Raw genomic sequence first — 115343 nt, 5'->3', positions numbered from 1 at the left:
TAAGTATTAAAAATAGATTTTTAAGGGTTTTTCTTCATTACCATTTGTAACCCCAACCAACCAATAAAAGTATAGGCGATCGCCAACATTAAACTGCTGATGGATGTGCGTAAACTCTGTTTTAAGGCTAAGGTTTGGGCTTTTCTTTTCTCTTTATCTTCTAATGCTTTTAACTCTGATTGTAGTTTTGTTTGTACTTCTTGTAATTTTGCATTTAGTTGTTCAGGTTTTTGAGATAAATCCAAAATTTGTTGTAATTCATCTCTTTGACTAGTTATTAATTGTAATTGTTGAGGATCAAGTTTTTGTCCTTGTATAACTCCTCCAGCCTCAATGACTTGATTTCTTTGATCAATTTCTAATTTTAATCGTTCTGGGTTTCTGGAAATAGCTTCTAATTGAGCGACAAATCCTTGAATTTGAGCTTCTTGTTGTCCTATTCTTTGAGCAATTTGGTTCATTAAATCGGCACTGACACTACTAATGTTAGTTAAATGTAAAGGTACTAATATCAAAAATATTAAACCTAAAATGCTAGAAATAATAAAAACAGGAAGACGAATCTTGGTAGCTGATTTTTCATTACTATTACTATCACTAATCCACCATCCAATCAGTAATAAAACGATGGCAATTAAAGGCACGATACCTCTATCAACTAAATTGTTGGTGATATTAATTTGCCAATTTTTATCTTGTAACTGTGGAGGGATTAAGAGAAAAAGATAGTCAATTAAAGAGGAAATTAAAAGAATGCCCCCCACTAATTTTAATGAAAGAGTAATAAAAGCAGATGTAATTCTCATAAGGTTAATTTTTACTAAATATCATCAATTGTCAATTATCAATTATCGGTGAATAATTATTTTAAATTCGCCCTTGCATCTATTACTGCTAGAAAAAAAGAGCCGATTGTTAAAGGAATACTAATGGCTAAAATGATAGTAGTATTTGCCTGACCTAGTTGGGGTACTCCTGACGTTAATTCAAATACAGAACCCACAGAAGCAATAGCCGCTATACAGGAAACAAGTAACAAGATGCTACTTTTGGGAGTCATATACATAATTAATTAATTCTTTTTTATCTTCAATTTAATTCTTTTTTATCTTAAATGTTTTTGGCATTACTAACTATCAGCTTTCAGTGGTCAGCTTTGGCAGTATAGTAAAATTGAGACTTATTTTTGAATCTTTAATCATTCGCTGATGATTTAAATGCCATCTTAACTATTAATTATTTATTATTCACCCCTACTGCTTGACTTATATTCTCAAATCCATTTTCTGTTAATTTTTCAGTTAACCCTTGCAAAATTTCTTTTACTATCCAAGGACCTTCATAAATCCAGCCGCTATAAAATTGTAATAAACTTGCTCCTGCTGTGATTTTTTCCCATGCTGATTCTGTGTCAAAAATACCACCCACCCCAATAATAGGTAGTTTACCCCTAGTTTCCTGATAAATAAACTTAATTACCTCCGTTGAGCGATGTCTTAAGGGTTGTCCGCTAATTCCCCCTCCTTCTTCCGTTATGGGTTTACCTGTTGTGGGTAAAATCTTCGTTTTTAAACCATCTTTTTTAATGGTGGTATTAGTGGCAACAATACCTGATAAATTATATTGCTGAGATAATCTTAAAATTGACTTTATCTCATCCCATTCTAAGTCTGGGGCAATTTTAATCAAAATCGGTTTTTCCCCCTGATTCTCTCTTTGTAAACCTTCTAAAATTAACTCTAATTGTTCTCCTCCTTGCAGTGATCGTAGTCCGGGAGTATTGGGAGAACTGACATTTATGACAAAATAATCCGCATAGGCACGTAAGAAGCGAAAACTGCCTACATAATCATCACTAGCTTGATTTAATTCGGTAATTTTTGATTTACATAAGTTAATTCCGATAGGAATAGTGCGAGAATGTCTTTGCCATGTTTTTTGTAATCTTTCTGCGATCGCCTCAGCACCATCATTATTAGCACCCATACGATTAAGAATAGCTTTATCTGCGGGTAAACGAAACATTCTAGGAGAAGGATTGCCCATTTGAGAATGAAGAGTAACTGCACCTAATTCAGCAAAACTAAAGCCAAAACTCGACCAAATTCCAGCCCCTTGAGCATTTTTATCGAATCCGGGTGCTAAACCTAAAGGATGAGAAAAATTCAAATCCCATAGAGATTGAGATAAAGAAGGATGACTATAACAGAAAGATTTTTCCATTTCTTGAATAATCCATTTACCTAAAGCATTATTTGTCTGATAACTTAATTTTTGTAGTAAATTCAGACTTTGTATATGAGCAAATTCGGGGTTGCTTTGTAAGGATGCAAAAAAAACAGGGTATAAAGGTTTAAGAAGATTTAACATTTATTAAGAGTGATGACGAATTTAACTATATTCGAGTAGTTTTAATAGCATTTTTTAGGGAAATAATCTTAAAAACGAAACTAAAATAATTTGTATTTTTCTAAAGAATTAATTAACAAGATAATTTGTTTTTAAATATATTTAAAATAGTTTTTTGTTGATCCCTAGTGTGTCCATTAATACATTATTAACTTTGTAAATTAAGAGTTTATCTAACTTAATCAAAATTTAACTAATTATTTAGATCTGTTAAGCAATAGTTAAAACAATATAAAAGAAAAAAGCCTCAAAAAAACCTTATCGCTTTAGGTATAAAACATTTTCAGGCTAAAAAGCCTTGATCCCAGATAGTTAATAATAGAAAAAGATAAAAAACTGTTAAATCAATTTCATAGTAAGAAAATGAAACCTGAAAATTATTGTAATTTTGCCTGTCGTCATTGTCAATTTTATAACCCAGAAGGAAGACGAGGGGGAATGTGTTCACAATTAGGAGTTTTAGTAAAAGCAGAATGGAAATCTTGTCATTTAGCAAGTCCTGCTTTTGATGTCGAATGGCAAACCCTTCCAGAAATTGCCATATTAGAAAAATCTTTTTCTTTAGGATGTGCTACTCCTCAAGTTAATTTAGAGGTGGAATCTATACCTAGTCATGAAATAAAAGTATCTTCAGACGTTACTATTTCTAAATCTATTTAGGTGTTAGTAAAAATTAATTTTATTAGTATAAATTACTAGGATGAAAGTTTGATTATATTTTAGTGGTTAACAACAGTATTTTTTATTCATTCATTTTCTTAACTCCACTAAACAACATCAACAATCCCCCTAGTAAAATCATCAAAGCAAGAATACCCAGAATCGAATCTAACTTATCTGTTTCCATATTTCCTCTTTTAAAAATTAATTATTTATTCTTATGGTAGCCAAGGATATTGGCGAAAATTTGGCGATCGCTTTTCTAAAAATGCCTGTTTTCCTTCTGTACCTTCTTCCGTGAGATAATATAGTAAAGTAGCATTCCCAGCTAACTCTTGTATTCCTGCTTGACCATCACAATCAGCATTGAAAGCAGATTTTAAACAACGAATAGCCGTAGGACTTTTTTCGAGGATTTCCTGTGCCCATTTTATTCCTTCTGCTTCTAACTCTTCTAGGGGTACAACAATATTAACTAACCCCATTTCTAAAGCTTCTTGAGCATTATATTGACGACATAAAAACCAGATTTCACGGGCTTTTTTTTGTCCTACTACCCGAGCTAAATAACTAGCTCCAAAACCACCATCAAAACTTCCTACTTTTGGTCCAGTTTGTCCGAAAATAGCATTATCTGCGGCAATACTCAAATCACAGATTAAATGCAATACATGACCACCACCGATAGCATATCCTGCCACTAAAGCAATGACAACTTTAGGAATAGTGCGAATTAGTCTTTGTAGGTCTAAAACATTTAAACGAGGTACGCCATCATTACCCACATATCCTGCTTTACCTCTGACACTTTGATCACCACCAGAACAAAAAGCGTATTTACCGTCACTGTGAGGTCCTGCACCTGTAAGTAAAATCACTCCAATATGTTGATCTTCTCTAGCATCGCAAAAAGCTGAGTAAAGTTCAAATACAGTTTGAGGACGAAAAGCATTACGTTTATGAGGTCTATTAATAACTATTTTTGCTATACCATCATATTTAAAATACAATATATCTTCGTATGTTCCAACGGTTTCCCAACTGACATTCATGGATAGTTTCATAAATTTTGGTAATCGTTGATTATTATACTCAGTTCTTGCTATTTTTTAAAATGATAAACTTTCAGAAAAATTTACAGGAGAATCTTTCAATATGGGAAAGGTTGATAGTTTCAAGGTGGTGGTTTTTTGGCTATTCGTGGTTAGCTTTAGGAGTATCGTAAAATCTACAGATTTATTTTTAAATCTTTAATTATTTCTCAATGATTTAAAGATTTCAATGATAATATTTTGCAGATAAATGTAGTTAACTTTACTTAATGTATTTGGCAAAAAAGTTAGAGTATAAATTAATCTCAGGTTGTTAAATGATAATAAAAGAGTCTCAAAAAGTTGGTAAAGTTTACTTAGTGGGTGCAGGTCCTGGAGATCCGGGATTAATGACAATTAAGGGCAAAACTCTCCTTGAATTGGCAGAAGTGGTTATCTACGATGCTTTAGTAAGTGCAGAAATTTTAGAGATGATTAGCCCTGATGCTGAAAAAATTAACGCTGGTAAACGTAGAGGCAATCACTCATTGTTACAATCAGATACCACACAATTATTGATTGCAAAAGCAAAAGAACACTCTATCGTTGTACGTTTGAAAGGAGGAGATCCTTTCGTTTTTGGACGGGGTGGGGAAGAAATGTCAGATTTAATAGCCGAAGGAATTGCAGTGGAAGTTGTACCCGGAATTACTGCTGGTATTGCTGCTCCTGCCTATGCAAATATTCCTGTTACCCATCGAGGTTATAGTTCTTCGGTTACTTTTGTAACTGGTCATGAGTCAGCAGGAAAATATCGCCCTGAAGTTAACTGGAAGGCGATCGCCCTTGGTTCAGAAACTATTGTTATTTATATGGGGATTCATAATTTAAGCTATATTATCCCCGAATTGATTAAGGCTGGTTTAGATGAAAAAACAGAAATCGCCCTGATTCGATGGGGTACAAGACCAGAACAAGAAGAATTATATGGTACTTTAGAGGATATTCTTGATCAAGTAGAAAAAACTGGTTTTACTGCTCCTGCCATCGCTATTATTGGGAAAGTAGTTGGTTTTCGCCAAAGTTTAACAATCATTAAAAATCTTTAGCGAAGAAGTTTTATTGTTATTGTCAAAGAGAATTAATCATAACTAATCTCCTAAAAATCTACTCATTAATCTTTATAGCCATAAAAATGAGTAGATTTAATGTTAATTAAATAACTGTTGTTAATTTTTCTAATGCTTAATTATCTTACAGAATAGTAAAGTTCAGCTCCAATACCACCATACTGTTTTAATTTTTCTGCACCTTCCCCATAAACAAATTCTATTTGTGCACCCGATAAAATAACTTCAACAATAAGAGAGTCAAATTCTTCGGTATCCATAGGATAAGGAAGTACTAAAGTTTTTACTCTAGCTTCGCTTAAAGCTTTTTCTACTCCTTGTTTTTCGATTACCGCAGTACCATTTTTGTTGAAATGATAAATTAAGTTTTCTACCACCATCACATCATAATCTTGCTCATAAGCATAGGCAATGGGGCGAACAATGTCGGCAACTTCGTTGTCAGGAAGTTTGAAGTCCATTGGTTCAATGGCGACTACTAAATCTCTGACAGCAGGATTAAGAGCATTTTTAATTTTTGCTGCTTGTTGTAAATTACCGCCAAAAACAATGCGAGAATCTTCTAAATGGTCAAGGAAATATTCGTTAATTTCTGCGGACATTTCTCTGATGAAACGTAGTTCAAATTCTCTATCACGGCGATCGCTAGCGAGAGTTTGAGATTTACGTCCGAATCGACGAGATAATTCGTGTTCTGTTTCTATTTTGACCTCATTGGTAGATCTAGTTAAAAATACTTCTACTATTCTCCCTTGATCACCGGAAAAGAGGATAGCAGAATATTCTTTATACTGATCAAGAGCAAATAAAAGATGTTTGATTTGTGGCAATCCGTAATAGATAGCAGTTTTCATGGTTACGGGTAAATCAACCCCGATGATGTCTTTAAAATCGGTAAAAACTACGACGGATCTTCCCGTTGGTTTTTGAGTTTCTAAATAATCCATTACCATACGTTCAGTATCAGACCAAATTTTCTGATTATCCCAACGCTTCATTTCTTCAGGATCTAATTGGGACTCAATTCTTTTTAATTCGTTTTTTAATTCAATCTGCCACGCTGGTTGTTCTTTTCTATTATCAGGGTTAGTAGAATCAATATCTACATAAACACTTAAAATAGGATTATTTTGATAATCGTGAGTACTAACAAATTCTCTAAAAGTTTCTAATATTTGGTTTATGCCTGTTTTCATGCTTTTTTTATATATTTACTGAATACTTTAAGTAGTAACTCTATTATTGATCACTATTGTCAATTTTTCTTAATCTATTATCTATAATTAATCGTTTTTTCTGTTAATTTTTATGATTGACAATGATCGTTAGCAGTTGACAGCAGACAGTGGACAGTTAACAATGAGCTTTAAGTAATAAGCGAGAAATTTTAAGACACCTAATTTATAATTAAAATATAATATGAAAATATACTTAATCCGTCACGGTATTGCTGAATCTAGGAATATAGAACAAAATGATCCTGAAAGAATTTTGACGGGTAGAGGAATTACCAAAACCCAAAAAGTCGCCCAAAAATTATCTAATTTAGAGGTTAAGTTTGATGTAATTATTAGTAGTCCTTATACCAGAGCCAAGGAAACTGCAATTATTTTACAACAAGCAAAATTAACTTCTGAAATTATTGAACATTCAGCCTTAGAACCTGAAGGAAATATATTAGAGTGGATTAGTTGGCTACAAAATTTTAATTGTAATCAAAATAGTAGTATTGCTTTAGTCGGACATCAACCAAATCTTGGTAATTGGACAGAATTATTAGTTTGGGGACAAATTCATGGAAAATTAATCCTCAAAAAAGCTGGTATTATTGGTTTAGACTTATTGGATTTATCCAATCCTATCGGTACAAGTGAGTTATTTTTGTTAGCAGGTCCAAAATGGATTACTAATTAAAATTTTATCGAAAAAAACACACAGAAGTACTTAGACTTTTACTTTATTGCGTCAGTTCAAGGTTTAGTATCTTATATGACTTTTGTTGGATACGCAATGAATTAATTTCACTATTATTTAAAATTTTATGATAGAGGTATAGATAAAGATGACAAGTTGTGAATATCAACCTGGTTTAGAAGGCATTCCCGTAGCACAATCTAGTATTAGTTTTGTGGATGGTAAGAACGGTATTTTAGAATATAGAGGCATTAATATTGAAGAATTAGCCCAAAAAAGTACTTTTATCGAAACCGCTTATTTACTAATTTGGGGTAAATTACCCACTAAAGAAGAATTATGTATTTTTCAGCAAGAAATTAATGATCATCGGCGTATTAAATATCATATTCGAGACATGATGAAGTGTTTTCCCGAAAGTGGTCATCCCATGGATGCTTTACAAACTTCGGCGGCGGCCTTAGGCTTATTTTATTCTCGTCGGGCTTTAGCCAAAGAAGAGTATATTAGAGATGCGGTGGTGCGTTTATTAGCAAAAATTCCCACAATGGTAGCGGCTTTTGCTCAAATGCGTAACGGAAATGATCCTGTTAAACCTAATGATAATTTGAATTATTCCGCTAACTTTTTGTATATGCTTACAGAAAAAGAACCTGAACCTTTAGAAGCTAGAATCTTTGATGTTTGTTTAATGCTTCATGCTGAACATACAATGAATGCTTCAACTTTTTCAGCGATGGTAACAGCTTCTACCCTCACAGATCCTTATGCTGTGGTAGCTTCTGCTGTGGGAACATTAGCAGGTCCTTTACATGGTGGTGCAAATGAAGAAGTTTTATCGATGCTAGAAGAAATTGGTTCGATCGAAAATGTTCGCCCTTATATTGAAAAATGTATCGAAAATAAACAGAAAATTATGGGTTTTGGTCATCGGGTTTATAAAGTAAAAGATCCTAGGGCAAGGATATTACAACAGTTAGCTGAACGATTATTTGAATTAACAGGTCATGATGATTATTATGACATTGCTTTAGAAGTAGAAAAAGTCGTGGCTGAAAAATTAGGACATAAGGGTATTTACGCTAATGTCGATTTTTATTCTGGATTGGTTTACCGTAAATTAGGTATTAAAACTGATTTATTCACTCCCATGTTTGCCATTTCTCGTGTAGCTGGTTGGTTAGCCCATTGGAAAGAACAATTAGCCGTTAATCGTATTTTCCGTCCTACTCAAGTGTATATAGGAGAACATGATCAAATTTATATCCCCATAGAAGAAAGATCTTAACAATTAACAATTAACAGTTAACAATCAAATCAATAACCACAAAAGCCTAAATTTTTTCTAATTTTGTATGATTAGGATTAATTATTTTTCTTCCTACCTCAAATTGAACAACTAAAGTATTCTTTTTTCCTAACCCTAATAAATGAGTAACGATTCCAGTGCCAAAAGTGGGATGATGTATTTGATCTCCTTCTTTCCAATCATGAGATTGAGAGGGGGTTTCTGATTCTTCTTTAGCTTTTTGAGAAATCGATTGACGAGAGCGTAAATTACTGGTGATTAAATCTTGGGGTAATTCTTCTAAAAACTGAGAAGGTGTGCAATAATCTACATTTCCCCATGAATATCTTTCTCTGGCGTAGGTGATGAATAATTGTTCTTTTGCCCTTGTTATCCCTACGTAACACAAGCGTCTTTCTTCCTCTAAATCCATAGGATCACGTAAACTACGATTATGGGGTAATAAACCTTGTTCAAAACCCACCAAAAAAACTACAGGAAATTCTAATCCTTTAGCAGAATGTAAAGTCATCAAAGATACTGTCTTTTCTCCTTCTTGAAGATTATCTAAATCTGAGGCTAAAGCGGCACTACTCAAAAAACCTTCTAAGCTAGAATCTTCATTATCCTCTTGAAATTGAAGCATAGCGTTTAATAATTCATTTAAGTTTTCTGTCCTTCCTTCCGCTTCATCTGTACCTTGTTGTTTTAAATCTTCTAAATAACCAGAATTATTAAGTATTTGATTTAAAATTTCCACCGCAGGTGTTTCTTGTATTTTGGCTTGACAATCATTGATAATTTGAGCAAATTGATTAACTTTTTTTGAGGCTTTTCCAGCAATAGTATTAACAGAAGTTTCATCACTAATAATTTCCCATAAAGGAATATTTAATTCTTGAGAAGCAGTTAATAAATTATCAATAGTTGTTTTCCCAATTCCTCGACGAGGAGTATTAATAATGCGTAAGAGACTAACAGTATCAGCAGGATTAGTAATTAAACGTAAATAAGCTAAAGCGTCTTTAATTTCTTTTCTTTCATAGAATTTTAAACCACCCACAATACTATAAGGAATATTTTTATTAATCAATTCATCTTCAAAAGCACGAGATTGAGCATTTATACGATATAAAATAGCAAAATCACCCCAATTTAATTCAGGATTTTCTTGTACTAATTGCAAAATTTTTCGACAAACAAAACTAGCTTCCTCTCTTTCATTATCTGCTCGATAAGTATAAATAGTTTCTCCTTCACCACGGGTTGCTTTTAATACTTTATCAATGCGTTGGGTATTTTTTTCAATTAAATGATTTGCTACTTGTAAAATATTTTCTCTGGAGCGATAATTTTCTTCTAACTTAACCATTGTTTGAGTTTTTTCATCGGGTAAATTATCTCCAAAGTCTTCTTGAAAATTCAACAAAATAGTAAAATCTGCCATACGAAAAGAGTAAATAGATTGATCTGCATCACCTACTACAAAAACAGATCTATTTTGCCAATTCCATTCTTTTTTATTCGTTTCATTATTAGTAGATAATAGTCGAATTAACTCATATTGAATTTGATTTGTGTCTTGATATTCATCAACTAAAATATGTTTAAATTGTTGATGCCAATAACCCAAAACTGATTCATTTTGTTGAAAGATGCGCACAGGTATTAATAATAAATCATCAAAATCTAAAGCATTATTTGCCGCTAATTGACTTTGATATTCTTCATAAATTTCTGCAATAACTCTACCTTTATAATCTTGATTTTGTTGAGCATATTGTTGAGGAGACAAACCTAAATTTTTAATATTACTAATGCTATAACGCATTTTTCTAGGTTCAAATTTTTTATCATCAAGATTGAGCTTTTTTGTGACAATTTGTTTGACTAGACTTTGAACATCAGACTCATCTAAAATTGTAAAATTTCTTTGCCAAACTCTTCCTTTATCATCCTGATATTTATTTATATCAAAACGCAAAATTTTAGCACATAAACTATGAAAAGTTCCTACCCAAAGAGGTTTAATTGTGTTGCGATAAACTTTAGATTTTATTTGTTTTTGCTCTAATTCAGATAATAAATCCCATCTTTGCCCATGTTTTTCTTCGGCAATTCTTTGAGCGAAAATTAATTCAATTCTTTCTTTCATCTCCCGTGCCGCTTTGTTAGTAAAAGTCACGGCTAAAATATTTTCTGGAGCAACTTTATGGGTTAGAATTAAATTAGCGATACGATAAGTTAAAGCTCTAGTTTTTCCCGATCCAGCACCAGCTACAACTAATAAAGGTCCGCAAAAATGTTCTACGGATTGACGTTGACACAGGTTAAGATGATTAAGAAAATCGAGATTAGAGTTCATTCGCTGAAGACATTTTAAATGGACATGATTTAATCTATTTTAACACAGATGCTTTTTGTAAGCCTAATATTTACTTATCATTATTATTATTTAAGGTTAAAAATTATTTTTGTATCTTTTTTTTGCTTCATAAAAGTGATTTATTCCATCTTTATTGTTAAGATTAAAATTATTTTATTAACTATTATTTTTTAATAGTATTAAATAGAATCACGATTTAAAGGTATCATTGCCCAAGTAACATAAGTACCAATAGGACTCCATAAAAGATAAGGTATTAATAAATATAATGCTGATTTATTAGTAAAAAAGACTAAAATTGCCAACCCTAAACCTATTAAAAACCCTCCCCCTCCAATTAACGTGCCAATCATTAAGCTACGCATGGCACACATTACTCTAGTGTAAGCTAAAATTACAATTTCTAAACTGAGATAAAATATCATTAGAATTATTTTTTTCATCAGATTAGTATCTGTATCCCAAGTTATACTTGCAGATAAAATTAGACAAACAAAAATAAAAATCCAAATAAAAGGGATAGCAAACTCAAAAGTAAGCCAATTTGGGCGACGTAACCGAAAAAACCACCTTAAATCATCAGGGGGAATACGATTAATCAATAAACTAATTAAAAATCCTATTCCACCAATCACTAACCAAGAAGGAATCATGTCAATTCACTATTAAGATGTAGAGTGAGCATTGCTCACAATCCCATTTTAATCTAATTAATTTCTGATTAAACTTTCGTAGCACGATTTGCTCCCATATTTTCACCTTCTCGCAGACGTTTACCACGCCAAAGTAATTTTAAGGGTGTACCTTTGAAACCTAATTGTTGACGAAATTGTTTTTCAATATAGCGACGATAATTATTATCTAATCGTTTAGGATCATTCACAAATAAAGCAATGGTGGGAGGTTTACTCGTTACTTGAGTGCCATAGTAAATTCTTCCTTGTTTCCCCTGCCTTGTGGTTGGTGGAGAATGCCATTTAACAGCTTCTTCTATAACTTCATTTATTACAGCAGTACTAACTCGTTTTTTATGTCCTTCTGCGGCATTATCGACTAATTCTAAAATATTTTCAACTCTTTTACCTGACATCGCTGACACAAAAATTCTTTCTGCCCATTCCATAAAAAATAAGCGATCATCGAGCATTTTTTGATATTCATAGATGGTATGGGAATCTTTTTCTACTGCATCCCATTTATTCGCAATGATAACAGCAGCTCGTCCTTCTTCGATAATTCTACCGGCTAATTTTAAATCTTGTTCGGTAACACCGTCTAAAACATCGATTACAAATAGTACAACATCTGCTCGTTTTATGGCTTTGAATGCCCTATTGATACCGAAAAATTCTGCCCCATAATCAACATTTTTTTTCCGTCTAATTCCAGCAGTATCAATGAGACGATAGGTTTTTCCATTTCTTTCTACTACCATATCAATGGCATCACGAGTTGTACCAGAAACAGGGCTAACAATGGAACGATTTTCCCCTGTTAAGGCATTTAAAAGACTTGATTTACCGACATTTGGTCGTCCGATAATTGCTACTTTAATCTCTTCAACTTCTTCTATTTCGTCCATACTGGGCAAGTATTGAATCAAATCTTCTAACAGTTCTGCTGTACCATTACCATGAATGGCTGAAAGAGGATATGGCTCACCTAAGCCTAAATTCCAAAACTCTGCGGCTTGAACTAATCCTTGTTTTTCTGATTCACATTTATTAACAGCTAATACAATGGGGATATTTTGAGTGCGCAACCATGCTGCAATTTCTTCATCTCCTGCAGTTAATCCTTGTTGTCCATCGACTACAAAGATAGCTGCTACAGCTTCTTCTAATGCGGCTTGTGCTTGTTCACGAATAAAAGGCAAAAATTCAGTATCATCATCAAAGATTAATCCTCCTGTATCGACGATTTGAAACTCTCTGTCTTGCCAAAATGCTGGTCGATAAGTACGATCTCGTGTTATACCTGGTTCATCATATACGATAGCATCTTGTTCTCCTGATAAACGATTAACGAGAGCAGATTTACCGACATTGGGACGGCCTATTATGGCAACGATAGGAAGCATGATTTTTAGAATTGAACATAGCCTTACCATTATATCTTATTTACAAGAATAAATCAATTGATCATAAGGATTAAAATTGCTAAAAATTTTTAATTGCTTCTTAATCTTAATTTGGGGGAAAAAATATTATCCTTTGATTATCGTATATCTAACAATCCGAGTTTATTATTATGAAGCATCATACTAAAATTGTCGCAACCATTGGACCTGCTAGTAATTCTTCTGAAATTATTAGAGAGATGGTAAAAAAAGGAATGAGTGTGGCGAGGTTAAATTTTTCTCATGGAACTTACGAAGAACACGCTCACATCATTTCTGTATTGCGTTCTGTGTCAGAAGAATTAGATACTACTATTACATTACTTCAAGATTTACAAGGACCAAAAATTAGAGTTGATAACTTACCCGATGGGCAAATTGATGTAAGACAAGGACAAAAATTAAAGTTAGTACCCGATAACATAATACCTGATTCTGAAAATACGATCACCATCGATTATCCCTATTTAGCAGAAGAAGCACACATTGGTGCACAAATTCTACTTGATGATGGTTTATTAGAGTTTAAAGTTGTGAAGATTGAAAATCAAGGAGTATTGTGTGAGGTAATAGAAGGAGGCATCCTCAAAAATCGTAAAGGAGTTAACTTGCCTAGCTTAAATTTGCGATTACCTTCCATGACAGAAAAAGATAAAAAAGATTTAAAATTTGGCTTATCTCAGGGAATTGACTGGGTTTCTCTAAGTTTTGTCAGAAAAGCTCAAGATGTTATTACCTTAAAAAGTTTTTTAGCTGAAAATAATGCTCAAGATACGCCAGTTATTGCTAAAATTGAAAAACCTCAAGCCATCGATAATTTAGAAGACATTATCAACCAGTGTGATGGAATTATGGTAGCGAGGGGAGATTTGGGAGTAGAAATGAGTGCCGAAAAAGTACCCCTTTTGCAAAAACAAATCATTTCTTTATGCAATCAAAAATCTATCCCTGTGATTACAGCAACACAAATGTTAGATAGTATGATTCGCAATCCTCGTCCTACTCGTGCTGAAGCTAGTGACGTAGCCAATGCGATTTTTGATGGCACGGATGCAGTAATGTTATCAGGAGAATCAGCAGTGGGAGATTACCCCATTAAAGCAGTGGAGATGATGGCTAAAATTGCTACCATTGTTGAACCACAACTTAATTTTGTCAACAATCCACCTTATTATGATGATGCTACTAATGCTTTAAGCGAAGCATTAAATATTATTGATAAAACTTTGTCTTTAAAATTCATTGTCACTTTTACCAGTAGTGGTTATACTTCCATGATAGCGGCAGGAGAACGTCCAAAAGCACCAGTTTTAGCTTTAACAATTAATGAAAAAGTCTATCATCGTTTAAATTTAATTTGGGGTGTAAAACCTATTCTAATCCCTAATGATCCAGCTAATTTTGAAGAGTTGGTGGCACAAGCAGAAAGGGTTATTAAACAAAAAAAATTAGGTAAATCAGGAGATGAAATTTTAATCATGGCAGGGATTCCCACAGGTAAAAGTCAAGGTACTAATTTTTTGAAAATACACAGAATTAATTAATAATTAACAAACGACAAGACAAGTGAAATTAGATTTAACGACTTCATACCTAAAAATCAAAAGATTCTAAACGTTTTAAAGTTCTTTCGATCTCTACTAAGATCAACATCAGCACTAGATTTATTATCATATTGAAAAGGGTTATCTAAATCAGAAATTAACACTAATAAATATATCAAAACTGAAAAAATTAGTCCAGAAATAACTAAATTTTGAAGAAAATAATTAGACTTTATTAAGAGAATAAATACTGATGCATCAATAATAATAATTTGTAAAATGGCATAGGCAGGTTCGATAAAATTTATATCTCTCATGCGTTGAATTTGTCTAATAAGAAAACGTAATTTATTTTGTTCTGATTGTAAACTACTCATTAAGGTTTCATTGATATATTTAGCTAAATCAGCAAAAAATGATTCAAAAAATTAATATTATTAATAACTGATTCAAGGGGCATATTTGTTTCTAAAGCCTCTAATAATTCCTTGCCAAAAATAATCAAAGCATTTTTTAAAGGTTGAGAATTATATTCAGAATGAAGAATTGCCACCAATAAATTAGTATCGTTAATACTCTCTAAAATATTACTAACTTCTAAGGGCAAACTTTCACTATAACGATAATCAGCAATAGTATTATTAAGAGCAAAAGCAATTAAAAAAGTCGTTGCTCCTAATAAAAAAGCCCCTAAAAGATCAAAAGACCAAATCTCTATATTTACTAAATGTATTTCATATTTACTCAACAAAAATAACCCCGTCAAGGGTAAAATTTTCAAGAAAATTTGCCACTTAATGCACTTATCTATTTTTTTCATAATTACTAATCAATAAAAGTTAACATCAATTCTTGTTATAGGCTTAATATTTTCCTTTTCTAATATCTGTTAGCACTTGCTTATCTTCATTAGTTTAATATTAAAATTGAACAAGAATTTTTAGTATATTAAATTATATTCAATCCTTCGATTTTTTCCTCGGACTCATGAGCGATACTCCTTAATTTATCTAACATTTCCTGACTTACATTTTGCCATAAATTTCGTTGAGATGCTTCGATTAATCTTTCTGCAATATCTCTTAATGCCCAAGGGTTTTTTTCTTGAATAAATTGTTGTATTTTTTCATCGAATAAATAACTTTTAGCTACTCCTTCAAACATAAAATTAGGTACGGTTTTCGTGGTAGCTGAATAGGCGAATAAATAGTCAACAGTTGCACTCATTTCAAATGCTCCTTTATAACCATGACGCATAACTCCGTCTATCCATTTAGGGTTAATAACTCGACTACGATAAACTCTGGCAATTTCTTCTTTTAACTCCCTAACTTTTGGGTTATTAGGTTGAGAATTATCTCCAAAATAAGTAACAGGATTTTCTCCTTTTAAATGTCTGACTGCCGCAGTTAATCCTCCTTGAAATTGATAATAATCATCAGAGTCTAATAAATCATGTTCTCGGTTATCTTGATTATGTAAAACTATTTGTAATTCCTTCAATCTTTGCTCAAAAACTTCAGGCATTGAAACTCCATGGCTACCCTGATAAGCATAACTACTCCAGTTTAAATAAGCTTTTGCTAAATCACCGTCATTTTCCCAATTTTGTGACTCTATTAAACCTTGTAAACCTGCACCATAAGCTCCGGGTTTTGAACCAAATAATCGATAACTTGCTCTGTCTTTTGCTTGATTATTTTCTAATCCTTGATCAAGCCAATATTTTGTCTCTTTTTCTACTTGTAAAGCAAGGGGATTATTTTCTTTTTCTCCCGTCAGAGTTGACAAATGTACGATCGCTTTATATAATAATTCCAGTATGTTAGAAAATCCGTCACGAAAAAAACCCGAAACTCTTATCGTTATATCTATACGAGGTCGTCCTAACACTGAAATAGGTATGATTTCATAATCAACAACCCTACGAGTAGCACCATCCCAGACGGGTTTTATTCCCATTAATGCCATAATTTGAGCAATGTCATCGCCTCCTGTGCGCATGGTGGAAGTACCCCAAACAGAAATTGCCAAAGTTCGAGGATATTCACCATTTTCTTGGGTATATCGTTCAATAACAGCTTCGGCAGCCTTTGCACCTACATCCCAAGCCGTTTCACTAGGTATTGCTCGAATATCTACCGAATAAAAATTACGCCCTGTCGGTAAAACATCAGCCCTGCCTCTGGAGGGAGCTCCTGATGAGCCACTAGAAATAAATTTACCTTCTAATCCTCTCATTAAATTAGTTATTTCTTGATCAGTTTTCCTTAAATTTGGTAGTAAGTTATTAGTTATCCAATTAAGAGATTTTTCTGTATGTTTTCCTAAGCTAATTTTTTGATAAATTTTTTTATCTAATAATTGAGCTATCCAAGATTTATTATCCTTCTGATTAATTATTGATTCTATGTTCTGTAAAAACAAATTTGTGATATTTTTTCCTTGAATGAGAGTATCAATTAATTGACAAGCAAGATTTTCGATATATTCTTTACTTTCTTTATCTTCTAATTTATCTTTAATTTTAAATAATGGCTTATTTTCTTTATTATTTATTACTAATTCAGTTAAATTATTTCTTAAATCTTGTTTGATACCCTCAATTAATCCTAAGTTATTATAATTACTAAAACGGGCAATCGCAATAATTAAATCTCGTAATTGTCTTCCGTCAGGGCATTCTCCAAAAATATGTAAACCATCTCTAATTTGAGCATCTTTTAATTCACATAAATAACCATCAGCAGTAGTTAAAAATTCCGAAAAACTATTTTTATCTATATCTTTTATCCCTAAATCTTCGTTGAAGTTAGTTTCTTTTATTAATTTTAATATGCGATCACTAATAACTTTTAAACGACTAGGATTAAGACTTTGTGCTTGATAATATTCATCAATTAAAACTTCCAAATCAAGCAACTCTTTATATAATTCAGCACGAGTTAAAGGTGGAGTTAAATGATCAATTATTACTGCATTTGCTCTTCTTTTTGCTTGTGAACCTTCTCCCGGATCATTTACAATAAAAGGATAAAAATTAGGTAAAGTATCTAAAGTTATTTCGGGGTAACAATTTTCTGATAAAACTAAACTTTTACCCGGCAACCATTCTAAATTACCATGTTTTCCTACATGAATAATAGCATCTGTTTTAAAAATTTCTCTCACCCAATAATAAAAAGCTAAATAATGATGAGTGGGTTCTAAATCAGGTGCATGATAGTTTAAACTAGGATCTAAATCATAACCTCTTGATGGTTGAATACCAATAAAAATATTACCTAATTGTACACCAGAAATGGGGATAAATGATTCTTCCCAAACTCTATTATTATAATGGGAGTTAAACTTATCTGATAATTGACTAATATCACCCCATCTATTAATAATTTCTTGTTGAACTTCTAAGGGTAAAGTGAGAAAATAATTTTGATATTCTTCTAAAGATAAATATTGATTAATTTTTCGGTTAGATTGCATTTCTAAATCATTAGTTACCCCTTCAATTAACTTAAAGATTAACTCGTCACCGTTAGCTGGAATATTATTAACTTGATAACCTTTGTTTTGTAAAGCCTTTAAGATGTTAATACAACTAGCAGGAGTATCTAAACCAACACCATTAGCTATTCTTCCATCTTTATTAGGATAGTTAGCTAAAATCAAAGCAACTTTTTTTTCTGAGTTTTTTAATTTACTTAATTTTGCCCATTTTTCTGCTAATTTAGCAATATATTCTACTCGATTTATTAAGGGTTTATATTCAATAATATCCGTTTCCAATTGAGGATGCCAAGTTGCAACTGATTTAAAAGAAATTGCACGAGTTATTATTCTTCCATCAACTTCAGGTAAAGCAATATTCATGGCAACATCTCTCGGTGATAAGCCTTGAAGATTATCTTCCCAATATTCTTGAGTACTGCCACTTAAAACAACTTGTAAAACTGGAATATCTAAAGTTTGCCAAATTTTAGCGTTAGTTTCATTGCCAATTTTTGCCACAGAAAAGCTAGTAGTATTAAGAATTAATTTTACTTGATATTGTTGTAAAAGTTTAATTAATTCTTCTTGAATATCTATTTCTTGAAGAGAAGATACATATATAGAAATACTCGTTAAATTTTGTTTTTCTAAACTTTTAGATAATGCGTCAATGGGTTTAAGATTACCTGATAAATAATGTGATCGATAAAATATAATAGCGGTGTCAATATTTTGATTAATTATGTCTTTTTTTTCTCTTTCATTTGTGTGCATTGACCACCCTGTATTATTATTTTGAGTAAAAGATGTCAAAGTTTTTTTATAAAGACCTAAACGAGGAATTGATTGGGGTGAATTAAAATTAAATTTAGTATCAAAAAAATTGTCACTGATAAACTTAAAAGCGTTAACAAAATTTTCTACTCCTCCTTCTATTAAATATTGCCAAAATTGATTAACTTTAGATAAGGAAATATTAGAATGATTAATTAATTCAAAATCAGGGCGATCATCTCCGGGTAAAATGATTAAATGAGCGTTATTTTGGCTGACTATTTCTTTACAAACTTCTAAGCCATAACTCCAATAACTTCTTCCTCCTAACAACCGTAAAATAATCACTTTTGCTTGTGATAAAATTTCTTCTGCATAAGTATCAATCGTTAATTCTTGTTGTAATTGCAGTAAATTAACAACTCGAATATCAGGAAAATCTTTAGGTAAAATTTCGACACTGGCGGCAATGCTTTGAATATCGGTGTCTGCACTGGTTAAAAAGATAATAGGTGCAGGATTTTGTTGAATAATAATCACCCCTTCAGATTCAGGATTCCATCCACCGGGTATTGTTGGTATTCTGTGCATTCAGATAATTAATTATTGGTTTTAATTTGTTCTTTTGGTACTATATCCATAATTGCAGTGTTTAACATCATTTAATCAATGAATCACCATCATACCGTCATGTTAATGTTAAGTAGTTCGAGGTAAGATCGATCTCATAAGAGTGATTTGATTTACTCTTAACCTTAAATGTTGAAAATTGAATCAATTTAGGATAAATGTTTATGAAAAACCAAATTAAAAGTAAAAATATTGTGACGACGGTTTCTTTGTTAGCAATGTTAACCACAGGATGTAATCAAGAAAAAACCCAAGCTCCTGCACCAACTGCTATACCTGTTAATATAACCACAGCACAACAGGCTCAACTTATTGATAGTACTGAATATGTAGGTACATTAGAGGCTATCCAGAGAGTTAATTTAGCCCCAGAAATTAATGGTAGAATCAAGCAAATAGCTGTTCAAGAAGGGGATTTTGTTAATCAAGGAGAATTAATAGCAGAATTAGAGCCTACTCAACAAGAAGAAAATGTCTTTGCGGCTGATGCTAATGTCCAAAGTCAAATAGCGGCTTTTACTCAATCTCAATCGGAATTAAGACAACGAGAAGGGGAAAAAGACAGTACTTCATCTCAAGTAGCGGGTTTAAGAGCCGATGTTAGTCGTGCGGAAGCAAATTTAAAATCTGCTCTTGCTGATTTACAAAGGGCAACTGCAGATCTAGAATTAGCTAAGGTTAATCATGAACGTTCTACTTTCTTGGTGAACTCTGGAGTCTTACCCAAACAAGATTTAGATGATAAAACAAGAGACTTAAATACCTCTAAGGCAACAGTTTCGGCTCAAAAAGAAGCAGTACAAGCAGCACGATCTCAAGTCCAAACTACAAAAGAATCTCTTAATTCAGCATTAAGTAATTTAAAAGTAGCCAATGAGAGAATACAAGGTGCAAGAGCTAATGTTGCTAGATCAAAAGCAAATATTGATCAATCAAGAGGAAATAAAGGAAGTATCGAACAAGAATTAATTTTCAACAGAATTGTTGCTCCTGTCAGTGGTATTGTAGGTGATTTTAAAAAGAAAAAAGTTGGTGATTATCTTAACAGAGGTGAAACTTTTACGACGATTACCAGTAATAATCAATTTCATCTCAATGTTAATGTACCTAGTGAGAATCTTAACCGTCTGAAAATTGGTCTTCCCGTACAAATTCTCAATGAAGATAATTCTGCTGTAGTTTCAGGTAGTGTGAATTATATTTCTCCTATAGTTGATCAGTCAAACCAGTCTGTAAATATTAAGGTTACTTTTAATAATAATAATATATTTAAGGATGAAAAATATGTTCGTACTCGTATTATTTGGCAAACTAGTCCGGGGGTATTAATTCCTACTAATGCGGTTAGTAGCTTAGGGGGGCAAAAATTTGTTTTTGTTGCTCAACCGGGAGAATCTGAGTCTTCTTTGATGGCAAAACAAATCCCCATTACTGTGGGAAGAATTCAAGGACAAGAATTTCAGGTGCTTTCAGGGGTTCGTCCAGGCGATCGTATTATTACTTCTCGAATTTTAGATTTAAGAAATAATACTCCTGTCACTGAGGCGGAATTAACTTCAAGCACCAAGTAGAGTTTGCTCAATGTGGTTGTAAATACGGGGAATGGGCAATAGTTTTTAAAGACAAAACTTGATTTTTGGTCATTTAAGCTGATAGTTGATTACTGATAGCTACCCCCTCAAAATAAAATACTTTTTTTAGCAGATCCTAATTCTTAAAATACTCGATGTTGTAAACAAGGCATTTGTTGACGTACCTGTTGTAATCTTTGAGGATTAATTTCCGCAATGGCAACTCCTGTTTGAGAGCCTGTGGTAGTTAAAATCGAACCCCAAGGATCAATAATCATAGCATGACCATGGGTAAAACGACGAGCATAATGATTACCAGTTTGTGCAGGAGCAATCACATAGCAAGTATTTTCGATGGCTCTTGCTTGTAATAAAACTTGCCAGTGATCTTTGCCTGTATAAGCAGTAAAAGCGGCGGGGATAAAGAGAATTTCTGCACCTTCACGGGATAAATGACGATAAACTTCAGGAAAACGCACATCATAACAGATCGATAAACCCAATTTACCTAAATCACCGCCATCATAAACAGGGGGCAAACTAGATCCAGCTTTTACAGTGTTAGATTCATGATAATTGTTTCCGTCAGGCACATTTACATCAAATAAATGCACTTTATCATAACGAGCGAGTTCTAAACCATTGGCATTAATTAAAATAGCAGTATTATGAGCTTTAGATTTATCTTCCATTACAGGAGTAGGAAACCCACCACCTAAAATAGTTATTTGAAAACGTTGTGCCATGCGAATCAAGAATTTTTCACTTTTAATGGCTATATTTTCCACTTGAGCAATTTTTTCTTGATCATCACCTAAAAAGGAGAAATTTTCGGGTAAACCAATTAATTTTGCTCCTTGATTAACTGCTAATTCAATTAATTCTTCTGCTTGAGTTAAATTGTTGTCAAGATCAGGAGTGCTAGTCATGCAAACTGCCGCCGCAATATATGATTTCATGTGTAATTTAATGTGCTTAACAAAATAAAGTTTTCAGACCGTTTCTAACTAATAAATTCAAGATAACTTTCAGTTAGTTCTTTCACCGCCAACTCGTAGAACTGTTGACCGTGTTCAGGAGTTGCCAAAGCCGGATTTGATCCCATTCTACCATCAGGGTAGCAACCACGAAAATTACTAGCCCCATAAATTGGATGTCCTTTTCCTACTTGTTCCCCTAAAACTGCGTTTTTAATCACATCAGGATACACAAATTGAGTCAATGCTACTTCTGAAGGGGTAGCATGAGAGCCTTCTTCTTCACCATATAATTTCTTTGCCAACAAATAAACTTCTCTACCCATAAACCAATTAGCGATTTTACATTTAACTTGATCACTATTAACTAAATTTAAACAGTCTAAATAATCATAAATTTGAGAAAAAGCGGCTTTGAGTGTCGCAATATTACCACCATGACCATTGATAAAAAAGAATTTACGAAAACCTGCTTTAGCTAAAGAAGTAACATAATCTTGCACATATACAATTAAAGTTGTCGGACGTAGGCTGATTGTACCCGGGAAGGCAGTATGGTGGAGAGCCATACCTACATTAATTGTTGGTGCGACGATAGTTTTAACGTTATTTGATACCCCTAAAGCCACTTTTTCGGCACAAATGGCATCTGTACCGATTAATCCTGTAGGTCCGTGTTGTTCTGTAGATCCGATCGGTATAATAATAGAATTATTATGTTGTAAATAAGTTTCAACTTCTATCCATGTACATAAATGTAACTGCATTTTTATTTATTCCCACACATTTTGATTATAGTGATTTTAAATTAAGAGTGTAGCAATATTCAACGACAAGAATTTATCACCACAACAGTTGATTTGGCATGATGAATCTTGTTTGTCGCCAATATTAATTAACTAAACAATTTACAACAATACGAAAGCCTCGGTTCAAATGATGATTATTATTTGACACAAATAGTTTAATCAAGTAATGATAATTTTGGCTTAGGTATTATAATCCTTTAATTAATTTCTAATTGTGCATTATTGATGGTTCATGGTATATTGAAAATAATTGAGAAGAATTCTTATTAAAAATAATCTATCGTATTTGCGTATAATCATGACAGAATCAGCAATTCTCGAAGTCAAAGGAGTTAGTAAAAAATTCTCTGGAAATCCAATCTCAGCAGTGAATCAAGTTAGTTTTAATTTACAAGAAGGTGAATTATTAGGATTATTAGGTCCTTCTGGCTGTGGTAAAACTACTTTACTAAGAATTATTGCTGGATTTGAAAAACCTTCTGAGGGGATGATTGAATTAGGTGGGAAAATTGTCACTGGAGGTATCAACTGGGTTGAACCAGAAAAGCGTCATACAGGTATGGTATTTCAAGATTATGCTTTATTTCCTCATCTTAATGTAGCTGATAATATTTCTTTTGGTTTAAAAACGAAAAAACCACGCCCCAATAGTCAACAAATAAAAAATAGAGTTGCAGAAGTTTTGCAATTAGTTGGTTTAAGTGGTTTTGAGAAGCGTTATCCTCATGAACTATCAGGTGGACAACAACAAAGAATTGCTTTAGCCAGAGCTTTAGCACCCCAACCTAAGTTAATCTTATTAGATGAACCTTTAAGTAATTTGGATGTGCAGGTAAGAGAAAGACTTCGCCATGAAATACGTACGATACTAAAAAGTACTAACACCGCAGCTATTTTTGTCACTCATGATCAAGAAGAAGCTATGGCGATCGCTGATAAAATAGGTGTAATGGATCAAGGAAAATTGGCTCAAATAGGTACACCTGAAGAAATTTATACCAAACCAGACTGTAAGTTTGTAGCTCAATTTGTTACTCAAGCGAATTTTTTACAAGCAACAAAACAAGGAGAAGTATGGTGTACAGAATTAGGTGAATGGTGTATTGATACCCCTGTTAGTTTTCATCAAGGGGAATTAATGTTTCGTCAAGAGGACGTAATTCTACAACCTGATGAAGATGGAGTTACAGTGATTCAGGAAAGAGAATTTTTGGGAAGAGAATATCGTTATTGTTTACAAACTTATTCAGGTAAAAGACTTCATGCACGCACAGATGTAAAAACTCAGTTACCTATCGGTGCAAAAGTTAAACTAAATATTATTCCTAAAACTGCTCAAATTTTTCCTCTTGCTTGATATATGTTTCAAAAAATTTTCACCAACAAAATATACTGTACACTTTTTTTAAAATTATGTTGGCATTTTAAAAAACTTTGAGCTATAATATATAAATGTGAAAACAAAGGGGTCGATGCCCGAGTGGTTAATGGGGGCGGACTGTAAATCCGCTGGCTACGCCTACGCTGGTTCAAATCCAGCTCGGCCCATGTGCCTTTGTAGCTCAGTGGTAGAGCACACCCTTGGTAAGGGTGAGGTCACGAGTTCAATCCTCGTCAAAGGCTTTATTATAATTTCTAAAGTACCAAATTAATTTTCACCATAATTTATAGGTATCGAAATACAATTAGGTGACTGATATCATTAAGTACTATTTATTACCAAAACTGTGTTCTTTTCAAGCTATCTTGAGTTAATTATATAGTATTGTTGTTGTTATAGTATTGTTGTTGTTTTAGTTTCGTACGTTTTGTAGTTGACTTTACGATCAGTGAAAGTGCTGAATTTCGTAAGATCATAACTAAAACTTTCAATTAATAAGTATCAATAAGCTTTGCTAACTTACAAAAAACCCACACTCTTTAAGAATTTAAAAAGTATGGGTTTAGATCACATCATTGATATTTTGATTTGGAAAGGCGATTTATCTAAAACCAACCGCTGCTTGCCAAACAAAAGCTAATAACAAAAAGAATAAAGGGATAATGGGCAATACATCTACTAAAGGTTTAAAAATTTCGTAAGCCTCTGGTAGTTTAGCCAATAACATAGTAGCTTCCATAATAAAAAGAGTTCCTTGCTAAACAGATTTTTCTAATTGGTAATCTATATTATCATTATGGGTGAAAAATCTCACCAATTCTTATTAAAATGTAAAATTGTTAATTGTTAATGAGGATGTGATGAAAAAGTTTTTTGCTGAAAATAGCAAGTAACCTGAGTTCAATTTTAAAATAGGTTATAAATGACTTGGAAGAAAGGCTGACAGGGAAATTATATTTTTTGTTAATCAGTTAAATGATTTTAATAATGTAAAAATATTCGGAGTTTTTATATTTGTCCACTTGTCCACCTGCCTTGTTTTGATCATTTTTGCGATGGTAATCCTAACATTTCAGCGTTACTTTTACCCGGTGCTACCATTGGATAACAATTTTGATCCCGTTTTACCTGAACATTTAATAATACAGGACCATCATGCGCTAACATTTCAGTGATCGCACCTGACAACTCACTGCGTTGAGTTACATCCATGCCTTTAACACCAAAAGCTTTTGCTAAAAGAGCAAAATCAGGCATTCCTATTTCCATATTAGAAGAAGAATAGCGTTCACCATAAAAAGTTTCTTGCCATTGGCGAACCATTCCTTGCCAACGATTATTAATGATAACGATTTTAGCTTTGATATTATATTGAGCAAGGGTAGCTAACTCTTGTAAATTCATTTGAAAACTAGCATCCCCACTAATACAAATAACTTCCTCATCAGGTACAGCTACTTTTGCACCCATGGCAGCGGGTAAACCAAAACCCATTGTACCTAAACCAGCACTAGAAATCCAACGATTCGGTCCTGTTTTTAAAAATTGTGCCGCCCACATTTGATGTTGACCTACATCTGTTGTGTAGTAAGCATTAGGAGCTTGGCGACCTACTTCAACAATCACTTCTTGAGGAGAAAGAGAGTCTTCAGGATGAGGTATTTCTAAAGGATAGTTTTGTTTCCAAGTATCAATCTTTGCTAACCAATCGTCAGTTAAAGTATCTTTGACGGGTAAATCTAATTCTCTGGCACGTTGTAAAATTTGCTCTAAGACTTGACGCACATCGCCGACAATAGGAACATCAGGACGACGATTTTTACCAACTTCGGCAGGATCAATATCCACATGAATCACTTTTGCACCAGAAGCAAATTCATCTAGTTTACCTGTCACTCGATCATCAAATCTTGCACCAACGGCAATTAATAAATCACATTCACTAACAGCAAAGTTCGCATAAGCAGTACCGTGCATTCCTAACATACCCACCGAAAGAGGATTATGTTCGTCAAATGCACCTAAGCCCATTAGAGTAGTCGTAACAGGTAGTTGAAAACGTTCTGCTAATTCTTTAATTTGAGCATGGGCGTTAGATAAGATAGCACCACCACCAACATAAAGTAAAGGTTTTTTAGCACAAGCAATTAATTCAACTGCGGCATTAATTTGACGAGGATTTCCTTTAACGGTGGGGCGATAACCTGAAAGCTTAACTTCACCCGGATTTACTGGTACATACTCACATTCTTCTAAGCCGACATCTTTAGGAATATCTACTAAAACTGGACCTGGTCTGCCTGTACTAGCGATATAAAATGCTTCGGCAATAATCCAAGCAATATCTCTAGCATGACGAGCAACGTAGGAATGTTTCACAATGGGTAAAGTGATTCCATAAATATCTGTTTCCTGAAAAGCATCTGAGCCAATTGCATCTCTAGGTACTTGTCCTGTGATAATTACCATCGGAATAGAGTCCATATGAGCAGTAGCGATACCTGTAACTAAGTTTGTCGCACCAGGTCCAGAAGTGCCAAAACAAACCCCTACTTTACCAGTGGCACGGGCATAACCATCGGCGGCATGGGCTGCTCCTTGTTCGTGTCTTACAAGAATATGGTGTAACTCACCTTTGGCTTCAAAACGATACAATTCATCGTAAATAGGTAAAATAGCACCTCCGGGATAACCAAAAATATGCTTAACTCCGTGACGACAAAGACTATCCATCAACGCATAAGCACCACTACATCGGAGAGGAATTACATCTGTTGATAATTTAAAAGAAGGAATATTAGAAGCTACCATAGATTTTCGTATTTAGCAATCTACAACTATGTCTATATCTTGATTGTAGAATTAGTTGTGGATTATGTGTTTATTTTTTTTAATTTGTTACATAATTATCTTTATTTTACCTTAATCTGTGAAAGCCATAAATGATGATTTCTACTGAGAAATAATTAATTTAAGAAAAAAGGTTGCTAAAAATAAAAATACTGGTTATTATAGTAAAGGCATCGCGGGATAGAGCAGCCAGGTAGCTCGTCGGGCTCATAACCCGAAGGTCGGTGGTTCAAATCCGCCTCCCGCCATATTATCAGCTAAAAAAATAAAAAGTTCAATTTAGTAAACTTTGGATAATAATATAATTATTATTTTCTAGCTGTTTTATTGTATGTGTCAACTTTTGGGCATGAATTCTAACGTACCAACTGATATTTGTTTTTCCTTTGAAGGTTTTTGTGCTAGAGGAGGTAAAACTGATGAACATCGAGATGGTTGGGGTATTGCCTTTTTTGAGGATTTAGGATGTCGTATTTTTTTAGATGATAATCCATCCATTAATTCTCCCATTGCTCAATTAGTGAAACAGTATCCCATCAAGTCGAAAAATGTCATTGCTCATATTCGTAAAGCGACTCAAGGAGAAATTGGTTTAGAAAATTGTCATCCATTTCAGCGTGAATTATGGGGAAATTATTGGGTTTTTGCCCATAACGGTAATTTAGATAATTTTGAACCGAACTTAAGAGGAATTTATCAAACTGTAGGTACAACAGATAGTGAAAAAGCCTTTTGTTTATTGTTAGAAACTCTTCGTCAAAGTTTTCCAAATGGTAAGCCAACTTTATTAGAACTTTATCCTATTCTAAAAACGATCACTCAAAATTTATCTCGATACGGAATTTTTAATTATTTACTCTCTAATGGAGAATATCTTTTTGCTCATTGTTCAACTAAGTTACACTATTTAGTTCGTCAAGCTCCCTTTGCGGCTGCGCACTTAATAGATGAAGATGTTACTGTTGATTTTCGAGCTTTAACCAAAAAAAATGATCAAGTCGCAATTATTGCAACTTTACCTTTAACGGATAATGAAATATGGACAAGTATTTCCCAAGAACAATTATTGGTTTTTCAAAATGGTAATCTTATTATGTAAAACTACAAATATTCTTGTTAAGAATAACTCAAATTAATAATATATAACTATTCCATAAAAGATAAAATTTTTTCAAAAACTTGAGCTATTTTTGTCTGGAATCTTTCACGATGTTTTATTTTTAAAAATGGTCTAATCATTTCTAACTTTTTAGAATTTCTCTGATAATTATTAAGCATCACTGTACGATCATCTATTATTTTTACAGGTTTAAGAGTTCCTAGTTTAATCTCTTTTTTGACCATTAATTCAGAAATTCCTGCCGCACATTGAGTCTGTTCTAAAATAGCTTTTATCATTTCTCCTGTATTTAAAATTAGAGTAGTTTTTAATTGCTTAGGATTAATTTCCCAGTTCATTAAGGCTTCTTCTAATCTTTGTTGAGTACCAGAACCAGACTCTCTCATAATCCAATCAGTATGATTTAATTCGCTTAATTTAATTTTTTCTTTTTCAAACCAAGGATGTTGTTTTCCGACGATAATTAACAGTCGATCACTGCCGATTTCTTCTTGGTGTAAAATATCATTAAAACCAGATTTTACTTCCCCTTCTATTAAACCTAAATCAAATTTTCCATTGGCAGTACCTAAAGAAATTTCTTCACTATTTGCTAAGGTACAATTAATATTAATTTGTGGATAAGTTCGTTGAAATTGACTAATTTTTTCTGGTAACCAATAATTACCAATTGTTAAACTAGAGCCAATCTTTAACTCTCCTCTTTGTAAATTATTTAATTCTTTTAATGCTCTTTCTGTCAAGGCAACTTGATCTAAAATTTTTGGTGCTTCTACTTGTAATAATCTTCCAGCCTCTGTAATTTCAATATGTCTTCCTAAACGATGAAATAACTTGACACCATATTCTATTTCTAAATTTTGAATAGCCGCACTAACAGCAGGTTGCGTAACATATAAAGTATCGGCGGCACGAGTAAAGTGTAAATGTTCAGCAACAGCAAGAAATACTCGCAATTGATCTAAAGTCATTTGTGCCATAGTAAATTATTAATATCAAAAAATGAAGATTAAAAAAGGGGATTAAACCCCCAAAATAATTAGTAATAAAATATAAATTTTTCTTTAAAACTTATTACTTATTACTTATTATTTAATTAGTCGATGGGTGCATTAGCTACTTGTGCATCAACTTCTGTTTGAGCAATATTAGGAATTGATAAGGTTGTATCAGTAGCATCAAGTACTTCGATTAGTGCAGGAGGTGCATCTAATATTAATTCTCCCGTATCAGGATTACTACTAATAGTTAAATTTGTTCCGTCAAGAATTCTTACTGCGGCTGGTTGTCCTGTAGGAATTTCTAAAGATGCGACATTAACATCATTAGGAATATAAACTCCTTCACAATCCCAGTTATCGTCGGTTTCTTCTCCAGTACCTAAATACAATAATGTACTAGGTGTGGCTTTTTTAGGATTCCGTACATAAATACCTATGTTTTTACCTGTTTCATTACGGCAAATGCCCCAGTCTTCAGAGGTTTCTAATACATATTTTTGAAATTGTAAATCACTAATAACTTGCTTTAGTTCTTCTGGTGTGTATTCTTTTTGTTGTGGATCTGCCTGAACAGCTAATATAGTATTCAAATTTTCAACGACAACGGGATAGTCGGGACTTTTTTTGGCAATGCGATCAGCTAAAGCTGGGGAAGCAATAAAAATATTTGCGACACACAATAAACTAACGAGCCAAATTTGTAATTTTTTCATCATTTTCTCCTTATGTGTAAGGTTATTTAGAAGAAATCAAAGAATATATATTCTTGATTTTTATTTGTATTATAATTTTACTTTATTTTATTCTGAGAAGTAATTACTTTTTTCTATCTACAGAATAATCTTAGTTTATTTTACTCTAAAAACGATTCAATATTGATTTTACTTGTTTTTTGATATTTTTTCAATTGTATTTTAAGATAATAGAGTGTTTCGTTGGACGATCAATAATACCTCTTTTTTCAAATAATGATAATAACCTAGTGACTGTAACCCTAGTTGTACAAATAGTTTCAGCAATTTCTTGATGGGTTAATCGTAGATCGATCAAAATACCATTTTTTCTCTCTTCTCCAAATTTTTTCCCTAGCCATCTTAGTAGTTGCATTAATGCTTCATTAACTGGGCGATAGTGTTTGATTGTCATTAACTGTTGTATTTCTTGAGTTTGAGAAATTAAGGCTTGATTGATTTCTGTTTGTTGATGTAGCGATAAATAAGTGATTTTGACATCCGTTAAACATTCCATTTTAAAAGAATGGGCTTTAGAAAGTAACGGGGAAATAATATCTCCTTTGCCCCACAAACCAAATACAACCACTGTACCATCATCAAGCCAACTAAAAGTACGAACGACTCCTGATTGAATTTGCCAAAAGCCATCTCTACGTAGAGGTAAAAATGAACGCCTCAAATATATACTTTGATGTTGTTTGAATGTTGTTAAAGGAGTTCCATTTCGTAATATCATAGCAGTCATATATTGAGACCTTTTTTTGATTTTATGACTTCCATTTTTGCACATTTTATTTTAAAATGTATTTGCTTTCATTTTTAAAGTTCTTACAATTGTTTTCTGGATGAAAGATTTTTATTGTAAAAATTAGCTAAAATGCTGATTTTATGTTATTTGATTATCATTTTTATTTATGGATTAAACAAAAAAGACCATTTGATTTTTATGGGTTGTTCAAATTAAAGTGAAAAAAATAAGAAAAATTATTTTTGTTTTAATCATTAATTAAACTTTCTTAGCCTTTCATTATTAGGAAACTCATGACAGATTTATTTATTGCTATCACCAAGGCGATCGCCACTTTTACAGCTACTAATTTAGATGACATCATGATTTTGACGTTATTTTTTGGTGAAGTGAATGTTTTATTTCGTCGTCGGCAAATCGTTATTGGTCAATATTTAGGGTTTATATTCTTAGTTTTAGCTAGTTTACCGGGATTTTTTGGTACTTTTCTTATTCCTAGTTATTTTCTTAGAGGATTAGGCATTATTCCCGTTATTGTAGGGATAGTTTATCTTTACAAAATCGAATCTGAGGAAAGAAATGAAGAGAATGAATTATCCATAAATCATCATCCTTCTAACTGGCTAACTCGTTTAGTATCCCCTCAAATTTATAGTGTTGCGGCTATTACTATTGCCAATGGTAGTGATAATATTAGTGTTTATTTACCATTATTTGCCAATACGAATATTCAAGGTTTGTTGATTACTGTGATTACCTTTTTAGTGTTAGTGGCGGTGTGGTGTTTTGTCGCCTATAAATTAACTAATATTAAGGCGATCGCCAATTTATTGACCAGTTATGGAAATACTCTCGTACCTTGTGTTTTAATAGGTTTAGGGGTATATATTGTCCAAGAAAATTTCTGGTTATCATCTTTAGCCCTAATTATTAGTTACTTATGGGCTATTAATCTCGAACAAAATCGATTTTCCGAAGAAGAATAATTAAATATACTATGTTTTTTAGCAAGTCAACAAAAGAAAGTTCAGCCAAAGCCAAAGCATTAAACCCTTCTCGCACAAGAGATCATTTAGCAAACGAACGAACGTACTTAGCTTGGATGCGTACGTCTGTGGGATTAATGGGATTTGGTGTCGTAATTTTGCGTCTTCGTGCTTTTCATCCTCCCGAATTACCTCGCCCCGGCATTGGTTGGAAAATGGGCTTAGTTTTTTCTGTCGTTGGCTTACTAACGGTTTTACTCTCAACAATCCAATATTTTATTGTTCGTCGTGACATTGAGGAGGATACATATGAACCACCTGACCGATGGGTAATTTTATTTAGTTTAGCCATTACCTTTTTAGGAGCGGGAATTATTTATATAGTATTTACTACTTCCCCTGATCCTAATGATATATTAATGATGTGAATGAACCTTAATTTATAATGATAAAATCATTACCTACTACAGCGTTTCGAGCTAACAATTTGCCATTTATATCTTCAATATTAAACTTATAAAAATTAAGAGTTTTAACTTTATCAAATATATCTTTAACTAAATTATTTTGTTGACTATTATTTAAACTATACCAATCTTGACTCATAGTAATTATTAAATTATTATTACTAAAATTAGCTTCTATTTTTATAATTAATTTCTTTTGATACTTATTAGTAATATCAGCAATTTGAGTTTCAATGTTTTGTAATAAAGACTGCTCAGGAGTTAATGGTAAAGATAAATATTCTTCAAGAGGATTCTCATTTTTATTCTTTATATTTTCATCATCAAGATTATTGTTATCTTTTATTTTATCTTCATTTTTGATTATATTTTCTTCTATTTTATCATTGATTATTTCTAAAGAATTAGAATTATTTAATAAAGTATTATTATCAATTGGATTCTCATTATTTTCTTCTGTAGAAATATTTTTATTATCTATAATAGGAGTATTATCAATGGTTATTTTATTTTCTTGAGATTCTTGATACTCCATTTGACTATTATTGTCGCTATTTTTAGATAAATTAACAGTAATATTAGGCTTAAACCACCAAATTAATAAATTACTAAAAAGACTGATTATCAAAGCAATAACTAAAATTAAATTTGTCCTATTTTTCTTGTCTTTTTTTAAATCAATATTTCTTTTCTTTTGATTATTATTAATTTCATAATATTCATCATTATCATTAATAATTGTTCGAACTAAATTTTCCTCATTATCAACTTGAGAAGTTCTAAGCTGTAAATAATCTACTAAGGCATTACTAGAATTAAGTAATCTTTCTACAACTTTTAAATTAGGTAAATCTTTGATAGATTTTTGATTAATAATATTGATAGCTTTTTCTAATTGAAGAATAGTTCTTTTTAAGGTTTTTTTAATTTCAATAGATGAATTATTATTATTATCAGAATTTTGGTAATTTTCCACCATAGTATTTAAAAATCTTACTGTCTTAATCTACTAATTATATGAATAATAGCTTACGACAAAAGAACAATAGTTTATAAAAAAAGATATTTATGACCAATAAAATTTTACTCCAAATATGTCTATTTATTTTAGTATTATGTACAGGTTGCGAAAATAGTCAACCACCTTTAGAATTTGCACCGAATCCTCCCATTATTGAAAAAGCTATTATTTTTAAACTTCAAAGACAACATCAATATTTAAGTGAACAGTTACAAATAAAAGCTCCTAAGTTACATGTGACAAAAATCAATATTGAAAAAATTGAACCTACTATGATTAATAATTTACCAACTTATCATTTAGAAGGCACATATAAATTAGATTTCAAGCAAAATAGAGGAAAAAATCGCATTATAAATAATAGTTTTAATTTAGATTTACAAAGACAACCTAAAGGTTATACGTGGAGAATATTAATAAATACAAAAGAAAAAAATTCAGAAAAATATTCTAGTTATCAAATTTGGTAATCTGTATTTTAGTTTACATTTTTAACTTTTAAATCAAACTATTATACTTCTCATTAACTTATTATTATCTTATAAATTTAGCTATGAAACTACTTCTTTTAGAAGAATTAACCCAACAAGGAATTTCGTCATCAGAAATCAAAAGATCTTTAACCTTAAATTACTTCGGAAAAACTTTTCATCGTCAATCAGATTTACCTAAAAAATTCAAAGAAAAAGCCTTAAACTTATGCCAAGAGATGATAAAAAAAGGTAAAGAAAGTTTTATTATAGATACCAACTATTCTTATACAATATGGGTAGAAGAAGATACAGTTAAAGAAATAATTGAATCTCAAGACTTCACAGTAATCAAAAAAGAAATTGAGGAATATAATCCCGAAGAATCTAATCATTTTTCATTATCTTCTTTCAATGATAATCAGACAGAAATTGATATAGAAACAACATTTATAGATAGAAAAGAGATTAATAACCAAACAATATTTTTAGAGGAAGATTATAATCTTTTTCAGTCTAGTGATAGTGAAAATATTCAAGAAAAAACGAAAGAAAATAAGAATAAAAGACAGCTTATATCTGATTCATTAGAAATAACAGAAGATGTAAAAAAATATCGAGGAGCCACCATTAATCAAACGACTGATAACCAAATTATAGTTGAAAATCAAACATTATCTAATCATAAAGTAAAACCTAGAACTTATCGTGGTATTGCTTATTAACTTCATTTATTTTTATTTTGAATTTTTAACCAACAATCTTCCACAATGGTATAAAAGACAGGCACGAAAACTAAACATAGAATGGTCGAGGTTAATAAACCACCAATAATTGCCACTGCCATTGGTTGTCTTAATTCTGCACCTGCACCAAATCCCATCGCAATGGGTAACATTCCTAAAATAGTCGAAAAAGTTGTCATTAAAATCGGGCGCAATCTCGTCATTCCCGTTATTATAATTGCTTCTTGACGGGATATTCCTCGGCGACGAAGTTGATTAGCATAATCTACCAATAATAAAGCGTTTTTATCTAATAATCCCAACAGAAAAATAACCCCTAGTAAAGAAATCATACCAAAGGCACTTTGAGTGATTAGTAAGGCTAACATAGCACCAACAATAGATAAAGGTAGTGATAAAGCCACGACTATTGGTTCTAGTAAACTGCCAAATAATGCCCATAGTAACAATAGCATAAAGGCGATGGATAAGATAAAAATGATACTAAATTGTCTTGCAATTTCTGCCATTCTTGCAGAATCTCCGCCCACCGAAAGGGTAACATCAGGAAATAAAATGGGTTGAATCTTGTTTACTACTTCAGAAGTTAAATCTCCCAAAGCTTCTCCTTTTCCCAAATTAGCAGAAAAAGTAATTGACCGTTTACCATTAAAATGTTCAATCATCGTGATATTATTTTCCTCAGTGAAAATTTCTGAGGGGGAAATAGTTAAGTCTGTTAACCCTGAAAAATTTGCTAATTTCTCTTTAACTTTATTGGCACTTTGATTCAAAGAAGTAAGATTATCACTTATTAACCGAAAAGAAAAAGGTTTCTCATCTCCTGTGTCAACAAATTTAATATCTTCAACGCTGATATTAACTCCTCTAAGACTAGGTAAACTTTCCCTAATTTTAGTTTGCACCTCGAAAGTATTTAATGTTCGAGCTCTTTTTAACTTAACATAAATTTTGCCTAGATTTGGTTGCCCTCGAAAACCAACTATATTAAAAATAGATTCTATTTCAGGAGTGTCTAAAATCAACGTCTCAATTTTTTCCCCGACACGACGAGTACGTCTTAAAATAAAACCATTGGGATTATCTTTTATTTCTCCTATCCAGTTAAAAGTGGAATTATTATCATTGACAGCAGAAGTTTTTTCTTGATTTTCATTAATTTTCCAGTCACGAGGAATTTTTGGCAATTCGGTAGTATAAACAATATTAAATTCTCCCCTATCTAATTGAGGAATAAAACCCTGAGGAATAAAAGGAATTAAAGCGATACCAAGAATAAAACTCACTAAAGTCGCAATTAAAACTATTTTACGGTGAGATAATGACCAAATTAATAAATTACGATATTTTCTGATAATTTTATTACTAATATTTGTCACCCTAGAATTTTTCATCTTTTCCTGATGCTTTTTCCCTTTTAACCAAAACATAGCTAAAACAGGGGATAAAGTGCGTGCGACTAAAAGAGAAATTATCACCGCCGCCGAAACAGTTAAACCAAAAGGTTTAAAAAATTGCCCAACATTTCCGCTAGTTAATGCCACTGGTAAAAAAACCGCCACAATTGTTAAAGTCGAAGCTGATACTGTTAAACCAATTTCATCACTACCTTTGATGGCAGCTTCTTTAGGTGAGTCACCATTGTCAATATGACGCATAATATTTTCGACATCTACAATGGCATCATCGACAACAATCCCAATGACTAAGGCTAAAGCTAATAAAGTAATGGTTTCTAAATTAAAATTACCTATCGCCATGACAATAAAAGTGCCTAGTAAAGAAATCGGAATGGCTAAAGCAGTGATAAAAGTAGCGGTAAAATCGCCAAGAAAAGGAAAAATTATCAAGACTGCTAATATAATCGCCAAGAAAAGAGTATCAATAGTTGCTTGAGTTGCTTCTTTGATATAATCTGCTTCTGTTTGTGCCACATTTATCGTTATATCTGTTAAGGAAGATTCTAATTTTTTAATAACAGATTCAACGGATTTTACCACTTCTAAAGTATTTCCATCTCCCCGTTTAATAACTTGAATTCCTAAACCTTCTTTACCATTAAAACTGACAAAACTAGGAGTAATATTGTCATCTTCAGTCACATCTAACCCTAAAACCTTCACCTTCAAAATACCGTCAATATTTCCTAAAGCCGGAAGAATTTGATTATTCGCTACTTGTGTTATTTCTTCTAAACTTTTTTTATCGCTAGTTAAAACATAACTAATAACGGAAGATTCGTTGAGATTGTAAGGGATAATTTCAATTTTTGCATCCTTTGGTAAATTAACATTTATAATGGTATTTTCAATAATTTTGGTTGCTGAATCGAGAGTATCCCCTGCAAAAAAAAGAGAAGTAATGACTGTTTCATTGGGATAAGTATAAGAAACAATATTTTCTATTGACTCAAGACTTAGTAAAGGTTTTTGTAAAGGATTCGTTAGTTTTTTTTCCGTCTCAATAACAGTTTCCAAATTTCCCGAAGCGCGAATAATCACCACAGGAAAAGTCACGTCAGGAAATAAAGCATATTGAAGAGAAGAAAAAGCCAATAATCCTGCGACACTTATCGCTATCCAAAAATTAATCGTTAACCAAGGATGTTGAATAGCGAGGCGAGAGATATTTAACCGTTGGCGTAAAGAAAAATTCATGAATAGTTTAAGGATAGATTGATTAAAAATTGAGAATTAGGGATTAATTAAGGATTAAGAATTAGAAATATAAACAAAAAAAATTTGACAAAAAATGCTAATTTGTTACTAATGAATCAATAATTGATCTATATAATATTCGATACTTAATATCGTTAAAAAATTAATTGTCAACTGTCCATTGTCAATTGTCAACTACTAAACGTCAATTGCTAAACTATGTTAGAGTCAAATATTTCTCCAGAAAATAAACAAAACAATTTAATAGAAAATTCTTTTAGCGATGAGGAATTAGAAATTTTTGAACAAGAGCCTGTAACTTTTCAATCATGTTTTTGCGGTATCTTGGAAATGTATAGCGATGAAGACACTGTGGCAAATTATCTCAATGATCATCAAGGCTGGTTTGTTAGATGTGCCTCTCCCATGAAAGCAGAGCCTTTCGGGGAAAACGGCTATACTTTAATTATTGGTCATTATGGCGCTTTTGGCTACAACGTCGAACCACAAATGAGTGTAATACTAGAACCTCCACAATCTAACCATTATTCTATGTATTCGGTGAATAATCCTGAGTTTAATCATCAAGGTTATGAGGTAAATTATATTTCTAACATGGAAATAGAATCAATCCCCGTATCTCAAGCATCCACAGGCATCGAAAAGGTTTATTGCCAACACGGGAAAATTTCTTTGCCTGAAATCATCACGAAAATTAATTGGCAGTTAGATTTAGAAGTAAAAGTTAAATTTCCTAAATTTATTTATAAATTACCTATGTCAGCCATTAGAAGTACAGGAGATCGCCTTTTAACTCAAATAGTCAAACAAGTATCACCTCGTTTAAGTTATAAAGTACAAAAAGATTTTCATTCTCGTTTTGATTTACCAATTCCGCCGAAAACTGCCCGCACTTGTAATGCCGTCAACTCATCTATGATTAAAAAAAATCAGTAATAACTAAAGTTTTTATGTGATAATGTCACCTGTCAATTAAATTTAAAATATGATCGAAAATAATCTAAGTTTGTGGGAAAAAATAGAATTAGTGACGCAAGAAGCCTTAGTCAAAAAAGTCTTACATCCTATTCCTACTCACTATCAAATTGTAGAAGAAAATGGCATCAAATTTATTGTTAGAATTTTAGATAATTTAGATAAAAAAGAGAAAGCGAAGAAACAACAAAAGGAAAAACAAAAAGAATCTAACTACAAATTTAATCCTTTTCTACCCTATGAAAAAGATTTATTTATTACTGATATTAATGAAAATTATGTACTAATTTTAAATAAATATAATGTAGTTAATCATCATTTATTAGTTATTACCCGTGAATTTGAATCTCAAGATACTATTTTAACTCTTGAGGATTTTACCGCTTTATGGATAGTATTTAAGCAAATAAATGGCTTAGGTTTTTATAATGGTGGCAAAATTGCTGGTGCATCTCAACCCCATAAACATTTACAAATAGTACCTTATCCTTTAGTGCCAGAAATTGATACTTTACCTATTAATAATTTAATTTTAAGTAATAAAAATGAAGATAATATTATCACTTTAAAATCACTACCATACTCACAAGCTGTTAGTTTTTTTGAGGATATAACTCACAAGTCCCCACAAGAATTAGGTAAAATAACTTTTGATTATTACTATCAAATATTAGCTAAATTAAATATAAAAATAAAAGATAATAAACCTTCAATTAATTATAACTTATTAATAACAAAAGATTGGATGATGGTAATACCGAGAAAACAAGAAAAAATAGAATCAATATCAATTAATTCTTTAGGTTTTGCAGGAGCTTTATTAGTAAAAAATAATATAGAATTAGAGTTTTTACTTAAATATAAACCTTTAGAGATTTTGACGAAAACAGCATTTAATAATTAATGATCAATACTATAAAAAGTGATGTTTAACCTTATTAAGAGTTATTTTAGAGAAAAAATTAATGGAAAGAATTTCAGTATTGGGATTAGATATAGGCTTGAGAAGAATCGGAGTCGCTGGTTGTGATGGCTTAGGAATGTTAGCAACAGAATTAACTACCGTTATTCGTGCTTCTTTTAAAGATGATGTGGAAGCATTTCGCAAAATAGTTGCCCAAAGAGAAGCAAATCGCTTAATTGTTGGCATCCCTTATACAATGAATGGTGAAGTTGGATTTCAAGCTAAACAAGTAATGAAATATGCCAAAAGATTAAGTAACGCCTTAGAATTGCCTTTAGAATTTGTCGATGAAAGATTAACTTCTATTGAAGCAGAAGAACAACTGCGTGAAGCTAAAAAATTTTCTCACTATAATAAAGGCTTAATTGATAAACGTGCTGCTGCCATTATCTTACAGCAATGGCTAGATAACAATTAACAATTAATAATTATGAAAAGCTGAAAATTTATCCTATTACACCATTATCTTTTGCCTACCAATAAATTTAGTTTTTGAGAAACTTTATGAGAAAAATGTAACAAAAGGGAATTTATCAGGTAGAATCAAGACGAAATTGTGACAAAACTTTATATTAAAAGAATTAAATTCGGAGGACAAAACTATAAATAATTCTACAGAAAACCTCGTCTCCAATAATATTATCTCTAATTCTAATCCTCAACCAGCATTAGAAATTATTGGTAGAAATCCTCTTCAAGGCACAGTAAAAATTAGTGGTGCAAAAAACTCTGCTTTAGCTATTATGGCTGGTACATTACTTTGTGCAGATGATTGTCGTTTATCTAATATGCCTAGCCTTGCAGATATTAATACAATGGGGCAAGTTTTAGCTTCTCTTGGGGTTAAAATAAAAAAAATAGGTTCAAATTGGGAATTCAATCCTCGTGATTTAAAAGCCATTAAAGCCCCTTATGAATTAGTTTCTCAGTTACGGGCTAGTTTTTTCGTCATTGGTCCTATTTTAACTCGTTTAGGTGTAGCACAAGTTCCTCTACCAGGCGGTTGTGCCATCGGTTCTCGTCCTGTAGAGCTTCATGTTAGAGGATTACAGGCTATGGGTGCGAATGTAACTATTGAACATGGTGTCGTTAATGCCTCTGTAAAAGGTAGTAGTGGACGTTTAAAAGGTGCAAATATTTTTTTGGATTATCCCAGTGTTGGGGCGACAGAAACCATCATGATGGCGGCAACTTTAGCTGACGGTGAAACTGTCATCGAAAATGCCGCTAAAGAGCCTGAAATTGTCGATTTAGCTAACTTCTGTAATAGTATGGGTGCAAAAATTAGTGGTGCTGGTACAGATTCTATTGTTATTAAAGGGGTTGAACGTTTACATAGTACTGACTATCAGATTATACCCGATCGCATCGAAGCTGGAACTTTTTTGGTAGCTGGAGCAATTACTCACTCAGAAATTTTTGTTACTTCCGTCAATCATGATCATTTAATTCCTGTCATCGCCAAATTATCAGAAATAGGTTGTAAAGTCATCCAAGAAGATGAAAATACTTTACGCACTCTTCCAGGTGAATTAAAAGCTAGTGACATTGAAACTTTACCTCATCCGGGTTTTCCTACTGATATGCAAGCACAATTTATGGCACTTTTAACCATTAGTGAAGGTAATAGTTTAGTTACTGAAACAGTCTTTGAAAATCGCTTACGTCATGTAGCTGAACTTAAACGCATGGGAGCAAATATCAAAGTCAAAGGTAATTCTGCTCACGTAGTTGGTGTGTCAATGTTATCAGGTGCTCCTGTTATGGCAACAGACTTAAGAGCTTCTGCGGCACTTGTTTTAGCTGGTTTAGCCGCTAATGGTAAAACTATTGTACAGGGTTTACAGCATCTTGATCGAGGCTATGAAAACTTAGAGCAAAAGTTGCAAGGTTTAGGTGCAAAAATTCAACGTTTGAGTGATTATCAATCTTAATTTTTAATTAGATTAGGAAATAGTAATTGATTTCTCATTACTTGGGTGAATAGCATTCACCCCTCAAAATTTTATAATTTTTTCATTCTCTTTTCATCGCCTTTATGAAATAGCACTATGCGATCGCTAAAAACTAGATTTTCAAGCAAGTTTAGTCTATTTGTATAATAAATTAATTATTAAAAAAAGCTCCTCTCGCTTTGTGGGGAAAAAAGATAAAAAACCTTTTCCTTGTTCACTGTTCATTCTTAATGGTCGATCAAGATATACAATTATGATAATAGCAGAAACGTAGTAATAATTATGAGTACAGTGTTGCTTGTCGAAGATAGTTTATCGACAAGAAAAATGATTAGTGAATTATTGATAAAACAAGGGTTAAAGGTTGAAATAGCAGTTGATGGAGTAGAAGCCTTAGAAATATTACCAACGATTAGTCCTGATCTTGTGGTGTTAGATATAGTCATGCCAAAAATGAATGGTTATGAAGTTTGTCGAAATATTAAATCAAATCCTAATACGAAGAATGTACCTGTTTTGATTTGCTCGTCTAAAGGAGAAGATTTTGATCGCTATTGGGGTATGAAACAAGGAGCAGATGCTTATATAGCAAAACCATTTCAACCAAAAGAACTTATTGCCACTATTAGACAATTACTCAAAGGATAGTAGTGTTAATTTAGTGTTTACCTCAAGTTTCAAGATCAATCAAGAGTAGGAGCTCAAAATAATTGAACAAATAATTAATTAATTCAAACAGTAAAATAAAATATAGACTAAAAATATGTAATTTATTCACTTAACTATCTAAATTTGATAATTATAGGCAAATAATTTTCATTATCTATAATCCTTTAAACCTTGAATCAAATTATTTTTTTCCCAAATGCCCAATTATCTATTCTGTGTCTAGGATCTGAAAGATTCACTCCAATGCTAAATAACATATTGTAATGATATTGAGAAAAATTTAATACTTAGTAAAAAAATGGCTGATAATCAAAACTATCCAGAATTAATTAATAATTCTCAAGTGTCTCTTGGTATAGAACAAGATGTAGAAGGAGTACAAATTCCCGATGGTGAACTACATCTTCGTTTTACTTTGCCATCAGGAGATAAATTTGCACTTCCGGCGGCTGGTATTCGAGAGGTAATTCAACAAGAGCCAGAAAGAATTACTCCTATTCCCAATGCTTCACCATTACTATTAGGTACGATTAATCTTCGGGGAGAAATTATTTGGGTAGCTGACTTAGGACAGTTTTTGGGTTATCCTAATATGTTAAATACAGACAGGAGCGAAATTCCCGTTATTGCTATTGAAGAACAAGAAACCATTTTAGGGTTAGCAGTAGATAGATTAGGTGCAATGCAGTGGTTAGACGTGGATACTTTGCAAATCACTCAAAATGTTCCGGATCATATCTCACCTTATATTCAAGGAGAATGGTTAGATGAGCGAAATAACTATGTTCGACTTTTAGATCAAATAGCTATTCTTCGCTCTGCTCGTTGGGTAGCATAAACAGAAAGCATATTTATTATATCAGTCACCAAGATTAAATAACGAACTTAGCAATTGACGGAGAAGGCACAATGGTATCGGAAACTGATTATCAACAAAGATATGGACAAGCTCAAACAGCTTATCTGGAAGGTGATTTAGAGACTGCTAATAATATTACAGACTCAATTATCGAAGATTATCCTCATGATCCTAGTGTTTTATTACTTAAGGGTCATATTCATTTACGTCAACAAAAATATGAAATTGCAAAAGCAACTTATGAAGAAGTATTGAGTTTAACAGATCATCAAGATTTAGTTAGCCTAGCTCATCAAGGATTAACGCAAATACAAGAAGAAGAATTAGATAATTTTTATCCTGACGAAGTAGAAACTCCTGATTTTGAAGATGATATTGAGGAAATTGATGATGACGAGCCGAATGATAATTGGACTAGTAGCATTCAATTTGATAGTATTGACTGGGATGTTGAAGATTTAGAAGAAGAAGAAATTGAAGATCCAACCTTACAACAAAATGCACCTTTAAATAGAGATTTTTCCTCTCCTCCTCCGAAAGCAAAATCTTCTTCTCCTTCAGACAATGATAGTTTTAATCCCTTTGATGACGATGATGATGATGATACGGCGGCGAATGTAGTTATTGATTTTTCCAAGAATGACAATCAAAATTCAGAATTTGAGCCTTTGGCGGATAATTTATTGGAGATGGATATTGACGAGTCTGATTTTGATGGTTTTGGGAATGATGAAAATGATTTTGATGCCAATGATTTACAAGAAACTGGTACTCCTACTTTTGTAGTTTCTTCTGATGAACCTGAGTTAAGTGATTTAGAAAAAATGTTAACTGGAGGTTCAGAATTATTAGGTAATTTTGATGAAGATTTCGGCGATTATAGTTCTGAATTAGAGCCTTTAACTTCTGCGAAAAAATCTACTTCTTTTAATACTGAAATTGATGAAGATGATCCTTTAGTGCCAGACGGAGAAGATAATTTCTTTTTTGCTCCTGATGAATTGGACGATATTCCTGATATTGGTGCTGATGAGTTACCTGTTTCTAGTATTTTTACTAAAGAGCAACGGGCTGATAAAAGTTTTAATAATATTATTGATAATAATGATAGTGTTTTTGATGATGATTTTGAAAATGAAATCACGGGTAGTTTTAGCTTTGATACTGATCGCATAAATCTTGATATAGAAGATGACGAAATAAGTGTTTCTTCTTCTTTGACAGATATATCCAGTACTCCTTTGTCTGTAAATGTTACCCCAGAAGTAGAAATTCCCCAAGGAAATCTTGCCCAATATTTTGATGTACCTTTATTTTCTAAACAATTAGTTCACGGTGGCGTGACGGGTTTAGTAACTTTTTTGGTAGTGTTTTTCGTAAGTATGTTACCTGCAACCATTACGCCTCAAACTGCAGAAATTAAAAATACAGTCACGAGTGCACAAAAGAAAGAAAATCAGAAACCATCGTCAACCACACAGCCGAAAAAAGAAACGGCAAAACCCACATCAAAACAATCTGTTAGCTATCCTTTTGGCAGTAGATTTTTCTTAAGTTTATTGGCAGGAATTGCCAGTGGAGGTTCAACGGTGGCAATGGGTTATTTGATGAGCAATCATATCAAACGTTATACTAATGACCTTCAAAATCAATTTGAGTCGGTTTATCAAGGTAATTATGAAGTAAAAGCCACAGTTTACTCTCAAGATGAATTTGGTACTCTAGCCGCAGGGTTTAACCAAATGGCGAAAATGATCAATACCACTACCACCGAAGCTCGAAAACGTGCGGAAGAAACAGAAAGAGCAAGAGAAGATTTACAACGCCAAGTTATCCGCCTTCTTGATGACGTGGAGGGAGCTGCTAGAGGAGATTTAACGGTACAAGCAGAAGTCACCGCAGACGTATTAGGTGCGGTAGCGGATGCTTTTAACCTAACCATTACTAACTTAAGAAAAATTGTTAAGCAGGTAAAACAGGCTGCCGTACAAGTAAATAAAGCTAGTACAGATAGTGAGGTATTCGCCCGAAATCAATCCAGTGACGCTTTAAGAATGGCTGAAGAACTAGCCGTAACTCTCAATTCCGTCCAAATGATGACGGACTCAATCCAAAGGGTAGCAGAAAACGCTAGAGAAGCGGAAGAAGTTGCTAGATCTTCTAGTGTTACAGCTCTTAAAGGTGGTGATGCGGTAGAAAGAACTGTGGCAGGTATTTTACAAATTAGGGAAACAGTATCAGAAACCACCAGAAAAGTTAAAAGATTAGCGGAAGCATCTCAACAAATTTCGACCATTGTCGCTGTTATTTCTCAAATTTCTTCTCGTACTAACCTTCTAGCATTAAATGCTTCGATTCAGGCGGCACGGGCGGGAGAAGCTGGTAGAGGATTTGCTATTGTTGCGGAAGAAGTGCGGCAGTTAGCTGATCGTTCTGCTAAATCTTTGCAAGAAATTGAACAAATCGTATTACAAATTCAAACGGAAACAGGTTCGGTAATGACGGCGATGGAAGAAGGTATCCAACAGGTAAGAGATGTAACTGATCGTTCTGAACAGGCAAAACGAGCTTTAGAAGATATTATTCAAGTATCTAACCGTATTGATGCTCTAGTAAGATCAATTACTGCTGACACCGATGAACAACGAGAAAATTCAAGGGGAGTGGCAAAAGTAATGCAAGCGGTAGAATTAACTGCTCAGGCAACTTCTCAAGAATCACAGCGTGTTGCTGGGTCGCTCCAAAATCTTGTGGGTATTGCGAAGGATTTAATTTCTTCTGTGGAACGTTTTAAAGTAGAAGGAAAATAATTAGTAATGAGAAATGAGGAAATTGGAATTAATGACCCATTACAAAATAAAAAATAAAATAATTATAAAATCAAAAATGATCAACTCTTATAATTTGTATATCCTTGCTCATTGCCTCACTTCTGCTGGAAGTCTAATGATGTGAATAAAGTATTTGAACGCTTATTATCAGGAATATTTTTGACAGGACAAATTTTGGTTCATATATTACAAACAAAAATCTATCGTAGTAATACTTTAGATCAAATGGCTTTTATCGGTCCTGCGTCCGTACCTATTGCTTTAATTACTGCGGCATCAGTGGGTATGGTATTTACTATTCAAGTGGCTAGAGAATTTATCTATTTTGGGGCAACCAGTGCCGTTGGTGGTGTATTAGCACTGGCTTTAACTCGTGAATTAGCACCAGTTTTGACCGCGGTAGTTTTAGCTGGAAGGGTTGGAAGTGCTTTTGCGGCAGAAATTGGTACCATGAAAGTAACAGAACAAATTGATGCTTTATATATTTTAAAAACTGATCCGATTGATTATTTAGTGACTCCGAGAGTCATTGCTTGTTCTTTAATGTTACCAGTTTTGAGTATTCTTTCTTTATTGGTGGGTATGACAGCAGGATTAATTATTTCTGATCTTCTTTATGATATTTCTAGCTCAATTTTTCTCGATTCTGTGCGAAATTTTCTCAAAACATGGGATATTGTGGTTTGTTTGATAAAATCATTGATTTTTGGTGCTTTGATTGCTATTATCGGCTGTAATTGGGGTTTAACTACCAGCGGTGGTGCTAAGGGTGTAGGGCGATCGACTACTGAAGCGGTGGTTATTTCTCTAATTTCTATTTTCATAACTAATTTTTTTCTTTCTTGGTTAATGTTTCAAGGTACAGGAAGTGCAGTGATAGAGTAATGAGTAAGTTGACAGTTGACAATAGATAATTGATAGTTAATTAAGAAAAGATTTTATTTAATAATCAATTTATGCGTATTCTTATCATGGGAGGAACTCGTTTTATCGGTGTTTCTCTAACTAAAATTTTAGTAGATCAAGGTCACGAAGTAGTTTTGTTTAATCGTGGCAATAAGCCTTGTCCCGTAAATGGTGTTAGTCAGATACATTGCGATCGCAAAGATATAACCCAATTACAGGAAAAATTAAAAGGACAAAAATTTGATGCAATTTTCGATAACAACGGACGAGAATTAAGTGATACGAAACCTTTAGTGGAACTATTCCAAGATAAAATTTCTCAGTTTATTTATGTTAGTTCAGCAGGAGTTTATTTGCCATCAGAACAAATGCCCCATAGAGAGGATGATGCTGTTGATTTACAAAGTCGCCATAAAGGTAAATATGAAACAGAACAATTTTTGAAAAATCAAGGTATTCCATTTACTTCTATTCGCCCTGTTTATATTTATGGTTCGGGCAATTATAATGATTTAGAAGCATGGTTTTTTGATCGATTAGTGCGAGATTTACCGATTTTAATACCTTCTAATGGTTTACATTTTACTCAATTTGGTCATGTGGAAGATTTAGCTATTGCCATGAGTAAAGTTTTAGGTAATTCTAATGCCATTGGACAAATTTATAATATTTCGGGAGATCGCTATGTTACCTTTAAAGGATTAGCTTTAGCTTGTGCCCAAGCCATAGGCAAACAACAAGAAGAAATAGAGATAAAATATTATGATCCTAATCAGTTTAATTTAGGAAAAAGAAAAGCATTTCCTATTAGAATGCAACATTTTTTTACTGATATTTCTAAAGCTCAAAAAGAATTAAATTGGCAACCTAAATATGACTTAGTATCAGGTTTAAAAGAGTCTTTTGAAAATGATTATTTACCATCGGGAAGAGATAAAATCGAAATAGATTTTAGTTTAGATCAAGAAATCTTAAATCAGATTTAATGTTTGTGGGGGGAGTAAGTTCAGATGTATCTGGGTTTACTGATGAAGGTGAGAGATGGTTAATGAGTAAGAGTTTCTTTGATTATTACTAATTTTCAAAAATGCAAGTTAAATTGGTTTTAGCTAATTAATAGCTAGTCGAAATCAATTGTAGAAATACTCTCCCTTCATCTTCTAACCTTTTTGCCACTGAGATGCTTTTAAAATTCGGGGTGAATTTGTTTAACCCTCACCTCTTCAACTTCATAACATTATGACTGTAATGAAAGGGAAACAATGACAACCTTCATGCTATACCTACACCATTGATAGTGTTTAAACGTGATCAAAATAATTATTCTGGATAACTTCTATTCTTGCTCTAATTATTCAAACAGTTGCTTATAGTAAAAAATTAAGCTAATCTAATTGTATTATTAACCATCAAATAGTGTAAAATCAGTAATGACTTCCGCATCACAATTTTCTGATCAATCTCAACAAAATCCTCCTTTAACAGATATAGAAGAATTAACTATTTCTTTTGTTATCAAAAACTTAAATCCAACGCTTTTAAGTTATGATTTTCTGAATATGAGTGGTATCGTGCCTAGTGATTGGGAATTAGCTAAACAACCGATTACTAATCAAAGAGGATCACAAGTTAGTTTTAAAAATGGTGTGAATATTATTGCCCAACCTAATAGCGTTAGTTTTATTGAAGGATTAGGTGCAAAAGAAGTTAAAGATCTTCAATTTGCTAATATCGCTAAAAAATATGTTGATAAGATGTCTAATGCTGAATATCAAGGTGTAAGTATTAGCCCTAAAATTATTGTCCCATTTTCTCAAGATGAAGAAGGCGGTAAAAATTTTATTAATGATACCTTATTAAATAAAGGATTATGGCGTGATTTTGAGAATGTTACTCCTCAAGCATCTTTAAATCTTTTTTACGAATTAAATGATCGTCAATTAGCATTAAATATTAATCCTGCAAAGTTACAACAATCTAATGATATAAGTATTTCTGCCGTTTTATTTGCTGGTAATTTTAATTATAATCTAAGCAATTTAGTAGGAGAAAATCGCTTAAATAAAATAACACAAATAATTGGTACTTGGAGTCAGGATTTACAAACTTTTAGAGAATTAATTTATCAAAAATTCTTACAAAAAGCTGTTGCTGAAAAAGCCAGTTTATTTGAAAGTTAAAAATTAAAAATTAACAATTAACAATTAATATTATGATCAATTTTTTCATTATAATATTTTAAGTGAACCACCTTTTCAGTAACTTAAAAACTAACTATAAAGTTTAGCAATATCCCCCAAACTTTTAGCAATAATACCATCACCTTTAGCTGTCATTTCCCAGTCATCATCAACACGGGTTAACTCTGCCATAATCATTCCTGTTTTTCCTTGATAACCATTTTTAGAAAGAGTATAACGGACGATTTCTTGATTATTAGCAATATTTACTAAACGAACAAAAGCATTTTCAACTTGTCCAAAATCTTGCTTTCTGGTAGTGGCTTCATAAATATTCACCACAAAAACGAGCTTACTAATATTACTAGGAATTAAAGGTAAATTGACATTAATTTCTTCATCATCACCGTCACCAGAACCTGTTAAATTATCTCCTAAATGATTAATAGCTGAAGAATTATGACGTAAGTTACCAAAATAAACTATATCACTATTCGACTTAAGTTTACCTCTCGAATCTAAGCATAAAACTGAAGCATCTAAATCAAAATCAGATTGAAATAAACCTCCTAATAAACCACTTTTTTTTGCCACATCCCAACCTAAACCACACATTAATTGTTGTAATTTTGGAGCTTCTTTTTTGAGAGAAATTTTTTGACCTTTTTGTAAATTAATAGCCATAATAATTAGTTGATAGTTTATATTATTGAGTCTTACTTATTACTCATTAATTAATTATTAAATATTTCTGAAAAAGAGATTTAAAGTCAATTTTTGCTTATAAATCATAAATTATTCTTCTGATTGCCTGTTGTCTGACTTCTAAAAAAAGTCTATTGATAACGATTAAGTAGTGATTGTAAACCCCCTTGATAACCAGCACCAACAGCATTCATCCGCCATTCTCCATCTTTACGATAAATTTCTGCCATAATTAAAGCCGTTTCAATGGAAAAGTTTTCCTCTAAGTCATAGCGTAAAATTTCCTCTTTGGTTTCTACGTTTACTAATCTGACAAAAGCATTTCTTACTTGTCCAAAATTGTGTCCTCTTTTTTCTGATTCATGAATAGTTACAGTTATAACTATCTTCTGAACATCTGCGGGAACTTTTCGTAAGTCAGCAATAATTCCTTCGTCATCTCCTTCTCCTTCCCCTGTCAAGTTATCTCCCATGTGTTTGACGGATTTTTGAGGATCTGGGCTGGTAAGATTGTTATAAAAGATAAAATGATTATCAGAAATTAGTTTCTCATTGGAGTTTAATAAAAATACAGAAGCATCAAGATCAAAATCTCCTCCTGTATCCGTCACGTTTGTATCCCAACCTAAACCAATAAATGCCGCTGTCAATCCGGGTGCAACTTTATCTAATGAAACTCTTTGTCCTTTTTGTAATGATATTGTCATAATTAATAATTAATAATTAATATTTGATATTTAATTCCTAATTCCTGATTTTTGATTATTGATAACGATTAAGTAAAGCCTGTAAACCTCCTTGATAACCAGCACCAACGGCATTCATACGCCATTCTCCATCTTTACGATAAATTTCCGTCATGATTAAAGCTGTTTCAATGGAAAAGTTTTCCTCTAAGTCATAGCGTAAAACCTCATCTTTGGTTTCCACATCTACTAATCTGACAAAGGCGTTTCTTACCTGCCCAAAATTTTGTCCTCTCTTCTCTGCCTCATGAATTGTCACAGTTACGACAATACGATTTATATCTGAAGGTACTTTACGCAAATCGACAATAACAACTTCGTCATCTCCATCTCCTTCTCCTGTCAGGTTATCTCCCATATGTTTTACCGATTTTTCAGGATCTGGACTGGTAAGATTATTATAGAAAATAAAATGCTCATCGGATATTAGTTTTTCTTTCGCATTTAACAAAAATACAGAAGCGTCTAAATCAAAGTCATATCCTGTATCAGTTACATTCGTATCCCAACCTAATCCGATAAAAGCGGCATTTAAGCCGGGGGCAATTTTGTCTAGGGAGACTCTTTGCCCTTTTTGTAATGATATTGCCATTAATCTTTTTTACAACAAAGTTTTCTTCTATTTATATATCAGTTTCATTTTTCTATTTTATGCACTGTTGAGAAAAATTTTGCCTTAATTTTGAAAATTAATAATCATGACACTTGAGTATTAACTTTTTTTCTATTTTTAGTCCAAAACCTAAATCATTTCTTTAAACAATTCTAATACTTTTTGCCATGCGTCTTGTGCCGATTCTTGATGATAACTTGCCCTTGCATCGCAAAAAAAGCCATGATCTGCATCAGGATAAAGAAATATTTGATGAGGAATATTAGCTATTTGTAATTCACGTTCAATATACTTAACTTGATCTTCAGGAATACTAGCATCTTTTAAGCCAAAAAAACAGTTTATTTTGCCTTTTATATCTTTCGTTCTCTCAATAGTAGCAAAATTTTCATTAGGACACCAATTAGCGATTCCTGCCCCATAGAATGATGCTGTAGCTTTAACGTCAGGTAAAGTTGCTCCTAGATATACTACATGACCGCCAAAGCAAAAACCAATTGTGCCTACTCCTGTTTTTTTGACGTTAGGTAATTGATATAAATAATTAATCGTAGCTTGAATATCACTTAATAATTCCTCGGCTTTGGTATTGTCTTTATATTTTCTCCCTATTTCGATACCTTTTGGGGTATAACCAGAAGTAAAATTAGGTGCTTGACGTTGATAAATAGCTGGAGCGATCGCAATATAACATTCTTTTGCAATCCGACAGGTAACATCTTTAATATGATCATTTACACCGAAAATTTCTTGGATAACAATCACAGCCGGTAAAATTTCGGTGGTATCTGGTTGTGCTAAAAAACCTTGAATTTGTAAGTCTTGATTCGGGATAATAACATCAGAAGTAATAATATTCATAAGTCAGAATTGGGCTATTAATGATGAATTATTTAGTAATAGAAACAGGCTCAATCAAAAATAAACTGGCTTTTTTCGCCACATTCTCACGAACTTTCATGGGATATAACTTAACTAAATTATCAGCCACAAAAGCATCTCTGACAATTAATTTTTCCCCCGAGTTAAAATTAGTTTCATAAAAAACCTCTTTAATTCCTGCGGAAATAACTAACTTTAAACAAGAAATACAAGGCTCAAGAGTAACATAAATAGTTGCTCCGTTAGTAGCAATACCGTGTCTAGCCGCTTGGGCAATGGCATTGGCTTCTGCGTGAACAGCTCTTGATGGTAATATTTTACTAGCATCACAGCTACTTAAACCCTCATAACAAAAACCTTGAGCGGTGCAATGAATTGAGCCTGATGGAGAGCCATTGTAACCCGTCGCTAATACTTGGCTATTTTTGACAATAACTGCACCTACAGGAAAAGCTAAACAAGTAGAGCGAGTAGCCGCTAATTTAGCCATTAACATAAAATATTCATCCCATGTTGGTCGATCTTTTTCTCTATCTTCCATTAATAATTTTTAATTACTCACTCTCTAATTGTTCTAGGGCTAAATTGATATTATCACGAACAGATCGTGCGGAATCATAGAGAGTCCTTTTTTCTTCATCTGTAAGATTAATTTCAATAATTTGTTCAACCCCATAACATCCTAAGCGACAAGGCACACCTAAATAAATATCATTTAAGCCATATTCCCCTTGAAGATAAACGGCGGCAGATAACAGTTGAGATTGATTTAATAATACTGACTCAATCATCTGAAAAGCTGAAGAAGCAGGTGCGTAATAAGCACTACCAGTTTTCAGTAGTTTAACAATCTCTGCACCGCCATCTCTTGTGCGTTGCACTAATCTTTCAATGGTTACGGTGTCCATTAATTCAGTGATAGGAATGCCACTTACTGTACAATAACGAGGCAATGGTAACATTAAATCACCATGACCACCTAATACCATACCTTGAACATCATTAACAGACACTCCCAATTCCATAGCAATAAAAGTCTGTAAACGAGAAGAATCCAACACTCCCGCCATTCCCACTACTTTATGAGACGGTAAATCAGTAGTTTTCCAGACTAAATAAGTCATCACGTCAAGGGGATTTGTAATTACCAAATAAAGTGCATCAGGAGAATAAATAAAACATTTTTGAGCAGCTTCGGTGACAATTTTGGCATTAATTTTTAGTAAATCTTCCCTTGTCATACCCGGTTTTCTGGCAATTCCTGCGGTGATCACGATGACATCAGAATCAATCGTATTTTGATACTCATTCGTACCAATAATATTACGATTATGTAATTCTATACCTCTAGCTTCCATCAAATCAAGGGCAATTCCTTGAGGTAAACCTTCGACAATATCTAATAAACAAACATCAGCAAGATTATGCTCAATGACTCTTTGTGCTAAAGTTTTACCCACATTACCAGCACCAATAATTGAAACTTTAGGAATTTTACTACAAACAGGGAGAGTGAGAGATTTATTCATGATTTACTCTACTAATTCAAGGTGATCAATTTTTAACCATACACTAGGAGTAGGAGTATAAAATTTAACTAAAGCATATTCATCCTTCAAATCTAAAATTTCTCCTTTGCTTTCAAAAATGTAAGCTGGAAATCTATTATCACTAGCTTTTGCTTCTAAAGTGTTAGCTAATTTTTCAGGGATAGCTTTTACAAATGCACCTTTTTTGATCGTATTTGCCATAATCTGAATTGGAAAACTTTTTATTTATAGTAATTAGTAATTATCTTCTAATTTTGTCATAATTTATCATCAAAAGTGAATGAATAAGTTTTAGGAATCAAAACCTTGAGCTAAATTTGATACAAAAATCAATTAAAAATTGAGAATCAAAATTCCCTGCTTTTATCTGCGCTCGATATAAAAAACTATGAAAGCACTATATAGATAGGGAATTCAGGCTATGGGCGAAGACACATCTAAATTTTACAGGTGATTATAAACAATCCTTAAGTTAAAAGGGTTTTAGCTAATTGGTTGTGGTTGTGCTTGTAAAATGTTTTTATCTTTTATTTCAAATCGACTGAAATTTTCTTGGAATAGTTGTGCTAATTTATTTGCTTGATTATAATAGGCATGACGATCGCTCCATGTATCTTCAGGGTTTAAAATATGAGGGGAAACATTTGGCACAGTTTCAGGTATTAAAACTTTAAAAATAGGATGAGGAAAAAATTTGACATTGTCTAAATCACCATTTAAAGCGGCTGAAACCATAGCCCGAGTTTCTTTGATAGAGATTCGATTACCTACCCCATAACTTCCGCCAGTCCATCCTGTATTAATAAGATATACTTTAGAATTATGTTTGTCTAATCTTTCTCCTAACATTTTGGCATAAACTACTGCCGAAAGTGGCAAAAAAGGTTTTCCAAAACAAGCGGAAAAAGTTCCTTGTGGTTCAGTTATACCTCTTTCTGTCCCAGCTATTTTACTTGTGTAACCTGACATAAAGTGATACATAGCTTGTTCTTTGGTTAAAAGAGAAATAGGTGGCAATACCCCAAAAGCATCGGCGGTGAGAAATATAACTATTTTTGGATGACTTCCTATACTCGGAATCACACAATTAGGTATGTAATCAATAGGATAAGCTACTCTTGTGTTTTCTGTCCAACGTCTATCATTATAGTCAAGATTGCGATTAAAAGGATTTAAAACTATATTTTCTGTGATTGCACCAAAACGAATAGCAGACCAAATTTGAGGCTCATTTTCAAAGGAGAGATTAATGGTTTTAGCATAGCATCCTCCTTCAAAATTAAAAATACCATCTTGAGACCAACCATGTTCATCATCGCCGATTAAGCGTCTTTGAGAATCTGCACTCAGGGTGGTTTTACCCGTACCTGATAAGCCAAAAAACAGTGCTGTATTACCATTTTCGTCCATATTAGCGGAACAGTGCATTGGTAAAACATCTTTTATGGTCATAAAATAGTTCATCAAAGAAAAAACGGCTTTTTTTGCTTCTCCAGCATATTTTGAGCCACCGATGATGATTAATTTTTTGGCAAAGTTGGCGACAATAAATGCTTCCGAGTTGATTCCATCATCAAAATCAGGATCTCCATGTAATCCAGGAACACAAATAACGGTAAAATCTGCTTGGTGATTATTTAATTCTTGTAGAGTTGGGCGAATAAACATTTGATGGGCAAATAAATTTTGCCATGCTAATTCATTGATAATACGCACACTCATGCGATAATGGGGGTCAGCTCCTACATAACCGTCAAAAATGTAAAGATCTCGTCTTTGACAGTAAGAAATAACTCTACGGTACAATAAGTCAAAATTATGCTCAGAAATAGCTACATTTAGTTCATTCCAGTGAATTTCTTCTCTTGAAGTTGGTTCATCTACAATAAATTTATCTTTAGGCGATCGCCCTGTATATTTACCAGTTTTCACGCATAAAGCACCATTATCAGCTAAAATTCCTTCTCCTTTCGCTAAAGAGTGTTCTATTAATTTAGGAACAGATAGATTACGATAAACATGGGTAGGATTTTTAATGCCTAACTTATCTAACCCATAAACAGAGAAATGAGGAGGATAAATACTTTCATCATCATAGGGCAAAGATGTTTCTTGAGTATTCAAACGTTTCTCAATAAGATGCGATATATAAGATTTTTGTTCAGCCATTTCGGGAAAAGGTAAAGAGGTTATCGCCATTGGTTTAACTCCTTAAAAATATTTTAAAAAACCCATTAATAGACATCTCTCATAATTAATTGTCATTTAGAAGAACTTAAGCTCTTACTAAGAGAAAATAAAATCTTTTTTTAGAGAAGTCTAATAAAAATGCATGGATAGACGAAATCATGAATAATCAGTATTGATTATTTTTTTGTATGCTCAGTTATAAATAAGTGATGATGATAATTAATAATCCTAAAAGAGTCTAGGTTACCAGACTTGATCAATCTAAATTGGGAGAACACCTAGTAATTTATTGATGAATCTAAATAGCAAAATAAATTTAATAGATAAATATTTTTAGATAAATATTTTACTGCCTTTATCCTAACAAATTAAATAGCTTTTTAAATTATTTTTTGTTTTATTTTATCTACAATTCTTGATCTTTTTTCTAGTAATAAAACTTAACTAATTCTATTTACTTTTCTTCAGAATTTGTTATGAAAGATTTAATATTTTTTTAAGTCAAATCCCGATCAATATCGAAACTAGGTTAAAATTGAAGAATAATAATTACCTCATAATATAGATAAATTGTTAATTGTGTCCATAGAAAACATACCATTTAACACCATTGAAGAAGCCTTAGCAGATATAAAATCAGGTCGCTCCGTTGTAGTTGTAGATGATGAAAATAGAGAAAACGAAGGGGATGTGATTTGTGCAGCACAGTTTGCTACCCCTGATATGATTAACTTTATGGCAGTAGAAGCAAGAGGTTTAATTTGTCTTGCCATGACGGGAGAAAGATTAGATGAACTAGATTTGCCTTTAATGGTGACAAAAAACACGGATAGTAATCAAACCGCTTTTACAGTAAGTATTGATGCCACAAAACATTTAGGAGTTAGTACTGGTATTTCTGCAGAAGATCGAGCAAAAACAATTCAGATTGCCATTAATCCTAACACACAGCCTGATGATTTAGCAAGACCGGGGCATATTTTCCCGTTACGAGCTAAAAAAGGAGGTGTTTTAAAACGGGCAGGGCATACCGAAGCCGCCGTAGATTTATCTCGTTTGGCTGGTTTATATCCAGCAGGAGTAATTTGTGAAATTCAAAATCCTGATGGTAGTATGGCACGTCTTCCAGAACTTTATCAATACGCCCAGCAACATAATTTAAAACTGATCAGTATTGCCGATTTAATTAGTTATCGCTTGAAATATGATCGTTTTGTTTATCGAGAAACAATTTGTAATTTCCCCAGTCAATTTGGAAACTTTCAGATCTATGCTTATAGAAATACATTAGATGGTACTGAACACATTGCCATTGTGAAGGGGGATATTCATCAATTTGGACAACAACCCGTCATGGTAAGAATGCACTCTGAATGCTTAACAGGTGATGCTTTAGGCTCATTACGTTGTGATTGTCGAATGCAGTTACAAGCAGCATTAAAAATGATTGAAAATGCAGGTTTGGGAGTTGTTGTTTATTTACGTCAAGAAGGGCGAGGTATCGGCTTAGTTAATAAACTTAAGGCTTACACTTTACAAGACAGGGGTTTTGATACTGTAGAGGCTAACGAAAAATTAGGTTTTCCTGCGGATTTACGAGATTATGGCATGGGTGCGCAAATGTTAAATGATTTAGGCATTAATCAAATCCGTTTAATTACTAATAATCCTAGAAAAATTGCTGGTTTAAAAGGTTATGGTATTGAAATAGTTGATCGTTTACCATTATTTATTGAAGCAAATGATTATAATTCTAATTATTTGGCTACTAAAGCTGAAAAATTAGGACATTTATTATTACAATCCTATCTCTGCACCGTGGCAATTACATGGGAAAATCCTTTAAAATCAGCTACAAAACGTTATCAAAAATTAGAAAATTTACGTAATTTAGCTCGGAGTAATAATTTAATTGTACAAGAAGAAACTCGTCCTGTTTCTATTGCTCTATTTAGTCAACCATCTATGATTTTTCACTTGGGTTTTGATAAACCAAATATGGTGGAATTAAGTTGGTATAAAAATAAAAATCATCCTTATTTAAGTGCTATTTTAGAAATACTAACTCAAATTACTTCATGGGAAAGTTTATCTACTTTACAATTTTTAATGGCTGATGCTGAAGATCCCATGTTAGGCTTGAAAGTAACTTTGGATAGGGAAAATATTGATACTGATTTCTCTGTAGATAAATTAAGTAATAAGTTAGAAACTCAAACTATTTATGTCTATCACAAACAATAGGTAAAATATTTATTCGTGATTTATCATTTAAAAATATACTTTGTTCAGAAATAATATAGTTGAACATTATATTTTTAATAATTATAGCAATTCTAAATCAGTTGTCAAACATTTAAAAGTAACAATAATTTATATAATGATTATATAACCAAGGGTTTAAATCTCTTGCATCTAAATTTTTGAGATTTATTTTGATACAAATTATTTAGAAATGCTTTTTTTTGAACTTAAATCTAATTGATATGAAATACAAGAAATTATTTTAGTTTTTAATTGATTTATCATAAAAGAATAAATATAAGTTATTGAATGAATTATGGTTGAGCAACTAAATACACAAGCCTTTTTTCCATATTTAAAAAATAAGTTGCGAATAGAATTACTCAAAAGTAAATACTCTTTTGAAAATCCTCTATGGAATTCCATTTGGGCATCTCATATTAATTTTTTATGGTTTGAGACTAAAAATTGGGGTGATGCACTTAATCCCATGATGATAGAGCTAATTTCAGGAGTTAAAGCTAGGGGCATTGATATTAATCTTAAACAAGAATCAGATTGGAAACCAAACTTGAAAGGTAAATCTCTTTATCTTGTTATTGGTAGCACTCTACATCATGCTGATTCTAATACTATTGTTTGGGGTAGTGGTTTCACGAGTCAGGGAAATATTTTTGTTGAAAAACCAAAAGAGATTTGTGCAGTAAGAGGTCTTCTGAGTGCTAAGCTCGTCAGAAAACTAGGAGTTAATTGTCCTGATGTTTATGGAGATCCAGCTTTATTATTACCCCGATTTTATCAACCGAAAGTAACAAGTAAGTATAAATTAGGAATAATACCTCATTTTTTAGATTGGCATGATCCAAAATTAAAAAAATTTTATAATCAGCCAGATGTTTTATTAATTAATATTAAAGATTCCTTAAAAAAAGTAGTGCGAAATATCTGTAGTTGTGAAAAAATTGTATCGAGTTCTTTACATGGATTAATCGCATCAGATGCTTATGGCATTCCTTCTGGTTGGATTCGTTTATCGGATAAAATACCGGGCAAAAACTTTAAGTTTCAAGATTATTTTAGTTCTTTGGGACTATCAGAACAACAAGTTTATACTATTCAATCAGATACAACAATATCTCAATTATATAATCTTTGCCAAAATAGAAGTGTAAATATTGATCTGGATAGACTAATGGAAGTTTGTCCTTTTAGGTAAGGAAAATAAATTTTAAGATTGTAATAAATATTATGATTAAGTTTTTATTAGTTATTATTACTATTTAATTTCATTTTTATGAATACTCCTTTTATTAGCATTGGTATTCTTGCTTATAATGAATCTTGTGTAATCACAAAAATGTTAAAATCTCTTTTTGCTCAAAGTATTTTTCAGAATCATTCTTTTGATAAAAATATTGAAATCATAGTAGTGCCTAATGGCTGTACTGACAATACAGGGAGCGTTGCGGACCATGTTCTCAAATCATGGCAAGATAAATTATTAAGTTCTCATAATGTAAGAATATCTTACCAAATTCAAGAAGTTACAATAGCGGGAAAAAGTAATAGTTGGAATTTATATATTCATAATTTTTCTGATAAAAATGCGAAATATCTCTTTTTAGCCGATGCAGATATTGAGTTTTTGAATAAAGATACTTTAGCAAATATGATTAATACTCTGGAAAATAAGCCTCAGACTAATATTGTCGTAGATAAACCAGTCAAAGATATTAGTGTGAAAGAAAATAGAAATTTTGTTGAATCTATATCTACCATTGTTTCGGGGAAAGATATGGTTAAAAACCAACGGAAAAATGAACCTCTTTGTGGACAACTTTATGGTGGAAGAAGTTCTATTTTACGACAAATTTGGATGCCCCCAGAATTGTTGGTTGAAGATGGCTTTTTACATAGAATGATAGTTACAGATCTTTTCACTCAAAATAATTTTATACCTGAAAGAATTATAGTGGCTGAAAATGCTTCTCACATTTTTGAGGCTTATACAACTATTTCTTCACTAATACGCCATGAAAAACGTTTAATTTGGGGTAGTATTATTAATTCTTTTATTTTTGATTATTTATGGGAAAAATCCCAAGCTGGAGAAAATATTGGATTATTAATTAAGCAAAATAATGAACAAAATCCACTTTGGCTAAGAGAATTAATTACACAAAGAATTGAACAAGAAGGATGGTGGTTGATTTCTTCATCAAGAATTTTTCGTCGATTTAAAAGTTTTTCTTCTGATTCCTTTTTCCGTCAATGTTTATTTTTACCGATGAAGATGATAGCTTTTATTTTTGATTTACTTGTTTATATTAGTACAAATCAAGATATGAAAAGAAAAAATTATTGGGAATCTTGGTAATTTTGATTTTGCCAATCAACTTTTTTTTCATTAACTATTTTTTTTTGAAATTCATCACAATTAAGTTCTATACCTAACCAATATCCTAATAACTCTAAATCTTCATTAAATATTGATTTTAAATATTTGATATTTTCGGATTTTAGTTGAGGTTTTTCTTTCATCGTCCACAAACTTTTGATTCTATTGCGAAAATTTTGGGGGATAAAATTTCGTCTAATTTGTTTTAGAATAGGAGCTTCTACCAGAATATCACGCCATTCACTTCGACGCATTCTTTCTGTGGAAACATTCAGTGCATCTATTGTTTGCCATTGTGGTTGATGAGGATAATCAATAAATTTACAAATTTTTTCTAGTTCTATTTGAGGATATTTTAATAATCTTTCAAAGAATATTGGTAGAACTCGATGTTGTCCAAAAGCCTCAAAATATGGCAAGAGTTGCATCGTATATTTGCTATAATTAATTAGTTCTGGATATTGATAAATAGCTTCATTTATATTTATATCTATTACTCTTTGAGACCATTCATGAACATATTGAGAAATAAGGCGATCGAGAGGATGACGCATTACATAAATAAATTTAGCATTTGGTAAATAGGTTTGAATACGGGAAACTGTTTGAGGATAAGTTGGTAATTTAGTATAGTGAGTGCTAGATTCTCCACATAAATAATTATCAGAAGCCGATTCAAAATGAGATAAATACCATTCTATTCCTTTTTGATATTGCTCATCGTTACTAAAAAAATTTGGTTCTTTTAATTCTGTCATGAAAATATCAGGCTGTAAGGCTAATTGTTCATGGAGAGTACTTGTGGCACATTTCATTGCTCCGATGATTAAAAAATCAGGCTTTTTTTTCATGATAATTTTCTTTCAAATTATAAGATTTTAAAGGATTGTAGCAGTTTAACCAAATATCTTTTGCTTCTGAGTCACAAGTTTGAGGAGATTTTTTTTCGATTATTTCTCTAGTTAAAGAAATACTACGTCCTATTAACCACAATAAATTAGCTAACCATAAGCCAAAAATACCATAAAACTTAGCAAAATATCGAGAACGGGAAGCATAAAGATAAGCAGGAGGACGTTTTCTGGTAGCAAGATCTTTTTTCATTGAACCACTACCTCCTCTCAGATGAACAACTCTAGCGAAAGGATAATGAATTATTTTCCATCCTGCTTCTCTAGTACGACGACAATAATCAATATCATCAAAATACATGAAATAATCTTCATCCATCAACCCTATTTTTTCGATTACTTCTGCTCTAATTAACACACAGGCAAAACTTGTCCATTGAACTTCGATAACATCTTCACTAACAGGCAAAGGAATATCATATTTACTTAGTATTTTGGTAACAATACTTGTTTGAGCGGCATTTATCAATTCATTAATGGGTGATCGATCTCGAAAACAACTAATTTGCGGTGTTTCATCTAACCACTCTAAACGAGGACTGAAAATTCCCCCTTGAGGATATTTTTCTAAGGCTTTTAACAAAATTTCGATGGCATTATCACGAAGGATGGTATCACTATTTAAAAGTAAATAATTATTAGCTTTAATAGCTTTAATTCCTAAATTATTACCATAGGAAAAACCACCATTAATCTTTGATCTAATTATTGATATCCATGGTTGCCAATTATTTAAAGAGATCGCTTCTTCCATAAGATTTACAGAATTATCAAGGGAATTATTATCTACAATCACAACATAAGATGAACTTAAATTTTTAACTTGAGGTAGTAGAGAGTATAAACAATCAATAGTTAATTGAGGAGTACGATAATTAATTATAACAATACATAATTGATATATTTCTTTTTCAACATCAATAGCCATAAAAATTATTATCTCTATTTATTACATAATCATTTTAAATTTTTTTTAGTGATTTCATTAATGGATAAAGTTACTTGTTTTTGCCATGATTTTAAACCTAATTTACGGGAAATAAAATCTGCTAAAAATAAAGATATTCCTAAACGATTAATTCTAAACTTGACTTTTGCCCACCAATTTTGTATTTTTAATTTTTTTTTCACCAAGAAGTTAGGATTGACTGATTTTACTCCACTTAATTCATAATCTCTGTTAGTTAATAAATTACCTATTTTTGATTCTACTAATCCAATTTCAAAATCTGACATTTTTTTTCGCCATTGTTGTATTAATTTAGGATCTGGTGAACTATAAGTAGTGTCTTGATCATAAGCCAACATCAGCGAATCATAATTTACTCCTAAAAATTGAGAAATAGAACTTAAAACCGTTATGGGATCTGTAATTAAATTTTCGTATTTAACTTCAATGTATCGATCTGAAGTAATAGTTTTTTTGAAATTATCCCATAAAGACTCTGCTTCCAACCAACGATCAACACCATACCAAACATTACCTGCCCACCCCATGGCGATACAAGAACGTGCTACATCTCTTGGATCTCGAATTAAATGAATGAAACAAGCATCATGCCAAATATATAGTAATCGATCGAAATGACGATGCACTGTTGCACCAATAATCGGTTTTTTACAAGAGTTAAATTTCTGTTCTAAAAAACTATTTATTAATAAAGGATAATCAAGATTTTGATCAATCATAAAACCCATAGATTGAAAAATACGGTTAGTTTCTAACCATTCATAATATTGATGGAGTGAAGGAAATTGACCATTATCGGTAACTAAATCAATGGAATATTCAAATTCTTGAACCCAACCAATGGAAGGATGGTGATCTAACATTAAACGTAAAAGAGTAGTACCAGACCTTTCTGCACCTACTAAAAAACAAGGTTTATTAATCATTTTATTAATTTTGATCTTATTTAATTTCAATGATAAATGATAGTTAATGATCTGATTTTTGATTATTAATAAAACCGATTAAAGCTTTATATTTAGGAGATTCTAATTGATCTAAATACTCTAAAGCTCCCCAACTGCCATGTTTACTAGGTTTGCCTATGTCAACAAAGTGCATAAATAAACCTCCTCCAGCTTTTTCCCAATTATTCAATAATTCAGTATAGAGATCATACATTTCTGGACGACGATTTAAGGCGATGAAAAAATCAGTTAGTTTTTGATTATTTTTAACTTGTTTTACTCCTGTTATATGTTGTCCCCCTTCATAAGCTACTAATTGTAAACCTCTTGCTTGCGCTACTTGGCTATGATAAAGAAATTTTTGATTAATATCTGGTAAACTATCTTTTCTTTTACTGTGGAGTAATTTTCCTGTTTTTAAATGTTCTATAGCTTTATTAAAGCCTCCATCAGATTCTTTTAACCATGACTGTACGACAGATTGATTCTCAGGTATTCCTAAACTACTACCAAAATATCCCGTAATAGCATAAGCAGAAATACCATGTTTATAACATGGATTATTACCCTGTGCAACCCATAAAGGACAATCTAAAACAGCTTTTTCTAATCCTTGCCATGAAGTTTGAGTGGACATCACACAGTTTAAACGATTTTTTTGATCTCCAAAGGTTTTTTGAGCAATATCACACATTTGAGCAGTACGCATTCCATACCATTGCATATAAGCATTACCTTCTTGATTCCAGTGTTTTTTACCTTGTGCTAAAGCATAATGTGCTTGTTTAAATTGCCAATTCCATACTTCATTAGAAAATTCTAAATATATTTTTAAATTGGGATCTAATGTATTTTTCACCAATTGAGTAAAATTAGCGATATATTCATCGGTTGCTTGATGAGGAATATTAAACCAAACATCTTTTTGTAATTTATTTGCTAAAGCGATCATGGTTTCTAAAGCAACACCTTTTTGACTATAGGTTACAATGTCAGGAATTGGTCTATCTTGCCATTGCTTTTGTGGAGAATTATTTGTTTTCATCCAATCCATAAAACGTAAAGTACTAAAAGGCTTGATTTTCTCTAAAAATAAGGGATTAAAAATTTCTCCTTGCTTAAATAATTGTTCATTTTTTGCTTCTATAACTCGAATATTGCGAATATAGTTACCTGTATTTTTAGGATCAGTAGCAGTTATAGTAATTAGAATTCCTCTTTTATCACTAGAATTAACTTCAATAACATCTCGTCCTAATTTTGACTCTGATATAATTTTTTTTCCTGCAAATTGATATTGTAATGTACCTTCACCTTCATATAAAACAATATATTTACCTTTAGGAAAAAGATTTGGTATGCCAACAAATAAAAGAGTACTTACACGAGAATATTGAAGGTTATCATTTTTTTTAGGCAGAGATTTTACCCAACCATTTTGATCTAAATTTAGTAAGTTTTCTTCTTTTGTACTCCATTTGCTTAAACAATTCTCGTCTGATTTTACACACTGAGTAATCCATGATCTTGAAGTTTTAAAATGATCAATAAAAGGGTGTTGAGTTGACCAATCACTGATACCATGTAACCCTACGCCTAAAGATGTTGATGTTTGAACAAGAATATTTTGTTTTTCTTTAGCTAAAGTACTATTTTTGTTAGATATCACACTATTTTGAGTTAAATATTGACAACTAACTATTAAGGAAGATAAAAAAAAGATTATATATCGAGATAAAAAATGATTATTAATTTTAAACATTTAGCCCTCCTTTTTTGATAAAATTAACTATTTTTCAAACTAAGATAAGATTGAAATAATTTTATTAAATTTTCAGTTTCTTGATAAATATTATGATTTTTATTAACTGCTATTTTGCCTTTTTGCCCCATTTCTTCTAATTTTTCAATGGGTAAATTTAAAGCCGATTCTATGGCTATGGTTAAAGCATCTATATCTCCTGCGGGAATTAACCAACCAGATTCACCATTTACAATTAACTCTGGTATTCCAGCTATATAAGTACTAATAACGGGTATTCCTAAAGCTAAAGATTCCATAATCACCACAGGTAAACCCTCGGCAAAACTAGGTATTACCATTAATTTAGCCTTAGTAATTTGTTGTTTAACTTCCTCACTACTCGCCCAACCAGTAATTATAATTTGGTTTTTTACCTCTAATTTTTCTGCTAAATTCTCAATTTCTCGTCTTAATTCACCGTCTCCTACTAAAGTTAAATTACAGATTATTCTTTTCTCTTTTAATCTAGCGATGGCTTTTAATAATAGAATTTGTCCTTTTTGAGGGCATAATCTTCCAACACAAACTAAATTATTTTCTAAAGTAATAGGAGTAATTTTTGCATCAATAAATTTCTCATTTAAGCCACAATGAATGATATGAATTTTTCCCCATTCTGGATAGTCACACCATCGATAAACTTGACTTTTTCCATAACTACTAATTACTACAACAAAAGTAGCTTTTTTTATCTTTTCAGGAAGAGATATAGTTTCCGGTTTATCAAATTCTTCCGGACCATGAATTGTAAAACTGTAGGTAAAATCAAATAAGATATTAGATAGCATCGCAACCGTGGCGGAATTTGTGCCAAAATGAGCATGGATATGGGTTATGTTCTCTTGTTTTAACCAAAATGATAAAACACAGGCCTCGCCTAAATAAGCTAAATTTCGGACAATTCCTCGATCTGATTTATAGCCAATTTTGAGAGTAAAAATTATAGTTTTAATAAAATTAAAAGGATAAAAAATTATAGTTTTTAAAATATTGATTAATAATCCAATCATGCCGACATTAAGAATAAATTTAGTTTCCTTTAATTCTTCTTTATCTTCTATATCAACTAATTTATCTTCACTGTAACGAATAGAATACCTTTTGATTTCTAAACCTTTTTTTTCTAATGCTTGTATTTCACGACGAATAAAACTATGACTGATTTTAGGATATTGATTAATTAAATAGGCTATTTTCATAATTTTCCCTTTTAAATATCTCTTTCCGTGCGAATCCATTGATTTTCTCGTTTCCACAAAAATTTAAAATAAAGAGGTATTTTCCAGAGAATATATAAAGGTATTCTTAATAAGTTTATTAAAGGCAATTCTTCTTGTCCAAATTTCACCCATGCTATCAAAATTCCAGTAAAAATCATTACTCCTGCTATCATCAATGCAATGAAAGGAATATAATTAAGATTCAAAATTATCATCAATACAGAAATTAAACTTAATCCCAACCAAATAGATACCAACAAAGATAATGGCGGAATAAATAAATCGGAAGCAATAATCAGTAAATCTAATCTTTTTTGTTTAATACTTTCTTTGATTAGCCGAGGAATATACTGTAATGCTGTTTGTAAATGCCCGTGTTCCCATCTTCTTCTTTGAATAGTCGCAACTTCCTTTTTTTGTGGCAAAATACTCAAAATTACAGTATTTAGACAAAAATAGGGAGAATAACCAGCTATGGCTAAATCTAATCCTAAAGCCATATCTTCCACAATATTATTACTTCCAAGGTCAATTTTTTGAATTACGTGCCAAGGAAAAGTCATACCAGTGCCTGTTAATAAACATGGTTGTTTCAAATTATGTAATCCTAGAGGGCGCACTAAATTCTTTACCTTAAACGCAAAAGCGGAAATTTTATCCTTGGGAGTTGCTTCGGGAGAATTTTCCATTAGATATAATCCCTGAATAGGTTTATTTTTGGCGATCGCCGTTTCCGTTAAAATTTTAATGGTGTTAGGTTGAACAATGGAATCAGCATCAATAAAAATAACAATATCAGGGGGATTTTGCCTCAGATAATTCAATCCGAAATCTAACGCATAACCTTTTCCTTTTAATTCTTGATTTTGACGTTGAATCACTTTGATTCCCATTCTTGTAACGATTTCCACTGTGCGATCGCTACAATTATCAGCAATAACAATTAATTCATCTGTAGATTTTAATTGAGGAATAATAGTATGTAAAGTTTGTTCAATAACAATTTCTTCATTATGGGCTGGAATTAAAATACTGACAGAAGTTTTATACCATTGATTACTATCATTAATCTTGATCGTTAAAGGAAATAAAGAAGCAAAACATTCAATGAAAAAAATCAAACTGATAAATAAAATTACCAATGACGTTAAATTAATCAAAAATAGAATAACAATTAACATACATTTATCTACAATAGTCCCCAAAAAAAAAGACGAATCAAATATCACTGATTCATCTTAACAAACTAATAATAATTATGTAAGTAAATTTACGGTAAAGTACTATTGATTAAATCTATAACTGCATCATACTTAGGTGAGTTTTGATTTAAACTTTCGGTTAATCCCCAAGACCCAAACTTATTATAACTACCAACATCAGTAAAGTTGAGAAATTCACCACCGCCCATATTGAACCATTGTTGGAAATATTCTTTATAAATGTCTCCCATACGAGAATCACGATTAGCTTTAGCAAACAAATCGACAATGGCGGGATCTTCGCTCTTATCGACTAAATGTTGACCACCTTCATAAGCAATTAATTGAAGATTTTCTTGTTTTGCGAGTTCAACATATTGACCGATTCTATCATAAGCTAACTGTAATGCACCACCTTTCGGACTATTAGGAAGTAATCCTCCTTTAGTAATTTCATCAAATAATTTATTTAATCCACCATCAGCTTCTTTCGTCCAAGATAATAGTGTATCTTTGTTGGCTTTATCACCAATATAATGACCAAAATAAGGTGCAATGGTAATAGCATCAATACCATATTGCTCATGAGAAAGAGGATTATTTGTCCAATTATAATTTAAAGCACGATTTGCAGTTCCGATATTACCAGCTTGAGCCCCCATAACACCCACAACTCTATCTTGATCTGAGCCAAAAACCTGATCCCATATTTGGGTAATTTGAGTGGTGCGACGACTATACCAATCATAAGGACTGCTCATATTTTCTGTCTGAGCTTGTTGAGCTACCCATCTACTTTGTTTGAATTGACCATTCCAAACTTCATTAGAATATTCTACATAGATTTTTAATTCGGGATCGAGATGATCTCTAACATAAGTGGCAAAATTGGTTATGTATTCATCCGTTGCTAGATGAGGAAGAGTAAACCATGGATTAACATCTTCTTTATTGGCTAAGTCAACCATGACTTCAACAGAAACACCATTTCCAAACCAAGTTTGACTATCTAAAGTAGGTCTATTACTCCATTCTTTTTGGGTAGAATCATTTGTTCCCATCCAGTTCATAAAACGAATGCTGTTGAAAGAGTCGATATGATTAATAAAATCAGGATTAAAAATTTCTGTTTCGTAAGTATTTTCTGATGCAACAGGAACAACATTTATGTCTCGGATATAATTTCCTGTCTGATTTGGATCTGTTTGAGTAATAGATAAAAGAATACCAGCTTTAGTGGGATTAACTTGAATTACATCTCTTCCAGGGGTAGAAGATATTAGTTTGGCATCAAAACCATACTTAATTGTACCTTCTCCTTCATATAAAACTACATATTCTCCACCAAGATAATTACCATCAGAACGGGATAATAAAGTTCCCACGGAAGTGAATTTAGCACCATTCTCAGGTTTTGGAAAAGAACGAACCCACCCATTTTGATCTAAATCAAGTAGAGCATTTTCTTGAGTATCCCATATTCCATTACCTTGAGTTATCCAAGAAGATGAAGATTTGAATAAGTTAATAAAAGGTTTTTGGGGAGACCAATAAGCAATTCCACCTAGATTTGTGCCAATAGAAATAGAATTGTTAACAACGGGATTGTTAGGTGGTTCCGTTTGTTCAACAGTTTCTTTGAGAATATCGTTAGCGATGGAAACATTATCAATAGCCATAAACTCTGAACCTTCAACACCATCGGTTATAACCCGAATAGCAATATATTCATAACCATTGTTAAAATTAATTTGTTGAGAAAAAGTACTCCAATCAAATGATTTACTTGCAATGTTTCCTGTATCTAATAAAGTACTAAAATTAATTGGCTTTAAGGTATTGGCAAGAGGATCTTTTGTTTCCCAATTACTGATTTTAAATTCTCCATTAACACCATAAATTTGTATTCTAAGAGTATTACTAGTTCCTTTATTAATGGCATCAAAATTCAAATATTGTAAACCTTGAGTTATTTGATTATTTTTAATGACTTGAGTTAAACCTCCTGCACCAGTATTATCAGCATAAGTATAGCCATTGACACTGTCTCTAATCCATTTAGAGTTTATAGGTACAAACCACCCCTTATCTGCATTATTAAAGTAAGTTATTCCCGTATTGGTATTAAACTTCATATTTAATTCATTAAAATCCGAGTCTATTATGCTAACTATTTCTAACACTTTTTTTTGTGCAATGGAAATATTATCAATAGCCATAGACTCTGAAGACTCTACTCCGTCAGTAAAAGCACGAATAGCAATATATTCATAACCACTACCAAAATCGACATCTTGAGTAAAATTTTTCCAGTCGAATGATTGAGTTGCAACATTTCCCGTATCCATTAAAGTAGTAAATTGAATAGGATCAGTTGTTGCACTAATAGGATTGTCAGCTTTCCAGTTATTGAGTTTAAATTTACCATTAATACCATAAATCTGTATTCTTAAAGTGTTACTAATTCCTTTATTAAGAGCGTCAAAACTAATAGTTTGTAATCCTTTGTTAAGTTGATTATTCGTAATTACTTGAGTTAAACCACCAGCCCCACTATTATCAGCATAAGCGGATTCTTGACTTTTATTCCATTTCGTATTTAAAGGTACAAACCATCCTTGATTCGCATTAGTCCAATCAGTTGTGCCTAAATTATTGTTAAATTGTTGAGGTAAATTAAATAAAGAATCCGTAACTATATTTTGAGTAATCATAATCATTAACTCTTAGTAAATAATAATAAATATTAAAGGCGAAACCATAATATATAATTTTTGGAAAAAAAGAAATAAGTCTTATATAAAATGATTTATAAGAGATTATAAAAACAAAATTAAGAATTTAAACAATTACAAATTTGATTTTTTAAATCACCAATTACTTTTTTCTTTATATTTATATTGTTAATTATTTTCCTTTAGAAAACATCCGATAAATTAACTAAAATTTAATGAACATAATTTTAAAAAATGCTGAATTACATTTAAGTAAAATTACAGCAAAAACCTTAAATAGTTACGATAAAAAGGTTTCAGAATATTAATTACAAAAAAAACCAAGATACAAAAATCCTTGGAAAATATTTTTAAATTGTTTAAAAAAGATAAACTAGCTTTTAGTAAAGGTTGTCAGCTATTTGGTCAAAATTTTAAAAAACTATATATTGATCTATAATCTTTTAAAAATAAAATAAATCAGTAAAAATACTGGTTCTAATCATTTTTTTACTTTAATTGAGTTAAGAATCTTCATTGATTAAGGATATAAACGGATATTGATTAAAAATCAATCTTCCCAAGATAGTTAAAATTAGCTTGATAGTAAATTAGATACATAAACCGATAATGTCATCCTTGAAAAAATTAGCAATTCGTGGAACAATTTGGACTCTTTTAGGCTACGGTACAAGTCAAATTTTACGATTAGGTAGTAATCTGATTCTCACTCGTTTATTAGTGCCTGAAGTTTTTGGCTTAATGGCTTTGATGAATACTTTAATTACAGGATTAACTTTATTTTCTGATATTGGTATTGCTCCAAGTCTGATTCAAAGTAAAAGAGGAGAAGATCCTAATTTTTATAACACTGCGTGGACTTTACAAGTAATTCGTAGCTTTTGTTTATGGATTGCTTTTGTCTTAATGGCTTATCCCGTATCTATTTTTTATGATGAACCACAATTACAGTGGTTACTACCCATAATTGGTTTTGGATCAATTCTTAATGGATTTCGTTCTACTTCTTTACCTCTTCTTAATCGTCAAATCAAACAATCTGAGAAAGTATTATTTGAATTGGGAACACAGATTTTATTTTTAGTAATTACAGTGGGCTGGACATTTTATAGTCCTACTATTTGGTCATTAATAATGGGTACTTTAATTTCAAAAGTTATTAGTACTATTATTAGTCATCGACTTTTACCAGAAGTCAAAAATTATTTCTTTTGGGATTCAACAGCAATAAAAGAACTTTTTTCTTTTGGTAAATGGATATTTATCTCTACAACAATTACTTTTTTGGCGATGCAAGTTGATCGATTATTACTAGGAAAACTATTTTCTATCGAATTTTTAGGTATCTATACTATTGCTTTCACCTTTGCAGACATTCCCGTACAAATCATTGATAAGATTAACAGCTCAGTGGTTTTTCCTGTGGTATCAAAATTAGGAGATTTACCCAGAAAAACCTTAAGACAAACAATTATAAATAAGCGTCAATGGATTTTTGTTATCTCAATACTTTTAGTCGTATCACTAACCACTTTTGGGGATTTTCTAATTACCTTTATGTATGATAAAAGATATGCACAAGGAGCATGGATTTTACCCATTTTAAGTATTGGTATTTGGCCTAATTTACTTAGCATTACCATGAGAAGTGTACAGATGGGTATAGGAAAACCGATGTATGGTGCTTATGGATATTTATTAAAATTTCTTTACATGATTTTATTTTTACCTTTAGCTACTTATATCATGGGAGTTGTGGGAGCAATTATTGTCATTGCCTTAAATGACATTCCATTTTATATTGTAGTGCAGTATGGTTCATGGCGAGAAGGATTAATAACTCTGAAACAAGACTTTCAGATAACTTTATTATTAATAGCTTTAATTACAATAGTCTTAACCATCAGATATTCTCTCGGCTGGGGATTACCGATAGATCAAATACTTTCATAAACATTTAGCTATTCATTCAGGGTAAAAAATGAGTCCACAAGCCCAACTGGTTATGATTCTCTGGCTACCGATAGTCTTATATTTCTTCCACAAATTTCCACCGACAAAAGCTGTTTCCATTAGTTTTTTAGGTGGCTTACTATTTTTACCAAGAAAAGCAGGATTTGAATTACCTTTAATTCCTGACTATGAAGGTATGGTGGCAACTTGTTATGGTATTTTTCTAGGTATTATTCTTTTTGATAGTCAAATCTTTCGTAAATTTAGACTACATTGGATTGATTTACCAATTATTTTATTTAGTATCAGTCCCATTTTTTCTTCTATTAGTAATGAATTAGGATTATATGACGGTATAAATGCCAGTCTCAATCAAGCAACACGATGGGCAATGCCTTATTTCTTAGGGCGACTTTATTTTAGTAATTTATTAACATTAAAAGAATTAGCCATTGATATTATTAAAGCAGGATTAATTTATGTACCCTTGACATTGTACGAAATTAGAATGAGTCCTCAATTACATAATATTGTTTATGGTTATTTTCCTCATTCCTTTGGCCAAACTATGCGTTTAGGGGGGTGGCGTCCTCAAGTATTTATGCAACACGGCTTAATGTTATCCATGTTTCTGATGAGTACGACATTAATTGCTATTTGGTTATGGCAAGGAAAAGTAGTAAAGAAAATTTGGAATTTACCCATTGAAGTAGTCATTCTGATTTTAGGAATAACTTTTATACTTTCTAAATCGATAGGGACTTATGGATATATGGTTATAGGATTAGTGATTATGTTCATCGCTAAATGGACAAAAAATTCTTTTCCTTTAATATTATTAACTTTTAGTATTTGTTTATATTTAATTTTTGCAACTTCTGGAAATTTTCAAGGAGATAATATTATTCCCTTTATTCAAAATATAGCAGGAGAAGAAAGAGCTGGATCTTTACAATTTAGATTTGATAATGAATTAATCTTAGGCGATCGTGCCAGAGAAAGAATCATATTTGGCTGGGGTGGTTGGGGTAGAAGTCGAGTCTATCAGGAAAATTGGACTGGAGAAATCGTTGATGTTTCCACTACGGATAGTTTTTGGATTATTATTTTCGGTACTAATGGTTTATTTGGTCTTATTAATTTAATACTTTTATTACTGTTACCAATATGGTGTTTTGTCTGGTTTTGCTATCCTGTAAAAACATGGTTTTATCCTCAAATAGCATCTTCTGCCGTTTTAGCCGTGATTCTAACTCTATTTGTGGTAGATTCTTTAGTTAATGCTATGTTTAATCCTATATTTCCACTAATTAGTGGTGCTTTATTGGGATTATTTTTGAAAAGAAAAAAAATGTCTCAACCAAGATACAATTTGCTTAAATTAGCTAACAGACAACCTTCCGTTAGATTGGATAAGATGAAATGAATTATAAAAGCTCTTTGCTAAAATATGATTAATATTTTTCTATTTACTGAAAAAGAGTGATAATTATTCATGAAAATTGCCCCATTACCTGACAATGAAAAAGAGCGACTCCAAGCTTTAATGAGGTATGACATTTTAGATACTGATTTTGAAATAGCTTATGATGAAATAACTCAATTAGCCGCATCTATCTGTAATACTCCTATCGCCTTAATTAGTTTAATTGATAATAATCGCCAATGGTTCAAGTCAAAAGTTGGCTTATGTGCGGAAGAAACTCCACGAAATTTAGCATTTTGCAGTCATGCTATTCTTCAAGAAGAAGTTTTGGTGGTGGAAGATGCTTCTCGAGATGAACGTTTTGCTGATAATCCTTTTGTAATAGAAGATCCTCCTCATGTTCGATTTTATGCTGGTGCACCTTTAGTTACCCCTGATGGATTTGCTTTAGGTACTCTTTGTGTTATAGATTCTCAGCCAAAAACTTTAACTTCTCAACAAATAAATGCTTTGAGAATACTCGCAAAACAGGTTATTAATCAATTAGAGTTGAGAATCGCCTTTAAAAAATTACAACAATCTTCTGAAGAATTGCGAGAGTTAAATGCTAGTAAAGATAAATTTTTCTCCATTATTGCCCATGATCTAAAATCTCCTTTTAATACTTTATTAGGTTTTGCAGAAATTCTTAAAGATAACGTAAAAATGATGAAAAATGAGCAAATTATAGATTTGTCATCAGAAATTTATGATTCTGCTCAAACTAACTTTAAATTACTCAAAAATCTTTTGGAATGGTCTATGATTGAAACTGGGAAGATGAAATATAATCCACAGTATTTTGATCTTAATGCTCTATGTCAAGAAATCATGATGGTTATGTTTCCTACGGCTAAAGAAAAACATATTGATTTGAAACTACATAATTTTTCCCATTCTTTAGTTTTAGGCGATCATAATATGTTATCTTCTACTATCCAAAATTTAATTTCTAACGCCCTTAAGTTTACCCCTGAAGGGGAAAAAGTGGACATTGAAATACACGAACAAGAAAATTTCATTCAACTAGATATTATTGATACAGGAGTAGGAATGACATTACAACAAATTCAAAACTTATTTAAAATTGAACACTGTTGTAGCAAAGAAGGAACAAGAGGAGAAACAGGTACAGGTTTAGGATTATTATTATGTGAGGAATTTGTCAAAAAAAATGGTGGTAAAATTTGGGTTAAGTCAGAAGTCGGTAAGGGTTCAAAATTTAGTCTTATCATTCCTAAAAAATTGTCGTAACCTAACCAATCCCTTAAAACTGGAATCTTCTTGTGATATAATTTCTTATCTCTATATTCAATTAATTAGCCCGTGATGGATCATTCTTTTTCTTCTGCTCTGGTATCTCCTTATGTAACTTGGGATCAACTACAGTTAAATAAAACTATTAAATTAGGAGTTATGGCTTCTGGTAGTGGTAGTAATTTTGAAGCGATCGCCCAAGCCATAAATGAGGGAAAATTGAATGGTAAAGTTGAGGTATTAATTTATAATAATCCCCAAGCTAAAGCAAAAGAAAGAGCTGATAAATTTAATATTCCATCAGTTTTGTTAAATCATAGAAATTATCCCCATCGAGAAGCATTAGATGAAGCAATTGTGGAGGTATTTAAAGCTCACCAAGTAGAATGGGTAGTAATGGCAGGTTGGATGCGTATTATTACTAATGTATTATTGAAGGCATTTCCCGAAAAAGTGATTAATATACACCCTAGTTTATTACCCAGTTTTAAAGGTATTAATGCCATAGAAAAAGCCTTAAAAGCTAAAGTGAAAATGACGGGTTGTACAGTGCATTTAGTCGATTTAGAAGTAGATAGTGGTCCTATCTTAATCCAATCTGCCGTCCCAATTTTACCTGATGATACATCAGAAACTCTACATCATCGTATTCAAATTCAAGAACATCATATCATTACTCAAGGTATTGCTTTAGCCGTCCAAAGAGAAAAAAATAATTGATAATGGACAATGTATAATTCGATTGAGAAAATATGCAGGAAACCCGTTTAAATTCTTTAATAGGAAATTTTTTTAGTCAATTTAGTACTTTTTTAAGTAATCCGTGGCGAAAATTATCTGTAATAATTATATGCTTATTACTAGGATTTTTTATGGCTAATGTACTAACTACATCTTCAGGACAATCTGCCCGTTGGGATGTAACCATTGCCCTGATTTTTCTTATATTCACAGAATTGTCTAATTTTTTAATCTATCGCCGCACCAATAATTCCACCAGTAAATCTGCTTGGTTGGAAATGTTAAATTCTTTTAAAATTGGTTTTATTTATGGACTTTATTTAGAAGCATTAAAACTAGGATCATGATACAAAAAAGATCGATTTTAGGTATAAATAGAATAGCTTAATTTATTTTCAAGGTGACTTATGACGGAGAATATTAATTTAGGGCATCAAGAATCAATAGAAGGTGAGTACACAAGAACTCCTCCTTGGGGTACTGTTACATTGTTAGAAAATGGAAATAATTACCGTATCAATAGAATAACCGTTAAACCCGGCCATCATATTAGTACACAAATGCACTATCATCGTAGTGAACACTGGGTTGTGGTAGCAGGTACAGCTAAAGTAATTTTTAATGGGCAAGAAAAGTTATTATTACCGAAACAATCAACTTATGTTCCCATGAATACTAGACACCGAGTAGAAAATCCCGGTGTGATACCTTTAGTGATGATCGAAATTCAAAACGGAGAGTATTTAGGAGATGATGATATTATTCGTTTTCCTGATGAAGACTAGCAAAAATCAGACAATGGTTAATAATAAGAAAAATTGATAATTTCTGCTTCCATATTCATTTTATTTTTGACATTGAAGGGAAATTTATTATTTTTATTATTTATGGTAAAAAATACTATAAATAGGTTAGAATAAGAAATATAACTTACTCTTTTAGGATAACTGTTAATTGTGTTTACTGCCACTATTTCCCCTAATCAATCCTCGTTAAGTAATAGTCCCCAAGATTTATTTAGTGCGATCACTGATCTTAAAAAAGAATTAAATGCGGTGATTTTAGCTCATTATTATCAAGAAGGAGACATTCAAGATATTGCAGATTATATTGGTGATTCTTTAGGACTATCTCAACAAGCGGCATCCACTCAAGCAGATGTAATCTTATTTGCGGGGGTGCATTTCATGGCAGAAACAGCAAAAATTCTTAATCCTCATAAGTTGGTTTTATTACCAGATTTGGAAGCGGGATGTTCTTTAGCTGACAGTTGTTCGGCGGACCAATTTTCTAAATTTAAAGCACAATATCCTGATCATATCGTTATTTCTTATATTAATTGTACGGCGGAAATTAAAGCTCTCAGTGATATTATTTGCACTAGCTCTAATGCCGTTAAAATTGTCAAACAAATCCCCAAAAATCAACCTATTATCTTCGCACCAGATAAAAATTTAGGACGTTATGTTATGGAACAAACGGGGCGAGACATGGTATTATGGGATGGTAGTTGTATCGTTCACGAAACTTTCTCTGAGAAGAAAATTGTTCAATTAAAAGTACAACATCCTCAAGCAGAAATTTTAGCACATCCTGAATGTGAAACTCATATCTTACGTCATGCTGACTATATTGGTTCAACTACTGCTTTATTAAAATATGCTTTAGATAGTAAATCTTCTGAATTTATTATTGCAACTGAGCCAGGTATTATTCATCAGATGGCAAAAGATGCACCTAAAAAACTATTTATTCCAGCACCCCCCGAAAATAATTGTGCTTGTAATGAATGCCCATATATGAGATTAAATACTCTCGAAAAGGTTTATTTAGCTTTAAAAAACCGAACTCCAGAAATTAATTTATCCGAATCTATAAGAGTTAAAGCCTTAAAGCCAATTCAAAAAATGCTCGAAATGTCTTAAATAATGAGGAATTAGGAATTAATTATTAATTATTAATAAATTTCCCCTCCTCTTCTCCTCTTTTCCTATCATTACTTATAAAACTTGAGCTCTTAACCATGCTACGGGTAAATAAAGCATTTTGTGGGAAGTTGGTACAAATGCACGTCGATTAAATACGTCATAGTTATTTTTCACAATAACATCAAGAATACCCTGATATAGCATTAAAGCCGACCACACAGGCCAACGTCCATCAGGATTTAGTGCTTTTATTCCACTTTCAGCTGATTCGTAATATTCCTTAGCACGATTGATTTGGAATTGCATTAAGTTACACCAACGATCATCAACTACCCCATTAAATAAGTCTTCTTCGGTATAGTTAAACCTTGCTAAGTCTTCTAAAGGTAAATAGATGCGATTTCTGCCCGTGTCTTCTCCTACATCTCGAAGAATATTGGTTAATTGATTAGCAATACCCAGTGCAATGGCTTCTTTTTCAGGAATATAGACTGAATTATTATACCAAGGGGCGTTTAAATAACTTTCATCAATTCCCAGTACAGAAGATGACATCAAGCCTACTGTCCCAGCAACTCGGTAACAGTAAAGTTTTAAATCCTCAAAAGTTTCATAACGGTTACGATATAAATCCATTCTTTGCCCCGCTATCATATCTCTAAAGGGCTGAATATCCATAGGAAAACGTTTGAGAGTATCTACTAATGCTACATCAGGATCATCGATAGGTTGCCCTGCAAATACTGATTCTAACTGTTGTTCCCACAAATCAAGGGTTTCAGGAGTAGTCAATTTTGCTTGAGGACCATCAACTAATTCATCTGTACGGCGACACCAGACATATATTGCCCAGATAGCACATCTTTTTTCTTTCGGCATTAATAAAGTGCCTAAATAGAAAGTTTTAGAATACTTTGCTGTCACTTGACGACAGTATTCATAAGATTCTTCTGGGGTGGCTAAGGGTTGTTTAGGTTGTAATTTTTTATGCAGTTGCAGCATTCATCCCTGCTGAATATAGTTAGCTAAATATAAGTTTAAAAATAAGAATAATGACGATTCTACAGTATTGTCTCACTTTATGATCCATTTTTATCACTAATTAAAGACAAAATAAGATAAAAGTAGGGTAGGCATTGCTACCTTTACCTATAATTTTATAGTTTATGCTTGATAATCTGAGAGTCATAAATGATTCTTTGTAGAATTATTTGTCAGGGGCAGAAATATTTTCAAATACTTCTAAGGAATGCCTACCCTATACTAAGTATTGTTGGCAATACCCACTCTAGGCTAAAGCTGGTTGCTTAATAGTATTATTGACGGGATAATCTTTTGTTACCACTTCGGCAGTGCGTTTACCTGATAATACAGCCCCTTCCATGCTTCCTAAATATTCTTGCATGGTGAAATCTCCAGCCAAATAAAAATTAGAAATAGGAGTTTTTTGAGATGGACGATAGGCTTGTCTGCCGGGTGTCGCTTTATATACTGATCTTGGGGTTTTCACCACATGAAATTTCAATAATTTAGTCGGATTCTCTCCCGTAAAGTGTTGAGGGAATAACTGTCTTAATTCTTTCACGGTGGCTTCGATGATTTCTTCGTCGGTTTTGCTAATCCAATCTTGAGCAGGTGCTAATACTAACTCTAACATTGATCGATCAGGGTTACTATATTCTTTACAAGTATTGCTCATGTCAGCATAAACACTTAACAAGGGAGAGCGAGAAAATAATAAATGATCAATATCCGTAAGTTTACGATCAAACCATAAATGTAAATTAATGACAGGGACACCTTCTAAGCCTTCTAATTTTTGGAAAAATCGATTTTCTTTCCAGATGGGGGGTAATATTACTTTTAGAGGATCAACAGGCATAGCGGACACATAAGCATCGGCGGTGAAAATTTCATCATTAGCACCATTTAAACCTCTTAATAAGAAGCCTTTTACTGTTCCGTCTTCATTTAACAAAATTTCCTTGAGAGGGGCATTTAAGCGTACTTCTCCCCCTCTTTCGGTGACATAGTCCACAATTGGTTGACATAATCTTTCTGTGGGTGAACCATCTAAGAAAGCCATTTTTGATCCGTTTTTCTCTTGTAAGAAACGATTTAAAGCGGTTAAGAGAATAGTGGCGGAAATCTCATCAGGGTTAATGAAGTTTAAAGCCTTAGACATAGCAATAAAAACTTCTTTTTCGACACGGGGAGGGATGTTTTGTTTTGCCATCCACTCTGACCATGAATATTTATCCATATCTTCTACATATTCCTGACCTTTAACAATGGCAGGTAACAAACCTAAACCAAATTTAATTTTTTCACCCCACGTTAACATATCATTATTGCGTAAAATGGCAATTAAACCATTAACAGGGGCAGGAAGATCAGGAAAATCGAACCGTGAATAAGTACCAGGGTTATCGGGTTGATTAAAAATCATCGTGTGTTCTTTCCACTGCAAACGATCTTCAATACCTAATTCGTGGAATAACTGCAACATATTGGGATAAGCACCAAAAAAGATATGAAGTCCTGTTTCATACCAGTCTCCATCTTCGTCTTTCCATGCGGCAACTTTTCCGCCTAAAACATCTCTTCTTTCAAGGACAATTGGTGTATGTCCTGCGTCTGCTAAATATTTGGCGCAAGAAAGTCCTGCTAATCCTGCACCTGCTATGGCTATTCGCATCTATTTTTTTACTATTCTACTATTTCTGTTTATCATTTTAGTAGCAATTCTTGACATTTCGTAACATTTTTTTCAGTTTTTTGATAAATTTTTGATTTGCTATGAGTATTTCATATAATTTTGGGCAAATAAAAAATGGATAGGGGTGAATGACATTCACCCAAGAATCAGGAAATTTGCTAATTAGTTTCTAACAAAATTTTTGTTTCGGAAATTCCTGCTTTGTTTAAAACTTTGTTAAATTGATAGTTAATACTGACGATTGCGGTGATGTGAGCTAATAAAATTCCCATCGTTGAAAAAATACTTATTTCAGTGGTGGCGACTAAAGGAAAAGCTGAAAATAGCCAAATAAAAGGGTAATTATGATGATTTTCAGGGGATATAATTAAGGCTAAAAATGGGCTAAAAATCAAGCTACTAACAACACCACTGGCGATTAAAGTTCTTTTTTGACTTTTCAGCATCAATAGTAATTGAAATACTGTTGCATAGATTATTGTTATGGTAGCACTTAATAATAATCCCATTAAAATGGATGTTTTATTATCTTTAAAAGGAAAAATTAAAACGGTGGGAATGGTATATAAAGTGACGATGCCTACATTGACGGCAATGGCTAATGGTGAAGGACTTTTTTCTCCTAAAAGTAATTCATGAATTAGACGATTATGAGAAGAATTTTCGTGACGAAAACGTGACCAATCTTGTAAACTTTGACGATGAGGAGTTAAAGCAATAATTAGTAGTGAGAAGAAAAAAAAGTTAAATACTTGTAAGCCAATCAGTTTTTCATTGGGGGAAGAATAAGAGTTTATTTCTTGTAAGCTAAATCCAACATTGAAAACAATAAAACAAGCAGAAATTAAATAGCTATGATATTTTGTAAGAATGGTATCAGAAGGATTATGAAAACGGCGTTTGATTCCTTGCCATAACCAAAATGTCCAAATTGCGTAATTGGAGATTATTAAGAATAAACTAACAATGCTATTTTGCCACCAAAAATTACCATACCAATTAAGATTATTTAGGGTTTCTATGGATAAGTAACCGATGGTATCAGGAGAGAGAAATGTTGATTTTACTAAGTAGGGTAAGAAGATGATAGGGTTGAAAAGAATAATCCAATCGATAGAAGTGCTACTAAATTTGTTAGCTTCCATGATTGCTCCTGTCATGGTACATAAAAAGAAGAAAATTGCCATGCTTCCTAACCATGCTTGAAAATTTCCTAAGCCACTAGAAACTAAACTAAATAGTAAACAAGCACTATAAAAAAAGAAACAACTTACGGCTAATGCAAGATAAAAACCAATAATTAAAGGAAAAGAGACATTAGCTTTTATTCCAGCCATTAAGTGTAAGGGCATTGCTAATACACCGAATAAATAAACTAAAATAGGCACTCCTAATATTTTTCCTCCAAAGATGGTAAAGGCTGATTGAGGAGTTAGGCGAATAAAATTAAGGGTATTTTTGCTATTTTCTTTGGAGACATCCGCCATTAGCATATAACTACCAACCACCAGAAGGATGAAAACCCCCATGATACTCATCGTCGTAAATAAATCTAACCACCATAATTCTTTAATGATTTGTAAATTGCCTAATAAATCTTGATTACAAATGCGAAAATTTGATGAATAGGATAATTCTGGTTCGGCTATGGCGGTACAATAACGACTATAATTCCCTTCTGTTTTAGGTAATATTCCTTGAAAGTATAGGTATAGTAAAAATTGTCCGACAATGGAAGCTAAAGAAACAATCGTAATGGTTTTTGGTGTTAATCTACCTTTGACTTCTCGGAATAATTGGGGATTCCATTCACTGACATTCTCTATAATATTAGGATATAGTTTTGCTAACATACTCTACATCTCTCCTCAATTCATTTACTTTCTTAACTAGATGATTCTTTCTCCATCATAATATTAATAATTATTATTTACTAATTGATTAAGATTTTTTCAATTAAATCTACGATAGTAATAGGATTAAATGGTTTATAAATAACTCCTAATGCACCTAATCCTTGCCAGTCAAATTGTGTGTCCGATTGAGCAGTTAAAAATATGACTGGAATATGACAAACTTTTTTATCTTTTCGCAACTTGATAATAATTTCTCCTCCATTAATTTCAGGCATTAGATAGTCTAAAAGTATTAAATCTAAATTTTGTAATTGTTTAGCTATTTTTAGTCCTTCTAATCCTGAATTAGCGGTGAAAACTTCCCATTTTCTCATCATTTCTAAAGATATTTTTATTAATTTTTGAATTTCTTTATTATCATCAATAACTAAAACTTTACTAATATTAATTAATTTTATATTTTTCATATTTTCTTTTGATCATAAAATGATTTTTGGTTATTTTGAATCTATATAGCAATTTTAAATCATGTGTAAATAATTAAAGATTAGAAAATCAAGATATAAATCTTAATAATCTTTAAAAGCTAATGCCTAATACCTAACACATTTAAAAATTTCGCAATTATCATCGGATTTCTGTATATTATTTTTTGTTAAAAATCTGTAATTATCTAATTAAACCCTATTATAATTTTAGGAAAATTCGGGAAATAGCCAATAAGTAATAGTTATTTAAATTTATAATTTTCTATCTTAAATAAACTATATTTTGAAGATGTTTAAAGGTATATTTATAATTTATATCCTTGGAGATGAGTTAAAATTCTGGGATATAATTCTAAATCAATTTTGGATTTACTGATAAAGTCATCTGCTCCAGCTTCGAGGAATTGATTAATAATATTTGAAGCTAAATTACTGGTTAAAAAAATAACAGGAATAGATTGTAATAAAGGATCTTTTTTGATAATTTTACATATATCTAAACCATTTAGTTTTGGCATTTCTAAATCGAGAATTATTAATTGTGGTTTTATTTTTTTTATTTCATCTAAAAAAGTTTCGCTTTCGGAAATTATATTAATATTAAGAGGTAATTGATTAATAATTAATTTTTGTTTTAAAATTGAAGTAAATCTTACATCATCATCGATAATCAAAATATTATAGAGGGAATTAACTATAGAATTAGAGTGATTTTGAATTAAGGCACTTTTGATGTTTTCCCATAATATTTCAAGAGAGTTATTTTTACTTAAAAAAGCATTAATAGGATATTTTGAACAATATAATCTGTTTTCTAAGCTATCATCTTTACTATAAATAATAATTTTAGTTTCTTTTTTTTTCTCCCCTAATAAATTTAAAATAGAGTTTTCTCTATCAGAATTGTTTTTCCATTGAGTCTCTAAAATAACTACATCATAAGTTTTCTCATTTAAATAGTTTTGAGCAGATAAAATACTATGACAAAAACTCAGAGAAACTTGAGGATTTTCGATAAACATAATTAATTGATTAGCTAATTTTTGATCTTCATCAATAACTAATATTTCAACTTTTTGTTGATTAAATAATTCTTGATCTTTTTTGTCATAATTTTGTCTTCCTTCTGGGAATAATTCTTTTTCTAACTCATGAATTAAATTTGTTATTTTTATAATATTTTTTTGATCTTTAACGTGAGGATAATTATTTTTTAATAAAACTTCAATTTTCTTAGAAATATTACTAGCATTTATATAACCAATACTGCCTAGAAAACCAACAAAATTATGAACTGTACGAATAGCATCATCAATTTTTAAATTATTTTTACTGTGTATATAATCAAGTAACTTTTGACAATCTTGGCTAACGTTTTCTTGATTTTCTAACCACATTTGTTCAATTAACAATTGTAATTTTTCTTGTTTATTAATATCTGATTGATTTTTAGTTAGTTGGTTATTTTGAAAATAATTAATTAATGAAGATGATTTTTTTATGATATTTTTATCTGACTTATTATTCAAGGGTTTAAGTCTATAACCCATACCATAAAGTGTTTCAATGAAATCCTTATCTAATCCTACGTCAGTTAATTTTTTCCTGAGAGATTTTATATGAGTTCTTAGTGTATTATTAGTAGGTATAGTATCAATATCCCACAATTGATCAATAATATTATCTGTATTAAAAACTTTTTGAGGTGTTGTTAAAAAAATCTCTAAAATTTTATATTCTGTGGGAGTTAAATGTAAATAATTATCTCCATATTTAACTTGTTTTTCTTCAAGAATCATGACTAAGTTTTGCCATGTTAAATTTGTTGTTGATTTTATTTTTTTTTCTCGTCTTACAAGGGCTTTTATTCTAGCTAATAATTCTTGAAAGTCAAAAGGCTTGATTAAATAATCATCAGCACCAGATTCAAAAGCTTTAATTTTATCAATTTGATTATTTAAAGCAGTAATAAATAATATTGGGAGATTAATATTTGTGGCTCTTAATTCTCGACAAATATCAATACCGTTTTTTTCGGGTAACATTACATCTAAAATAAGAATGTCATAACTTCCTTGATCTAATTTATCTCTAATATTAATTCCTGTATTGACTAAATCAATTTTTTCTGATTCTGTAATGAGATAATCTTTAATTAGTTTTCCAAATCTTTGATCATCTTCCACTAGTATAATCTTCATTTTCCATTAAAGTAGATTAATTTTTATGTACTTAGGGATACAATTCTTATCCTATTATCTGTTAATGAAAAAAAAATGAATACTTAACTTATCTTTACAATCTTATTTTTATTAATGAATATTAATGAATATTTTGTTATCTAATTATTATATTCCCCATGGCCATTGTTATTTGTGGCAACCGTCTTTAATCTGGGTACATTTATTCTCAGATTTATTTATTTTTTTGGCTTATTTTTCTATTCCTTTAATGTTAATTTATTTTGTTCATGAAAAGAAAGATATTCCTTTTAACAAAATTTTTATATTATTTAGTGCTTTTATTCTTTTTTGTGGTTTAACTCATCTTATAGCAATTATTACTCTATGGTATCCTATTTATTGGTTATCAGGTTTTATTAAGATTTTAACTGCAATAATTTCTGTTTTAACTGCTTTTGAATTATTAACAATTATTCCTCTAGCTTTAGTTTTACCAACTCCTGAAAAATTAGCTATTCTTAATCAAAATTTAGAGATAAAAATTAAAGAAAAAAAAGAAACAGAATTACAATTAAAAAAATTAAATCAAGAACTAGAAGTAAGGGTTAAACAAAGAACTTCAGAAATAGAAATTATTAACAATAGATTAAATTATAAAATTAAATTAGAAAAATTAGTTACTTATATTTCTAATTTATTTATTAAAGTTGATTATGGAGATATAAATGAAAAGTTTAATCTTTCTTTAAAAGCTATTTATGATACTTTATCTATCGATCATTGTTTTTTATTTATAACTGATAATAGTCATCAAATAACTAAAACTCAATTTTTTTATGGCAATAATATTAACATGATTGATTTAAAATGTGATCTTTGTGTGATTGTAAAAATAATGAATAAGTTGGAATTTTTAAAAATTAATGATCTAATTAATGAAGATGAATATTGTTTATCAAAAGAATCATATATTAACAATAATCAGATTAAATCTATTTTAGCAGTGCCTTTAATTTATGAAAATAATTGTCACGGATTTTTAATGTTAACTTCTTTTCAAAATATCAAACAATGGCAACAAGTTGACCTAATTTTTGTCAAATTAATAGCTGAAATATTTATTAAAGCGATAGAAACTTATGATATGCAAAAAGATTTAAAAACATGGAATATTGAATTACAAAGATCTAATCAAGAATTAGAACAGTTTGCTTATGTAGCGTCTCATGATCTTCAAGAACCACTAAGAATTATCACCAGTTTTTCTGAGTTATTTATAGAGGAATATGGACATAAAATTAACGAAGAAGGAAAGCAATATTTACAGTTTATTATCTCAGCTTCTCATCGAATGAAACAGCTAATTAAAGATTTATTAGCTTTATCAAGAATACAAACAAAAGGAAAAGAATTTATTTTGTTAAATTGTAACCAAATTATTGAAGAGGTATTAGATATTTTTCAGATTTCTATGGAAGAAAAAAAAGCAAAAATTATTTATCAAAAATTACCACATATTATGGGAGATAAGTTTCAAATAACTCAATTATGGCAAAATTTAATTAGTAATGCCCTAAAATTTCATAGTAATAAACCTATTATAATTAATATAACAGTAGAATCATTACAAAATGAATGGCTATTTTGTGTTGAAGATAATGGAATTGGTATCCCTGTAAAATTTCAGGAAAAAATTTTTATAGTGTTTCAACGATTATATTCCAGTGATCAATATGAAGGTACAGGTATTGGTTTAGCATTATGTCAAAAAATTGTTACTCGTCATGGCGGTAAAATTTGGGTACAATCAGAGATAGAAAAAGGCTCAAAATTTTTTTTTACAATCCCAAAATATACTGAAATTCATTAATACAATAAATGTTTTCAAAACCAGTAGAAATTTTATTGGCAGAAGATTCTTTAGCTGATGTAGTTTTAATGAAAAAAATTCTTAAGCAAACTACAACTCCTAAAAATCTTTATGTAGTTAACAATGGCATTGAAGCGATGAATTTTCTACATCAAGAAGGAGAATATGAACAAAAACCTCGTCCTGATTTGATATTATTAGACTTGAATTTACCTCAAAAAAATGGTTTAGAAGTTTTAAAAGAAATTAAATCAGATCTTAAATTTAAAGCTATTCCCGTAATTATTTTAAGTACTTCGGAAAATAATAAAGATATTGTAGAATGTTATAACTATTATGCGAACTCTTATTTAACTAAACCGATAGATTTAAAAGAGTTTTATCAATGTATGGAAGCTATCGATAATTTTTGGTTTAAATTTGTCCGTTATCCCTTAAACTAATACTTTGAGTTGTTTATACCATATGGTTTCTTCTTTAACTCACCTTCATATTCTCCTTGTAGAAGATAATTTAGCTGATGTTATTATTATCAAAAAACAATTTCAAAAATTACATTCTCTCAAAATAGATTTAACTCATGTTTTAACCTGTAGAGATGCCATTTTTCACCTTAAAAGTAATTTCTTTGATGTTATTTTATTGGATTTATCTTTGCCTGATAGTCATAATTTAGATACAGTAAAAACTATTCACTTTTATAGTAATGATATTCCTATACTAATTTTAACAGGTTTAGATGATGAAGATATGGCAATCTCATCTGTAAGAGAAGGTGCGCAAGATTATTTGATTAAAGGAGAGATTAATTTAGATAATTTACAAAGAGCCATACGATATGCTATTGAAAGAAAACAAAAGTTAAAAGAAATCAAAATTCTCAATCAAAAATTATCAGCATCTAATCGAGAATTAGAAAATTATGCACATATTGTTTCCCATGATTTAAAACAACCATTACAAACTATTTTAGGGAGTAGCCAATTAGTTTTACATTTAGAAAAAGAAAATTTAAAAGAACAATCATTATATCTCTTAAATTTGATTTTAAATTCTAGTTATGCAATGAATCAATTAATCAATACTTTACTATCTTATGCACAAATTGAAAAAAATAAAGAAGAAAAAGAAGTCATTAACTGTATAGAAATAATTGATAATGTTTTAGATTTATTAACACAACAAATAGAAGAATCAGAAGCAATTATTAAATTAAATATTGAAGAAAGTCGAAGTCCTATAAATGTTACTTATAATCCTATTCAATTAACACAAATATTTCAAAATTTAATCAGTAATGGAATCAAATATATTCCTGATAATTGTCAGCCAGAAATAACCATCTCAATCAAAAAATCAAAAACAGAATTACTATTTAGTGTCAAAGATAATGGTATCGGTATCAAGCCAGAAAATCATCAGAAAATATTTAAAATGTTAGAGAGAATTGAAACAGACAAAAAATATGATGGTATTGGTATTGGTTTAGCCACCTGTAAAAAAATAATAGATCATAATGGCGGTAAAATTTGGGTAGAATCATCTTTGAACAACGGTTCAACTTTTTTTTTTACTATTCCAATAAATTAAGTATAATTACTCATTTATTCATAAATATTTAAAATGTTATCTAAATAACAATTAACAAAAATAAATTAGTCTTATGACATAGAAAATATAAAGAATTATTACCTATTAAAATAGTCTCCACAAAATCTCCACATTCTTACTTTATATTCATACTTAAAAATAACGATAACCATTCAATGGTTGAGGTATAAGTCTATGAGTGACTTTTTTACAGAAATAAATCAACGTTACCTCTTAGGAGAAAGAAATTTTCATCAGCACAATTTCTCCAAAGCAAATTTAAAAGGTATTAATTTGGCACAAGCAAATTTAAAAAATAGTGACTTAAGTTTTGCGAATTTAGAAAATGCCAATTTAACCGATGCTAATCTCAGTAAATGCAATTTAAAGGGTGCAAATCTTACAGGTGCAAATTTAACAAATGCGATTATTGATGATAGTGATTTAAGTTACAGTAAATTGAATAAAGCTAACCTTTCAGGTATTCATGGTAGAAAAGCGAATTTTCGTCAGGCATATCTTAATAATGTTAATCTACAAAAGGCTTATTTAAGTGGTGCAAATTTTACCCAGAGTTCACTAAATAATTCTGATTTATCTTACAGTAATTTAAAGAGAACAGAATTTCAAAACGCTTTCCTTACGGGAGTTAATTTAACAGAAGCATATCTATCAGAATCAAGTATGTTAGGTACTTGCTTAACTTCTGCTATTATTTATAAAACTTACTTTAGAGAAGCAAAATATAATCATAAGACGATTTTTGATACCAAATTTAACCCTCAATTAATGGGTATGATTTCTGTTGAATTGAATAACTTCACCATCGAAGATGTCTTAAAAGCGATTAACTACCTTAGCAAATGTAGTCAAAAATATTTAGGGGTAAATCTAGTAGTAAAATATCTACATTCCTCTAAGCTAGAAAACGACTGGTTAAATAAATTTCAAGTCGATAATTATGGTAACGTTATATACCTAGGTTCAAAATTCAATTATATTGATGATTTTCAACTAAAATGGTATCGTCAATGGGTAAAAGAATATTTTAATCGTTGTTCTTTTATTATCAATAATTTTAGGGAATTAATTCAAGACGATTTGTCATCATCACCTTATCAAATACATTTGCCTCTTGCCGCCTAATTCAGTGATACATCACTGGGCGTTGCATTAAAAAAAATTCTTTTCCTGAGATTAGGAATTGGTGGGGGTAATTCATTAATTATTCCTGCGGAGGTTAAGAGAAACAGTTATCAATGAAGATGTTTTTTGTATTCTCACCAAAAATAAAAAAACTTGATTTGAAAAATTTTATCAAAAACCTTGAGTTTTTCAATAAATGAAAACAGCCAAAATTTGGTATTTTCTTTGATTATGTGGGTATCTATCAAACTCCTATTTTTATGACTTTTCTACTGACTTATTTAGCACTTTACAACTTCATCGGGATGACAGGATTTGAACCTGCGACATCCTGCTCCCAAAGCAGGCGCGCTACCAAGCTGCGCTACATCCCGTGATTACCTTATCAATGATAACCTATATTTGAGTTGTTCGACAACTTAATTTTTTATCATCTTTCTAAAAATGTTTTACAATCTGATTAAAGCGATCGCACAATCTGAGTTAATGTGCGGCTTTGATGTGCTTTTAGCATAGCGATAAGAAGAAAATGAAAATGTTCTGCTTTTGAAGAACTTTACAGCCGTTATTCCCTGAAATCCAGTAAAATGATAGACAATTACTGAGGATCATGGGAATATTTCGTAGTCACTATGAGTTATTGGAAAACAGGACGGATTATCCAGAAGGGAAAGTATGTGATTGAGAAAGTTTTAGGTGCTGGAGGTGCAGGTATTACTTATGGTGCTAAAGATGTTCAAACAGGTAATCTTGTGGCGATTAAAACTTTAAATGCCACTATTCAGGCACAACCAGATTTTTCTAAACACCAAGAAAGGTTTATTCAAGAGGCTTTTCGTTTAGCTAAATGTAATCATCCTCATGTAATTCAAGTTGATGATGTCTGCCAAGAGAAAGAATTGTGGTGCATGGTAATGGAATATATTGATGGTGGTAATTTAGAATCTTTAGTCAAAAAAAAAGGTGGTTTAGAAGAAGTAGAAGCTATACGTTATATTTATCAAGTAGGTAGTGCATTAAGTTATATTCATAAGCAAGGAATTTTACATCGTGATGTTAAACCAGCTAACATTATGCGTCGTCGTCAGACTAATGATGCAGTTTTAATTGATTTTGGTTTAGCACGAGATTTTATTGAAGATAAAACCCAAATTCATACCAATTCTCGTACAGAAGGTTTTGCACCGTTAGAACAATATTTAAGAAATGCTAAAAGAGGAGCTTATACTGATGTTTATGCTCTTGCGGCTACTTTATATTATATTTTAACTTTACAAATTCCTTTTCCCGCTCAATTTCGTAGTCAAGGCATTAGTTTAATTCCTCCTCAGCAACATAATTCTAAAATAAGCGATCGCACTAATTTAGCTATTCTTAAGGGTATGGAATTAGAATCAGAAAACCGTCCTCAATCCGTAGCTCAATGGTTAAATATGTTAACGGAAAATAGTCAAATTAATCTTTCTGTCTCAGAAAAAAAAGAAGAAAATCCTCCTGTCAATTCTCCCCCAAAAACTCCCGTTAATAACTTACCAATAATGCCTGTGCCTCCTGTGCCTGTGACGAGAAAAGTAAGAAAAGTTACAAAAATACCGAAGGTAATATCAGATAATGATTATCGTTATGATCCTCTTTCTCCCCATCGATTTGAAGATCAAAAGTCAACGGTTATTCCTCAAAAAATCTCAATTATTGAGCCGAATTTAACTAATTCTAATGTACCGACACAAGTCTCTTCTCCTGAAACCATTTCTGAATCGGATTCAATTATTTGTCTTTCAGAAGTCGGAGTCAATTATGATCATTTAGAGGAGTTATTAAAAAATCAACAATGGCAAAAAGCTGACGAAGAAACTCATCAATTGATGTTAAAAGCATTACAAAGACAAGATTCTGGTTGGATAAATAAGGATTTAATGCGTACTTTTCCTTGTCGAGACTTACAAACCATAGATCAATTATGGACAAAATATAGCAATGGTAAATTTGGTTTTTCGGTACAAAAACGCATCTATCTCAGTTTAGGTGGGAAACGAGAATATGATAAAAAAGTTTGGGAAGTTGTTGGCGATCGTTTAGGATGGAGAATAAATGGAACATGGTTATTTCAAGATATACTAATTTATAACATAAAAGCACCTCAAGGACATTTACCTTCCGTCGCCATGTCAGGATTATTAGAAAGAGGAATTTATACTCTCATATCTAGAACTATGGATTGTAATATTAGTTAAATTAGTTCAACTTAGATCTTATTTTTCAGTAAGGATAAAATATTGCTTTGAAAAAAAACTGCGGTAAAGCTAACATTCTTTTCCAGCGAAAAGGCTCTTGATATAATCGATATAGCCATTCTAAATGATTATTACAGAAAAATTCTGGGGCTCTTTCTTTTACATTTCCCCAAATATCAAAACTACCACCAACACCAATCCACACTGCATTGGGAGCTAAATAACGATGATTCATAATCCATAGTTCTTGTCTTGGCACTCCTAAACCGACTAAAATTAATCTAGGTTGAATTTCTTGAATCGTTGCACACCAAGTTTCTAACTGTACTTCTGAAAGATAACCGTGATTATAGATAATATTTATATTAGGAATTTTTTCCTGCCACATTTGAGCCGCTTTTTTGGTAACACCCGGTGCACCACCATAAAAACAAATGGGATATTTTTCACCTCTGTTACCTAAATTTTCTACTAGAGAATATGCTAATTCTATTCCTGCGATTCTTTGTTGTTTTTGTCCTCTACGCCATAAATAAAAGATAATACCAGAACCATCAGGTACAACTAAATCCGCTTTTCTGATAGCATTGCCTAAATCATGATTTTTTTGTGCCATCATTGCCATTTCTGAATTCATTGTGACAACATGAGTAGATTCCGCCTTATCAATACGATTGATTAGTAAATCCTCGTAATTATCACTTAAATGAACAGGTAAATTAAGTACAGGAAAAGTTTTCATATTATTATCAATTAATATGGGAATTATATTTAATCTAAATTACTGAATCAAATAAATGCTGATGTTGTAAAGCACTTTCAGCTAAAAACATTAATTTATTATCTGCTAAATTTGTTACCTTTTTATAAATTGTTAACCATTTTTCTGTAAGTATATTAATTTCACTCGGTAATTCTGTCAATTCATAACCTTCTATATCAGTTTCTTTCATTAAACTCGCCACTTTTGGATCATAAGATAATGCAAAACATTTACATTGTTCACTTTTTGCCATGATTAAACTGTGTAAACGCATTCCAATCATCATATCAACTTCTTTAAATAATCCTTTTAATTCTTGAGGATTTTCTATCATAATAATTTGACAATGATTATCTAAATTTTTGGCTACTTTTTTACAAATTTCTAAGTCTTTTGATTTTTGAAATGGTATTAATATAATATTTGCTTTTATTTCTTTTTTAAACTGGATTAAGGCTTTACTGATTATGTCTATTTTTTCCTCGGTTAAGCTACTATGAGATCTTAAATTAACGGCAATTCTTGGATTAGGTAATAACTCTAAATTTTGCTTAATTTTACTAGATAATGCCCACACAGGATCTGCCGCTAAAAAGTATTTAATTCCCCAAATTTTTAATAATTTAGCAGATGCTTTATCTCTTACACTAACCCCATCGCATTTTCTTAAGACTTGTTTAGTTAACCAACGAATAAATGGAGTTTTTATCGGTCCAATTCCTTGAGCATAAGCAACCGTTTTTAAACCTTTGAACTGTGCTAAAATCATTAAAGTTAAATAAAAAATAGCACTTTTTTTACTGGTAACATCTTGAATTAAACTTCCACCACCCCAAATAAATAAGTCTTTTTTTCCTAATTTTAAAATTTCTTTAATAATATTTAACCGAGAATAACTAATAACATTATAATTTTCACTGGTTTTATTTGGATTTCCCGATAAAACTATAGGCTTAAAATTATTAGGTAATGTTTCTAAAACACATACTAATAAAGCCTCATCTCCCGCATTTCCTTGTCCATAATAACCACAAATTACCGCTTTTTTCATATTATGTCTTATAGATTTAAGTTACTTATTACTTATTACTTGTTTAATTATTCATTATAATTACTTGATCTCCAATAACATTTCCATGGTAAATTAAGTCTTCATGAAGGTTAGTATTAAGAGTAACTTTTATCTTATTTTCCCCTTTAGGTAATTCAGAAATATGATACCAGTTACTATAAATTCTAGTAACTTTTTCCTCATTAATATAAAGATGAGCGTGTCCTTTATTGGGGTTACTATCTTCATTTAACGTTTCAGGATTAAATGTAAAATTAGTTGTTTTAATTTCTAAATTCCACCCTTTCATTTTATCAGGTACAACATTTATTTTGATAGTGGGAATATAAGGTTTATTAGAAATATCTAAAGTTTGATGATGGTGAACATTTTCTGATTTTTCTTGATAATTATTTTGCTCATGGTTATGATTATGTTGAGCTTGAGCTTGAGCTTTTAACACTGTCATCGGAAAAAATAAAGATGATGAAATAAAAATTGAGAAAAAAACTTTATTTTTATTATTCAAAATAGTTGAAGAATGTTTCATTGTTTAGCACTTGTTAACAAAAAAATAACAACTATTATTTAATCATTTTTATTGAAAATTATCTTTGACAATAGGTAATAGTTAAAATCTCGATAACAATCTCAATTAATCCCTTTTTTAATTCTTAATCAATTGCGTAAATATCATTCACCCCTATTTAATTCTTAATTATTGTTAATTGTTTTAAGTCTAGCAATAGTTTTATTTTCAGAAGTGAAAGTTGCTTTTGCTACTCGTTGAATATCATCAGCAGTGACAGCCGAAATAGCATCCAAACGAGTAAATAAATTACGCCAATCTCCGGTTTTTCCTTGATATTCAGCTAATAATCTTGCCATTCCTGCATTGGAATTTACTTCTCTTAATAAACCTGCTTTAGCTTGAGTTTTGACTCTTTCTAATTCATCTTCACTTACAGGTTGAGTTTTTAGTTTTTCAATTTCTGAATGTAAAGCCACTTCTAGCTCTTCAAGGTTGCGATTAGGGGCAGACATAGCATAAAATAACATCAAATTAGGGTATTTGTCTCCCGGAAAGCCTGTAAAACCCTGTGCCATTAAAGCAATTTGCTGATTTTCTACCAAAGATTGATAGAGACGAGAAGTACGTCCATCACTTAAAATTGAACCTATCATATCATAAACTATATAATCTGGGTGATTTGAATCGGGAATATGATAACCTTCAAGGTAAATAGGCTGAGAAGGGTATTCAACTGTTACTTCTTTAGTTTTGCTTTGCTTCGGTTCAATTATAGTAAGATTAGCTGGTTTTGTGATGGTAGGAAAAGCACCAAAATATTTCTGTGCCATGGCTTTTACTTCTTGAGGATTAACATCACCAACAATAGCAATAGTAATATTACTTCCACCATAATAAGTATCAAAGAAATTTTGGACATCGTTACGGGTAAGATTACTTATGTCTGTCTCATAACCAATCACAGGACGTTTATAGGGATGTTGAGTAAAAGCACTATCTAAAAATGCCTCTACCATTTTACCAATAGGAGAGTTATCGGTGCGGAGTTTTCTTTCCTCTAAAATGACTTGTTTTTCTGTGTAAAATTCTCTAAATACAGGATTTAAAAATCGATCAGATTCTAAATACATCCATAATTCTAATTTATTGGCTGGAAAATTATAAAAGTAAACAGTTGCATCGGCAGAAGTAGCAGCATTTAAGCCAACACCTCCTTCTAATTCAATAATTTGTCCAAATTCATTTTGATTAACAAATTTACTAGCTTGTGCATTTAATTCTTGAAACTGTGCTTGTAATTTAGATAACCTTTCATTATTACCTTCTTTTTTAACTTGCTTTATTTCTTCAAAAATTTGATCTAATCGATCTAAAATAATCTTTTCTTCTTGATAATTGGTCGTGCCAATTTCTTTAGTGCCTTTAAAGGCTAAATGTTCTAAAAAATGGGCAACTCCTGTTTTATTTACAGGCTCATTTACTCCTCCCACATCAACATAAGTAACAAAAGAAATAACTGGAGCTTTTTTATTTTCTAAAACAATAAAATTAATATTATTATCTAAAGTAAATTCAGTAATATTTGCTTTAACTTGTTCTAAATAAGGTCGAATTGATTGTGATTGATTACCTATTGATTGTTTCGCTAATGCTAAATTAGGAAAAATACTCCAAATCAAAATACTGATAAAACACCAAGACAATATTTTTTTTAACATTATATTTAATGCTATTTAATTTTTAAATTAAGTGTCAATTATAAATAATAATTCAACTAATTTGTTAATTGTTAATTATGTAATTACTATTTGCTAACTATTTTTCTAATTTCTGAATAAAAAGAAGTTTGAATGACTTGTTCATTATCTTTAATAACAGTGTTACGCAAACGTAAATTATCATTAGCAAACCAAATTCTTTCTGCAATATATTGATTATTTTTCTCAAGAATTAGAGTTAAAGATTCATCTTCCGCTAAAACATATTTACCGATTAAACCTTGATTATCTTTTAAAAATCTGAAAATTGTTCCTGTGTTATCATCATTTTCATCTCTAAAAACTAACATTAAATTTTCGCCCTGTTGTTTGGGTTTCCCCCAATCAGGGGAATTATCCCAACTAGAAAATATCCCCCCTAGACTCAAATCTAAATTAAAATTGTACTGATTACATAATTGAGTAACTTGTGACTCCCCAGAGGATAAAAGATTAATAGTTACATTGGCTTTGCTGTTGTCAACTTCATCCTGAGAAATATTATAAGTAGTGCGTTGAGAAAACCATTCACCCGCCGTTTTATCTAAAAAAGTGTTGATATTCATTAAATGGTAAATTTAAAATATTAATTATTTGTCACAGCATAATCAATTATAAAGTATCAGTTTCTTTCTCAAGATACTTCTATGGATTAAAATTGATCAAAAGAACAAAATTTTATGTATTCATCTATAAGATAATTATGATAATTTTACCCGGCACTATTGTTACCGTTACCAATGTTAATGACATTTATTACCGTTTTGAAGGTTTAGTACAAAGAGTCACTGATGGTAAAGCGGCAGTTTTATTTGAAGGTGGCAATTGGGATAAACTTATTACTTTTAAATTATCAGAATTAGAAATAGTTGATCCTAAAAAGAAATAATAATGATAGATAATTTAGATCTTGCACTAACAATAAAATACCCTAATAAAAGAAGAAGACAGCATAAAGAAAATAGTCGCAATGATTTATTTAAACTTATTTTCAATTGATTTGTTTTACTTTATCGATTATTATTTTTGTGTTGATGCAAGATCTAAGGATAATAGTAATAGTGAAATTGTGAAACTGAGAATCAGTAATAGTATTACTAAAAAATTTATTGATTATCAATTTTTTTCATGGTACTTTTTCCTTAATCTTCATAATTTTTTTTACATTTGTGATTGTAAATAATTAGGTAAACCAATTTTGTCAATCAATCCTAACTGTTTTTCTAACCAGTAAGCATGATCCTCTTCTGTGTCTCCTAACATTACTCTCAATAATTCTCTAGTTTGGTAATCTTGTTCTTGTTCAGAAATGGCGATCGCCTCTTTTAAATCAGCAATAACTTTATATTCTAAATCAAGATCGTTTTGGAGCATTTCTAGTACATTAGAACCGATTTTTAAGGCTTCTTGATCAGATAAATCAGGGGTTGTTTCTAAAAATAATAAACGCTTAATCAACATATCTGCATGATGAGTTTCATCTTGCATTTCATGGTTAATGCGATCATAGAGTTTCGTTAAACCCCAATCATCATACATACGAGAATGAGTAAAATATTGATCTCTAGCCGATAACTCACTACGTAGTAGTTTTTGCAACTGCTTAATAACTTTTTTATTACCTTTCATTAAAATACTCCCAAATATATAATTTAGATCATAGACTGTAAATAATTTTCGACACCAGAATTACTGATTAACCATTGTTGAGATTCTAACCAATCAATTTCTTCTTCAGTTTCTTCTAATAATTCCGTTAATAAATCTCGACTGACGTAGTCTTGTAAAGATTCACAGAGATTAATAGAAGTGCGTAAGCTATCAGCAATTCCCATCGCAATAGTTAAATCATTAGCAATTATTTCAGGTACATTTTCACCAATGAGTAATTTACCTAAACTTTGTAGGTTGGGTAAACCCTCCAGAAAAAAAACTCTTTCAATAATTTTGTCAGCTTGTTTCATTAACTTAATCGAGTAGCGATACTCATAGTCGTTTAATTTATTTAAACCCCAACTTTTACACATTCTAGCGTGGAGAAAAAATTGGTTAATAGCCGTTAATTTTAACTCCAAAACTTGATTTAATTGGAGCTTGACTTGTTGATTTCCTTCCATAATAGTTTTATTGAATTGGTTATTCTATTATAGTCAGATCTCACCTGAACACAAAAACGTCATAAACAAAGTAAAAAAAATCAACACGAATATAGTTAAAATCAATTTTTCTTTCTATTTCCTATCTAAGGATTTACATGTTTACAAAAATTAAATCAATCTCGCACAATTGTTATCTTATTCTTGATCAGAAAAAAATACCTCTTTTTGTTATATTTGCTAATATTAGTTAGTCTTAATTCTAATTTTAAATAATATGTATGTTAGTCCAAGATACCTTATCTCGCCGACAAAATAATTCTCAAGTAACAAAAACGAAATCTTTAACTCAAAAAGATGTTACTAGCACTAGAAAAAATCTCAGAAATAATCATCCTTCTGGGGGAAGAATTGGTTCACCTAACAATACAATTTCTCAAGTTAGTCATAAAAATAGACCTTTATGGCTTAAAAGTTTAATTTTGTTTGGTCATGGATCTTCTCTGGTATGCTATGGCTCGGTAGGAATTGCTTTTATTATTTATGGTATGACAGTTTATGCACCAAAATTATGGACTCAGAAATACCAAGAATTACAAAGTTTACAAAAACAAGAAAGGCAATTTAGTTTCACTGATGAAATTATCAAAAATCAGTTAGCTGAATCCGCTAAGAAATCTGGTTCGGGTTTAGTAAATCCAGATCCAACTCAACCACCAATTTTCTTACCTGATAGTACCCCAAAACCGATAGAATTAGAACCATCTAATTCTCCGATACCCAAACAGATTGAAAAAATTTCCCCCATAGCATATTAATCAAAGATGAACGTCTTTAAGCCTAACTCACATAAATTAATCAAAAAATCGACTTCTGTAAAAAGTTGGTTTAATGTGCCCAAAAATTCCCAAAAAAATCACAAATCAACTATTAAATCTATTAATCTTGATTCTGTGATTCGATTGGGGATTATTTGGTTTGTATTAGTTTTAGGTTCAACAGGGTTAGCATTTAGACTTTACCAATTACAAATAAAACAAGGGGATGAGTTAAGTGAAAAAGCGAAACAACAACAAACCTATAATTTTCGTCCTTATATTCCTCGCCGCTCTGTAGTTGATGGTAGAGGAAACATCGTTGCACTGGATAAGGTTGTCTATACAGTCTATGTTCATCCCATTATGTTATCAGAAGAAAATAGCATTGTAGCGGAGAAATTAGCCAATATTTTAGTTGATCGAGATAAAAATGAAATTTTAAAACTATTAAACAGCAAAAAATCAGGAGTTTTATTAGATAAAACCGTAAGTGAAGATCAAGGTAATAAAATCAAAGAATTAGGATTAGAAGGAATCGATCTTCATCGTCGTTATGCTCGTTTTTATCCTCAAGGAGAATTATTTGCTGATATTATTGGTTATGTCGATACAGAACATTTAGGACAAGCAGGAATCGAATATAGTCAACAAAAACTCATTGAAAGAGATGTCTCCAGCGTAGCAATGAAATCCATGTTAACGGTTAAAAGAGATGGACAAGGAGCAATTATCCCCGCATCTTTACCTGATGGGATTATTGAATTAGACGATCTTCAGTTGAAATTAACCTTAGATTTAAGATTACAACGAGCCGCTAGAGATGCGTTGAAAAATCAAGTTAAGAAATTTAACGCTAAAAGAGGAGCTGTAATCGTTATGGATGTTCATACAGGGGCGATCGTTGCCTTAGCTTCTGAACCTACTTATAATCCTAATCAATATTCTTTGTACGATTTTGCTTTATATAAAAATTGGACTGTTACCGATAGCTACGAGCCAGGCTCGACTTTTAAACCTCTGAATGTCGCTATTGGCTTAGATGAAGGGGTCATTAATTCTAATTCGAGTGTATTAGATTCACCTAGTGTTGTCATTGATGGTTGGCCCATTGCTAATGCTTCGAAAAGTGGACAAGGTTGGGTAAGTGTTACTAAAATCCTAGAAGTATCTAGCAATACTGGCATGATTCATATAATCCAAAAAATTAGTGGCTCAAGATATTACGAAAGATTACAAGAATTTGGTATGGATAGACTAATGGGTTTAGATTTACCTTTTGAAGCAACAGGATATGTAAAACCGAAAGAAGTCTTTACTTCTACAAAAATAGAACCAGCCGTGACAGCTTTTGGACAAGGATTATCTTTAACCCCTCTTAAATTAGTACAATTACACGCAGCCCTAGCCAACGGCGGAAAATTAGTAACACCTCATGTAGTAGAAGGTTTAATAAATCAAAATGGAGAATTAGAATCTATACCAAAACGGGAAATAAAACAACTGTTTAAAGAAAGTTCCGCTAATAGTGTAGTAAGAATGATGCAGTCAGTAGTAGATAATGGCACAGGAAAAGCCGCTCAAATTGATGGTTATCACATTGGTGGAAAAACAGGCACTGCCCAAAAACACGATGGTAGAGGTAGATACCAAGCTAATGCCAAAATTACCAGTTTTATTTCCATATTACCCACAGATGATCCCCAATACGTAATTCTTGCAGTAGTTGATGAACCAAAAGGAGGAAATACCTTCGGTTCGACGGTAGCAGCACCCATCGTCAAAGAAGTTATGAACTCTATAATTCGCCTAAAAGGCATACCTCCTTCTTATCCTATCGGTTTAAAAAAAGAGAAAAAATAATAATTAAGCTCTGGGTATAACAAAAAAAGGGTATTGAAAAAATTTTCCCGTGTCCACTTGTCTCATCATAATCATTTTTCTTCCGTCGAAGTTTAGCTTAATTGTCATCGATGATACCAACCAAAACCTTGATTAAAAGTAATAATCCATCAGAAGATTAATTAAAATGAAAAAATGTTACCTCTGATAGAAGCGTTTTTAAATGGTATTAGTATTGGCTCTGTCTTATTAATTGCGGCTTTAGGATTAGCCATCGTCTTCGGATTGATGGGGGTTATTAATTTAGCCCACGGTGAATTAATGATGTTAGGTGCTTATACTACTTTTGTTGTTCAAAATCTATTTAAGCCTTTAGGAGAACCTTGGTTTAACTTTTATATTTTTGTGGCTATTCCTGCCGCTTTTATTGTTGCCGCCATCGCTGGAATAATATTGGAACGGGGAGTAATTCGTTTTCTTTATGGACGACCACTAGAAACTCTTTTAGCTACATGGGGAGTTAGTCTAATTCTCCGTCAATTGGTGAGAAGTGTAAATTGGTCGATGACGATTGGTTTAATCATATTTTCCGTAATGTTTTTTGGTGCAATGTGGTTTTTATCCCGTCAACAAAACTGGCAACAAATTCGTACTAAATTTCTTTCCATTACTTTACCTTTATCTAGTGCTATTGCCATTATTGCCGGAATTTTAATTAATAATTCGGGAAATCAAGCCTTAACAAAACCATGGTTTAGTGCCAGAAGTGTTGATGTCACTGCACCATCTTGGTTAAGAGGAGGAATTCCATTGGGAGGTTTTCAATTTCCAATGACTAGGGTTTTCATTATTGTGTTAACCATCCTTTGTATTCTAGCGGTATATTGGTTTTTAAATGCTTCCGATTGGGGATTAAAAATTAGAGCTGTAACTCAAAACCGTACCATGAGTTCTTGTTTAGGAATTCCCACCGCCACTGTTGACGCTCTCACATTTGCCCTCGGCTCTGGATTAGCCGGAATTGCTGGTGTCGCCATTAGCTTAATTGGTTCAGTAAGTCCAAATACAGGACAAAACTATATTGTTGATACTTTTATGGTGGTAGTTGTGGGAGGAGTTGGTAACTTGCTCGGATCAATTATTGCTGCTTTAGCCATTGGTATTGTAACTTATATTGTTGGGTCTGGTAGTTTAAGTTTAGTTTTAATGTCTCAAGATTCTTTAACTCCAATAATCGAGATAATTAATTTCTTTGCTACTACCAGTATGGCAAAAGTATTAGTATTTGTGATAATTATTGCCTTTTTACAAATTAAACCTTCTGGTATTTTTCCTCAAAAAGGTCGTACTGCTGAATTATAGTTAGGCAATAGGGAATAAGTAATAGACTAAAATCTGATAAAGTAATAAAAAAATATAAATAATCAGGATAATAATTATGATGACTGCTGAAAGTATGTTATTTAACGGTGCAATTCTTTGCTTTACCGTTGTTTTAGTTGGTTTAGCATGGGGTTTTCTATTATTAAAACTCTCAGGCGAATCTAAGTAAAAAACACAGAAAAACTAGGAGTTAATTGTTAATTGTTAATTATTAATTATTAATTGTTATCTCCAATCGTCCCAATTATCGTTAAAAATGGATGTATTGGGAAATTTGGTGGGATTATTATTTTTATCTAAAATTACCTTTAACTCCTGTAAATTTTTATTTTTAAAGGCAAATCCTTCAGTAAATTCATAGGGTAGAATTCCTTTTTGTAAAGCTAAAGAAGCTGTCGTACCCACTGCAGCTCCTGATGACCATTCAAAAGAATGTACTCGATAAGCGGCGGCGGCTATATGACTGGTTGCAATACTTTTTCCAGCTACTAGCATATTATCAATTTTTTGAGGAATCATAGCGGATAAGGGAATTTGAAACGGATAAGCCTGTCCTTGTCCACGTCTTTCTCCTTTTCTTTCAGTATTACCCGGTTTCTCATGGGGACTTTGGGTCATACAGGGGTGAAAATCAATCGCATAATGTCCAATACCTACAGAATCAGGGTAAATCGTTGACCTAGTACGATTTTTGACTTCATCAGGAGCAATTTCACCACTTAACACAGAAAATCCTTCTAAACCCGATAATAAGGCTTGTAAACGGCGATATTGATCAGGTGTAAGTGTTTTTTTATAATATTCATCTCGATAATTACGACGAGAAATGTCAATTTCATTAACCATAAAACCATTCGGATGAGCATAATTTGGTCGTCCAATAATTCTACGTCCTTCTCTCATATAAGGATATTTAGATAATCCGTGCATTGTACCCATGGGAGAGTCTAAACCTTTTAATAATTTTTGATTAGGATTGGGTTTTTTCACTCCATTTCCCAATTGGGAATCCGTTGTACCTGCTACTAACCAATGATAGAAGCCCAAGGCATTTTGTTCTCCTTTAAACAGAGTTTCTGTACGTAAGCCTCCCATCCAGCCACCTGGGGTTAATTGCCCAGTTTTTTGTAGTTGTTCTCTCGTATAAATTAAATTATCTTTAGATGTACCCGGACGATAATCGTTACCCCATGTCCAGTTTTGCATAGAAATATCTCCTGTGGTGGGTTTAGTAAAGCTAATGCCTTTAAATGTTGTAGTTTCGCTATCTTCGGCTTTCCAAATACGTCTATAAGTATAAACTAGATCAAAATCTGCTAATCTTTCTAATTCATAACTATAAGATGCTTCATACTGTTTATAGAAACTTGGTTCCGGTTGTGGCTGTGGTTCAGCGGTTTGTTGCATCGCAAAAGTATAAGTAAAACCTTGAGTGCAATAAGGATCTTGTGTAGCACTTGATGATGATGGTTCTAATTCTGAACGAGGATCGATACCTAAGCGATAAGGTACATCTGTTAAACCGATTAATTCACCTGTTTCTGTGGCTTCTACTACTATCCAATTAGTTTTTCCTTTTGTTTTTGGGTTTTTCGGTGGTGTAAATTTTATCACCTTTTTTTTAAGTCTGGCAGAATCTTTATAAGTATAAGCATCTTCTATTATTTGGGATAACGGTTCGGTATTTAAAGGAGGTGTATTTGGTTGAGCTTCATGTTGAATGGCGATCGCCTCCATAATTTGTTTTCCTGCGCCACCATTAGCAACAGTTCCCATTTTTAAATCTTTGATCACTGTGTTTGGAAACCATTTTAATTTACCTTTTCCTCTTTTTGCGGCATCTTTTAACTGATTTTCGAGGATTTTATCGGCATCTTTAGGTAAAAAACAAGAATCACTTACCCAACATTGTCCCGGATTTAATTTCCCATAAAATTTTTCAATATTATTTCTCAATTCTAAATAACCACGAGGAAAAAATAATTCTTTTCTCTGTGTACTACGTTCATCTAATGCTGATGTTCCCTGAGAAGAAATTTGTCCTCCTACCCAATCAGTAATATCAGTTAAACACACTGTTTTTCCCATTAATAAGGCTTCATAAGCAGTTGCCGCTCCTGCTAATCCAGCACCTACCACTAAAATCTCACATTCTTCTATTTGTACTGGATTGTTTGGGGTTGCGGCGACGGCGGGGCTAGTAACTGCCATTGCTAAAGGGATAGAAATTAATTTTTGCCAAAAATCTTTACTAATAAATTTAAACATCATTTTTTATAATTCAAAGTCAATAAATATCTTAATTCAAAGATGAATCTACTTTCTCCTTTGTTGACTTTTTGACAAAGACATTTGTTCAAATTTATTGATCAATTTTGATAAAAACTTCTGAATTCAAATATAATAAACGCTAATAATGTTTCATTTTTCGAGCATCTATTTTGTATAATTTCATAAATAATCCTATGTCCCAAAATCTTTCATCGCCATTGAATAGCTTTCAGAAAAAAATGACAGGAGAAATTTTAGAAGAAGCAGGTTTAATTTCTTCTGCACAATTAAAATTAGCCTTAGCAGATCAAAATCAATTTTTAACGTTAAAAATCGGAGAAATTTTAGCTTTAAGAGGTTGGTTAAAACAAGAAACTGTTGATTTTTTAGTGCAACTTTTTTTTGAGCCAAAAATAATTCGTACTGAAAAACAATATCCCATTGGACAATATTTTAAACAAGCAGGATTATTAACAGAAGATCAAATAAATACTATTGTAAAACAACAAAAACAATTGGGAATAAAGTTTTGTCAATTAGCAGTAATGAAAGGTTTTTTACATCAACAAACAGTAGATTTCTTTCTTGAGAATCTTACTCATAAAAAACAAAAAACTTTAATTTTAGATGACGATAAAACTGTCAACACATTAAATATACAAACGATTATTAGCGATTATACTTCCTATGAATTTGTAAAAGATCAAGAGAAAATATCTAATAATAATTTAAAAGATCAACTACTTTCAGAAACTACATTTATTAACGATTCAGAAATTGAATATAGCCCTATGTGGATTGATATTTAACAAATTAAAATAAATTATTAATTTTTGATTATTTATTATCTTAATGCTTGTAAAAGTGCTTGAAATTTAAGTTTAATTTCTGTTAATTCTTGTTCAGGTTTTGAACCCGTTACAATTCCCGCACCAGCATATAAACAAGCTGAATTTTCCTTAATTAAAGCCGATCTAATTCCTACAATAAATTCACAATTTCCTTGAGTATCTAACCAGCCAATAGGTGCAGCATATAAAGAACGATCAAAATTTTCTGAAGATTCAATTTCTCTACAAGCAATATTAATAGGATCTCCTGCTACAGCTGGGGTAGGATGTAATTTATTAATAATTTCAAGAGGACTAATATTAGATACAATTTGAGCATAAATAGGAGTCCATAAATGTTGAATATTAGATAATTTCAATAGTTGTAAAGATGCTTGTTTTGGATTTAAACCGATAATTGATAATTGCTCAAAAATAAAATCACTAACTATTTTATGTTCTCTTTTTTCTTTTTCACTGTTGAGTAAATTGTCTCCAATTATTATATCTTCTTTTTCAGTTTTTCCTCTAGGTGCTGAACCAGCTAAAGCATCACTCACTAATTGATTATCTTGGATAGACAGTAATCTTTCTGGACTTGCTCCAATAAAATTTTCTTCCTCTTTATTACCTATAGAAAAAATATAACAGTCAGGATGATTAGCCCTTAAATTTTCAAGAGATTTAATAATATTAAAATTATTGTTTATTCTCACTTCCAAGGCATGAGCTACCACAATTTTAGTTAATTTTTTAGCTTTAATCGCATCTAATCCTTGATTAACTTTTTTTATAAAAGACTGATATTGTGATTCTTCTAAGTTATACTTTAAAAGATTTTTTTTATGTGATTTTACTTTATAACTCAATATTATTTTCTTGCTAAAATTATCTTTTATATCTGTGTTAATTTTCTTAATCTTTTGATGATTATTATAAGTATTAATTGTTAATGTATAAAGATCTTGTTTTTTAAATAATTGTATATAAGGTAAAAAAATGGTTGCTAAGGAAAAAGATTTATAATAATCAGTAGATTTATTTAAAAAAGTAAAATATGAAAAAAAATGAGGATAAATATTATTTAAAGATTCATCGAGATAGTTGATATTATTTAAAGTATTTTTGATAAACTCTTGACATTGTTGAAAACGATTAATTTCTGCTTTATTTTCTAATGATATATTATTGTTAACTTCTAAACTTTTTATTGCTCCAATAGCGACAATAGCTTCTTGTTTTTTTTTATTTTCCCAATAGAAAGATACTTGATTTTTTTCTTTCATAACCGAGAGAAAAATTAAAGGATCAATGGGATCAATTGTATGAGTAATAGAAATAATATTATGATTATTTTTTTCTTGATTTTCTTTCTCAATTGGTAAAAAAATTAACTCTTTAAAACTATTCGGATAATTTAAAACAGCAAAATCGTTAGGCATTATAGGCATAAAGCTAATACTATAAATATTTGTGATGGACAATTAACTATGAACAATGGACAATGGATAATTAAGAAAAAATAATAATTAATTGATATTTACAACTATCATATCCAATTAAAGATCATGACCATAACCGATGAAACAACATCCCTAATTGTCAATCAATCACTGAGTAAACGTCAACTTTGGTTTGCGGCGATAAAACCTCCCATGTACACTGTAGCGGTTATTCCCATTAGTTTTGGCACTGCTTTAGCTTATACTGAAACGGGCATATTTCAAGCTAACGTTTTTGTAATATTTTTATTGTCAGCTATTTTAATTATTGCATGGCTTAACCTTAGTAATGATGTTTTTGACTCGGACACAGGAATAGATGTAAATAAAGCTCATTCAGTGGTCAATCTGACAGGAAATCGAACTCTTGTCTTTTGGATTAGTATTATATGTTTACTCTTGGGTTTAGGTGGGATTTTGCTAATCAATTATTGGCTTAAAGATTGGATTTTATTATGGTTAATTATTGCCTGTTGTGCATTAGGATATAGCTATCAAGGACCTCCTTTTCGTTTCGGTTATGTAGGTTTAGGAGAAATTATTTGTTTTGTAACTTTTGGTCCTATGGCGATCGCTGCCGCTTATTATAGTCAAACTGAAGTATTTTCAGTATCATCTTTTTGGGCATCAAGTATTATCGGTATATCAACATCAATTATCCTTTTTTGTTCTCATTTTCATCAAATAAAAGACGACATAGCCGCAGGGAAAAAATCACCCATCGTCAGACTCGGTACAGATTTAGGCTCAAAAGTATTAACAATTTCCGTAATTTTATTTTATGGTTTATGTCTTCTGCTGACAGCGATGAAGATATTACCCTATAGTGCTTTAATAGTATTGTTAAGTATGCCCATTGCCTATCAATTAACGAACCACGTTAACCAATATCATAATCAACCAGAAAAGGTAAAAAACAGTAAATTTATCGCTGTCAATCTACACTTTATCAGTGGATTATTATTATGTATTTCTTTAATATTGCCAACAAATATAATTTATTAAACTATTAATTTTTCTCGATCTAAAAAAATCGTAACTTTAAAACAATTTATAACAAGAATCAAAGATCATAGAACATTATTATTAAAAGTTATAATCAGACTATCAAGAAAAAGAAGAACAGAGCAATGGTAGCAGAATTAATCAAAAATAAACAAGATTTATATGACACAGACTATAATCTCTGGGTGTTGGAAACAGTAAACAAATTAAAAAAAAGAGATTTAGATTCTCTTGATTGGAATAATTTAATTGAGGAAGTTTTGGATTTGAGTCGAAGGGATAAAAGAAAACTTGAGAGTTTACTGATGAGGTTAATTGAACATTTACTGATTCTTCGCTATTGGGATTCAGAAAAAGAAATAAATCGAGGATATTGGCAAAGAGAAATTATCAATTTTCGTAAACAAATCAAACGTATTTTAAAAGATAGTCCAAGCCTTAAACCCCATCTTAAAGATGTTTTTGAGGAATGTTATCAAGATGGACGAGACATTGCTTCTCAATATTCTCAACTTACCCTTGATACTTTTCCTGAAAAACCTATTGCACCTTTTGAACAAATTCTCGATGAAAATTGGCTTCCTTAATAGTAAATCCCTAAATATTCTGGTTTATGTCATAAAATTCTATACTGTATAAAAGGAAAATTTTTATCACATTAAAAAATATAAAAAACGGTTTTATTATAGATAGATAGACAAAATATATGGCAAAAACAGAACAAAAACGTACTTTTTTACTAGAATTTGAAAAACCCTTAGTAGAATTACAAGCTAGAATTAGTCAAATTAGAGACTTAGCTGAAGAAAATCAAGTGGACGTTTCAGGGCAACTTCAAGAATTAGAAGACAGAGCCGAACAATTACGAAAAGAAATTTTTAGTACTCTTACTCCTTCCCAAAAATTACAAATTGCCCGTCATCCCCGTCGCCCTTCTACCCTTGATTACATCCAAGCTATGACTGATGAATGGTTCGAGTTACATGGCGATCGCCGTGGCTATGATGATCCAGCTTTAATTGGCGGTATAGCGAGACTAGATGGCAGAGCAGTGGTTATTATCGGACATCAAAAGGGTAGGGATACCAAAGACAACGTAGCCCGTAATTTCGGCATGGCATCCCCCGGAGGTTATCGTAAAGCCATGCGTCTCATGGAACACGCTAATCGTTTTTCTATGCCCATTATCACTTTTATTGACACCCCCGGAGCTTATGCTGGAGTCGAAGCAGAAAAATTAGGACAAGGGGAAGCCATCGCCTATAACTTAAGAGAAATGTTCAGCTTAGATGTGCCTATTATAACCACTGTAATCGGTGAAGGTGGCTCAGGAGGAGCTTTGGGTATTGGAGTCGCCGAAAAATTGATGATGTTTGAACATTCAGTTTACACCGTAGCCAGTCCTGAAGCCTGTGCGGCAATATTATGGAAAGATGCTAAAAAATCTGATCAAGCCGCCATTGCCCTAAAAATTACAGCACAAGATTTAAAACAATTAGGTATCATAGATCAAATTTTACCAGAACCTCCCGGATGTGCTCACTCAGATCCTTTAGCCACAGCTAATATTCTTAAAAAAGCTATTTTAGACAATTTGGAATATTTAGACAGTTTAAGTGCCGAAGGCAGAAAAGAATTAAGGTATCAAAAATTTCGTAACTTAGGAGTATTTTTAGAAACTTAATGAACATTCCTTCATAATACTATCTCCTAATTCAAGTTATTCATCATTAATGCTATAATGTAAGGGGTGATTTTTGTTACAAAACTTCACATTATGAGAAACTACTAACCTGATACTCTATTAATAGAAGCGAGTTAAAGTTTAAATCCAGTTTAGTTTACTAACTTAAGAAAAAGAAAGCAAAATTTATCATGGAATATTCCCCAAATCAACGAACAGCTATCATTACTGGAGCTAGTAGTGGAATTGGTAAAGCAACAGCCATCGCCTTCGCAAAATCAGGGATTAACTTATGCTTAATTAGTCGTTCTGAAGCGAAATTACAAGCAGTGGCAGACATAGTTTCTGAATATGGAGTAAAAGTCAAAATAGTTTCTGCTGATTTAGCTGAAGTATCCAAGGTAAAAGCGAATATAGAAGCTATTGTCCACGAAATAGGAAATATCGATATTCTTGTCAACAATGCAGGAATAGGTTATACAAACTTTCTTCGAGAAACATCCTTAACAGATTGGCAAGAAGTATTAAATCTGAATTTGACTAGTGTTTTTCAATGCGTCATGGGGGTGTTACCGCACATGAGAAAACAAAGTCGAGGTACAATTATCAATGTGGCATCTATTGCCGCTAGTAATTATTTTCCTGAATGGGGAACTTATGCAGTTAGTAAAGCTGCTTTAGTTACCTTTAGTCAATGTTTAGCTTTAGAAGAAAGAAGCAACGGCATTCGAGTTACAACTATTTCTCCGGGCTCAGTTAATACACCAATTTGGGATACTGAAACCGTACAAGCAGATCTCAATCGTTCAGCAATGCTTAAGCCAGAAACTGTAGCCCAAACCATTCTACAAGCAGTATTACTTCCTCAAGAAGCAGTAATTGAACAATTAACGATAACGCCTAGTATTGGGGCGTTATAAATTACAATGAAACTTTAAAACCACGAAATTAATTTTTTTGTGGCGGTGTTTATAGTGAAGAAATTTCTTAAACATCTTAAACTATTGAGCTTTTTACAGTTCAAGTAACGAAAATCCCCACTCAATCACATCATTAAACTAATTTGTTAATTAACTATGACAGACTTTTCCAACGGTTCTAATTCTAACAAGACTTCTCCTGAACTTTCTTCTACCATTAGCACCGATGTATATAATAATATAGCTACTCGTCCCGATCGCAATACCCATAATGGGCAAGTAGCACAAATCAATCTTACCCAAGAAGAAGAAAATAAACAGCAAATGATGGATTCTGTAACTGTCATGTTAAAATCTGTCGGGGAAGATCCAGAACGAGAAGGATTACTAAAAACTCCGAAAAGAGTGGCTGAAGCCATGCAGTTTTTAACTCAAGGTTATAGTCAATCGTTGGAAAAACTTGTCAATGGTGCTATTTTTGACGAAGGTCATAACGAGATGGTATTAGTTAGAGATATTGACTTTTTTAGTCTTTGTGAGCACCATATGTTACCTTTTATGGGCAGGGCTCATGTTGCTTATATTCCTAATCAAAAAGTAGTTGGTTTAAGTAAATTAGCCCGTATTGTTGAGATGTACTCAAGAAGGTTGCAAGTACAAGAACGCCTTACTCGTCAAATCGCCGAAGCAATCCAAACAATTCTGGATCCTCAAGGGGTTGCAGTGGTAATGGAAGCAACTCATATGTGTATGGCAATGCGCGGAGTTCAAAAACCCGGATCATGGACTGTCACCAGCGCTATGATAGGAGCGTTTCAAGATGAGAATAAAACCCGTGAGGAATTTTTAGGTTTAATTCGTCATAAGCCCAACTTTTTTTAAAAAATAATATTAATTCTTGATTATTGGGTGAATACCATTATTTGTGGGTGAATTCCATTCACCCCTACCAAGTTTCGAGTATTATGGTGCTAATCGTTGTCTTTCCCATTGTTGATCATTTTTTAAGGTATAGCATAAACGATCATGTAAACGATTTTCTCTACCTTGCCAAAATTCGATTAAATGAGGTATTACTCTATAACCTCCCCAATGTTCTGGGCGAGGAATTGGTTTTCCTTGGTATTTTTTTATAATTTCTTTTAATTTAATCTCTAATACATCTCGATTTGGTATTACTTCACTTTGGTTGGAAGCCCATGCCCCTAATTGTGAGCCAATAGGACGACTGGAAAAATATTCATCAGATTCTTGGGCAGTAATTTTCTCTACTTTACCCTCAATACGTACTTGACGCTCTAATTCTCCCCATAAAAAAACTAATGATGCCCAAGGGTTTTGATTTAAGTGTTTGCCTTTATGACTGTCATAGTTAGTAAAAAAAGTAAAGCCTTTTTCATCTAATTTTTTTAATAAAACAATTCTTGCACTGGGTTTTCCTTCTTCATTAACCGTTGCTAAAGTCATGGCATTAGGCTCAAGAATTTGTGAAGAAACCGCTTCTTCAAACCAATGTCGGAATTGCTCAAAAGGATCTAAACTGGCAGAAGATTCTAATAATCCCCCTTGAGTATAATTTTTTCTCAAATCAGCAATGGATATATTCATTTATGTTACTAAGGGAAAACTTTTTTAGAAATTTACTTGTCTTTTTTAAGATTATTGTGTAATACTAAAGATAATTTTAGCATATTAATCATTGTCACTGGTAAAGTTTAATTATGAATACGAACCTTAATGACAGGAAAAACACAGAGCTTCGCTCTCTTTCTTGGTACAATCGCCCTTTGTGGGGTAGTCAATCTTTTTTTGAATGGTTTCAATCTCTTTTTGGTGGAGGAAAAAACGAAATTCCTGAGACAACACAGGCAATATATCGTGATCGTTTCAATTCCCTGAAAAATATTTCCGTTATGATTAGAGCTATTGATAATGAGAAATTTACCAGTCGAGAATTTGTCAATTTTTTAATGATAAATCGTCAATTAGAACAGAATACAGGCTCTTATGAAAGTTTAAAAGATAGTATGGATTTATTGCGAGTAGCATTAGAAACCAAAGAAAGTTTTTTGAAAATTGAAGCTACTGAAACTCGTTATCGTAGTTATGCACAACAAGAATTTTACGAATTCGTCTTTGATTTACTACAAAAAAAACTACACACCAGAAGAATTTAAAGAATTAATAGAGCATAAATTAACCAATATTGTCCCTCAAATCAAAAGCGATGATGGTAAGGCAGCAATACAAAGCTATGTTAATTCATTGGAAATTGTTTGTAAAGATCAATTAGGTTTAAAACTTCTTTACTTATTTAAACAATATGATTTGAGTAATTTTGCCTTATTAAGAACTGTAGGTGATATTGCTGACACTTTTTATGATAAAAATTTAGAAAGTATCAAAGAATTTATGGTCATTGTGCAGGTTAATGCGGATATGTTTTTAAAATTAGGACAAATTATTCAAGTTCCTAATATTAAAAATAAACCAGAAACCTATGCCTTAATGTTGCAATATATTGCTTTAAAAAATCGATATGCAAAGTCTTTTGGACAATTTCAATCCTTATTAGGATTATTAAAAGACTGGGAAAAATTTTATAATCCTTTAATTGCCATTCGTCAAGAATATCCTCCTGAAGAATTTAAACAACCTCTTATTTTTAATGAAGAAATACCCGGATTAGCTATTTATAATAAATATGAAAGTTATATTAATTAAGGTTTGCTGAAAAAGTTTTTTGGTGAGAGTAGGCAATGAGCAAATGTTTTAAAAATAAGATGCATTCTTAAAAATATTACTACACAACCTCTTTTTTTTATAAAAAACACTATTTTCGCTAAAAAATTTACTCTCAACTATTCTTAATTAAATTTGTTAAGGGAGATGTTATCCAATTGAAGGCAACTTCTAATTGATGCTCAAAAGTCGGCAGACGATAAAGATAGACTAAACGTCTAGCTAAATAGGCTAAATCACCATTTAATGAAATCCCCAAACCGCTTAAGGTTGCATTATCTATCCCCAAAGCTAACATTTCCCCTAATGGTTGATATTGAAAAGGTAATAAAGGTTTTTCTTCCAAACTTGCCCAAATATTCCATGCACAGTAATCAGATTGTTGAAAAGCCACTTGGGCTGTAGGCGGTAACACTTTTCTTTCTTGATCGTAACATTCTACTAAATCACCGATAGCAAAAATTTCAGGATAATTTTCTACCTGTAATTGTGAGTTAATATTGATTTTTCCCTGTTTATTTTGGGGTAATGGTAACTTATTAATGATTTTGACAGGCTTTGTGCCTATTGTCCACAATACTATATCGACTGGAATAGTATCACTTTTATTTTTATAAGATAATGTGATTTCCCGCTCTTTTATTTCTTCTATTTCTGTTTCTAAATCTAGCCAAATTTGATGATCCTTAAGAGCTTTTTTCGCAGTTTTTTGGTTAAATTCAGGAGAGTTTACAAGAATATCACTACCTCGATCTATAATTCTAATTTTACCTTTATTTCCTAATCTATCAGCTATTTTTAATGCTAATTCTACACCACTATAACCTCCCCCAACGATCGCAACTCTAATAAATTCTTGCTCAGAATTTTCTAATTGTCGTAATTTTTCTTTTAGTTGATAGGCATTTTCTAAGCTGCGAAATGGAATTGCATATTCTGTTGCACCTTTAACTAAATCTGTTGGGGTTGTTCCTCCCAAGGCAATTACAAGACGATCATATAATAAACTATCATGATTAGTTAAAATAACTTTTTGTTGATTAATATCAATGTCAGCGACAGTATCTTGAATATATTTAATCCGAGTATTAGCTAATAAATCGGCATAATGAGGTGCGATTTCCCAACTTTGCATTTCTTCCGTGATTAACTCATAAAGTAGTGGGGAAAACACAAAGCGATCATTTTTCTCAATGATAATAATTTCTGGTTGTTGTGTCCAGTCTAACTGTATCAATTTTAAAGCAGTATAAAGTCCTCCAAATCCACCCCCGACGATAATAATTTTTTTCACGTTACGATTACTCCTGATAAACCAAAACCTATCTTTTATTCTATAGCACCATTCAAGATCTTTAACTAAGGCTATACAATCATCTTTTAGGTTTGGTTTGAAATTATTTGCTACAAATAACAGCTCTATTCCCTTACTAATTGATTATCTTCATTGAGATGATATGTTTTTTCTTTGTTTACTTTACCTAAACCTCAGAAAAAATCGGCTAAAGCAGGAGTAGATAATAAAAATATTTCCGTTGCCCTTTTTATTACTTTTTCATTGGCTTCTAATTTGCCTAAATCCAATAATTCTTGAGGAGTTAAAAATCCTGTATAAAGTGGTGCTAATTCTTTCACATTTAATTTTATTTCTCCTTTTCCTCCTTGTATAACCTTTCCTTTTCCTCTAGAAATTTCTAGTTTAAAATTATCTGTATTTGATGGTATTAATTCATCAGTAATTGTCAAATTTAACTCTGTTTCTAAATGATTAGGATAAGGACGCAATTCTAAGGCTTTAACTACATTTATAATCCTTGAAAACCAGATAAAATGACTTAAAATTTTTGCTTTTTGTTCAGGAATTAATAATAATTTAGCTTGGTTTATTCCACCATACCATAAGCATTTTTTTACTTGTGAACTATGATCTTGAATGAAAGTCCATAAACGTTTCATTGCTAAATGATTTAAAGCAATCCAATCTTTTATAACTAAATAAAGTTCTCCTTCAATCATTTTTTGCTGAAAAATAATATATCCTTGTCGGTTATTTTTTTCTCCTACCCAATAAGCATAAATTTTACCCTCATTATCATCAAGAATGGTTTTCCAAATAGTTAAATTTCTATCTAAATAACCGTTAATTTTACTTGCTTGTTGTTTATATAAATCAATAAATAATTGAGGTTGAGGATTAGGTATTTTTTCTATCAATAATTCATGGGAATTTAAACAAATATCAGATAAAGAAATTTCCCATTGACAATAATTTCCAGCCTGCTCATAACCTATTTTACGATACAGACGTTGTGTAGCAGGATAAAGAGTAGAAAGGGGAATATCTTGTTGATAAAGCTCTTTGACAGCTTGACTCATTAAAGTAAATGCCGCTCCACTACCACGATATTCAGGTGCAATTCCCACCCCAGCAATACCCCCCATGGGAATAGATTTTTCACTAATCCACTGTGCCATAGAGTATATAACTAATCCTCCTACAATATCTTTACCTCGGCGTAAAACACGCAAGTCATCAATATTAATTCTATTTCTATAAATTTCCCATTTTTTAATATCAGCGTTGAAACATTGAGAAAGAATTTCCCCTAGTTTTTGCACTTCATCAGCATTATCAACCTTTGTATATTCAAACTCAAAATTCATTTAATTTAACTTTTGCTTATTAATAATCTGACTATTATTCAAAAATACTAAAAAAATCACAAACTTAATCTCAGAAAATAAATTTAAGTTATTATATAAACAATAACAGTCTTAGTACCTCATCCAGTTATTTGATCCTATTGGCTAATTACATTTTTATGCAATGAAAATCTCACCAAAATTACTGGTTATTTGTAAAGGTAAATCTTGTTCTAAAGATGGTGCAAATAAATTATTAAACATCATCAAAAAATACGAATCCGAGGAATTTATCGTTACCACTCAATATTGTTTTGGGAAATGTGGCAACGGACCAATTATTTTCATTTTACCTGAAGAAAAACTTTATGAGAACGTAACAGAGAAACAAATTTTGCCAATGATAAATAAACCGTAAATTAATTAAATTAAAAAAAGTAAAACTTTGTAAAAACTGAACATCGAAGCTCTAAAAAATTGAGGAAACATCCTTCAGGCAAATAATTTGAGCTTATTACTTTATCTTATTAAGAAGAGACAAAACCAATAATAAGTAAAGGAATTAATATCAATAAAAACACGATCAGAAAAGTCGTTTCAGGACTCCAAGAAATCTCGTTCGGGTCATGTTGATTCATTTTCTCATCACCTCTAACTATAAATAGAGTATATTATTTATTCTATCATT

At 31.6% G+C, this 115343-nt stretch carries 103 protein-coding genes and 4 tRNA genes; 54 read left to right on the top strand and 53 right to left on the bottom strand.

Features of this window, described 5'->3' with window-relative positions; all coding sequences use genetic code 11:
* Positions 1-20: 20 nt before the first annotated feature.
* The 3 genes from GM3708_RS15950 to GM3708_RS15940 form a co-directional block, all read right to left on the bottom strand.
* Positions 21-806: an HpsJ family protein gene (locus tag GM3708_RS15950; RefSeq protein ID WP_066348992.1), complete on the bottom strand. Its 786-nt coding sequence runs from the start codon at positions 804-806 to the stop codon at positions 21-23.
* 56 nt (positions 807-862) lie between these two features.
* Positions 863-1060: a hypothetical protein gene (locus GM3708_RS15945; RefSeq protein WP_066348990.1), complete on the bottom strand. Its 198-nt coding sequence runs from the start codon at positions 1058-1060 to the stop codon at positions 863-865.
* Between the two features lie 176 nt (positions 1061-1236).
* Positions 1237-2370: a quinone-dependent dihydroorotate dehydrogenase gene (locus GM3708_RS15940; protein WP_066348989.1), complete on the bottom strand. Its 1134-nt coding sequence runs from the start codon at positions 2368-2370 to the stop codon at positions 1237-1239.
* A 402-nt stretch (positions 2371-2772) separates the two neighbouring features.
* Here GM3708_RS15940 and GM3708_RS15935 point away from each other — a divergent pair, with 402 nt between their 5' ends.
* Complete coding sequence (locus GM3708_RS15935; protein WP_066348988.1) at positions 2773-3069, top strand: hypothetical protein; 297 nt, start codon at positions 2773-2775, stop codon at positions 3067-3069.
* 218 nt (positions 3070-3287) lie between these two features.
* On the opposite strand, the gene menB is transcribed toward GM3708_RS15935, so the two are convergent.
* Entirely contained in the window at positions 3288-4121 is an 834-nt protein-coding gene (gene menB / locus GM3708_RS15930) for a 1,4-dihydroxy-2-naphthoyl-CoA synthase (RefSeq protein WP_066348986.1), read from the bottom strand.
* Positions 4122-4438: 317 nt separating this feature from the next.
* Here menB and cobA point away from each other — a divergent pair, with 317 nt between their 5' ends.
* Positions 4439-5209: a uroporphyrinogen-III C-methyltransferase gene (gene cobA / locus GM3708_RS15925; protein ID WP_066348984.1), complete on the top strand. Its 771-nt coding sequence runs from the start codon at positions 4439-4441 to the stop codon at positions 5207-5209.
* 140 nt (positions 5210-5349) lie between these two features.
* Here cobA and GM3708_RS15920 read toward each other — a convergent pair whose 3' ends face one another.
* Positions 5350-6426, bottom strand: coding sequence for a hypothetical protein (locus GM3708_RS15920; protein ID WP_066348983.1), 1077 nt, complete (start codon positions 6424-6426; stop codon positions 5350-5352).
* A 223-nt stretch (positions 6427-6649) separates the two neighbouring features.
* Here GM3708_RS15920 and sixA point away from each other — a divergent pair, with 223 nt between their 5' ends.
* Together sixA and GM3708_RS15910 are read left to right on the top strand one after the other, a co-directional pair.
* On the top strand, positions 6650-7144 hold the full coding sequence (gene sixA, locus GM3708_RS15915) for a phosphohistidine phosphatase SixA (protein ID WP_066348982.1): 495 nt from the start codon (positions 6650-6652) through the stop codon (positions 7142-7144).
* 148 nt (positions 7145-7292) lie between these two features.
* Complete coding sequence (locus GM3708_RS15910; protein ID WP_066348981.1) at positions 7293-8432, top strand: citrate synthase; 1140 nt, start codon at positions 7293-7295, stop codon at positions 8430-8432.
* A gap of 46 nt (positions 8433-8478) precedes the next feature.
* Here the strand turns inward: GM3708_RS15910 and pcrA are convergent, their stop codons facing one another.
* From pcrA to der, 3 genes are all read right to left on the bottom strand, one after another.
* Complete coding sequence (gene pcrA, locus GM3708_RS15905; RefSeq protein ID WP_066348979.1) at positions 8479-10797, bottom strand: DNA helicase PcrA; 2319 nt, start codon at positions 10795-10797, stop codon at positions 8479-8481.
* A 200-nt stretch (positions 10798-10997) separates the two neighbouring features.
* Complete coding sequence (locus tag GM3708_RS15900; RefSeq protein ID WP_066348977.1) at positions 10998-11471, bottom strand: TspO/MBR family protein; 474 nt, start codon at positions 11469-11471, stop codon at positions 10998-11000.
* Positions 11472-11539: 68 nt separating this feature from the next.
* Positions 11540-12901, bottom strand: a complete 1362-nt coding sequence (gene der / locus GM3708_RS15895) for a ribosome biogenesis GTPase Der (RefSeq protein ID WP_173645048.1) — start codon at positions 12899-12901, stop codon at positions 11540-11542.
* Between the two features lie 167 nt (positions 12902-13068).
* Between der and pyk the strand changes: the two genes are divergently transcribed.
* The gene (gene pyk, locus GM3708_RS15890; RefSeq protein ID WP_066348974.1) at positions 13069-14481 is read left to right on the top strand and encodes a pyruvate kinase; all 1413 of its coding nucleotides are present in this window, start codon (positions 13069-13071) and stop codon (positions 14479-14481) included.
* 56 nt (positions 14482-14537) lie between these two features.
* Here the strand turns inward: pyk and GM3708_RS15885 are convergent, their stop codons facing one another.
* From GM3708_RS15885 to cobN, 3 genes are all read right to left on the bottom strand, one after another.
* Positions 14538-14858: a hypothetical protein gene (locus tag GM3708_RS15885; RefSeq protein WP_066348972.1), complete on the bottom strand. Its 321-nt coding sequence runs from the start codon at positions 14856-14858 to the stop codon at positions 14538-14540.
* 23 nt (positions 14859-14881) lie between these two features.
* The gene (locus tag GM3708_RS15880; protein WP_066348970.1) at positions 14882-15301 is read right to left on the bottom strand and encodes a hypothetical protein; all 420 of its coding nucleotides are present in this window, start codon (positions 15299-15301) and stop codon (positions 14882-14884) included.
* A gap of 128 nt (positions 15302-15429) precedes the next feature.
* Positions 15430-19335 (bottom strand): cobaltochelatase subunit CobN, encoded by a 3906-nt coding sequence (cobN, locus tag GM3708_RS15875; protein WP_066348966.1) that lies wholly within the window; start codon positions 19333-19335, stop codon positions 15430-15432.
* A 203-nt stretch (positions 19336-19538) separates the two neighbouring features.
* Between cobN and GM3708_RS15870 the strand changes: the two genes are divergently transcribed.
* Positions 19539-20945, top strand: a complete 1407-nt coding sequence (locus tag GM3708_RS15870) for an efflux RND transporter periplasmic adaptor subunit (RefSeq protein WP_071827630.1) — start codon at positions 19539-19541, stop codon at positions 20943-20945.
* A 143-nt stretch (positions 20946-21088) separates the two neighbouring features.
* On the opposite strand, the gene GM3708_RS15865 is transcribed toward GM3708_RS15870, so the two are convergent.
* On the bottom strand, positions 21089-21904 hold the full coding sequence (locus tag GM3708_RS15865; protein WP_066348962.1) for a carbon-nitrogen hydrolase family protein: 816 nt from the start codon (positions 21902-21904) through the stop codon (positions 21089-21091).
* Positions 21905-21948: 44 nt separating this feature from the next.
* Complete coding sequence (locus GM3708_RS15860) at positions 21949-22689, bottom strand: creatininase family protein (RefSeq protein WP_066348961.1); 741 nt, start codon at positions 22687-22689, stop codon at positions 21949-21951.
* Positions 22690-23029: 340 nt separating this feature from the next.
* On the opposite strand from GM3708_RS15860, the gene GM3708_RS15855 reads away from it, so the two are divergent.
* The 3 genes from GM3708_RS15855 (at position 23030) to GM3708_RS15845 (ending at position 24354) form a co-directional block, all read left to right on the top strand.
* The gene (locus GM3708_RS15855; RefSeq protein WP_066348960.1) at positions 23030-24088 is read left to right on the top strand and encodes an ABC transporter ATP-binding protein; all 1059 of its coding nucleotides are present in this window, start codon (positions 23030-23032) and stop codon (positions 24086-24088) included.
* A gap of 109 nt (positions 24089-24197) precedes the next feature.
* Positions 24198-24279, top strand: a tRNA-Tyr gene (locus tag GM3708_RS15850).
* A gap of 3 nt (positions 24280-24282) precedes the next feature.
* Positions 24283-24354 (top strand) — tRNA-Thr (locus GM3708_RS15845).
* A gap of 359 nt (positions 24355-24713) precedes the next feature.
* Here the strand turns inward: GM3708_RS15845 and GM3708_RS15840 are convergent.
* Both GM3708_RS15840 and ilvB read right to left on the bottom strand, forming a co-directional pair.
* Positions 24714-24851: a photosystem II reaction center protein K gene (locus GM3708_RS15840; protein ID WP_066348958.1), complete on the bottom strand. Its 138-nt coding sequence runs from the start codon at positions 24849-24851 to the stop codon at positions 24714-24716.
* 305 nt (positions 24852-25156) lie between these two features.
* Positions 25157-26923 carry a biosynthetic-type acetolactate synthase large subunit gene (gene ilvB, locus GM3708_RS15835; protein WP_066348957.1) on the bottom strand — a complete coding sequence of 589 codons (1767 nt, stop codon included), beginning with the start codon at positions 26921-26923 and terminating at the stop codon, positions 25157-25159.
* A gap of 213 nt (positions 26924-27136) precedes the next feature.
* On the opposite strand from ilvB, the gene GM3708_RS15830 reads away from it, so the two are divergent.
* Positions 27137-27210 (top strand) — tRNA-Met (locus GM3708_RS15830).
* Between the two features lie 83 nt (positions 27211-27293).
* Complete coding sequence (locus GM3708_RS15825) at positions 27294-28061, top strand: class II glutamine amidotransferase (RefSeq protein WP_066348956.1); 768 nt, start codon at positions 27294-27296, stop codon at positions 28059-28061.
* A gap of 47 nt (positions 28062-28108) precedes the next feature.
* Here the strand turns inward: GM3708_RS15825 and GM3708_RS15820 are convergent, their stop codons facing one another.
* The 3 genes from GM3708_RS15820 to GM3708_RS15810 form a co-directional block, all read right to left on the bottom strand.
* On the bottom strand, positions 28109-29062 hold the full coding sequence (locus tag GM3708_RS15820; RefSeq protein WP_066348955.1) for a LysR substrate-binding domain-containing protein: 954 nt from the start codon (positions 29060-29062) through the stop codon (positions 28109-28111).
* Between the two features lie 116 nt (positions 29063-29178).
* Positions 29179-29796 (bottom strand): hypothetical protein, encoded by a 618-nt coding sequence (locus GM3708_RS15815; protein ID WP_066348948.1) that lies wholly within the window; start codon positions 29794-29796, stop codon positions 29179-29181.
* Between the two features lie 190 nt (positions 29797-29986).
* A complete protein-coding gene (locus GM3708_RS15810; RefSeq protein ID WP_066348944.1) occupies positions 29987-30562 on the bottom strand; it encodes a Crp/Fnr family transcriptional regulator in 576 nt (191 codons plus the stop codon).
* A gap of 296 nt (positions 30563-30858) precedes the next feature.
* On the opposite strand from GM3708_RS15810, the gene GM3708_RS15805 reads away from it, so the two are divergent.
* Together GM3708_RS15805 and GM3708_RS15800 are read left to right on the top strand one after the other, a co-directional pair.
* Positions 30859-31551 carry a cadmium resistance transporter gene (locus GM3708_RS15805; RefSeq protein WP_066348941.1) on the top strand — a complete coding sequence of 231 codons (693 nt, stop codon included), beginning with the start codon at positions 30859-30861 and terminating at the stop codon, positions 31549-31551.
* An 11-nt stretch (positions 31552-31562) separates the two neighbouring features.
* Positions 31563-31979, top strand: coding sequence for a YidH family protein (locus GM3708_RS15800; RefSeq protein WP_066348940.1), 417 nt, complete (start codon positions 31563-31565; stop codon positions 31977-31979).
* Positions 31980-31986: 7 nt separating this feature from the next.
* Here the strand turns inward: GM3708_RS15800 and GM3708_RS15795 are convergent, their stop codons facing one another.
* Positions 31987-32997 carry a hypothetical protein gene (locus GM3708_RS15795; RefSeq protein ID WP_066348938.1) on the bottom strand — a complete coding sequence of 337 codons (1011 nt, stop codon included), beginning with the start codon at positions 32995-32997 and terminating at the stop codon, positions 31987-31989.
* A gap of 89 nt (positions 32998-33086) precedes the next feature.
* Here GM3708_RS15795 and GM3708_RS15790 point away from each other — a divergent pair, with 89 nt between their 5' ends.
* Together GM3708_RS15790 and GM3708_RS15785 are read left to right on the top strand one after the other, a co-directional pair.
* On the top strand, positions 33087-33509 hold the full coding sequence (locus GM3708_RS15790; protein WP_066348937.1) for a hypothetical protein: 423 nt from the start codon (positions 33087-33089) through the stop codon (positions 33507-33509).
* A gap of 83 nt (positions 33510-33592) precedes the next feature.
* Positions 33593-34234, top strand: a complete 642-nt coding sequence (locus GM3708_RS15785) for a hypothetical protein (RefSeq protein WP_066348935.1) — start codon at positions 33593-33595, stop codon at positions 34232-34234.
* Positions 34235-34236: 2 nt separating this feature from the next.
* Here the strand turns inward: GM3708_RS15785 and GM3708_RS15780 are convergent, their stop codons facing one another.
* Positions 34237-36912, bottom strand: coding sequence for an efflux RND transporter permease subunit (locus GM3708_RS15780; protein ID WP_066348934.1), 2676 nt, complete (start codon positions 36910-36912; stop codon positions 34237-34239).
* Between the two features lie 219 nt (positions 36913-37131).
* Here GM3708_RS15780 and GM3708_RS15775 point away from each other — a divergent pair, with 219 nt between their 5' ends.
* The 10 genes from GM3708_RS15775 to GM3708_RS15730 all read left to right on the top strand — a co-directional run bounded on the left by GM3708_RS15775 (position 37132) and on the right by GM3708_RS15730 (position 48272).
* Positions 37132-37869 (top strand): DUF1997 domain-containing protein, encoded by a 738-nt coding sequence (locus GM3708_RS15775; RefSeq protein WP_066348933.1) that lies wholly within the window; start codon positions 37132-37134, stop codon positions 37867-37869.
* Between the two features lie 49 nt (positions 37870-37918).
* Positions 37919-38812 carry a DUF4922 domain-containing protein gene (locus GM3708_RS15770; RefSeq protein WP_066348931.1) on the top strand — a complete coding sequence of 298 codons (894 nt, stop codon included), beginning with the start codon at positions 37919-37921 and terminating at the stop codon, positions 38810-38812.
* Between the two features lie 61 nt (positions 38813-38873).
* Positions 38874-39290, top strand: coding sequence for a Holliday junction resolvase RuvX (gene ruvX, locus GM3708_RS15765; protein ID WP_066348929.1), 417 nt, complete (start codon positions 38874-38876; stop codon positions 39288-39290).
* A gap of 223 nt (positions 39291-39513) precedes the next feature.
* Complete coding sequence (murA, locus tag GM3708_RS15760; protein ID WP_144439333.1) at positions 39514-40806, top strand: UDP-N-acetylglucosamine 1-carboxyvinyltransferase; 1293 nt, start codon at positions 39514-39516, stop codon at positions 40804-40806.
* 303 nt (positions 40807-41109) lie between these two features.
* Complete coding sequence (locus GM3708_RS15755; RefSeq protein ID WP_066348924.1) at positions 41110-41475, top strand: response regulator transcription factor; 366 nt, start codon at positions 41110-41112, stop codon at positions 41473-41475.
* Positions 41476-41794: 319 nt separating this feature from the next.
* Positions 41795-42334 carry a chemotaxis protein CheW gene (locus GM3708_RS15750; protein ID WP_066348922.1) on the top strand — a complete coding sequence of 180 codons (540 nt, stop codon included), beginning with the start codon at positions 41795-41797 and terminating at the stop codon, positions 42332-42334.
* A gap of 71 nt (positions 42335-42405) precedes the next feature.
* Positions 42406-45165 carry a HAMP domain-containing methyl-accepting chemotaxis protein gene (locus tag GM3708_RS15745; protein WP_066348921.1) on the top strand — a complete coding sequence of 920 codons (2760 nt, stop codon included), beginning with the start codon at positions 42406-42408 and terminating at the stop codon, positions 45163-45165.
* Positions 45166-45306: 141 nt separating this feature from the next.
* Positions 45307-46071, top strand: coding sequence for an MlaE family lipid ABC transporter permease subunit (locus GM3708_RS15740; protein ID WP_082714161.1), 765 nt, complete (start codon positions 45307-45309; stop codon positions 46069-46071).
* Between the two features lie 71 nt (positions 46072-46142).
* Complete coding sequence (locus tag GM3708_RS15735; protein ID WP_066348917.1) at positions 46143-47078, top strand: NAD-dependent epimerase/dehydratase family protein; 936 nt, start codon at positions 46143-46145, stop codon at positions 47076-47078.
* A gap of 444 nt (positions 47079-47522) precedes the next feature.
* Positions 47523-48272, top strand: coding sequence for a hypothetical protein (locus GM3708_RS15730; RefSeq protein ID WP_066348916.1), 750 nt, complete (start codon positions 47523-47525; stop codon positions 48270-48272).
* A gap of 90 nt (positions 48273-48362) precedes the next feature.
* Here GM3708_RS15730 and GM3708_RS15725 read toward each other — a convergent pair whose 3' ends face one another.
* From GM3708_RS15725 to pckA, 8 genes are all read right to left on the bottom strand, one after another.
* Positions 48363-48956 carry a TerD family protein gene (locus GM3708_RS15725; protein ID WP_066348914.1) on the bottom strand — a complete coding sequence of 198 codons (594 nt, stop codon included), beginning with the start codon at positions 48954-48956 and terminating at the stop codon, positions 48363-48365.
* Between the two features lie 152 nt (positions 48957-49108).
* On the bottom strand, positions 49109-49684 hold the full coding sequence (locus GM3708_RS15720) for a TerD family protein (RefSeq protein ID WP_066348913.1): 576 nt from the start codon (positions 49682-49684) through the stop codon (positions 49109-49111).
* A 55-nt stretch (positions 49685-49739) separates the two neighbouring features.
* Positions 49740-50315 carry a TerD family protein gene (locus GM3708_RS15715; RefSeq protein WP_066348912.1) on the bottom strand — a complete coding sequence of 192 codons (576 nt, stop codon included), beginning with the start codon at positions 50313-50315 and terminating at the stop codon, positions 49740-49742.
* 150 nt (positions 50316-50465) lie between these two features.
* Positions 50466-51197 carry a dienelactone hydrolase family protein gene (locus tag GM3708_RS15710; RefSeq protein WP_066348910.1) on the bottom strand — a complete coding sequence of 244 codons (732 nt, stop codon included), beginning with the start codon at positions 51195-51197 and terminating at the stop codon, positions 50466-50468.
* Positions 51198-51225: 28 nt separating this feature from the next.
* Entirely contained in the window at positions 51226-51759 is a 534-nt protein-coding gene (locus tag GM3708_RS15705; protein WP_066348908.1) for a dCMP deaminase family protein, read from the bottom strand.
* A gap of 13 nt (positions 51760-51772) precedes the next feature.
* Positions 51773-52747: a malate dehydrogenase gene (mdh, locus tag GM3708_RS15700; RefSeq protein ID WP_066348906.1), complete on the bottom strand. Its 975-nt coding sequence runs from the start codon at positions 52745-52747 to the stop codon at positions 51773-51775.
* 3 nt (positions 52748-52750) lie between these two features.
* Entirely contained in the window at positions 52751-52969 is a 219-nt protein-coding gene (locus tag GM3708_RS15695) for an NAD(P)H-quinone oxidoreductase subunit O (RefSeq protein WP_066348903.1), read from the bottom strand.
* 282 nt (positions 52970-53251) lie between these two features.
* Positions 53252-54967, bottom strand: coding sequence for a phosphoenolpyruvate carboxykinase (ATP) (pckA, locus tag GM3708_RS15690; protein ID WP_066348897.1), 1716 nt, complete (start codon positions 54965-54967; stop codon positions 53252-53254).
* A 570-nt stretch (positions 54968-55537) separates the two neighbouring features.
* Between pckA and ribBA the strand changes: the two genes are divergently transcribed.
* From ribBA to GM3708_RS15675, 3 genes are all read left to right on the top strand, one after another.
* A complete protein-coding gene (ribBA, locus tag GM3708_RS15685; protein ID WP_082714159.1) occupies positions 55538-57202 on the top strand; it encodes a bifunctional 3,4-dihydroxy-2-butanone-4-phosphate synthase/GTP cyclohydrolase II in 1665 nt (554 codons plus the stop codon).
* 316 nt (positions 57203-57518) lie between these two features.
* Positions 57519-58418, top strand: a complete 900-nt coding sequence (locus tag GM3708_RS15680) for a polysaccharide pyruvyl transferase family protein (protein WP_066348893.1) — start codon at positions 57519-57521, stop codon at positions 58416-58418.
* A 78-nt stretch (positions 58419-58496) separates the two neighbouring features.
* Positions 58497-59579, top strand: coding sequence for a glycosyltransferase family A protein (locus GM3708_RS15675; protein WP_066348890.1), 1083 nt, complete (start codon positions 58497-58499; stop codon positions 59577-59579).
* On the opposite strand, the gene GM3708_RS15670 is transcribed toward GM3708_RS15675, so the two are convergent.
* The 7 genes from GM3708_RS15670 to GM3708_RS18605 all read right to left on the bottom strand — a co-directional run bounded on the left by GM3708_RS15670 (position 59561) and on the right by GM3708_RS18605 (position 69368).
* The gene (locus GM3708_RS15670) at positions 59561-60451 is read right to left on the bottom strand and encodes a sulfotransferase (RefSeq protein WP_066348887.1); all 891 of its coding nucleotides are present in this window, start codon (positions 60449-60451) and stop codon (positions 59561-59563) included. The genes GM3708_RS15675 and GM3708_RS15670 overlap by 19 nt on opposite strands.
* A complete protein-coding gene (locus GM3708_RS15665) occupies positions 60435-61439 on the bottom strand; it encodes a glycosyltransferase family 2 protein (RefSeq protein WP_066348886.1) in 1005 nt (334 codons plus the stop codon). The genes GM3708_RS15670 and GM3708_RS15665 overlap by 17 nt, the downstream gene beginning before the upstream one ends.
* Positions 61440-61468: 29 nt before the next feature.
* Positions 61469-62407, bottom strand: coding sequence for a sulfotransferase (locus GM3708_RS15660; protein WP_066348883.1), 939 nt, complete (start codon positions 62405-62407; stop codon positions 61469-61471).
* 43 nt (positions 62408-62450) lie between these two features.
* The gene (locus tag GM3708_RS15655) at positions 62451-64190 is read right to left on the bottom strand and encodes a cellulose-binding protein (protein WP_066348881.1); all 1740 of its coding nucleotides are present in this window, start codon (positions 64188-64190) and stop codon (positions 62451-62453) included.
* A gap of 23 nt (positions 64191-64213) precedes the next feature.
* Complete coding sequence (locus GM3708_RS15650) at positions 64214-65431, bottom strand: glycosyltransferase family 4 protein (RefSeq protein WP_066348880.1); 1218 nt, start codon at positions 65429-65431, stop codon at positions 64214-64216.
* An 11-nt stretch (positions 65432-65442) separates the two neighbouring features.
* Positions 65443-66633 (bottom strand): glycosyltransferase family 2 protein, encoded by a 1191-nt coding sequence (locus GM3708_RS15645; RefSeq protein ID WP_066348878.1) that lies wholly within the window; start codon positions 66631-66633, stop codon positions 65443-65445.
* 89 nt (positions 66634-66722) lie between these two features.
* On the bottom strand, positions 66723-69368 hold the full coding sequence (locus tag GM3708_RS18605; RefSeq protein WP_144439332.1) for a hypothetical protein: 2646 nt from the start codon (positions 69366-69368) through the stop codon (positions 66723-66725).
* Positions 69369-69998: 630 nt separating this feature from the next.
* Here GM3708_RS18605 and GM3708_RS15635 point away from each other — a divergent pair.
* From GM3708_RS15635 to nadA, 7 genes are all read left to right on the top strand, one after another.
* Positions 69999-71342 (top strand): oligosaccharide flippase family protein, encoded by a 1344-nt coding sequence (locus GM3708_RS15635; protein WP_066348873.1) that lies wholly within the window; start codon positions 69999-70001, stop codon positions 71340-71342.
* Positions 71343-71370: 28 nt separating this feature from the next.
* Positions 71371-72768, top strand: a complete 1398-nt coding sequence (locus tag GM3708_RS15630) for a hypothetical protein (RefSeq protein ID WP_066348871.1) — start codon at positions 71371-71373, stop codon at positions 72766-72768.
* Between the two features lie 69 nt (positions 72769-72837).
* A complete protein-coding gene (locus tag GM3708_RS15625) occupies positions 72838-74061 on the top strand; it encodes a HAMP domain-containing sensor histidine kinase (protein WP_066348870.1) in 1224 nt (407 codons plus the stop codon).
* 75 nt (positions 74062-74136) lie between these two features.
* Positions 74137-74784, top strand: a complete 648-nt coding sequence (purN, locus tag GM3708_RS15620; RefSeq protein ID WP_066348868.1) for a phosphoribosylglycinamide formyltransferase — start codon at positions 74137-74139, stop codon at positions 74782-74784.
* A 152-nt stretch (positions 74785-74936) separates the two neighbouring features.
* Entirely contained in the window at positions 74937-75152 is a 216-nt protein-coding gene (locus GM3708_RS19500) for a DUF565 domain-containing protein (protein ID WP_231932973.1), read from the top strand.
* A gap of 60 nt (positions 75153-75212) precedes the next feature.
* Positions 75213-75590, top strand: a complete 378-nt coding sequence (locus tag GM3708_RS15610; RefSeq protein ID WP_066348862.1) for a phosphomannose isomerase type II C-terminal cupin domain — start codon at positions 75213-75215, stop codon at positions 75588-75590.
* A gap of 171 nt (positions 75591-75761) precedes the next feature.
* Positions 75762-76730 (top strand): quinolinate synthase NadA, encoded by a 969-nt coding sequence (gene nadA, locus GM3708_RS15605; protein ID WP_066348861.1) that lies wholly within the window; start codon positions 75762-75764, stop codon positions 76728-76730.
* A 75-nt stretch (positions 76731-76805) separates the two neighbouring features.
* Here nadA and crtB read toward each other — a convergent pair whose 3' ends face one another.
* The 5 genes from crtB to GM3708_RS15580 all read right to left on the bottom strand — a co-directional run bounded on the left by crtB (position 76806) and on the right by GM3708_RS15580 (position 83997).
* On the bottom strand, positions 76806-77735 hold the full coding sequence (gene crtB / locus GM3708_RS15600) for a 15-cis-phytoene synthase CrtB (protein ID WP_066348860.1): 930 nt from the start codon (positions 77733-77735) through the stop codon (positions 76806-76808).
* A gap of 286 nt (positions 77736-78021) precedes the next feature.
* Positions 78022-79431: a 15-cis-phytoene desaturase gene (gene pds / locus GM3708_RS15595; RefSeq protein WP_066348857.1), complete on the bottom strand. Its 1410-nt coding sequence runs from the start codon at positions 79429-79431 to the stop codon at positions 78022-78024.
* 179 nt (positions 79432-79610) lie between these two features.
* Complete coding sequence (locus GM3708_RS15590) at positions 79611-81305, bottom strand: ABC transporter permease (protein WP_066348855.1); 1695 nt, start codon at positions 81303-81305, stop codon at positions 79611-79613.
* An 80-nt stretch (positions 81306-81385) separates the two neighbouring features.
* Complete coding sequence (locus tag GM3708_RS15585; protein ID WP_066348853.1) at positions 81386-81775, bottom strand: response regulator; 390 nt, start codon at positions 81773-81775, stop codon at positions 81386-81388.
* A gap of 326 nt (positions 81776-82101) precedes the next feature.
* Entirely contained in the window at positions 82102-83997 is a 1896-nt protein-coding gene (locus GM3708_RS15580; RefSeq protein ID WP_066348852.1) for a response regulator transcription factor, read from the bottom strand.
* A gap of 124 nt (positions 83998-84121) precedes the next feature.
* Here GM3708_RS15580 and GM3708_RS15575 point away from each other — a divergent pair, with 124 nt between their 5' ends.
* The 4 genes from GM3708_RS15575 to GM3708_RS15560 all read left to right on the top strand — a co-directional run bounded on the left by GM3708_RS15575 (position 84122) and on the right by GM3708_RS15560 (position 88585).
* Positions 84122-85849 carry an ATP-binding protein gene (locus GM3708_RS15575; RefSeq protein ID WP_066348849.1) on the top strand — a complete coding sequence of 576 codons (1728 nt, stop codon included), beginning with the start codon at positions 84122-84124 and terminating at the stop codon, positions 85847-85849.
* Between the two features lie 8 nt (positions 85850-85857).
* On the top strand, positions 85858-86292 hold the full coding sequence (locus tag GM3708_RS15570; RefSeq protein ID WP_066348847.1) for a response regulator: 435 nt from the start codon (positions 85858-85860) through the stop codon (positions 86290-86292).
* A gap of 22 nt (positions 86293-86314) precedes the next feature.
* Complete coding sequence (locus tag GM3708_RS15565; RefSeq protein WP_066348845.1) at positions 86315-87439, top strand: ATP-binding protein; 1125 nt, start codon at positions 86315-86317, stop codon at positions 87437-87439.
* Between the two features lie 195 nt (positions 87440-87634).
* Positions 87635-88585, top strand: coding sequence for a pentapeptide repeat-containing protein (locus GM3708_RS15560; RefSeq protein WP_066348843.1), 951 nt, complete (start codon positions 87635-87637; stop codon positions 88583-88585).
* A gap of 300 nt (positions 88586-88885) precedes the next feature.
* Here GM3708_RS15560 and GM3708_RS15555 read toward each other — a convergent pair.
* Positions 88886-88959: transfer RNA gene (locus tag GM3708_RS15555), tRNA-Pro, on the bottom strand.
* A gap of 258 nt (positions 88960-89217) precedes the next feature.
* On the opposite strand from GM3708_RS15555, the gene GM3708_RS15550 reads away from it, so the two are divergent.
* Positions 89218-90819 carry a serine/threonine-protein kinase gene (locus GM3708_RS15550; RefSeq protein WP_066348841.1) on the top strand — a complete coding sequence of 534 codons (1602 nt, stop codon included), beginning with the start codon at positions 89218-89220 and terminating at the stop codon, positions 90817-90819.
* A 25-nt stretch (positions 90820-90844) separates the two neighbouring features.
* Here the strand turns inward: GM3708_RS15550 and GM3708_RS15545 are convergent, their stop codons facing one another.
* The 5 genes from GM3708_RS15545 to GM3708_RS15525 all read right to left on the bottom strand — a co-directional run bounded on the left by GM3708_RS15545 (position 90845) and on the right by GM3708_RS15525 (position 95488).
* Positions 90845-91561 carry a WecB/TagA/CpsF family glycosyltransferase gene (locus GM3708_RS15545; protein ID WP_066348839.1) on the bottom strand — a complete coding sequence of 239 codons (717 nt, stop codon included), beginning with the start codon at positions 91559-91561 and terminating at the stop codon, positions 90845-90847.
* A gap of 34 nt (positions 91562-91595) precedes the next feature.
* A complete protein-coding gene (csaB, locus tag GM3708_RS15540; protein ID WP_066348838.1) occupies positions 91596-92633 on the bottom strand; it encodes a polysaccharide pyruvyl transferase CsaB in 1038 nt (345 codons plus the stop codon).
* 43 nt (positions 92634-92676) lie between these two features.
* Positions 92677-93183 (bottom strand): hypothetical protein, encoded by a 507-nt coding sequence (locus tag GM3708_RS15535; protein ID WP_066348837.1) that lies wholly within the window; start codon positions 93181-93183, stop codon positions 92677-92679.
* 164 nt (positions 93184-93347) lie between these two features.
* The gene (locus GM3708_RS15530; RefSeq protein ID WP_066348834.1) at positions 93348-94883 is read right to left on the bottom strand and encodes a pitrilysin family protein; all 1536 of its coding nucleotides are present in this window, start codon (positions 94881-94883) and stop codon (positions 93348-93350) included.
* Positions 94884-94969: 86 nt separating this feature from the next.
* The gene (locus tag GM3708_RS15525; RefSeq protein ID WP_066348832.1) at positions 94970-95488 is read right to left on the bottom strand and encodes a phycobiliprotein lyase; all 519 of its coding nucleotides are present in this window, start codon (positions 95486-95488) and stop codon (positions 94970-94972) included.
* 137 nt (positions 95489-95625) lie between these two features.
* On the opposite strand from GM3708_RS15525, the gene GM3708_RS15520 reads away from it, so the two are divergent.
* Positions 95626-95811 (top strand): NAD(P)H dehydrogenase subunit NdhS, encoded by a 186-nt coding sequence (locus GM3708_RS15520; RefSeq protein ID WP_066348829.1) that lies wholly within the window; start codon positions 95626-95628, stop codon positions 95809-95811.
* A 272-nt stretch (positions 95812-96083) separates the two neighbouring features.
* On the opposite strand, the gene bfr (GM3708_RS15515) is transcribed toward GM3708_RS15520, so the two are convergent.
* Both bfr (GM3708_RS15515) and bfr (GM3708_RS15510) read right to left on the bottom strand, forming a co-directional pair.
* On the bottom strand, positions 96084-96551 hold the full coding sequence (bfr, locus tag GM3708_RS15515) for a bacterioferritin (RefSeq protein ID WP_066348825.1): 468 nt from the start codon (positions 96549-96551) through the stop codon (positions 96084-96086).
* 23 nt (positions 96552-96574) lie between these two features.
* The gene (gene bfr, locus GM3708_RS15510) at positions 96575-97039 is read right to left on the bottom strand and encodes a bacterioferritin (protein WP_066348824.1); all 465 of its coding nucleotides are present in this window, start codon (positions 97037-97039) and stop codon (positions 96575-96577) included.
* 260 nt (positions 97040-97299) lie between these two features.
* Between bfr (GM3708_RS15510) and GM3708_RS15505 the strand changes: the two genes are divergently transcribed.
* The 4 genes from GM3708_RS15505 (at position 97300) to GM3708_RS15490 (ending at position 101227) form a co-directional block, all read left to right on the top strand.
* Positions 97300-97836, top strand: coding sequence for a hypothetical protein (locus tag GM3708_RS15505; protein ID WP_066348823.1), 537 nt, complete (start codon positions 97300-97302; stop codon positions 97834-97836).
* A gap of 75 nt (positions 97837-97911) precedes the next feature.
* Positions 97912-99696 (top strand): penicillin-binding protein 2, encoded by a 1785-nt coding sequence (locus GM3708_RS15500; RefSeq protein WP_231932971.1) that lies wholly within the window; start codon positions 97912-97914, stop codon positions 99694-99696.
* Positions 99697-99870: 174 nt separating this feature from the next.
* A complete protein-coding gene (locus GM3708_RS15495) occupies positions 99871-101037 on the top strand; it encodes an ABC transporter permease subunit (protein ID WP_066348820.1) in 1167 nt (388 codons plus the stop codon).
* A 79-nt stretch (positions 101038-101116) separates the two neighbouring features.
* Positions 101117-101227, top strand: a complete 111-nt coding sequence (locus GM3708_RS15490) for a PetM family cytochrome b6-f complex subunit 7 (RefSeq protein ID WP_066348818.1) — start codon at positions 101117-101119, stop codon at positions 101225-101227.
* Between the two features lie 56 nt (positions 101228-101283).
* Here the strand turns inward: GM3708_RS15490 and GM3708_RS15485 are convergent, their stop codons facing one another.
* On the bottom strand, positions 101284-103326 hold the full coding sequence (locus GM3708_RS15485; protein ID WP_066348816.1) for an FAD-dependent oxidoreductase: 2043 nt from the start codon (positions 103324-103326) through the stop codon (positions 101284-101286).
* Positions 103327-103523: 197 nt separating this feature from the next.
* Between GM3708_RS15485 and GM3708_RS15480 the strand changes: the two genes are divergently transcribed.
* On the top strand, positions 103524-104138 hold the full coding sequence (locus GM3708_RS15480) for a hypothetical protein (RefSeq protein WP_144439330.1): 615 nt from the start codon (positions 103524-103526) through the stop codon (positions 104136-104138).
* Positions 104139-104173: 35 nt separating this feature from the next.
* On the opposite strand, the gene GM3708_RS15475 is transcribed toward GM3708_RS15480, so the two are convergent.
* Positions 104174-105610 (bottom strand): isochorismate synthase MenF, encoded by a 1437-nt coding sequence (locus GM3708_RS15475; protein WP_066348812.1) that lies wholly within the window; start codon positions 105608-105610, stop codon positions 104174-104176.
* Between the two features lie 117 nt (positions 105611-105727).
* Here GM3708_RS15475 and menA point away from each other — a divergent pair, with 117 nt between their 5' ends.
* From menA to folE, 5 genes are all read left to right on the top strand, one after another.
* The gene (menA, locus tag GM3708_RS15470; protein WP_066348810.1) at positions 105728-106666 is read left to right on the top strand and encodes a 2-carboxy-1,4-naphthoquinone phytyltransferase; all 939 of its coding nucleotides are present in this window, start codon (positions 105728-105730) and stop codon (positions 106664-106666) included.
* Positions 106667-106791: 125 nt separating this feature from the next.
* A complete protein-coding gene (locus GM3708_RS15465; RefSeq protein ID WP_066348807.1) occupies positions 106792-107253 on the top strand; it encodes a DUF29 domain-containing protein in 462 nt (153 codons plus the stop codon).
* 119 nt (positions 107254-107372) lie between these two features.
* Entirely contained in the window at positions 107373-108350 is a 978-nt protein-coding gene (gene accA / locus GM3708_RS15460; protein ID WP_066348806.1) for an acetyl-CoA carboxylase carboxyl transferase subunit alpha, read from the top strand.
* A 191-nt stretch (positions 108351-108541) separates the two neighbouring features.
* Positions 108542-109270: an SDR family oxidoreductase gene (locus tag GM3708_RS15455; protein ID WP_066348805.1), complete on the top strand. Its 729-nt coding sequence runs from the start codon at positions 108542-108544 to the stop codon at positions 109268-109270.
* 156 nt (positions 109271-109426) lie between these two features.
* Entirely contained in the window at positions 109427-110152 is a 726-nt protein-coding gene (gene folE, locus GM3708_RS15450; protein ID WP_066348804.1) for a GTP cyclohydrolase I FolE, read from the top strand.
* 81 nt (positions 110153-110233) lie between these two features.
* On the opposite strand, the gene pdxH is transcribed toward folE, so the two are convergent.
* On the bottom strand, positions 110234-110878 hold the full coding sequence (pdxH, locus tag GM3708_RS15445) for a pyridoxamine 5'-phosphate oxidase (RefSeq protein ID WP_066348800.1): 645 nt from the start codon (positions 110876-110878) through the stop codon (positions 110234-110236).
* A gap of 113 nt (positions 110879-110991) precedes the next feature.
* Here pdxH and GM3708_RS19495 point away from each other — a divergent pair, with 113 nt between their 5' ends.
* Positions 110992-111447, top strand: coding sequence for a hypothetical protein (locus GM3708_RS19495; protein WP_066348799.1), 456 nt, complete (start codon positions 110992-110994; stop codon positions 111445-111447).
* Positions 111407-111994 carry a hypothetical protein gene (locus GM3708_RS19490; protein ID WP_066348797.1) on the top strand — a complete coding sequence of 196 codons (588 nt, stop codon included), beginning with the start codon at positions 111407-111409 and terminating at the stop codon, positions 111992-111994. Before GM3708_RS19495 ends, GM3708_RS19490 begins: the two co-directional genes overlap by 41 nt.
* 133 nt (positions 111995-112127) lie before the next feature.
* Here the strand turns inward: GM3708_RS19490 and GM3708_RS15430 are convergent, their stop codons facing one another.
* Both GM3708_RS15430 and eis read right to left on the bottom strand, forming a co-directional pair.
* Positions 112128-113306 (bottom strand): NAD(P)/FAD-dependent oxidoreductase, encoded by a 1179-nt coding sequence (locus GM3708_RS15430; protein ID WP_066348796.1) that lies wholly within the window; start codon positions 113304-113306, stop codon positions 112128-112130.
* Positions 113307-113500: 194 nt separating this feature from the next.
* On the bottom strand, positions 113501-114676 hold the full coding sequence (eis, locus tag GM3708_RS15425; protein ID WP_066348795.1) for an enhanced intracellular survival protein Eis: 1176 nt from the start codon (positions 114674-114676) through the stop codon (positions 113501-113503).
* Between the two features lie 163 nt (positions 114677-114839).
* On the opposite strand from eis, the gene GM3708_RS15420 reads away from it, so the two are divergent.
* Positions 114840-115073, top strand: a complete 234-nt coding sequence (locus GM3708_RS15420; RefSeq protein WP_066348793.1) for a (2Fe-2S) ferredoxin domain-containing protein — start codon at positions 114840-114842, stop codon at positions 115071-115073.
* Positions 115074-115343: the final 270 nt, after the last annotated feature.

Source organism: Geminocystis sp. NIES-3708, assembly GCF_001548095.1.
GTDB lineage: Bacteria > Cyanobacteriota > Cyanobacteriia > Cyanobacteriales > Cyanobacteriaceae > Geminocystis.
The sequence above is the reverse complement of the archived record's forward strand: the minus strand, read 5'-3'. Positions and strand labels throughout refer to the sequence as shown.

What these genes read in the sequence shown, in the direction of transcription:
- GM3708_RS15790 (WP_066348937.1), top strand. Translation starts at nt 33,087, where the DNA reads ATGACCAATAAAATTTTACTCCAAATATGTCTATTTATTTTAGTATTA.
- mdh (WP_066348906.1), bottom strand. Translation starts at nt 52,747, where the DNA reads ATGAATAAATCTCTCACTCTCCCTGTTTGTAGTAAAATTCCTAAAGTT.
- GM3708_RS15820 (WP_066348955.1), bottom strand. Translation starts at nt 29,062, where the DNA reads ATGGCACAAATGACTTTAGATCAATTGCGAGTATTTCTTGCTGTTGCT.
- ruvX (WP_066348929.1), top strand. Translation starts at nt 38,874, where the DNA reads ATGGAAAGAATTTCAGTATTGGGATTAGATATAGGCTTGAGAAGAATC.
- GM3708_RS15660 (WP_066348883.1), bottom strand. Translation starts at nt 62,407, where the DNA reads ATGATTAATAAACCTTGTTTTTTAGTAGGTGCAGAAAGGTCTGGTACT.
- GM3708_RS15950 (WP_066348992.1), bottom strand. Translation starts at nt 806, where the DNA reads ATGAGAATTACATCTGCTTTTATTACTCTTTCATTAAAATTAGTGGGG.
- GM3708_RS15545 (WP_066348839.1), bottom strand. Translation starts at nt 91,561, where the DNA reads ATGAAAACTTTTCCTGTACTTAATTTACCTGTTCATTTAAGTGATAAT.
- GM3708_RS15880 (WP_066348970.1), bottom strand. Translation starts at nt 15,301, where the DNA reads ATGAAAAAAATAGATAAGTGCATTAAGTGGCAAATTTTCTTGAAAATT.
- GM3708_RS15535 (WP_066348837.1), bottom strand. Translation starts at nt 93,183, where the DNA reads ATGAAACATTCTTCAACTATTTTGAATAATAAAAATAAAGTTTTTTTC.
- GM3708_RS15770 (WP_066348931.1), top strand. Translation starts at nt 37,919, where the DNA reads ATGATCGAAAATAATCTAAGTTTGTGGGAAAAAATAGAATTAGTGACG.
- GM3708_RS15860 (WP_066348961.1), bottom strand. Translation starts at nt 22,689, where the DNA reads ATGCAGTTACATTTATGTACATGGATAGAAGTTGAAACTTATTTACAA.
- GM3708_RS15945 (WP_066348990.1), bottom strand. Translation starts at nt 1,060, where the DNA reads ATGACTCCCAAAAGTAGCATCTTGTTACTTGTTTCCTGTATAGCGGCT.
- GM3708_RS15550 (WP_066348841.1), top strand. Translation starts at nt 89,218, where the DNA reads ATGAGTTATTGGAAAACAGGACGGATTATCCAGAAGGGAAAGTATGTG.
- GM3708_RS15465 (WP_066348807.1), top strand. Translation starts at nt 106,792, where the DNA reads ATGGTAGCAGAATTAATCAAAAATAAACAAGATTTATATGACACAGAC.
- GM3708_RS15590 (WP_066348855.1), bottom strand. Translation starts at nt 81,305, where the DNA reads ATGTTAGCAAAACTATATCCTAATATTATAGAGAATGTCAGTGAATGG.
- GM3708_RS15635 (WP_066348873.1), top strand. Translation starts at nt 69,999, where the DNA reads ATGTCATCCTTGAAAAAATTAGCAATTCGTGGAACAATTTGGACTCTT.
- GM3708_RS15705 (WP_066348908.1), bottom strand. Translation starts at nt 51,759, where the DNA reads ATGGAAGATAGAGAAAAAGATCGACCAACATGGGATGAATATTTTATG.
- GM3708_RS15855 (WP_066348960.1), top strand. Translation starts at nt 23,030, where the DNA reads ATGACAGAATCAGCAATTCTCGAAGTCAAAGGAGTTAGTAAAAAATTC.
- GM3708_RS15805 (WP_066348941.1), top strand. Translation starts at nt 30,859, where the DNA reads ATGACAGATTTATTTATTGCTATCACCAAGGCGATCGCCACTTTTACA.
- GM3708_RS15665 (WP_066348886.1), bottom strand. Translation starts at nt 61,439, where the DNA reads ATGGCTATTGATGTTGAAAAAGAAATATATCAATTATGTATTGTTATA.
- bfr (WP_066348825.1), bottom strand. Translation starts at nt 96,551, where the DNA reads ATGAAAGGTAATAAAAAAGTTATTAAGCAGTTGCAAAAACTACTACGT.
- GM3708_RS15725 (WP_066348914.1), bottom strand. Translation starts at nt 48,956, where the DNA reads ATGGCTATTAATTTACAAAAAGGTCAAAAAATTTCTCTCAAAAAAGAA.
- GM3708_RS19500 (WP_231932973.1), top strand. Translation starts at nt 74,937, where the DNA reads ATGGCTAATGTACTAACTACATCTTCAGGACAATCTGCCCGTTGGGAT.
- GM3708_RS15650 (WP_066348880.1), bottom strand. Translation starts at nt 65,431, where the DNA reads ATGAAAATAGCCTATTTAATTAATCAATATCCTAAAATCAGTCATAGT.
- menA (WP_066348810.1), top strand. Translation starts at nt 105,728, where the DNA reads ATGACCATAACCGATGAAACAACATCCCTAATTGTCAATCAATCACTG.
- GM3708_RS15815 (WP_066348948.1), bottom strand. Translation starts at nt 29,796, where the DNA reads ATGAAAAAATTACAAATTTGGCTCGTTAGTTTATTGTGTGTCGCAAAT.
- pcrA (WP_066348979.1), bottom strand. Translation starts at nt 10,797, where the DNA reads ATGAACTCTAATCTCGATTTTCTTAATCATCTTAACCTGTGTCAACGT.
- cobA (WP_066348984.1), top strand. Translation starts at nt 4,439, where the DNA reads ATGATAATAAAAGAGTCTCAAAAAGTTGGTAAAGTTTACTTAGTGGGT.
- GM3708_RS15920 (WP_066348983.1), bottom strand. Translation starts at nt 6,426, where the DNA reads ATGAAAACAGGCATAAACCAAATATTAGAAACTTTTAGAGAATTTGTT.
- GM3708_RS15475 (WP_066348812.1), bottom strand. Translation starts at nt 105,610, where the DNA reads ATGCCTATAATGCCTAACGATTTTGCTGTTTTAAATTATCCGAATAGT.
- pckA (WP_066348897.1), bottom strand. Translation starts at nt 54,967, where the DNA reads ATGGCGATAACCTCTTTACCTTTTCCCGAAATGGCTGAACAAAAATCT.
- GM3708_RS15780 (WP_066348934.1), bottom strand. Translation starts at nt 36,912, where the DNA reads ATGAATTTTTCTTTACGCCAACGGTTAAATATCTCTCGCCTCGCTATT.
- GM3708_RS15745 (WP_066348921.1), top strand. Translation starts at nt 42,406, where the DNA reads ATGGTATCGGAAACTGATTATCAACAAAGATATGGACAAGCTCAAACA.
- GM3708_RS15625 (WP_066348870.1), top strand. Translation starts at nt 72,838, where the DNA reads ATGAAAATTGCCCCATTACCTGACAATGAAAAAGAGCGACTCCAAGCT.
- GM3708_RS15525 (WP_066348832.1), bottom strand. Translation starts at nt 95,488, where the DNA reads ATGAATATCAACACTTTTTTAGATAAAACGGCGGGTGAATGGTTTTCT.
- GM3708_RS15900 (WP_066348977.1), bottom strand. Translation starts at nt 11,471, where the DNA reads ATGATTCCTTCTTGGTTAGTGATTGGTGGAATAGGATTTTTAATTAGT.
- GM3708_RS15825 (WP_066348956.1), top strand. Translation starts at nt 27,294, where the DNA reads ATGTGTCAACTTTTGGGCATGAATTCTAACGTACCAACTGATATTTGT.
- GM3708_RS15800 (WP_066348940.1), top strand. Translation starts at nt 31,563, where the DNA reads ATGTTTTTTAGCAAGTCAACAAAAGAAAGTTCAGCCAAAGCCAAAGCA.
- eis (WP_066348795.1), bottom strand. Translation starts at nt 114,676, where the DNA reads ATGAATTTTGAGTTTGAATATACAAAGGTTGATAATGCTGATGAAGTG.
- GM3708_RS15715 (WP_066348912.1), bottom strand. Translation starts at nt 50,315, where the DNA reads ATGGCAATATCATTACAAAAAGGGCAAAGAGTCTCCCTAGACAAAATT.
- GM3708_RS15730 (WP_066348916.1), top strand. Translation starts at nt 47,523, where the DNA reads ATGACTTCCGCATCACAATTTTCTGATCAATCTCAACAAAATCCTCCT.
- GM3708_RS15810 (WP_066348944.1), bottom strand. Translation starts at nt 30,562, where the DNA reads ATGACTGCTATGATATTACGAAATGGAACTCCTTTAACAACATTCAAA.
- pds (WP_066348857.1), bottom strand. Translation starts at nt 79,431, where the DNA reads ATGCGAATAGCCATAGCAGGTGCAGGATTAGCAGGACTTTCTTGCGCC.
- GM3708_RS15455 (WP_066348805.1), top strand. Translation starts at nt 108,542, where the DNA reads ATGGAATATTCCCCAAATCAACGAACAGCTATCATTACTGGAGCTAGT.
- ilvB (WP_066348957.1), bottom strand. Translation starts at nt 26,923, where the DNA reads ATGGTAGCTTCTAATATTCCTTCTTTTAAATTATCAACAGATGTAATT.
- GM3708_RS15680 (WP_066348893.1), top strand. Translation starts at nt 57,519, where the DNA reads ATGGTTGAGCAACTAAATACACAAGCCTTTTTTCCATATTTAAAAAAT.
- menB (WP_066348986.1), bottom strand. Translation starts at nt 4,121, where the DNA reads ATGAATGTCAGTTGGGAAACCGTTGGAACATACGAAGATATATTGTAT.
- GM3708_RS15520 (WP_066348829.1), top strand. Translation starts at nt 95,626, where the DNA reads ATGATAATTTTACCCGGCACTATTGTTACCGTTACCAATGTTAATGAC.
- GM3708_RS15695 (WP_066348903.1), bottom strand. Translation starts at nt 52,969, where the DNA reads ATGGCAAATACGATCAAAAAAGGTGCATTTGTAAAAGCTATCCCTGAA.
- GM3708_RS15865 (WP_066348962.1), bottom strand. Translation starts at nt 21,904, where the DNA reads ATGAAATCATATATTGCGGCGGCAGTTTGCATGACTAGCACTCCTGAT.
- accA (WP_066348806.1), top strand. Translation starts at nt 107,373, where the DNA reads ATGGCAAAAACAGAACAAAAACGTACTTTTTTACTAGAATTTGAAAAA.
- GM3708_RS15795 (WP_066348938.1), bottom strand. Translation starts at nt 32,997, where the DNA reads ATGGTGGAAAATTACCAAAATTCTGATAATAATAATAATTCATCTATT.
- GM3708_RS15645 (WP_066348878.1), bottom strand. Translation starts at nt 66,633, where the DNA reads ATGTTAATTGTTATTCTATTTTTGATTAATTTAACGTCATTGGTAATT.
- GM3708_RS15940 (WP_066348989.1), bottom strand. Translation starts at nt 2,370, where the DNA reads ATGTTAAATCTTCTTAAACCTTTATACCCTGTTTTTTTTGCATCCTTA.
- GM3708_RS15505 (WP_066348823.1), top strand. Translation starts at nt 97,300, where the DNA reads ATGTTAGTCCAAGATACCTTATCTCGCCGACAAAATAATTCTCAAGTA.
- GM3708_RS15720 (WP_066348913.1), bottom strand. Translation starts at nt 49,684, where the DNA reads ATGACAATATCATTACAAAAAGGACAAAGAGTTTCATTAGATAAAGTT.
- GM3708_RS19495 (WP_066348799.1), top strand. Translation starts at nt 110,992, where the DNA reads ATGAATACGAACCTTAATGACAGGAAAAACACAGAGCTTCGCTCTCTT.
- GM3708_RS15870 (WP_071827630.1), top strand. Translation starts at nt 19,539, where the DNA reads ATGAAAAACCAAATTAAAAGTAAAAATATTGTGACGACGGTTTCTTTG.
- folE (WP_066348804.1), top strand. Translation starts at nt 109,427, where the DNA reads ATGACAGACTTTTCCAACGGTTCTAATTCTAACAAGACTTCTCCTGAA.
- GM3708_RS15585 (WP_066348853.1), bottom strand. Translation starts at nt 81,775, where the DNA reads ATGAAAAATATAAAATTAATTAATATTAGTAAAGTTTTAGTTATTGAT.
- GM3708_RS15840 (WP_066348958.1), bottom strand. Translation starts at nt 24,851, where the DNA reads ATGGAAGCTACTATGTTATTGGCTAAACTACCAGAGGCTTACGAAATT.
- GM3708_RS15560 (WP_066348843.1), top strand. Translation starts at nt 87,635, where the DNA reads ATGAGTGACTTTTTTACAGAAATAAATCAACGTTACCTCTTAGGAGAA.
- sixA (WP_066348982.1), top strand. Translation starts at nt 6,650, where the DNA reads ATGAAAATATACTTAATCCGTCACGGTATTGCTGAATCTAGGAATATA.
- GM3708_RS15655 (WP_066348881.1), bottom strand. Translation starts at nt 64,190, where the DNA reads ATGTTTAAAATTAATAATCATTTTTTATCTCGATATATAATCTTTTTT.
- GM3708_RS15630 (WP_066348871.1), top strand. Translation starts at nt 71,371, where the DNA reads ATGAGTCCACAAGCCCAACTGGTTATGATTCTCTGGCTACCGATAGTC.
- GM3708_RS15570 (WP_066348847.1), top strand. Translation starts at nt 85,858, where the DNA reads ATGTTTTCAAAACCAGTAGAAATTTTATTGGCAGAAGATTCTTTAGCT.
- GM3708_RS15565 (WP_066348845.1), top strand. Translation starts at nt 86,315, where the DNA reads ATGGTTTCTTCTTTAACTCACCTTCATATTCTCCTTGTAGAAGATAAT.
- pyk (WP_066348974.1), top strand. Translation starts at nt 13,069, where the DNA reads ATGAAGCATCATACTAAAATTGTCGCAACCATTGGACCTGCTAGTAAT.
- csaB (WP_066348838.1), bottom strand. Translation starts at nt 92,633, where the DNA reads ATGAAAAAAGCGGTAATTTGTGGTTATTATGGACAAGGAAATGCGGGA.
- GM3708_RS15420 (WP_066348793.1), top strand. Translation starts at nt 114,840, where the DNA reads ATGAAAATCTCACCAAAATTACTGGTTATTTGTAAAGGTAAATCTTGT.
- crtB (WP_066348860.1), bottom strand. Translation starts at nt 77,735, where the DNA reads ATGCTGCAACTGCATAAAAAATTACAACCTAAACAACCCTTAGCCACC.
- GM3708_RS15750 (WP_066348922.1), top strand. Translation starts at nt 41,795, where the DNA reads ATGGCTGATAATCAAAACTATCCAGAATTAATTAATAATTCTCAAGTG.
- GM3708_RS15935 (WP_066348988.1), top strand. Translation starts at nt 2,773, where the DNA reads ATGAAACCTGAAAATTATTGTAATTTTGCCTGTCGTCATTGTCAATTT.
- GM3708_RS15670 (WP_066348887.1), bottom strand. Translation starts at nt 60,451, where the DNA reads ATGAAAAAAAAGCCTGATTTTTTAATCATCGGAGCAATGAAATGTGCC.
- pdxH (WP_066348800.1), bottom strand. Translation starts at nt 110,878, where the DNA reads ATGAATATATCCATTGCTGATTTGAGAAAAAATTATACTCAAGGGGGA.
- GM3708_RS15675 (WP_066348890.1), top strand. Translation starts at nt 58,497, where the DNA reads ATGAATACTCCTTTTATTAGCATTGGTATTCTTGCTTATAATGAATCT.
- bfr (WP_066348824.1), bottom strand. Translation starts at nt 97,039, where the DNA reads ATGGAAGGAAATCAACAAGTCAAGCTCCAATTAAATCAAGTTTTGGAG.
- GM3708_RS15885 (WP_066348972.1), bottom strand. Translation starts at nt 14,858, where the DNA reads ATGAGTAGTTTACAATCAGAACAAAATAAATTACGTTTTCTTATTAGA.
- GM3708_RS15910 (WP_066348981.1), top strand. Translation starts at nt 7,293, where the DNA reads ATGACAAGTTGTGAATATCAACCTGGTTTAGAAGGCATTCCCGTAGCA.
- GM3708_RS15485 (WP_066348816.1), bottom strand. Translation starts at nt 103,326, where the DNA reads ATGTTTAAATTTATTAGTAAAGATTTTTGGCAAAAATTAATTTCTATC.
- GM3708_RS18605 (WP_144439332.1), bottom strand. Translation starts at nt 69,368, where the DNA reads ATGATTACTCAAAATATAGTTACGGATTCTTTATTTAATTTACCTCAA.
- GM3708_RS15775 (WP_066348933.1), top strand. Translation starts at nt 37,132, where the DNA reads ATGTTAGAGTCAAATATTTCTCCAGAAAATAAACAAAACAATTTAATA.
- GM3708_RS15785 (WP_066348935.1), top strand. Translation starts at nt 33,593, where the DNA reads ATGAAACTACTTCTTTTAGAAGAATTAACCCAACAAGGAATTTCGTCA.
- purN (WP_066348868.1), top strand. Translation starts at nt 74,137, where the DNA reads ATGGATCATTCTTTTTCTTCTGCTCTGGTATCTCCTTATGTAACTTGG.
- GM3708_RS15575 (WP_066348849.1), top strand. Translation starts at nt 84,122, where the DNA reads ATGAATATTTTGTTATCTAATTATTATATTCCCCATGGCCATTGTTAT.
- GM3708_RS15610 (WP_066348862.1), top strand. Translation starts at nt 75,213, where the DNA reads ATGACGGAGAATATTAATTTAGGGCATCAAGAATCAATAGAAGGTGAG.
- GM3708_RS15530 (WP_066348834.1), bottom strand. Translation starts at nt 94,883, where the DNA reads ATGTTAAAAAAAATATTGTCTTGGTGTTTTATCAGTATTTTGATTTGG.
- GM3708_RS15480 (WP_144439330.1), top strand. Translation starts at nt 103,524, where the DNA reads ATGTCCCAAAATCTTTCATCGCCATTGAATAGCTTTCAGAAAAAAATG.
- GM3708_RS15735 (WP_066348917.1), top strand. Translation starts at nt 46,143, where the DNA reads ATGCGTATTCTTATCATGGGAGGAACTCGTTTTATCGGTGTTTCTCTA.
- GM3708_RS15755 (WP_066348924.1), top strand. Translation starts at nt 41,110, where the DNA reads ATGAGTACAGTGTTGCTTGTCGAAGATAGTTTATCGACAAGAAAAATG.
- GM3708_RS15495 (WP_066348820.1), top strand. Translation starts at nt 99,871, where the DNA reads ATGTTACCTCTGATAGAAGCGTTTTTAAATGGTATTAGTATTGGCTCT.
- GM3708_RS15710 (WP_066348910.1), bottom strand. Translation starts at nt 51,197, where the DNA reads ATGAATATTATTACTTCTGATGTTATTATCCCGAATCAAGACTTACAA.
- GM3708_RS15490 (WP_066348818.1), top strand. Translation starts at nt 101,117, where the DNA reads ATGACTGCTGAAAGTATGTTATTTAACGGTGCAATTCTTTGCTTTACC.
- GM3708_RS15580 (WP_066348852.1), bottom strand. Translation starts at nt 83,997, where the DNA reads ATGAAGATTATACTAGTGGAAGATGATCAAAGATTTGGAAAACTAATT.
- cobN (WP_066348966.1), bottom strand. Translation starts at nt 19,335, where the DNA reads ATGCACAGAATACCAACAATACCCGGTGGATGGAATCCTGAATCTGAA.